119 protein-coding genes (1 of these 119 only partly in view) are annotated in these 115,343 nt (G+C 43.7%); 47 read left to right on the forward strand and 72 right to left on the reverse strand.

Going from position 1 to position 115,343, the window contains the following annotated elements:
- The 27 genes from NM125_RS00360 to NM125_RS00490 all read right to left on the reverse strand — a co-directional run.
- Window positions 1-214, reverse strand: the start of a protein-coding gene (locus NM125_RS00360) for a hypothetical protein (RefSeq protein WP_255131708.1). It extends 434 nt beyond the left edge of the window; 214 of the gene's 648 nt are visible here — the first part of the coding sequence; its start codon is at window positions 212-214; its stop codon lies beyond the left edge, outside the window.
- On the reverse strand, window positions 135-902 hold the full coding sequence (locus NM125_RS00365) for a hypothetical protein (RefSeq protein ID WP_255131710.1): 768 nt from the start codon (window positions 900-902) through the stop codon (window positions 135-137). The genes NM125_RS00360 and NM125_RS00365 overlap by 80 nt, the downstream gene beginning before the upstream one ends.
- Window positions 895-1,413, reverse strand: a complete 519-nt coding sequence (locus tag NM125_RS00370; RefSeq protein ID WP_255131712.1) for a hypothetical protein — start codon at window positions 1,411-1,413, stop codon at window positions 895-897. The genes NM125_RS00365 and NM125_RS00370 overlap by 8 nt, the downstream gene beginning before the upstream one ends.
- A gap of 87 nt (window positions 1,414-1,500) precedes the next feature.
- Complete coding sequence (gene dcm, locus NM125_RS00375) at window positions 1,501-2,574, reverse strand: DNA (cytosine-5-)-methyltransferase (RefSeq protein ID WP_255131714.1); 1,074 nt, start codon at window positions 2,572-2,574, stop codon at window positions 1,501-1,503.
- The gene (locus NM125_RS00380) at window positions 2,571-2,837 is read right to left on the reverse strand and encodes a hypothetical protein (protein ID WP_255131716.1); all 267 of its coding nucleotides are present in this window, start codon (window positions 2,835-2,837) and stop codon (window positions 2,571-2,573) included. Before NM125_RS00380 ends, dcm begins: the two co-directional genes overlap by 4 nt.
- Window positions 2,834-3,406, reverse strand: a complete 573-nt coding sequence (locus NM125_RS00385; protein WP_255131718.1) for an ASCH domain-containing protein — start codon at window positions 3,404-3,406, stop codon at window positions 2,834-2,836. The genes NM125_RS00380 and NM125_RS00385 overlap by 4 nt, the downstream gene beginning before the upstream one ends.
- 102 nt (window positions 3,407-3,508) lie before the next feature.
- Entirely contained in the window at window positions 3,509-3,814 is a 306-nt protein-coding gene (locus tag NM125_RS00390; RefSeq protein ID WP_255131719.1) for a hypothetical protein, read from the reverse strand.
- On the reverse strand, window positions 3,811-4,077 hold the full coding sequence (locus tag NM125_RS00395; RefSeq protein ID WP_255131721.1) for a hypothetical protein: 267 nt from the start codon (window positions 4,075-4,077) through the stop codon (window positions 3,811-3,813). Before NM125_RS00395 ends, NM125_RS00390 begins: the two co-directional genes overlap by 4 nt.
- Window positions 4,074-4,889, reverse strand: a complete 816-nt coding sequence (locus NM125_RS00400) for a DNA adenine methylase (RefSeq protein ID WP_255131724.1) — start codon at window positions 4,887-4,889, stop codon at window positions 4,074-4,076. Before NM125_RS00400 ends, NM125_RS00395 begins: the two co-directional genes overlap by 4 nt.
- Window positions 4,886-5,008: a hypothetical protein gene (locus NM125_RS00405; RefSeq protein WP_255131726.1), complete on the reverse strand. Its 123-nt coding sequence runs from the start codon at window positions 5,006-5,008 to the stop codon at window positions 4,886-4,888. The genes NM125_RS00400 and NM125_RS00405 overlap by 4 nt, the downstream gene beginning before the upstream one ends.
- Window positions 5,005-5,295 (reverse strand): hypothetical protein, encoded by a 291-nt coding sequence (locus tag NM125_RS00410; protein WP_255131728.1) that lies wholly within the window; start codon window positions 5,293-5,295, stop codon window positions 5,005-5,007. Before NM125_RS00410 ends, NM125_RS00405 begins: the two co-directional genes overlap by 4 nt.
- Window positions 5,292-5,456, reverse strand: a complete 165-nt coding sequence (locus NM125_RS00415; protein WP_255131730.1) for a hypothetical protein — start codon at window positions 5,454-5,456, stop codon at window positions 5,292-5,294. Before NM125_RS00415 ends, NM125_RS00410 begins: the two co-directional genes overlap by 4 nt.
- Window positions 5,453-5,776 (reverse strand): hypothetical protein, encoded by a 324-nt coding sequence (locus NM125_RS00420; protein ID WP_255131733.1) that lies wholly within the window; start codon window positions 5,774-5,776, stop codon window positions 5,453-5,455. The genes NM125_RS00415 and NM125_RS00420 overlap by 4 nt, the downstream gene beginning before the upstream one ends.
- Window positions 5,773-6,216: a hypothetical protein gene (locus NM125_RS00425; protein ID WP_255131734.1), complete on the reverse strand. Its 444-nt coding sequence runs from the start codon at window positions 6,214-6,216 to the stop codon at window positions 5,773-5,775. The genes NM125_RS00420 and NM125_RS00425 overlap by 4 nt, the downstream gene beginning before the upstream one ends.
- Window positions 6,216-6,644: a hypothetical protein gene (locus tag NM125_RS00430; protein WP_255131736.1), complete on the reverse strand. Its 429-nt coding sequence runs from the start codon at window positions 6,642-6,644 to the stop codon at window positions 6,216-6,218. The genes NM125_RS00425 and NM125_RS00430 overlap by 1 nt, the downstream gene beginning before the upstream one ends.
- An 84-nt stretch (window positions 6,645-6,728) precedes the next feature.
- Window positions 6,729-7,001: a hypothetical protein gene (locus NM125_RS00435; RefSeq protein ID WP_255131738.1), complete on the reverse strand. Its 273-nt coding sequence runs from the start codon at window positions 6,999-7,001 to the stop codon at window positions 6,729-6,731.
- On the reverse strand, window positions 6,988-7,221 hold the full coding sequence (locus tag NM125_RS00440) for a hypothetical protein (protein ID WP_255131741.1): 234 nt from the start codon (window positions 7,219-7,221) through the stop codon (window positions 6,988-6,990). Before NM125_RS00440 ends, NM125_RS00435 begins: the two co-directional genes overlap by 14 nt.
- A 602-nt stretch (window positions 7,222-7,823) precedes the next feature.
- Entirely contained in the window at window positions 7,824-8,204 is a 381-nt protein-coding gene (locus tag NM125_RS00445) for a DUF1367 family protein (protein ID WP_255131743.1), read from the reverse strand.
- A complete protein-coding gene (locus tag NM125_RS00450) occupies window positions 8,201-8,779 on the reverse strand; it encodes an ERF family protein (RefSeq protein ID WP_255131745.1) in 579 nt (192 codons plus the stop codon). Before NM125_RS00450 ends, NM125_RS00445 begins: the two co-directional genes overlap by 4 nt.
- A complete protein-coding gene (locus NM125_RS00455; RefSeq protein WP_255131747.1) occupies window positions 8,776-9,252 on the reverse strand; it encodes a hypothetical protein in 477 nt (158 codons plus the stop codon). Before NM125_RS00455 ends, NM125_RS00450 begins: the two co-directional genes overlap by 4 nt.
- Window positions 9,249-9,545 carry a hypothetical protein gene (locus tag NM125_RS00460; protein WP_255131749.1) on the reverse strand — a complete coding sequence of 99 codons (297 nt, stop codon included), beginning with the start codon at window positions 9,543-9,545 and terminating at the stop codon, window positions 9,249-9,251. Before NM125_RS00460 ends, NM125_RS00455 begins: the two co-directional genes overlap by 4 nt.
- A gap of 56 nt (window positions 9,546-9,601) precedes the next feature.
- Window positions 9,602-9,907, reverse strand: a complete 306-nt coding sequence (locus NM125_RS00465) for a hypothetical protein (protein ID WP_255131751.1) — start codon at window positions 9,905-9,907, stop codon at window positions 9,602-9,604.
- Window positions 9,907-10,110: a hypothetical protein gene (locus tag NM125_RS00470; RefSeq protein ID WP_255131753.1), complete on the reverse strand. Its 204-nt coding sequence runs from the start codon at window positions 10,108-10,110 to the stop codon at window positions 9,907-9,909. Before NM125_RS00470 ends, NM125_RS00465 begins: the two co-directional genes overlap by 1 nt.
- Complete coding sequence (locus tag NM125_RS00475; protein WP_255131754.1) at window positions 10,110-10,283, reverse strand: hypothetical protein; 174 nt, start codon at window positions 10,281-10,283, stop codon at window positions 10,110-10,112. Before NM125_RS00475 ends, NM125_RS00470 begins: the two co-directional genes overlap by 1 nt.
- Window positions 10,280-10,729, reverse strand: coding sequence for a hypothetical protein (locus NM125_RS00480; RefSeq protein WP_255131756.1), 450 nt, complete (start codon window positions 10,727-10,729; stop codon window positions 10,280-10,282). Before NM125_RS00480 ends, NM125_RS00475 begins: the two co-directional genes overlap by 4 nt.
- Window positions 10,729-11,166: a hypothetical protein gene (locus tag NM125_RS00485; protein ID WP_255131759.1), complete on the reverse strand. Its 438-nt coding sequence runs from the start codon at window positions 11,164-11,166 to the stop codon at window positions 10,729-10,731. Before NM125_RS00485 ends, NM125_RS00480 begins: the two co-directional genes overlap by 1 nt.
- Window positions 11,167-11,178: 12 nt before the next feature.
- Window positions 11,179-11,460, reverse strand: a complete 282-nt coding sequence (locus NM125_RS00490) for a hypothetical protein (RefSeq protein WP_255131761.1) — start codon at window positions 11,458-11,460, stop codon at window positions 11,179-11,181.
- Between the two features lie 80 nt (window positions 11,461-11,540).
- Between NM125_RS00490 and NM125_RS00495 the strand changes: the two genes are divergently transcribed.
- From NM125_RS00495 to NM125_RS00515, 5 genes are all read left to right on the forward strand, one after another.
- Window positions 11,541-11,945, forward strand: a complete 405-nt coding sequence (locus NM125_RS00495; protein ID WP_255131762.1) for a helix-turn-helix domain-containing protein — start codon at window positions 11,541-11,543, stop codon at window positions 11,943-11,945.
- A gap of 145 nt (window positions 11,946-12,090) precedes the next feature.
- Entirely contained in the window at window positions 12,091-12,519 is a 429-nt protein-coding gene (locus NM125_RS00500) for a hypothetical protein (RefSeq protein WP_255131764.1), read from the forward strand.
- 190 nt (window positions 12,520-12,709) lie between these two features.
- Window positions 12,710-12,949, forward strand: coding sequence for a hypothetical protein (locus tag NM125_RS00505; RefSeq protein ID WP_255131765.1), 240 nt, complete (start codon window positions 12,710-12,712; stop codon window positions 12,947-12,949).
- A gap of 1 nt (window position 12,950) precedes the next feature.
- On the forward strand, window positions 12,951-14,114 hold the full coding sequence (locus NM125_RS00510) for a site-specific integrase (RefSeq protein ID WP_255131767.1): 1,164 nt from the start codon (window positions 12,951-12,953) through the stop codon (window positions 14,112-14,114).
- An 85-nt stretch (window positions 14,115-14,199) separates the two neighbouring features.
- Window positions 14,200-15,342, forward strand: a complete 1,143-nt coding sequence (locus NM125_RS00515; protein WP_255131769.1) for a PP2C family protein-serine/threonine phosphatase — start codon at window positions 14,200-14,202, stop codon at window positions 15,340-15,342.
- A gap of 26 nt (window positions 15,343-15,368) precedes the next feature.
- Here NM125_RS00515 and tkt read toward each other — a convergent pair whose 3' ends face one another.
- The 10 genes from tkt to ppk2 form a co-directional block, all read right to left on the reverse strand.
- Entirely contained in the window at window positions 15,369-17,363 is a 1,995-nt protein-coding gene (gene tkt, locus NM125_RS00520; protein WP_255131771.1) for a transketolase, read from the reverse strand.
- A gap of 172 nt (window positions 17,364-17,535) precedes the next feature.
- On the reverse strand, window positions 17,536-18,567 hold the full coding sequence (locus NM125_RS00525; protein ID WP_255131773.1) for a tetratricopeptide repeat protein: 1,032 nt from the start codon (window positions 18,565-18,567) through the stop codon (window positions 17,536-17,538).
- 130 nt (window positions 18,568-18,697) lie between these two features.
- Window positions 18,698-19,399, reverse strand: a complete 702-nt coding sequence (locus tag NM125_RS00530) for an LOG family protein (protein ID WP_255131775.1) — start codon at window positions 19,397-19,399, stop codon at window positions 18,698-18,700.
- A 12-nt stretch (window positions 19,400-19,411) separates the two neighbouring features.
- Complete coding sequence (locus tag NM125_RS00535) at window positions 19,412-20,035, reverse strand: DUF5683 domain-containing protein (protein ID WP_255131777.1); 624 nt, start codon at window positions 20,033-20,035, stop codon at window positions 19,412-19,414.
- Window positions 20,019-20,939: a ParB/RepB/Spo0J family partition protein gene (locus NM125_RS00540; RefSeq protein ID WP_255131779.1), complete on the reverse strand. Its 921-nt coding sequence runs from the start codon at window positions 20,937-20,939 to the stop codon at window positions 20,019-20,021. Before NM125_RS00540 ends, NM125_RS00535 begins: the two co-directional genes overlap by 17 nt.
- Before the next feature lie 16 nt (window positions 20,940-20,955).
- On the reverse strand, window positions 20,956-21,753 hold the full coding sequence (locus NM125_RS00545) for a ParA family protein (RefSeq protein WP_255131781.1): 798 nt from the start codon (window positions 21,751-21,753) through the stop codon (window positions 20,956-20,958).
- A gap of 140 nt (window positions 21,754-21,893) precedes the next feature.
- Entirely contained in the window at window positions 21,894-22,442 is a 549-nt protein-coding gene (locus tag NM125_RS00550; RefSeq protein WP_255131782.1) for an anti-sigma factor, read from the reverse strand.
- Entirely contained in the window at window positions 22,429-23,070 is a 642-nt protein-coding gene (locus NM125_RS00555) for an RNA polymerase sigma factor (protein WP_255131784.1), read from the reverse strand. The genes NM125_RS00550 and NM125_RS00555 overlap by 14 nt, the downstream gene beginning before the upstream one ends.
- 203 nt (window positions 23,071-23,273) lie before the next feature.
- Window positions 23,274-25,115: an excinuclease ABC subunit UvrC gene (gene uvrC / locus NM125_RS00560; protein ID WP_255131786.1), complete on the reverse strand. Its 1,842-nt coding sequence runs from the start codon at window positions 25,113-25,115 to the stop codon at window positions 23,274-23,276.
- A 39-nt stretch (window positions 25,116-25,154) separates the two neighbouring features.
- Entirely contained in the window at window positions 25,155-25,976 is an 822-nt protein-coding gene (ppk2, locus tag NM125_RS00565; RefSeq protein WP_255131788.1) for a polyphosphate kinase 2, read from the reverse strand.
- Between the two features lie 514 nt (window positions 25,977-26,490).
- Here ppk2 and NM125_RS00570 point away from each other — a divergent pair.
- Window positions 26,491-27,183 (forward strand): RluA family pseudouridine synthase, encoded by a 693-nt coding sequence (locus NM125_RS00570; protein ID WP_255131790.1) that lies wholly within the window; start codon window positions 26,491-26,493, stop codon window positions 27,181-27,183.
- 9 nt (window positions 27,184-27,192) lie between these two features.
- On the opposite strand, the gene NM125_RS00575 is transcribed toward NM125_RS00570, so the two are convergent.
- The 3 genes from NM125_RS00575 to NM125_RS00585 form a co-directional block, all read right to left on the reverse strand.
- Complete coding sequence (locus NM125_RS00575; protein ID WP_255131792.1) at window positions 27,193-29,052, reverse strand: histidine kinase dimerization/phosphoacceptor domain -containing protein; 1,860 nt, start codon at window positions 29,050-29,052, stop codon at window positions 27,193-27,195.
- 80 nt (window positions 29,053-29,132) lie between these two features.
- Window positions 29,133-29,987, reverse strand: a complete 855-nt coding sequence (gene mtgA, locus NM125_RS00580; protein WP_255131794.1) for a monofunctional biosynthetic peptidoglycan transglycosylase — start codon at window positions 29,985-29,987, stop codon at window positions 29,133-29,135.
- Window positions 29,988-30,096: 109 nt separating this feature from the next.
- A complete protein-coding gene (locus tag NM125_RS00585; RefSeq protein ID WP_255131796.1) occupies window positions 30,097-31,425 on the reverse strand; it encodes a DNA recombination protein RmuC in 1,329 nt (442 codons plus the stop codon).
- A gap of 154 nt (window positions 31,426-31,579) precedes the next feature.
- On the opposite strand from NM125_RS00585, the gene NM125_RS00590 reads away from it, so the two are divergent.
- The gene (locus NM125_RS00590; protein ID WP_255131798.1) at window positions 31,580-32,629 is read left to right on the forward strand and encodes a CNNM domain-containing protein; all 1,050 of its coding nucleotides are present in this window, start codon (window positions 31,580-31,582) and stop codon (window positions 32,627-32,629) included.
- Between the two features lie 137 nt (window positions 32,630-32,766).
- Here NM125_RS00590 and NM125_RS00595 read toward each other — a convergent pair whose 3' ends face one another.
- Window positions 32,767-33,573 carry an alpha/beta hydrolase gene (locus NM125_RS00595; RefSeq protein ID WP_255131800.1) on the reverse strand — a complete coding sequence of 269 codons (807 nt, stop codon included), beginning with the start codon at window positions 33,571-33,573 and terminating at the stop codon, window positions 32,767-32,769.
- A gap of 101 nt (window positions 33,574-33,674) precedes the next feature.
- On the opposite strand from NM125_RS00595, the gene NM125_RS00600 reads away from it, so the two are divergent.
- Window positions 33,675-34,604: a Brp/Blh family beta-carotene 15,15'-dioxygenase gene (locus NM125_RS00600; protein WP_255131802.1), complete on the forward strand. Its 930-nt coding sequence runs from the start codon at window positions 33,675-33,677 to the stop codon at window positions 34,602-34,604.
- A 56-nt stretch (window positions 34,605-34,660) separates the two neighbouring features.
- On the opposite strand, the gene NM125_RS00605 is transcribed toward NM125_RS00600, so the two are convergent.
- Window positions 34,661-35,536 carry a bacteriorhodopsin gene (locus NM125_RS00605; RefSeq protein ID WP_255131804.1) on the reverse strand — a complete coding sequence of 292 codons (876 nt, stop codon included), beginning with the start codon at window positions 35,534-35,536 and terminating at the stop codon, window positions 34,661-34,663.
- Window positions 35,537-35,916: 380 nt separating this feature from the next.
- Between NM125_RS00605 and NM125_RS00610 the strand changes: the two genes are divergently transcribed.
- Window positions 35,917-36,069, forward strand: coding sequence for a hypothetical protein (locus NM125_RS00610; RefSeq protein ID WP_255131807.1), 153 nt, complete (start codon window positions 35,917-35,919; stop codon window positions 36,067-36,069).
- A 29-nt stretch (window positions 36,070-36,098) separates the two neighbouring features.
- On the opposite strand, the gene NM125_RS00615 is transcribed toward NM125_RS00610, so the two are convergent.
- From NM125_RS00615 to NM125_RS00635, 5 genes are all read right to left on the reverse strand, one after another.
- On the reverse strand, window positions 36,099-36,572 hold the full coding sequence (locus NM125_RS00615) for an EVE domain-containing protein (protein ID WP_255131809.1): 474 nt from the start codon (window positions 36,570-36,572) through the stop codon (window positions 36,099-36,101).
- A gap of 81 nt (window positions 36,573-36,653) precedes the next feature.
- On the reverse strand, window positions 36,654-37,661 hold the full coding sequence (gene rfbB / locus NM125_RS00620) for a dTDP-glucose 4,6-dehydratase (protein WP_255131811.1): 1,008 nt from the start codon (window positions 37,659-37,661) through the stop codon (window positions 36,654-36,656).
- A gap of 1 nt (window position 37,662) precedes the next feature.
- Window positions 37,663-38,208 (reverse strand): dTDP-4-dehydrorhamnose 3,5-epimerase, encoded by a 546-nt coding sequence (gene rfbC, locus NM125_RS00625; RefSeq protein WP_255131813.1) that lies wholly within the window; start codon window positions 38,206-38,208, stop codon window positions 37,663-37,665.
- A complete protein-coding gene (gene rfbD, locus NM125_RS00630; protein ID WP_255131815.1) occupies window positions 38,205-39,068 on the reverse strand; it encodes a dTDP-4-dehydrorhamnose reductase in 864 nt (287 codons plus the stop codon). Before rfbD ends, rfbC begins: the two co-directional genes overlap by 4 nt.
- Window positions 39,069-39,070: 2 nt before the next feature.
- Window positions 39,071-39,772 (reverse strand): sugar phosphate nucleotidyltransferase, encoded by a 702-nt coding sequence (locus tag NM125_RS00635; RefSeq protein ID WP_255131817.1) that lies wholly within the window; start codon window positions 39,770-39,772, stop codon window positions 39,071-39,073.
- Window positions 39,773-40,126: 354 nt separating this feature from the next.
- Between NM125_RS00635 and NM125_RS00640 the strand changes: the two genes are divergently transcribed.
- From NM125_RS00640 to NM125_RS15940, 15 genes are all read left to right on the forward strand, one after another.
- Window positions 40,127-45,100, forward strand: a complete 4,974-nt coding sequence (locus tag NM125_RS00640; RefSeq protein WP_255131819.1) for an invasin domain 3-containing protein — start codon at window positions 40,127-40,129, stop codon at window positions 45,098-45,100.
- 113 nt (window positions 45,101-45,213) lie between these two features.
- Window positions 45,214-52,785 (forward strand): DUF2341 domain-containing protein, encoded by a 7,572-nt coding sequence (locus tag NM125_RS00645; protein ID WP_255131821.1) that lies wholly within the window; start codon window positions 45,214-45,216, stop codon window positions 52,783-52,785.
- Window positions 52,786-52,915: 130 nt separating this feature from the next.
- Window positions 52,916-53,458, forward strand: coding sequence for a hypothetical protein (locus NM125_RS00650; protein WP_255131823.1), 543 nt, complete (start codon window positions 52,916-52,918; stop codon window positions 53,456-53,458).
- 24 nt (window positions 53,459-53,482) lie between these two features.
- Window positions 53,483-54,085: a hypothetical protein gene (locus NM125_RS00655; protein ID WP_255131825.1), complete on the forward strand. Its 603-nt coding sequence runs from the start codon at window positions 53,483-53,485 to the stop codon at window positions 54,083-54,085.
- A 12-nt stretch (window positions 54,086-54,097) separates the two neighbouring features.
- Entirely contained in the window at window positions 54,098-55,207 is a 1,110-nt protein-coding gene (locus NM125_RS00660; RefSeq protein WP_255131827.1) for a hypothetical protein, read from the forward strand.
- Between the two features lie 215 nt (window positions 55,208-55,422).
- Window positions 55,423-55,878, forward strand: coding sequence for a hypothetical protein (locus NM125_RS00665; protein ID WP_255131829.1), 456 nt, complete (start codon window positions 55,423-55,425; stop codon window positions 55,876-55,878).
- A gap of 5 nt (window positions 55,879-55,883) precedes the next feature.
- Window positions 55,884-56,507 (forward strand): hypothetical protein, encoded by a 624-nt coding sequence (locus NM125_RS00670; RefSeq protein ID WP_255131831.1) that lies wholly within the window; start codon window positions 55,884-55,886, stop codon window positions 56,505-56,507.
- Window positions 56,508-56,519: 12 nt separating this feature from the next.
- Window positions 56,520-57,836, forward strand: coding sequence for a DUF4900 domain-containing protein (locus NM125_RS00675; protein ID WP_255131833.1), 1,317 nt, complete (start codon window positions 56,520-56,522; stop codon window positions 57,834-57,836).
- Between the two features lie 69 nt (window positions 57,837-57,905).
- Window positions 57,906-58,292 (forward strand): hypothetical protein, encoded by a 387-nt coding sequence (locus NM125_RS00680; RefSeq protein ID WP_255131834.1) that lies wholly within the window; start codon window positions 57,906-57,908, stop codon window positions 58,290-58,292.
- Between the two features lie 319 nt (window positions 58,293-58,611).
- Entirely contained in the window at window positions 58,612-59,121 is a 510-nt protein-coding gene (locus tag NM125_RS00685) for a DUF4402 domain-containing protein (RefSeq protein ID WP_255131836.1), read from the forward strand.
- A 104-nt stretch (window positions 59,122-59,225) separates the two neighbouring features.
- Window positions 59,226-59,789, forward strand: a complete 564-nt coding sequence (locus tag NM125_RS00690) for a hypothetical protein (RefSeq protein WP_255131838.1) — start codon at window positions 59,226-59,228, stop codon at window positions 59,787-59,789.
- Complete coding sequence (locus NM125_RS00695) at window positions 59,782-60,303, forward strand: hypothetical protein (RefSeq protein WP_255131840.1); 522 nt, start codon at window positions 59,782-59,784, stop codon at window positions 60,301-60,303. Before NM125_RS00690 ends, NM125_RS00695 begins: the two co-directional genes overlap by 8 nt.
- Before the next feature lie 690 nt (window positions 60,304-60,993).
- On the forward strand, window positions 60,994-61,539 hold the full coding sequence (locus tag NM125_RS00700; RefSeq protein WP_255131842.1) for a DUF4402 domain-containing protein: 546 nt from the start codon (window positions 60,994-60,996) through the stop codon (window positions 61,537-61,539).
- A 152-nt stretch (window positions 61,540-61,691) separates the two neighbouring features.
- Window positions 61,692-62,519 carry a hypothetical protein gene (locus NM125_RS00705; RefSeq protein ID WP_255131844.1) on the forward strand — a complete coding sequence of 276 codons (828 nt, stop codon included), beginning with the start codon at window positions 61,692-61,694 and terminating at the stop codon, window positions 62,517-62,519.
- Window positions 62,516-66,031 carry an SPOR domain-containing protein gene (locus NM125_RS15940; protein WP_255131845.1) on the forward strand — a complete coding sequence of 1,172 codons (3,516 nt, stop codon included), beginning with the start codon at window positions 62,516-62,518 and terminating at the stop codon, window positions 66,029-66,031. Before NM125_RS00705 ends, NM125_RS15940 begins: the two co-directional genes overlap by 4 nt.
- A 108-nt stretch (window positions 66,032-66,139) precedes the next feature.
- Here the strand turns inward: NM125_RS15940 and rpoN are convergent, their stop codons facing one another.
- Window positions 66,140-67,648 carry an RNA polymerase factor sigma-54 gene (rpoN, locus tag NM125_RS00715; RefSeq protein WP_255131847.1) on the reverse strand — a complete coding sequence of 503 codons (1,509 nt, stop codon included), beginning with the start codon at window positions 67,646-67,648 and terminating at the stop codon, window positions 66,140-66,142.
- Window positions 67,638-68,228 carry a DUF3109 family protein gene (locus NM125_RS00720; protein ID WP_255131849.1) on the reverse strand — a complete coding sequence of 197 codons (591 nt, stop codon included), beginning with the start codon at window positions 68,226-68,228 and terminating at the stop codon, window positions 67,638-67,640. The genes rpoN and NM125_RS00720 overlap by 11 nt, the downstream gene beginning before the upstream one ends.
- A 139-nt stretch (window positions 68,229-68,367) precedes the next feature.
- Here NM125_RS00720 and NM125_RS00725 point away from each other — a divergent pair, with 139 nt between their 5' ends.
- The 7 genes from NM125_RS00725 to NM125_RS00755 all read left to right on the forward strand — a co-directional run bounded on the left by NM125_RS00725 (window position 68,368) and on the right by NM125_RS00755 (window position 76,769).
- Window positions 68,368-68,637, forward strand: coding sequence for a hypothetical protein (locus NM125_RS00725; protein WP_255131851.1), 270 nt, complete (start codon window positions 68,368-68,370; stop codon window positions 68,635-68,637).
- Window positions 68,634-69,140 (forward strand): acyl-CoA carboxylase biotin carboxyl carrier protein subunit, encoded by a 507-nt coding sequence (locus tag NM125_RS00730; protein WP_255131853.1) that lies wholly within the window; start codon window positions 68,634-68,636, stop codon window positions 69,138-69,140. Before NM125_RS00725 ends, NM125_RS00730 begins: the two co-directional genes overlap by 4 nt.
- Complete coding sequence (gene murA / locus NM125_RS00735) at window positions 69,133-70,401, forward strand: UDP-N-acetylglucosamine 1-carboxyvinyltransferase (protein ID WP_255131855.1); 1,269 nt, start codon at window positions 69,133-69,135, stop codon at window positions 70,399-70,401. The genes NM125_RS00730 and murA overlap by 8 nt, the downstream gene beginning before the upstream one ends.
- 539 nt (window positions 70,402-70,940) lie before the next feature.
- Window positions 70,941-72,686, forward strand: coding sequence for an Rne/Rng family ribonuclease (locus tag NM125_RS00740; RefSeq protein WP_255131857.1), 1,746 nt, complete (start codon window positions 70,941-70,943; stop codon window positions 72,684-72,686).
- Window positions 72,687-72,741: 55 nt separating this feature from the next.
- Window positions 72,742-73,290: an ATP-dependent protease subunit HslV gene (gene hslV / locus NM125_RS00745; RefSeq protein ID WP_255131859.1), complete on the forward strand. Its 549-nt coding sequence runs from the start codon at window positions 72,742-72,744 to the stop codon at window positions 73,288-73,290.
- Between the two features lies 1 nt (window position 73,291).
- The gene (hslU, locus tag NM125_RS00750) at window positions 73,292-74,701 is read left to right on the forward strand and encodes an ATP-dependent protease ATPase subunit HslU (RefSeq protein ID WP_255131862.1); all 1,410 of its coding nucleotides are present in this window, start codon (window positions 73,292-73,294) and stop codon (window positions 74,699-74,701) included.
- A 172-nt stretch (window positions 74,702-74,873) separates the two neighbouring features.
- The gene (locus tag NM125_RS00755) at window positions 74,874-76,769 is read left to right on the forward strand and encodes a S41 family peptidase (RefSeq protein WP_255131864.1); all 1,896 of its coding nucleotides are present in this window, start codon (window positions 74,874-74,876) and stop codon (window positions 76,767-76,769) included.
- 80 nt (window positions 76,770-76,849) lie between these two features.
- On the opposite strand, the gene NM125_RS00760 is transcribed toward NM125_RS00755, so the two are convergent.
- Window positions 76,850-78,727 (reverse strand): AMP-dependent synthetase/ligase, encoded by a 1,878-nt coding sequence (locus NM125_RS00760; protein ID WP_255131865.1) that lies wholly within the window; start codon window positions 78,725-78,727, stop codon window positions 76,850-76,852.
- Between the two features lie 119 nt (window positions 78,728-78,846).
- Here NM125_RS00760 and NM125_RS00765 point away from each other — a divergent pair, with 119 nt between their 5' ends.
- Window positions 78,847-79,353, forward strand: coding sequence for a Fur family transcriptional regulator (locus tag NM125_RS00765; protein WP_255131867.1), 507 nt, complete (start codon window positions 78,847-78,849; stop codon window positions 79,351-79,353).
- 13 nt (window positions 79,354-79,366) lie between these two features.
- Here the strand turns inward: NM125_RS00765 and NM125_RS00770 are convergent, their stop codons facing one another.
- The 4 genes from NM125_RS00770 to NM125_RS00785 form a co-directional block, all read right to left on the reverse strand.
- Window positions 79,367-80,674, reverse strand: a complete 1,308-nt coding sequence (locus NM125_RS00770) for a D-alanyl-D-alanine carboxypeptidase (RefSeq protein WP_255131869.1) — start codon at window positions 80,672-80,674, stop codon at window positions 79,367-79,369.
- Between the two features lie 106 nt (window positions 80,675-80,780).
- Window positions 80,781-81,665 (reverse strand): cell division protein FtsX, encoded by an 885-nt coding sequence (locus tag NM125_RS00775; RefSeq protein WP_255131871.1) that lies wholly within the window; start codon window positions 81,663-81,665, stop codon window positions 80,781-80,783.
- A gap of 1 nt (window position 81,666) precedes the next feature.
- The gene (locus NM125_RS00780; RefSeq protein WP_255131872.1) at window positions 81,667-83,640 is read right to left on the reverse strand and encodes a putative porin; all 1,974 of its coding nucleotides are present in this window, start codon (window positions 83,638-83,640) and stop codon (window positions 81,667-81,669) included.
- Complete coding sequence (locus NM125_RS00785; protein WP_255131875.1) at window positions 83,637-84,923, reverse strand: competence/damage-inducible protein A; 1,287 nt, start codon at window positions 84,921-84,923, stop codon at window positions 83,637-83,639. Before NM125_RS00785 ends, NM125_RS00780 begins: the two co-directional genes overlap by 4 nt.
- Window positions 84,924-85,131: 208 nt before the next feature.
- Here NM125_RS00785 and NM125_RS00790 point away from each other — a divergent pair, with 208 nt between their 5' ends.
- From NM125_RS00790 to NM125_RS00810, 5 genes are all read left to right on the forward strand, one after another.
- Window positions 85,132-85,725 carry a CDP-alcohol phosphatidyltransferase family protein gene (locus tag NM125_RS00790; protein WP_255131877.1) on the forward strand — a complete coding sequence of 198 codons (594 nt, stop codon included), beginning with the start codon at window positions 85,132-85,134 and terminating at the stop codon, window positions 85,723-85,725.
- Window positions 85,722-86,207: a phosphatidylglycerophosphatase A family protein gene (locus NM125_RS00795; RefSeq protein ID WP_255131879.1), complete on the forward strand. Its 486-nt coding sequence runs from the start codon at window positions 85,722-85,724 to the stop codon at window positions 86,205-86,207. Before NM125_RS00790 ends, NM125_RS00795 begins: the two co-directional genes overlap by 4 nt.
- A gap of 46 nt (window positions 86,208-86,253) precedes the next feature.
- Complete coding sequence (pyrE, locus tag NM125_RS00800; RefSeq protein WP_255131880.1) at window positions 86,254-86,910, forward strand: orotate phosphoribosyltransferase; 657 nt, start codon at window positions 86,254-86,256, stop codon at window positions 86,908-86,910.
- A 34-nt stretch (window positions 86,911-86,944) separates the two neighbouring features.
- Entirely contained in the window at window positions 86,945-88,303 is a 1,359-nt protein-coding gene (gene miaB, locus NM125_RS00805; RefSeq protein WP_255131882.1) for a tRNA (N6-isopentenyl adenosine(37)-C2)-methylthiotransferase MiaB, read from the forward strand.
- A 72-nt stretch (window positions 88,304-88,375) separates the two neighbouring features.
- Complete coding sequence (locus NM125_RS00810; protein WP_255131884.1) at window positions 88,376-89,746, forward strand: hypothetical protein; 1,371 nt, start codon at window positions 88,376-88,378, stop codon at window positions 89,744-89,746.
- Between the two features lie 19 nt (window positions 89,747-89,765).
- Here NM125_RS00810 and NM125_RS00815 read toward each other — a convergent pair whose 3' ends face one another.
- From NM125_RS00815 to NM125_RS00830, 4 genes are all read right to left on the reverse strand, one after another.
- Window positions 89,766-90,221, reverse strand: a complete 456-nt coding sequence (locus NM125_RS00815; protein ID WP_255131886.1) for a cupredoxin domain-containing protein — start codon at window positions 90,219-90,221, stop codon at window positions 89,766-89,768.
- Window positions 90,218-90,826, reverse strand: coding sequence for an SCO family protein (locus tag NM125_RS00820; RefSeq protein WP_255131888.1), 609 nt, complete (start codon window positions 90,824-90,826; stop codon window positions 90,218-90,220). Before NM125_RS00820 ends, NM125_RS00815 begins: the two co-directional genes overlap by 4 nt.
- Window positions 90,823-91,551: a formylglycine-generating enzyme family protein gene (locus NM125_RS00825; protein ID WP_255131889.1), complete on the reverse strand. Its 729-nt coding sequence runs from the start codon at window positions 91,549-91,551 to the stop codon at window positions 90,823-90,825. Before NM125_RS00825 ends, NM125_RS00820 begins: the two co-directional genes overlap by 4 nt.
- A 190-nt stretch (window positions 91,552-91,741) precedes the next feature.
- Window positions 91,742-92,869: a multicopper oxidase domain-containing protein gene (locus NM125_RS00830; protein WP_255131891.1), complete on the reverse strand. Its 1,128-nt coding sequence runs from the start codon at window positions 92,867-92,869 to the stop codon at window positions 91,742-91,744.
- Between the two features lie 302 nt (window positions 92,870-93,171).
- Between NM125_RS00830 and NM125_RS00835 the strand changes: the two genes are divergently transcribed.
- The 5 genes from NM125_RS00835 to NM125_RS00855 all read left to right on the forward strand — a co-directional run bounded on the left by NM125_RS00835 (window position 93,172) and on the right by NM125_RS00855 (window position 97,585).
- Complete coding sequence (locus tag NM125_RS00835) at window positions 93,172-93,357, forward strand: DUF3565 domain-containing protein (protein ID WP_255131894.1); 186 nt, start codon at window positions 93,172-93,174, stop codon at window positions 93,355-93,357.
- 48 nt (window positions 93,358-93,405) lie between these two features.
- Window positions 93,406-93,885 carry a hypothetical protein gene (locus tag NM125_RS00840; RefSeq protein WP_255131896.1) on the forward strand — a complete coding sequence of 160 codons (480 nt, stop codon included), beginning with the start codon at window positions 93,406-93,408 and terminating at the stop codon, window positions 93,883-93,885.
- 87 nt (window positions 93,886-93,972) lie between these two features.
- Window positions 93,973-94,416 carry a hypothetical protein gene (locus tag NM125_RS00845; RefSeq protein WP_255131897.1) on the forward strand — a complete coding sequence of 148 codons (444 nt, stop codon included), beginning with the start codon at window positions 93,973-93,975 and terminating at the stop codon, window positions 94,414-94,416.
- A 112-nt stretch (window positions 94,417-94,528) separates the two neighbouring features.
- Window positions 94,529-95,299: a FixH family protein gene (locus NM125_RS00850; protein ID WP_255131899.1), complete on the forward strand. Its 771-nt coding sequence runs from the start codon at window positions 94,529-94,531 to the stop codon at window positions 95,297-95,299.
- Between the two features lie 75 nt (window positions 95,300-95,374).
- On the forward strand, window positions 95,375-97,585 hold the full coding sequence (locus tag NM125_RS00855; RefSeq protein WP_255131900.1) for a TonB-dependent receptor: 2,211 nt from the start codon (window positions 95,375-95,377) through the stop codon (window positions 97,583-97,585).
- A gap of 102 nt (window positions 97,586-97,687) precedes the next feature.
- On the opposite strand, the gene NM125_RS00860 is transcribed toward NM125_RS00855, so the two are convergent.
- From NM125_RS00860 to NM125_RS00890, 7 genes are all read right to left on the reverse strand, one after another.
- Entirely contained in the window at window positions 97,688-98,479 is a 792-nt protein-coding gene (locus NM125_RS00860) for an ABC transporter permease subunit (RefSeq protein WP_255131903.1), read from the reverse strand.
- Window positions 98,476-99,186, reverse strand: coding sequence for an ABC transporter ATP-binding protein (locus NM125_RS00865; protein ID WP_255131904.1), 711 nt, complete (start codon window positions 99,184-99,186; stop codon window positions 98,476-98,478). Before NM125_RS00865 ends, NM125_RS00860 begins: the two co-directional genes overlap by 4 nt.
- A complete protein-coding gene (locus tag NM125_RS00870) occupies window positions 99,183-100,424 on the reverse strand; it encodes a nitrous oxide reductase family maturation protein NosD (protein ID WP_255131906.1) in 1,242 nt (413 codons plus the stop codon). The genes NM125_RS00865 and NM125_RS00870 overlap by 4 nt, the downstream gene beginning before the upstream one ends.
- A 30-nt stretch (window positions 100,425-100,454) precedes the next feature.
- Complete coding sequence (locus NM125_RS00875) at window positions 100,455-100,934, reverse strand: nitrous oxide reductase accessory protein NosL (protein WP_255131907.1); 480 nt, start codon at window positions 100,932-100,934, stop codon at window positions 100,455-100,457.
- Window positions 100,935-100,978: 44 nt separating this feature from the next.
- Window positions 100,979-101,548 carry a hypothetical protein gene (locus NM125_RS00880; protein ID WP_255131909.1) on the reverse strand — a complete coding sequence of 190 codons (570 nt, stop codon included), beginning with the start codon at window positions 101,546-101,548 and terminating at the stop codon, window positions 100,979-100,981.
- Window positions 101,549-101,620: 72 nt separating this feature from the next.
- Window positions 101,621-103,594: a Sec-dependent nitrous-oxide reductase gene (gene nosZ, locus NM125_RS00885; RefSeq protein WP_255131910.1), complete on the reverse strand. Its 1,974-nt coding sequence runs from the start codon at window positions 103,592-103,594 to the stop codon at window positions 101,621-101,623.
- Between the two features lie 39 nt (window positions 103,595-103,633).
- The gene (locus NM125_RS00890) at window positions 103,634-104,098 is read right to left on the reverse strand and encodes a c-type cytochrome (RefSeq protein ID WP_255131912.1); all 465 of its coding nucleotides are present in this window, start codon (window positions 104,096-104,098) and stop codon (window positions 103,634-103,636) included.
- 343 nt (window positions 104,099-104,441) lie between these two features.
- Here NM125_RS00890 and NM125_RS00895 point away from each other — a divergent pair, with 343 nt between their 5' ends.
- Genes NM125_RS00895 through NM125_RS00910 form a run of 4 tightly spaced genes read left to right on the forward strand, consistent with a single transcriptional unit; the run spans window position 104,442 to window position 105,886 of the window.
- Complete coding sequence (locus NM125_RS00895) at window positions 104,442-104,693, forward strand: hypothetical protein (RefSeq protein WP_255131914.1); 252 nt, start codon at window positions 104,442-104,444, stop codon at window positions 104,691-104,693.
- A 6-nt stretch (window positions 104,694-104,699) separates the two neighbouring features.
- On the forward strand, window positions 104,700-105,026 hold the full coding sequence (gene trxA / locus NM125_RS00900) for a thioredoxin (protein WP_255131922.1): 327 nt from the start codon (window positions 104,700-104,702) through the stop codon (window positions 105,024-105,026).
- Window positions 105,023-105,472, forward strand: a complete 450-nt coding sequence (locus tag NM125_RS00905; RefSeq protein ID WP_255131925.1) for an OsmC family protein — start codon at window positions 105,023-105,025, stop codon at window positions 105,470-105,472. The genes trxA and NM125_RS00905 overlap by 4 nt, the downstream gene beginning before the upstream one ends.
- A 27-nt stretch (window positions 105,473-105,499) precedes the next feature.
- Complete coding sequence (locus NM125_RS00910) at window positions 105,500-105,886, forward strand: DUF302 domain-containing protein (RefSeq protein WP_255131927.1); 387 nt, start codon at window positions 105,500-105,502, stop codon at window positions 105,884-105,886.
- Here the strand turns inward: NM125_RS00910 and NM125_RS00915 are convergent.
- The 7 genes from NM125_RS00915 to ald form a co-directional block, all read right to left on the reverse strand.
- Window positions 105,883-106,299 carry a cbb3-type cytochrome c oxidase subunit I gene (locus NM125_RS00915; protein WP_255131929.1) on the reverse strand — a complete coding sequence of 139 codons (417 nt, stop codon included), beginning with the start codon at window positions 106,297-106,299 and terminating at the stop codon, window positions 105,883-105,885. The genes NM125_RS00910 and NM125_RS00915 overlap by 4 nt on opposite strands.
- Before the next feature lies 1 nt (window position 106,300).
- Entirely contained in the window at window positions 106,301-106,735 is a 435-nt protein-coding gene (locus NM125_RS00920) for a hypothetical protein (RefSeq protein WP_255131932.1), read from the reverse strand.
- Between the two features lie 15 nt (window positions 106,736-106,750).
- Complete coding sequence (locus NM125_RS00925) at window positions 106,751-108,571, reverse strand: hypothetical protein (protein WP_255131934.1); 1,821 nt, start codon at window positions 108,569-108,571, stop codon at window positions 106,751-106,753.
- 129 nt (window positions 108,572-108,700) lie between these two features.
- A complete protein-coding gene (ric, locus tag NM125_RS00930; protein WP_255131936.1) occupies window positions 108,701-109,405 on the reverse strand; it encodes an iron-sulfur cluster repair di-iron protein in 705 nt (234 codons plus the stop codon).
- A gap of 38 nt (window positions 109,406-109,443) precedes the next feature.
- The gene (locus tag NM125_RS00935) at window positions 109,444-109,896 is read right to left on the reverse strand and encodes an RrF2 family transcriptional regulator (protein ID WP_255131937.1); all 453 of its coding nucleotides are present in this window, start codon (window positions 109,894-109,896) and stop codon (window positions 109,444-109,446) included.
- Between the two features lie 128 nt (window positions 109,897-110,024).
- Complete coding sequence (locus NM125_RS00940) at window positions 110,025-110,984, reverse strand: flagellin (protein WP_255131939.1); 960 nt, start codon at window positions 110,982-110,984, stop codon at window positions 110,025-110,027.
- A gap of 557 nt (window positions 110,985-111,541) precedes the next feature.
- On the reverse strand, window positions 111,542-112,657 hold the full coding sequence (ald, locus tag NM125_RS00945) for an alanine dehydrogenase (RefSeq protein ID WP_255131941.1): 1,116 nt from the start codon (window positions 112,655-112,657) through the stop codon (window positions 111,542-111,544).
- Window positions 112,658-112,846: 189 nt separating this feature from the next.
- Here ald and NM125_RS00950 point away from each other — a divergent pair, with 189 nt between their 5' ends.
- Window positions 112,847-115,312 (forward strand): zinc-dependent metalloprotease, encoded by a 2,466-nt coding sequence (locus NM125_RS00950; protein WP_255131943.1) that lies wholly within the window; start codon window positions 112,847-112,849, stop codon window positions 115,310-115,312.
- Window positions 115,313-115,343: the final 31 nt, after the last annotated feature.

Here is a 115,343-nt window from a genome sequence, read left to right on the forward strand (position 1 = left end):
TGGCGTGGGTAGGCAGTGAGCCTAATGCTCCCAGGTACTCATGAAGATCATAGCAGTTTTTAATCAGCTCCGGATCAGGAGAGACGGTAACGCCTTCACTGCGGTAGGCTAATAGCTGCTCTCGGGTGTAGTGGTCATTGAACTTCGTTGAGCGCTTCGAGATTATCGAGTCGTTCTTTGAAGTCTCTTGAAGACTTGTTTCGAGTTTTTGCATTGGTTTTTTGTTTTTGGTTAAAATCTGTGTTCCATGAACGTTGCTTATTCACGTAATGCCTAAAGCTCTTTACAGGCTCTCCACCTATTTCCCACCCCTTGCTCATTAGGTGGTTCCATAAATGATCGGCAAAGGATTTGGTATACCTGCAATCTTCTACACAATACCGGACGAACTCTTCCTTGCTTGGAATGTCTGCTTCTGGATCAAGGTTCTTTTTCTGTTGGTCAATCGGAGGAACGGTTCGCGCGGGAGTGTGGGTACTATTCTTATCATTCTTATAGTTATTATCATTCTTAGTTGTTGCCCTTTGATTGCCCTTTGATTGCCCTTTGATTGCCCCTCGCTTGTCGTTTTGTGTGCCCTTTTCTTTTTCGTTGTTTTGATAAGTATCGTAATTACATACCTTTATAACTGTATATTGGTTTGTCGTTTTGCGTGCCAATTCTTTAGTTTCTTCGAGCTTTTCAAGAGCAAGGCGAACTTGCTTAACCGACAACTTTAGCGCCGCCCCAAGCTTCGAATATGAAGTAATAAACGTGCCTCTTTTTATCATTTTCCCGCGCCACTTTTTGTCCTCATGATTCGCTAAAAGAAGGCAGTGTAAAAACACCCTCATCACGTTGGCATCATCGTACCACTCCCACTTTATAAACTGCCTGTGAAGTTTGATCCAGCCTTCAATCATTTAAACTTACCCTCCTGGATAGAACTTTTTTTACCATGCGCGATTCATAATCCCACCAAAGTTTATCAGCAACCTTATTTGTTACGTCATATTTATTTTTATGAATCACCGGAGCCTTTTTCTCACATTTTAAACCATTTCTTTCTAAAACCATCAATCCAGCATATTCAGGGAGACCAACGCCCCGCTTCCTAATAATTTCGTTATGCAAATAATCAGGAACCGCGAAGTAAAATCTATTAGGGCACGTAAACCCGGCTCTCGCACCATTTAGGCGTTCTTTAATAACTTTATGCCTAATTTTGTCAAAGTCATTTTTATAATCTTGAAGGCTTATTTTAATCTCAACATCTATACTGTAACCCGCCCTTGATTGGCAATAAAAGTCAGATTCCCAACTAAAAATGTATGTGTTAAAAAATTTGTACCTATATCCATTAGAAGAAAATTCAAACCAAAGTCTATCCTGTATTGTAGCCTCAGAAACCTCTTCATATGTTAATTCCTTCATGCTTTACTCCTTTTGTTAATATCATCATTGATGTCCGTATGAATGTCGAAGTAATCAAGTCCTTTCTTAATTTTTGGCATTACGCTGCTATCCTTTCGGTTTGATGTTCTGTTCTGATATTCTATTCATTATTGATATGATTGGATTAACTGTAACCGCGTTACCCAAAGTCTTATATTTTTGTGTATCACTGATTTCTATGATTTCACCATCAATGATTCCGAATTTCGTCCAGTCGTCCGGGAATCCTTGCAGTCGTTCGCATTCTTTTGGGGTTAATCGCCGGATTTCCGTGCCTACCTGAACGCCGTGCTTATCTTGGGATGTCAGCGTAAAACTTGGCTCGTCATTATCTTTGAACCGCCTTCCGTCTTGTCGCTTCTCTAATCGGTTGGGAGTTAGTACAGCTTTAACAGGTTCTGTAATCATTACTTTTTTAGGCTCTTTGTAATCATTCGCACCAAGGGAATGGCAATAGTTAGAGAATCTTGGTGGGCCGTTCTGCTTGGTATCAATTGCCTTAATCAACGTCATGGAGCTATGCATCCCTCCCGAATTTCCCCCTGCTGTGAACGTTCGAGCAATTGGGGCTTTGATTGTCCTTTCAGCAACCCCTTTATTCTCTTTTCCGAAAGGAAGTATTTCTCCGGCACGTCCTCCTTCGGTTCTAAGATGTCCGACAATAAAGATTCGCTCTCGGTTTTGTGGGACTCCGAAGTGGCAAGAATTAACCACTTCCCATCCAACGGAATACCCAAGCTCAGTGAGAACTCCGTAGATTGTTGCAAAAGTTTTTCCGGCATCGTGGTTAAGTAAACCTTTAACGTTTTCGAGTACAAACCAGGCAGGTCTTTTAGCTGATAGAATCCGTGCGACATCAAAAAAGAGTGTGCCTCGCGTGTCTTCAAATCCTTGTCGTTTTCCAGCAATGCTAAAAGCCTGGCACGGAAATCCGCCAACGAAAAGATTAAAGTCCGGCAGTTCAGATTCATTGATATTTGTGATGTCTCCATAATCTTTGTGGTTTGGATAATGATATTGGTAAATAGCCTTGGCGTACTTATCCACTTCCGAGAACCCTATACACTCGGCTTTAAGGTTTGATTGCTGAATACCAAGCTCAAAACCACCTATACCTGAAAAAGTGGATAGATATTTCACGACTTCTGTTGTTTAGGATTCACGGTTACTTCGGGCAAATGATGCTTGAAAAAGCGTTGCCACTGTTCGGTAGTTGGTTTTGGATTCATTATATCTCCAAACTCTAACTTCATAATCTTATCCTGCAAATCTGTACTGATGCAACCGTCATGCTTCCCGTGCTCATCAAATCTCTGATGCGGGCAGTCTTTACAACCAATAGAATTGCAAAAATTTTGGATAACACTTCTTTGTCTGTCATGCAGTAGTTGAAGTTCACTCATTCCGGCCTCCCGTTAGTGCTTATAACTTCAAATTTTACTACCCATACCCACGGGTTTTTATCCCATCCGTAGCCACGGGATTCGTTGATGGAGTTCCATAATTCTTTGAATAAGCTCCTTACATTTCGGGGATGATTATCAAGCTCAATGCCTTCTCTATAACAATCAGCTTCAGTAATATCCTGCACCCGTTCAACGGTTACTTCCTTTACCTTCAGCCAAATGCGAGAGGCTTCTTTAGGCATGTGGATAGAGGGTTTCCATTTAAATCCCTCCCCTTTAAAAATAGGACTGTCATCCGCCTTATAAATAAATTGAGCCTTATTAAACCCTCTTATTTTTTGCCAAGTTTCCCTCACATAGAGTAGATCCCCCTCTTTACCGTAAGGGCATGGATATGGATTAAATTGGCCCCACTTATCTGAACGAGTTAAATACCCATTTGCGTGAACCGTAAATGGAGGCTTAATCACCCTTCGGGTTTCTGTTTTCCGGCCATCCAGGATAGCCCTCACCATTTCCGTACTGAATAAAATTGGTCGTTCTTTTGGTTTGGTTGATGTACTCATCGTGTTAAATTCTCCCGGCATTTTTGGCAAACCTTCACGGTTGTAGGTCGCTCATTAGATTTATATTTTAGACAGATTGAACAGGTAAAAGAAGTGTGTTTTTTACTCATCGTTACCCCCTTTAATATCCTCGATAAACTCATTGGCTAACCGGGCTATGGTTTTCTTGCCATAGAAGGCGCTCCATGTCCTTTGGTAATCTCTACCATCAGATATAAATGAAAGCCGTAGATACTTACGATCTGGCTTATATGAGTGGCTTTGAATAAAGTGAACCAAACCATGCTCATGTTTCACATATCCTTCCCACAATTTATAGCGCTCGTTGCTTTCTTTTTCTAAAATTCGGAGGCCGGGATATACGGTATATTCATAGTCCTCAAACTCATCCATTCGTGCGTTTTTCATGCTGCCTCGACTCGTTTTAAAAATTTAGGTTCAGTGTTTTGTTCAAGGAGATAGCTCCATCCACGCTCCCAGTCGTTGTGGTGGCTTCCTCCGTACTTATAGGGGTTCTTAGTCATACGATCCCGCTTGGCACCCGTAGCACCGCAGGCAATCACGCCTTCCAGGAACGGACGAATGTTGGTAATGTCCTTCGGGATCTCTAACGGCTTGGCGTACTTCTCGGCCAGTACCTTTACTTCGGTTATGGGAGGTTGGGTACTCATGATTTAAAGAGCGTTTGTTGTTTCTGATAAAAACTACATTTAGGATTGAGCCAAACGGTTTCTACTCTTTTAAATCCACCGTCTGCATAAGCTTTCGCTGTATGCTTTTGCCAACCATTATCTTCATACCATTCCTTGTATTCTTTCGATGGATAACCGCAAAGAATTATCATTCCCTTGCACTGGTTAAGCACATCAGCAAGCCTTTTATGATCATCGATCGTAAAGCTATCTGGATAGCCTTTTTTGACATTCAAGTATTCAGGATCCACAAAATGAAGAGCTTCTTCTCTGTCAAATTGATCTATAATTTCAATACCACATTTATGTTCTATAATTACTGTTTTTAGCCTCTCAGCAAACAGATCGATGCTTTCATGAAGCTTGCTTAGATAATTAACCCTACCGGAGTAATTATCAGTATTAACACGGGTATCAAATCCAGACTTGGTAAGCTTACCCCTCTGCCCCATTGATACTCTTAAAATGAATCTTCGAGCCTTTTCTATCTCATCTTCTGCAGGTTCCCAGCAAAGTTCATATTCTTCTCTCGAGTACGGGGTATACTTGATTAGCCTTTTTAATTCCTTAGACTTTGATTTGTCTCTCAGAACCCGAAACAGGTTAACTACATCATAGTTAGTATCATTAATAACCTCTGTTATTGATGGCTTCTTATAAAATAAAAGCGATGCCGTTCCTGCAAATCCTTCGGTATAAACTTTGTGAGGTGGAAAAAACCCGTAATGCCATTTTCTTAACCGGAACTTTGCTCCCGGATATCTCATTAATGGGGTTTCGATCGCGCTCATTCTTCCCCCCAATGCTTAATCAGATCACGGACAAGCAAAATCGCTCCGCCTATAAACAGGCATACTAAGATGAGGGTAATGGCTAACGCTGCTTGTTCTAAATCGCTTAGATGATTCATGACTTCTCCTTTACTTTTTTCAGGTATTCGCCCCAACTTGGTTCGCCACCATCCTGCTCAAATTCTTCATCCCACGGAAAGCTATCCAGTACATGAGGAGCTTCTGATTCAGCCAATAGCATATAATCATCGTCAGCACGTTTAACTCTCAGGTCGATGTACTCATAATCATCATGCACCATATTATTATGAAGCAGCACTTTTGCTTTCTGCCTGTTCTCTGCAAAAATCAACAGGGCATATTCTTCCAGCATATCGGAGCCGAAATAAGGTTTTAATCCACTCATGACTTCCCCCGATAGTATTCTTCCGGGGTTTTAGTGAGGCGAATACGCTCATCGTTGCGATAAACCTCTTTGTTGCTCTCCTTCTGCTCTCGCATATAGTCAAGCCGATCTATTACCACAACCGCTATCGCTATTCCTATTAGTACATAGAGTAGGTTCATGATTGCTCCGTTTCTACTTCACGTTTTAAAATTTCGTCCACAGAGGGCTTAACCCATCCGTGTTTGTTAGCACGTTCATTAAATACTGATGGCTTGGTATGGCTTGCCTCATGACAGCCTATTTCTCCGTCTCTGCGCACAAGCGTTGAACACATAAGGGCAATGTTCGCCTTCACTAATTTCAGGCTTGGTCTAGCGCCCTTGCTGTATATGTGGGCAAATACATTCGCCAACGGTTCCCGAATCGGATACCCACATACGGCACAACAATGCGGACGATCCTGCCAAATGCTCCAAAAAAGTTGTTTAAGTGGACTCATCGTTGAAACACCAATCTTCCTGCATCACGAGAATGTTCATTCGTTCTGCCTTTATATTTTGTCATGTTCTTAAAAGTATCAGCATCCCATTTAGCCGAACCAGGTCTAACCCGCTGAACTTCATATCCTTCTTTTTCCAATCCCTCAATAAGCAGTTCGGTTTCACGCTTCACACCGCCCACATTCTGAGCTACCTTCAACATCTTTTTATGATTGTTCGCCCCTTTCTTAAAGAAAACGGGCTTATTTTTAGATGGATCTTCTACATAGATATCTACCAACGCCGGAGGGTAAAGGCTCGTAATGGTGGAAAACACCTCCCAAAAATCTTCACTTGTTAGCTCTGCAAACTTCTTTTCTTTGCGATCCCAAACGGCAAATCCTGTATTCACCCCGCCGTCTATTCCTATGGCATATCGTTTGTTGAATCGATTCGGCATCACTCATCCCCCTTGTTTTCGTATCGGGCTATGACTTCGCCTGATTCAAAGTGAGACTGATCGAATGGGTACACGCCTATGCTTAGTAGGTGCATAATTGTACTAAAAACTCCCGCCTCACAATCAATTTCTATTGCGTCTTTAGCTGATATGCAATATTCATCATCATGATAGTAAACCATATCATGCCATATATTTTCACATTCTGACAATTCCTCATCCGACAAATCCTCAATAGGTCGGGCTATAAGGGTAAAGTCGTCTGGGTGTTGAAAGTATCTCTTGTCTTTTTCTTCCCACAAGAGGTTGCAAAAAACATTCAAATCGGGGGCAATTTTTAACCCGATTATTAAATACTCTACATCGTTCACTAATCCTTTAAACTTCCCATTAGCAAATAAATGCGGTACTTCTTTCCAACTATCCATATCACCACCCCCGTTTTTGATTGTCTACTTTCTTCTGAAATTCCCCAATGCACCATGCCAGCAATACAAAGAATGCAACTAGTGCTATAACTCCATTCCAGTCAAAAACCGGTTCGCCATTGAATAGCGGACTGACCTCAGGTTGCCGTAGTAAGTAATCTCCAAGTGCGTACATTTCAGATCTATATTTAATTTGTGTTGGTAGTCTGTTCGGTACTTATCCACATCACGGATAAGCGATTCCATATCGTAAGCCCGAAGCCGAAGTACATCACCGTACTCTGCTTGTGATGTCCAAGCCTGGTATTCGAGCTCAAAAAAGCTATCTCCATCATAGATGGTATCATCGCCGGACATTGTTTAGTGGCTCGTTGATCTTCTCGCCTTCATTCAGCAAGGCATTCATCCGGCTTATATGCCTTCGTGAAGCTCGCATCGGCTGATCTCGGTGGATCTCTTGCTCAAACTTGTTCATATCTTCGTTACCATCGGTTAAATCGAAATCATCTTCGATTCCGGTAAGGTTGTTATCCACATCGGCGACAGTACAACCCTTGTATTCTGCTCGATCTTCCATAAGTCATGTGTGTTTGATTCTTTTAAAATCCGGGAGGGGTTGAAGCCTCCCGGAGTGATGCAAACTTTAATAGTTTGTCGCGCCGGACTATCCAGCACTTCCTTCTTTCAGGCTGTCAAAAAACAGATCAAAAAGAACAGCTCCTTTAAATTTTAGAAGTTGTAATTTTGATTGTAAAACAATGAAGGCTTTCGCCCGCATCTTGCGTTTACCCTCGCCAGGCACTAAATAGCTGTTGGTCTATTCAGTGGTTCTTGGGATTTTCCCAATTTCTAAGAGTGAGGCCATCATACATGCCCGGTTAGCCTCACTCAGTCTTTATGCGCGGTTCCCTATATAGCACCGGTAGCAACCGCATCTTTGTATAATTTCAGCATGTCTAAGAACTTTTAACCCACCAGCGAGCTTTCAACTCCTCTGGCAGTCCCGTTATCATCATGAATCCCCTGTAAGCCCTTCACAACTCACAGGGAGCTACTTTTCCTCTTCTGCCTTTCGGCCAAGAACTGCCCTGCGGTCAAACAGGACAGATCGGGTTCGGGGTACAAAAATCAGTAGAAAACCTCTATCTCCCGTTCCACCAATTCCATATCCATCTGTGGTCAAATCCGTGTACCTATCGTTGTCTTAACTTTATTATGTAGTTCTGAAAAAGCCATTTCATCCAGCTTCTCATAAGCAATAGATTTGGGCATCAGAAACCGTTCGCCTTTAAGGTTTATAGTCTCTGTAAAGAACCCTGAATACATTTCCATAGCTTTGCGAAAGCTGTTTACATCAGGCCAGTTTGATTCCAGGTGCTCAGGCAGATTCTCATACACCTTGTTAAAAAAGGCGAAGTATTTACGGTGATGGCGAGGATTGCGAACCTTGCTGTACTTAATCATAATCGGTTCACCTGCAGGAAGCTTATTCATCCGAACCTGAGCTTCTACATCAACAGGAAATAACTTTCCGCTTTGTTTTGATACCCAGAGTTTCATGCAGGAACACCGTTTTTATTCGCTATGCTTTCAAGCTCTGCCTTCAAGTCTTTATTGACCTTGAATTTCGAGTACACGTAAGCCATATCACATTTGCCACTACTAAGGGCATTCGTTACATTTTTCCAGTCCTCAGTGAGCTTATCTGACTTAAACTCAGTCTTGTTTAGCCACGGCTTATCATCATATTGGCTTTTGCCGACCGGCTTCTTTTTGCTTGAAGCCTTATTTGCATCATCATCCTCTTCTGATAGTGCTAATAGCGCCTTTAGCGTATATCGCCTGTAATAAGTGATGGCAGAACCTATCTTTTGAGGGTCCTCAATGTTTGGAAGCGGAATAGATGACTCCATTGTATCACCAGTTTCCAAGTCCTCAATAATGGAGTACACCTCACCGTTTTTAATGGGCTGTGTAAGTAGTAGTTTGTTGGTCTCAAAAAACCCGTGCGTTTCATCAAGCAACGAGTTGATGTCGAAGTAAGCGCTGTGATAGAATGGATTTTCTTTATCCTTAATCAGCTTACCTATCGTGTTTCGTATCTCAAATATTTTAGTCTTTAATCCTTTACTCATTTTGCCTTCTCCAATTTCAGATAGCCTTTACCCTGCTTCACTTCCACAGGCTCTATCATTTCCCCACTTTCCTGGTCGATGATTTCCACGCCGTTCTTAGTAGCGGTTTTGATTAGCTCACGAACCCGCTTCACTTCCTTGTCCGCATCTACATACATCGGGCATTGCTTGTACTGATAAGAAGTGCGCCCCTTCACATGACTGATTTTACTCCCCATCACGATTAAATCTTCTTTGTCATCGAGTTGGGTTAGCTCATCAACCACGCCGGACTCTACCTTGCCAATGGCATTATTAAGAATCTCTTCAACCTGCTCTTTGATAGATCGTAATTGAACATAAGCCTCCGACGCTTTCATATGTCCGTGTTCATATTCGCTTACTAAATCTTCGGCTCGGTTTAGTTCGGGTTGAAACCCTACTTCGGGGCTGTAATCCCCTAAAACATTATCTTGTGTGTCTAATAAACTCATCCTAACACCCCCGCTTTACTGTATTCATGTTCAGCTATTTCATCTTCGTAGTGCTTCTTTTCATCGAAGTACATTTTAGAAAGCTCTTCCAAAAACACCCGTCTTTCCTCAAGCTCTGCTTTTACCTGCTTGGTAAGTGCTTCCTGCATTACTTCTTGTTCGCACACGTATTCAGCTAATTTCTGCGTATCTATCTCACTGGGAATGCCAAATTCGTTACTGCTTCCCATGCTGTCGAATACAGCCTTTACCGCAGAAGGAATAGCCTCTGTTATCGTTTGTGGGTTTTTCATATCTTATCCTCAGTTATTATTTCCAAGCCCGTGTAGCTCCAAACTGCCGGGCTTTTTTATGTCGTTGATTTTAGTTCTAAAAATTCCTTTTCCTTGATGTAAGTAGAAGTTGGACTGTCATGGGTCTTCTTCTTTCCATTGGCTTCATACCGGTTTAGTAAGCCTCGTTTAAACATCCCGTTTACTGTGCTTCGGGTTATCCCGGTCAGCTTCACAAAGTCGGCTACCGAGATAAATCCATCCGCGCCAATCATCGGCCCGCGATAGATGTCTATCACATTGCCATCTTCATCAAGCTTGCGGTACTCCTTACCGTTTAACATGCGGGATCGGCGGACGGTATGTTCTCTGACAGTCGACATCACCACCACTTATCCATTTTAAGCTCATCGTTTACATAGATGTGTGCCGTACATGGCTCAATACTAAAGTCTGTTATCATGGAAGCCTGTTTGCCGTCCTTCACGCCCTCATGATATCCCCAGGTATTGCCTATTAAAGCGCCGGACATAATTCCGATTCCAAGTACCAATATGAGTGCGATTAAAAAGCCTTTGTTATTCATCACTTCACCCCGCTTAGTTTCCGGTAAGTGTTATCAAGGTTCTGAGCAATGGCTCTGAATCCCGCCAGTCGCTCTTTACTTTCCTGCTGCTTCTGCCTCACATCCCAATGCTTCATGGGCAATGGAATACTGTTGGCAACAAGGGCTTTATGGGCTAATTGTTGAATGCTCATGACTTCACCTCGTTTTTAATAGTTGCTGATTCTGAGGCTATCTTTTCAGCCTTCCTGACTATAAATTGACTGTCAGGATTGTCTTTTAAGCCCTCCTGTAAAATCTGACCGCTATACATGGTGATGTTGTTGATCTCATCATTTACACATCCGTTGGTCATTCCACCCGATACCGCAAAGCCTATAAATTCATCAGGAACCATTTCCTGAAGTAGTGAGCTATCGTTATGTTCAAGAATTAGATTCTTACTCAGCGTTATCATGTCGCATGTGAAGATCTCCGCTTTACCACTTCGCATCTGCCGCACGTAGTCGGCTTGGTCAATATTGAAACCCATTAAAAGCGCTAATTCTTTGTCGTAGAATTTGTATTGGCTCTTAATCCGGTTTAGGTGTTGGCGATACCTACTCTGTAATTTCTGCTGTTCCTTTTTTATATCTCGCATTAATCTGTATATGCTGTAAAGGTGAATCTTCCATTTTCAAATCGAGTAAATTTTCCACCAAAAGTGCCTTTTACTTTTTCACGAACTTCCTCTTTTGTTGTGCCATCGGGATAAACACCATCGCAGATCATAGTGAAATGAGTATGTGTTTTAACTATCCAGTCAATTTTTGATTTATCGAGGTCGTCAATTGTTTTTATCTTAAAATTCCAAGGTTTTTGCTTAACCCTGCTTTTTTCAGATTCGTATTGCTCTTTTTCTGCACTCCAATCACATTCAGCGCAATACTCTTTAGGATGAGTGCAATATGAACAAGGCGGGTTAATGTGACATGAACACGTTCCTTCAACATCATGCACTTCGATAATGCCCTTGCACCCATTCCTATTGCAAATTTCACCAGCCTCAAACCCGATATATTCCTTTTTCTCTTCCATGATCGGAATGACTTAAGCGGTTGCAGTTTCTACTTTGCTCTTGGAAAGAGAGATAGCGGTATCTTCGAGCAGGGTTATCAGTTCTTCTGAAATTGAAGCATGTTTACCCCTTCTTAAAATCGCTAGTCGGTTTACAACACCTTTGTAAGAGATGGGGTCTTGACCTTTTTGCTCGAGTGTTTTATTCGCCTCTTTAACCACGTCTGAAAGATTAATTCCTCTCTCAGATGTAAACCCATATAAAGACTTAACTCGATCTGGAATTGCTTCTGTTGTATTACTTATTGTTGCCATATATATTTGATTGTTCAACTTTGACAACTCCAATGTAAGACACGTGCAAGTTCTATGCAAGTGTTTTATAAATATATTTCATGAAACTTACATCAATCAACGATAGAATAGCATTTGCGCTAGAAAAATCTGCTTTAAATCAAGCTGAATTAGGTCGGAGAACGGGTGTTAGTGAAGGCACGGCCTCTAGATGGGTTACTGGTAAATCAAAACCAAAAGATAAAGAAACACGCAAGCTAATTGCAGAAGTCTTGCAAGTTCGTTTAGAGTGGTTAGAGTTTGGAACCGACCCAATGCGCTCAATTAAGCAAGCAAACACGCTCGAATCTATAAAAGATCAGCTAACTCAGATAAGAGAGAATCTATCTCATAATGAAGCTCGAGAGCCAACTCTGGATGAGTTAAAGCTAAGGTCTCAAGTTCGAAAAGAACTTGACGAATTGAAGAGATTGAATGATCAACAAATTGAAAAATTAATTCAGTAGAATTTTTAGTGTGCATGGGTTCCTCCGTTTTGTACTCCGATTTAAACATAACGATGCCCTCTGACAGAACATGTCATGTAGATGATATTTTATTTTTAGCCAACCAAGAGAACCCGTTTTTTCGGGAACCTGAATTTAGAAGATTATGGCAGACATGCAGTTAAGAACTTTTAATCTATGTTTGATTGCCTTAATAATTGGCGGCTGCCATTCGTTTTCGTGGAATGTGCCGGGCGAAACGTGGATACTATACCTGGAAAGCGCTGATAGAAATTTCAGGTTCTACCACCATACCGAGCCGGACGTAATAAAAATTACACCTGAAGATGGAGAGGTTCTCTACAAGCCAAAAAACAGTGAAGCTAAAATTGGCACTTATGAGGTAAGCGGGTTTTTATTGGACTACGATAACTACACGCTTTCAATGAATTTTCAGGATGAGATCATTGAATACCGAATTATTTCTGTGGAGTCTAGCAAACTAACTCTTCGCAGAAATGACACGCTTTACAGCTTCAAACCAATTGACGGTGACTGGTATACGCCGGAACAAATACAAAAACTAAACCAATAGACATGGAATTATTTACAGGAGTTTTCGGAATCATCATTTTTATTATCATCATTCTTTGGATTGTCGTCAGCTTTCTGCTGCCTTTCTTTGTCGCAAGCATGAAGGATAAGTTGAAAGAGACAGTTAAGTTATTGTATGAGATTGTTGGTTTACTGAGGGAAATTGATAAAAATACGAGATCAAATAACGAATGAATCCCTATAAACCAAAACCTAACATCCCATCCGGCATACCAACCGTGAAAAAGCTGGCTACCGAATGGAGTTACTACAACTATGTATTTCTGCATCAAGAACAGAAGGATCTGCTTGAGGCCGGAACTTGCCCGAAACCGCAAAAGGGAGTGTTCTTAAGGCTCCGCAAAAAATACCTGCCTCTGTATTGGTCGATCATCCCTGATGAGCAAAAGCGAATAGCCCCAAAAAAATAAAATGGCATCTGTCTCTTCGTTTAATGACTCCCTTTGGAGGGCTTCCATCTCCGATAAAAGACGGCATAAAAACGCCAAGCAAATCTACTATCCGAAAGACAGCTTTAGTAAGCGTCAGGCCAAGCAATCTGCCACAGCTTTAGAACACCGGCACAAAGACGGAGAGGATGATTTCGACTTGTGGAAAGTAGATGTGCAGGTACTCAATGATAAAGTAACGATCCGGCATGTTGACGGCACTCAGCAGATGAATGTCCGGGAACTGTTTGACAGGTGGATTGAAACCAAGAAGTCCGAACTGGCCGAACGCAGCATCACCAATTACGAACAAACCGCAGCGCCCTTCCTTGATGAATTTGGGAGCCTGAATATAGGAAGCATCAACACCACCACGATTAATAACTATGTAAACCAAGGAAAGCTTAACTACCGGCTCAATAAAAAGAAACTGCTTTCACAACTGTTTGACTTTGGCAGTGAGATGTACGGCATTAAACCCATAAAGATTGAAGTGGAAAGCACAAAGGCAGAGCGCTCAGAGATAAAGAATAAGTCCTTTAAAGACTTTCTGATTGAATACGAGTGCCTGCAGCTCGCATCCTCCTTTCCGGATGTTATAACCAGACGCGGTAAATACCCCGCTGAGATGTACGGCTACTTTTTTCTGCTCTTGTTCTACTTCCCGCGCCGGATCGATGATTTCATTCACCTGAAACCGGAATGGATAGAAGGCAAGGTCGTGTATATCGGGGATGATGACTACCTGCCTAAATCACAAGAAATAGAGCTGACTATGCCAACCGAAGAAGCGCTCAGGCTATTAAACACCGTTGTCGATAAATACGGCAAGCCCGGAAAACAAGTCTTTCCGTTTACCTATATTGGTGCATACCAGGTATTTAAAAAAGTGGTAAAGAAACTATTTCCAGATCGGCTCGTAAAGCTCAGTCCGCATAAACTACGCGACTCTGGAATCATGTACCATTTACACGAGTTAGATATGCAACCGCAGGAGCTAATGTCGATCACAGGCCACGCGAATTTCGCAAGCCTTGAGAAGTATGTTCACCGCTCGGCAAAAGCCCTGATTCACCAGAGAAAAACCGATTTTAATGTTAAAAGTATGTTACAGTTAAAAAATAAGTTTATGCAAGGTGAGTTTTAATAGCACGTTAGGGGAAGGTGAAAACTACCCTTTTTAGTTATTATTACGAACAAGCGCTAAATACAAATTCAGATCAGTAATTGCCTTGGGTTTAAAAAACGAAGCACAGTCCGGCTACGGCACAAAGAAATTTTACCAGGAATATGTCTCCGGAATGAGTCGGGAAAGATTCTCGAAAGAACTCACGGCCGATACCGAACGCCTGAAGTTGGTTTATAAAGAAGCTGTCGAAGACATTGAACGGCAGCAGGGACAGCAGCTTCCCGGGCACATCAAAATGCTGCGGTTGTTTTCTGATCTCGCTCAACGCCTCAACCCCACCCGCCGGCTTATCTTTGGATTGGGTTCTGTAAGTTTTGTGGCCTACTACGTGCTCAACTTCCTGGATATCATACAGTATTTCCTGATTGGTGACCTGCTGCTTCCCTTTAGTTTTCTGAGCATGTTCATGCTGCTTTTAATTGAGCTTCTGGAGAAATCGGATGTGCAAAAAGAGATCGATTTGGCTCGGGAAATTCAGCTTAGCCTGCTTCCCGGAACGTCCCTAAGTAAAGATAATCTTGAAGTATATTCATTTGCACATACGGCCAAGGAGGTCGGTGGAGATTACCTGGATGTGATCGAAACGGAAAAAGGAACCTACGTTGTGATAGCAGACGTTTCGGGTAAAGGACTTAGTGCTGCCCTGTATATGGTACGGCTTCAGGCATTGGTAAATTTGATAATTGAGAAAGATCATCCATCCCCTAAAGAGCTCTTTCTTCAGCTTAACAACTACATCAAAAGCAATAGCAAGGATAAAACCTTTGTTACCGGGTGTGCCGCCTTTTTCCCCAACGATGAAGACCATTTTGAGTATATCCGGGCCGGGCATAACATCCCTATCTACTACAACAAGGAACGCGACACTACTTTCAAACTTAAGGCCAACGGTTTTGCTTTGGGTATGGCCTCAACCAAGCTTCTGGATAAGAACCTCGAAGTGAAGAAATTTCATTTTAAACCCGGAGACTCCGTTTTATTCTACACCGATGGGCTCAATGAATCTCGGAACGAGCGGGATGAAGAATACGGGGAAGAGCGCATCGAATCCCTGATGGAAATCTATGGTTCCCTTCACGCCAAAACCATTATTGGCAAAGTACAATCCTCATTGGAGGCCTTTATAGGCTCCGTAAGCCCCTTGGACGATGTAACTTTTACCTGTGTACATCGCCCTGAGAAGTAGTTTTGCTTTTCGGGTGGCTGACTAACTTATTTAGCTGCAGCCTCAACAATGGCATCTGTGGTTATGCCAAAATGTTCAAAGAGCTCTTCGTAGGGAGCTGACTCTCCAAAACTATTCAATCCAATAGCCGTTCCTTCAGACCCGATATAGCGTTCCCACCCAAAGGTAGCTCCCGCTTCAATTGAAACCCGGTTTGTAACAGCCTTTGGAAGTACAGATTCCTTGTATGAGGCGTCTTGCTTCTCAAACAGCTCCCAGCTTGGCATGCTCACTACGCGTGCGTCTATGCCTTTGTCAGCCAGTTTAGCCTTGGCTTCTACCGCAAGGTGGAGCTCCGATCCGGTTCCAATCAGGATGGCATCCGGAACTTCTTTCTCAGCATCCGAATAAATGTAAGCACCTTTAGAAACCAGGGATGCTGAATTCTCATCCGAACGGGATAATGTAGGCAAGTTCTGTCTGGTTAAGACCAGTAACGTTGGTCCGGTCGTATTTTCCAAAGCTGCCTTCCATGCATGGGATGTCTCATTGGCATCACCGGGTCGTAAAATGGTAATATTTGGCATCGCCCTCAGGCTGGCGAGGTGTTCTATAGGTTGATGAGTCGGGCCGTCTTCACCAAGGCCAATACTGTCGTGAGTTAACACAAATATCGACGGCACTTTCATCAAGCCGGCCAATCGTATAGCGGGGCGCATATAATCGGTAAATACGAAAAAGGTAGCACCGTATGGTACAAGTCCGCCATGAAGCGCCATCCCATTTACAGCTGCTCCCATAGCGTGTTCCCTTACTCCGTAATGAATGGTCCTCCCCGTTGGGTTACCCGGCAGGTATGATCCGTATCCGTCAATATCGGTTTTGGTACTACCGCCGAGGTCTGCCGAACCTCCGAATAAATTTGGTATGATTTCTTTGATGGCATTAATCACTTTGCCGGAAGCAGCACGACTTGCCATTCCTTTTGCATCTTCTTCAAATACCGGCAACTTCGATTCCAGATCAGAAGACAGGTCTCTGTTAACCCAAGCTTTGAATATCTTTCCTTCCTCGGTATAAGCTTTTTCATAGGCAGCTACTTCCTCCTTCCAGGTGTTTTCAGCCTTTTCTCCTTTCTCCTGCTCTTCTCTGAATTTTGCAAGAGCTTCTTCGGGAATGAAGAATTTTTTATCGGGATCCCAACCGTACGCTTCTTTGGTAAGTTTAATTTCTTCCTCACCCAATGGAGAACCGTGCGAGGACTCACTATCCTGCTTGTTAGGGCTTCCGTAACCGATGTGAGTTGTACAAACAATGATCGAAGGTTTATCAGTTACAGACTGTGCTTCTTCGATCGCTGCAGTAATTTCATCATGATTATGGCCATCAATCTCTACCACATGCCAATTGTAGGATTCAAATCGTTTGGGAACGTCTTCAGTAAAGGCAAGATCGGTAGATCCTTCAATCGAAATGCTGTTTGAATCGTACAGGTAAATCAACTTACCGAGACCCATGTGTCCGGCCATTGATGCAGCTTCATGGGAAACTCCCTCCATCAAGTCACCATCACTAACAATAGCATAGGTGTAGTGATCTACAATGTTATGCCCTTCTTTATTGAACTTTGCCGACATAAAATGCTCAGCCATAGCCATACCAACACCGGTTCCAAAACCCTGACCTAAGGGACCGGTTGTAGTTTCAACTCCCGGTGTCATTCCATATTCCGGGTGGCCGGGCGTAATGCTCCCCATCTGCCGGAAGTTTTTTATTTCTTCGAGGCTTACTTCATAACCTGTGAGATGCAGTAAACTGTAAATAAGCATCGACCCGTGCCCTGCTGAAAGAATAAAGCGATCGCGATCAAACCAGTTCGGATTTTTGGGGTTATGCTTTAGAAATTTTGTCCACAGTACGTAGGATGCATCTGCCATGCCCATTGGCATGCCCGGGTGACCGGAATTTGCCTTTTCAACGGCATCTATAGATAAGGTTCGAATTGTATTTACACAGAGCTGGTCGAGTTTAGATGCAGGCATTTAATGATTTAGTAGAATGAAAATTGTGTTTTTAAATCCTCACGAAGATAGGAAAAGGCTTGTATGTATAAAAGGAGCAGGTAAGAGTTTTTGCTCATTTCACGGAAAATTATGACATAAAAAAACCACGCTGATTTAATACAGCGTGGTTAAAATTTAAGTTCGAAAACTTTTATCGAGCAGTTTCACACTTAAGCTCATACTCCATCTTATGCTGAGCCGGTGATTTGAAGGAACCATACAAAGCATTAGTGAATGCGTCGCAGGCTACTGATTTATTTCCTAAAGTTTGGTGGGCATATCCCAACTCAAAGTAGATTTTTGCCTTATCGGTTTTACCACCACTTTCATGATCTAAAGCTGTTGTGGCATACTCTACAGCCTGCTCATAACTTCCTGCTTTGTTGCTCGCTTCAGCAAGTCGGTAATACACATCAGCTGACTCATCGTCGTAGTTAAGAGCTCTGTTTAATGTTTCCATAGCCGTTTTAGTGTCACCGGCTTCTGATTGACGAGTTCCAACAGCAAGCAGTTCATCGTGGGCAGCTTCTTGAGCTTTCTCAGCAATATCCGAGTTGTTGGTTGCTTCAGCCTTGGCAATAGCCTGGTCGTACCAGTTAAGCAGTTCGTCAACATTTTGATCAATAATACCATCTCCATCAGTATCATTTTGTCTCTTGATGATTTTCGCTTTTTGGTAGTAAGCTACCGCATAGTTTGAATTTTCCTTAATTGCTTTTTCAACGGCCTCTTTAGCTTTTTCCAGCTCATCGTTAGAATAAAGCGTTACAGATTTTTGGTATAACAGCACCGGGATATTACGCTTGGCGATTGGGGTAACCCGTTCGTCATTGTATTCTTCACCAACCTGAACTACTTCACGAAAAGCACTGATCGTAGCATCTAAAGCTTCCAGGCTTTTACTCTTTTGGTATTCCTGGTACTGGCTTCTGGCCTTGTTGAAATAAGCGGCAGGAATTTGCTGCTCAACTCTATCCACAATGTCTTCACCTTCTGGACCAAGTTGTCTTGCAATGGTAAGTGCCTGTGTGTACGATGCAATAGCAGCTTCATAATTGCCTGATTTGGCTTCTTCATATCCTGCATTATAAGCCTTCACAGCATCTGTTTTAGTTTGAGCAAAAACTGTAGTTGCCATCAAAGCCAAAACAATCGCTATTGAACTTCTTTTAAAAACCTTCATATCTATTTTATTTGTGATCGTTAGTTGCAGCGCCGAATTTAATAAAAAATGACGCTGAAATTAAAATTATAACTGCCTTTCTAATGAATTAGTATATATAAAACTTAACAAAGCACCGCCATGTTCCCAATTAAAAGTAAAAGTTTGGCATAGGCTCTTTTTGGCTGTAAAAGTCACAGATTATTTTAACTGCCTCATCGGTTGAATCTGTGACATGAAACAAGTCAGTATCCTTATCAGAAATGGTGCCCCACTCTTTCATTGTTTTCTCCATCCAGTCAACCAAACCTGACCAATACTCGCTGCCAAAAAGAACAATCGGAATCTGATCGATCTTGCGGGTTTGAATGAGTGTAAGGCTTTCGAAAAGCTCATCAAGGGTTCCAAATCCACCGGGGAATACGATAAAGCCCTGTGCGTATTTCACGAACATCACCTTTCGTACAAAAAAGTAGTTAAAGTTGATGCTGAAGTCCGGGTCCACATGTTGGTTTATGCCCTGCTCAAAAGGCAGGTTTATTCCAAGCCCTACTGACTTTCCTTTTCCTACTTCGGCCCCTTTATTGGCAGCCTCCATGATGCCCGGACCTCCGCCGGTAATCACCCCGAACCCTTTCTGTGTGATTTTATCCGCCGTTTCTATTGCAAGTTGGTAATACTCATTATCGGATTTGGTTCGGGCAGAACCGAAAATAGAAATGCAAGGGCCTATCTGGAACAGCTTATCATAGCCCTCCACAAGTTCGCCCATAATTTTAAATACACTCCAGATGTCACGGTCGTATCCGTTTGCCTGGCTCTTTTTTTGAAATTCTCTTTGTTCTTCACTCATATAAGTAATCATCTAAAAATTAATGGACAATGAAAGTACAGGTACCGGCTCTGTATTGCGAACTGCCAGTACACCCGGTTTCAGCCTTGCATTCATCGACAGGTCATCCGATACATCAAAAGGACGCAAATGTGCAAAAACGTAGGCATCAATTGCGTTAAGCGCATATGATAATCCAATAAATACATACACTAAATCCCTGCGATTTCGATAAAAATTCCGGGTTTCTCTCAGCGAACTCAGATTTGAATTAGGAGAAATATACCCTGGTGTGGGGCCAAACCGGTTATCATCCGGCGTGTCCGGGTTTAAATTGTAATATGCAGCCCGGTAATCATTATAATTTTTGTGCAGGTAAATGCTGTAGTAAGTAAGCCCACCCAACAAACCGTAAACAATCGGCACTTTCCATGCCTGCTTATTGGTTACCTGTCCCCAGCCGGGAATCATCAGGGACCTCCGCAGAACCATCTTAGGTTCCGGGTATTCATTTTGGTCGGTTGCTGAGTCGGAAAAGGACTGTTTCAACGAATAATGTTGAGGAACGAATTTCTGGTAAGAACTAAAACTTTGGGCAAAACTCTGTCCACCGAGGATCAATCCAATAAGAAAAATCAGGCTAATCGATCGAGTCAAAAATACCCAGTATTCGTTCAAGGTCATCATCGGAATAATATTCAATCCTGATTTCTCCCCCCTTTTTCTTGGGTTGTACATTTACCTTGGTGCTGAATGTACGTCGCAAGCGAGCTGAAATTTCATCATAAAAAGGATTGGATGTTTCTTTTTTGGATGAAGATTTCTTTTTCGATGTTGAAGGGTTCATCACATCACGCACCGCTTCTTCAATCTGCCTTACCGAAAGTCCTTTGTCAATTACCTTTTTGAGTATCTTCTGCTGAACTTCTTCATCTTCAATGGTAATTAAAGCCCGGGCATGGCCCATCGAAATCTGATTTGACTTCAAGGCAGACTGTATGAAAGCAGGCAGGTTCAGCAGGCGTAACATATTGGTAACCGTTGTTCGGTTTTTCCCTACGCGGTCGGCCACTTCCGCCTGTGTATAGTCAAATTCTTCCAGCAGGCGTTTATATCCCAAAGCCACTTCCAGTGGATTCAACTCTTCCCGTTGAATATTTTCAATCAGGGCAAAAGCCATGCTTTGTTCATCATCCGCTTCTCTGATGAAAGCGGGAATTTCCTTCAACCCGGCCAGTTTAGCTGCACGTAAACGGCGTTCACCACTAATGAGCTCAAATCGTTTTTCCCCGATATACCGAACCGTTATAGGTTGAATTAAGCCGTGCTCTTTGATAGAAGCACCCAGTTCATCCAGTTTTTCCTCATCAAACTCTTTGCGCGGCTGATGTGGGTTCTTCCGGATGTGATCGACCGGAACAAAAAGAACGATATTAACGCGGTCTTCCGGTTTTACGATGCTTTTCTCAACACCTTCCTTCTTTTCCGTTTCTTTGCCTTCTTCCTGGTATTCAGGAAAAAAAGCGCCTAATCCTCGACCTAATACTTTTTTGGTAGCCATAATCTAAATTTCTGTCTTAATCAGTAAGAACCGGGCTGTTCTTAAATAGTTTCTTATTTCTCTTGATAATTTCTCGTGCCAGCGCAAGGTAGTTCTTGGCTCCCACACTTGTGGAGTCGTATAACAGAGCCGGTTTCCCAAAACTCGGAGCTTCAGCCAGCCGGATATTTCGTGCGATCACAGCTTTAAAAACCCGGTCGTCAAAGTAACGTTTAACCTCATCTGCAACCTGGTTCGAAAGTCTTGTTCGGGTGTCGTACATCGTCAGCAGAACTCCCTCGATGTCTAAATCGGGGTTCAGGTGCTGGCGTACAATTTTGATGGTATTTAAAAGCTGACCTAATCCTTCCAATGCAAAATACTCGCACTGAACAGGAATCACGATGGAATTGGAAGCCGTTAAAGCATTAATCGTCAACAAGCCTAATGAAGGCGGGCAGTCAATAATGACAAAATCATATTTATCGCGAACGCTTTCGATCGCCTTTTTCAGGATGCGCTCCCGCTCTTCCCGGTCAATCATCTCAATTTCGGCACCCACTAAGTTAATGTGAGAGGGCACTAAATCCAGAAAATCCAATTCCGTTTGCCGGATGGTATCTTCAATATCAGTACTGCCAATCATGATTTCGTATACCGAGTTAGTCACCGTCTTCGTATCAATACCAAGCCCACTGGTGGTGTTACTCTGCGGATCGATATCAATAACCAGGGTAGGATGCTCTACGGCGGCTAAACTTGCAGCTAAATTAATTGCCGTGGTTGTTTTTCCGACTCCACCTTTCTGATTGGCAATTGAAATGACTTTTCCCATTAAAAACCTGCTTTATGCTTGATATACTTTATTGACAAAATCTAATATAAAGCGAGGTGCACTGCTATACAAAAATACTTATGCACATATTAAGGGAAAGTTTTCCACATTGAGCAGGCAACCTTTTGGCTGCCTTGCATTTAATTAGATGAACCGGTCAGTAAAATTCCGCTTCCGGCGTTGCTGTTGCCGTTCAGGTCGTTTACCAGCTCCAGCTTGTCGTAGCTCTTGTCCATATCACTTTTCAGCGATGCGGACTGACTCACCGGCTGGTCTCCAGAAAACCGAAGAATTTCATTCCTGTCTACCCAAGGTTCTATGGTCTGGCTGCCAGAAGCTGTTGAAGGAACAGGATCTGCTTCTCCTGTATAGAAATAGTATCCACCTCCGGTGAATGCGGCTAACAATATTGCAGCTGCTATCCCCCTTTTAAGAAAGAAGGTGATGTTTTTAGATATTTTTAGTGAATCTGATTGTAGCTGTTTTGCGTCATCCGTTATTTTTTGAGTTAGTTGTTGGGGAGGGGTTTTGAGAGGAAGGCCCGAGAGCCTTCTTTTGGTAGCTCTCAGACTTTCAACTTCGATCAGCAGGTCTTCATCCTCCCGCATTAGCTTTTCAAACTCCATTTCCTCTGAAGGGTCCATTTCCTTCATCAGATAACGAATAGCTTTATTTTCATCCGTGTGCATGCTTTTGCTCTTCTTCTCGTTCTTCTTCAAAATATTTTCGAAGGTTAATGAGCGCGTATCGCATACGACCTAATGCCGTATTTATAGATACATCGGTCAGTTCTGCAATTTCTTTAAAAGGCATTTCGTAATAGTGCCTTAGCAAAACAACCGAACGTTGCTCTTCGGGAAGTTTAGCGATGTGTTTCATCAGGCTGGCCCGGGTCTCAGTTTCAACCAATTGCTCATCTGCGTCCACAACGCTTTCATCTTCCATCCGATCAAAGTAATCGGTGTTAGAGTCCTCGTCGCTCCATCCACTAACGTCGATGTATCGTTTTTGTTTTCTTAGATAATCAATCGTTGCATTATGTGCAATACGCATAACCCAGGCAATCCATTTACCTTGCTCGTTGTAGGTATCATCCATCTTGGTGATGACTTTGGTGAAGGTAGTTTGAAACAGATCGTTGGCGATTTCGGGGTTCATCACCATGCTGTAGATATAGGAATAAATCTTCTGTTGATGCCGGTTCATCAATTCATTAAAAGCCGACTCATCTGCATCTCTTCTGAATTTTTTTACCAGCTCTCTGTCTTTTAAATTCTTGTAGTTGGGTTTCTCAACATGTCTGTTAATCAATTTCATAATAATACACCCTGTTTTTTGGGTTATGCTCTCAGCGGGTACACTGAAACTCTGACCGTTTGTTTCAATAACCATCTGCTTTAAAAGAGCGTTTCGTACCAGAGTCCTTTCCTCCGGTGCTGTGGCTATGTTAATATGCTACGCACGGGATTCATATAACATGTTAATGTTACTCAAAGCTCACATTACAAGGATAGGACGAGCTACTTATGAAAATAGTTGTACACTTTTTCACCCAACACCTTACCGAGATTAAATTGTAATTCTTCTTTTTTTGCTTTCTTGATTTTCTTGACCGACCCAAATTCCATGAGCAGTTTCTGGGCGGTCTTCTCTCCTACTCCGTCAATATCCAACAGCTCGGTTTTAACGGTTCGCTTGCTTCTTTTTTTACGGTGAAAGGTGATGGCAAACCGGTGGGCCTCATCCCGGGCCTGCTGCAATAATTTAAGGGCTGAAGATTTTTTGGGAATCATAATCGGGTCTGACATTCCAGGCAGAAATACTTCTTCCAGCCGCTTAGCCAAACCTATGATCTCACACTCACCGTAAAAATCGATTTCTTTAAGAGCCTCCACGGCAGAACTCAGCTGACCCTTTCCACCATCCACAATAATAAGATCCGGGATATGCTGGCCTTCTTTTTGAACCCTGGAATAGCGCCGGGTCAGCACCTCTTTCATCGAAGCAAAGTCATCAGGGCCTTCCACTGTTTTTATATTGAAGCGCTTGTACTCGCTTTTACGGGGCTTTGCATCCACAAAGCAAACCATGGAGGCTACCGGATCAGTGCCCTGCAGGTTAGAGTTATCAAAACACTCGATTCGCCGGGGAAGGCGATCCAGTTTAAGATGCTCCTTTAGCTCTTTAACCGCATGTGGAATCCGGTTTCGTTCGGCTTTCTCTTTCTCCAGAGCCCGTTCGTTTAAATGAAGTTTGGCGTTGGCCAGCGCCATTTTGATCAGCTGTTTTTTCTCGCCAATCTGTGGAACATGCACCGGCACAATCTTTCCTCTTTCCTGATGCAAGTATTGCTCCAGCGGTTCCACTTCCTGCATTTCGTGGCTCAGGTAAACCTCGTCTGGGATGGCTGCTGTGTACTGACCGGTGTAATAATCTTCCACGAACGATTGCAACATTTCGCCCATAGTCAGACCCTCAATATTCTTCAGGAAGCGGTGAAATTTCCCGATCATCTTTCCTTCCCTGATCTTAAACAACACCCCGCAAGCTTCTCCGATTTCCTCATTCTTACCGATGGCAAACACATCCCGGTCCACTTTCTTAGAGACCACCATTTTCATCTTCTGGCTGTATCGTTTAACAGCCTCCAGGCTATCACGGAGTTGAGCGGCCTGCTCAAATTCCAGGGCATCGGAAGCGATCTGCATCTCATCTTTCAGCTCCCTGATAAGCTGGTCGGTTTGTCCGTTTAGCATCCGATCCACTTTGTGGATGGTAGCCTGATATACTTCATCATCCCAATCGCCGGAGCAGTTCTGTAAATAATCATCGAAGCAGGAATGCCACTTCGGTACTCCTTTAGTCTTGTCAATGTTTTTTTGTGAAACGGCACAGGTGCAAAGCCCAAATGCCTTCCGAATGGTTTCCAACATCCGCTTCATGGCGCCAACACTATCATAAGGACCGTAATACTTGCTGCCATCCTTTACCACCGTGCGCGTTGGGAATACACGGGGCTTGGAATCATCGGTGATGCAAATGTAGGGGTACGACTTATCATCCCGATACATTATGTTGTACCGTGGCTGGTACTGCTTTATGAGGTTATTCTCCAGAATGAGGGCTTCAGCCTCTGAATCAGTCACCACCACTTCGATATCATCAATTTTTGATACCATCGTTTTTATGCGGCCATCTTGTGGCCGGGAATCCTGAAAATAGGATCTCACCCGGTTTCTAAGCTTCTTGGCCTTGCCTACATACAGCTCAGTTCCGGAAGAATCCCGGTAAATATAGACTCCCGGTGAGGTGGGAAGATTGGCTACTTTTTCAGAGAGTTGTACTTGTCCTTCATTACTCATGCAGCAAAGATAACAGTTTTTTGATGATTCTTAACCTGCTTAGCTCCTCTCATCATCTGCCGGGTTTTCCCCAAACTTGGCGGGTACCCAGTTCATCTCTGATATGGGCGGGCGTTCGTATTCAGGATGCTTGCTTATCTTGGGAAATTCAATCGGCTCTGGTGTTAAATCCTCATAATCAATCTGGTTCAGTAAATGCGAGATGCAGTTCAGACGGGCATGACGTTTAATATCTGCATTTACTACGTACCAGGGCGAGTTTTCCGTGTCTGTATGCTTGAACATTTCATCCTTAGCCCGTGAATAGTCCACCCAGCGTCTTCTTGCTTCGATATCCATAGGACTTAGCTTCCATCTTTTCATAGGATCTTGGTTTCGGGCGATAAACCGCTTCTTTTGTTCTCTATCGCTGATTGAAAACCAGTATTTGATGAGAATAATCCCCGAGCGCTTAATCATATCTTCGAACTGGGGGCAGGTGCGCAGGAATTCCTTGTACTCTTCATCCGTGCAAAAACCCATCACCTTCTCAACCCCGGCCCGATTGTACCAGCTGCGATCAAACAATACCATTTCTCCCGCTGTGGGAAGCTGATCGATATACCGCTGAAAATACCACTGATTTCGTTCTTTCTCGGTGGGCTTCTGAAGGGCAACTATGCGCACTGTCCTGGGATTTAAAGGCTCTATTATTCGTTTTATCACCCCTCCTTTTCCGGCAGCATCTCTCCCTTCAAAAATCACACAAACTTTTAACCCTTTTTCTTTGATCCAGTACTGTAATTTTACCAATTCAGCTTGCAGCGAAGCTAATTCTGATTCATAAACTTTATATTTCAGCTTTCCATTATTGTTATACATACTTCAGCTCTAAATGATTATCCAACTATTTGATGCGCCATAATCAGGAATTGGATGAACAGTAACAAGAATTAAAGGGCAAATCTGGTAAGGCTTTATTAGAGGATAAGATTCATAACTGTAGATTTGCGAATGGTCGATGAACCGAGTGATCGATTTGCGAAGGCTAATTCCTGTACCACCTATACCCCTACCTCAGCGAAGGGTTGAACCCGTTTACTTATGTAAAGGACTGGAACCTGGCTTTTTTTGGCCAGTTATTAGTACATGCGTCCTTTCCCCTTACCAAGGGGAAAGACAGAATGGGGTCCGTTCGCGAAGGGCAACATCCCATATTTAAAACCCTTCCTGTATCATCCATCACCCGGCTCTTATTTAATTACAATCGAAAGCCTGTGTCAGGTGAGCCGAATGATGGAATTAAGTGCTCTGATTTACGAAGGCTCGTTCTTTCCCAATAATCTCCTCTAAATTAAATCCCAAATGGAAGAAAGAATTCTTAGTTTTCAGGCCTATGAAAACGACCAAAACCTCCCCTAACATCCCGATTATTTTTGAAGACAATCACTTGCTTGTGATTGATAAACCGGCCGGTGTTCTTTCTCAGGAAGACCATACCGGCGACCCGGATGTTTTGAATCTCTGTAAGGCATACATCAAGAAAGAATACAACAAACCCGGGAATGTATATCTGGGACTGGTTCACCGGCTCGACCGTCCGATAAGCGGGGTGATGGTGCTGGCAAAAACATCAAAAGCGGCTTCACGCCTCTCCTATCAAATCAGGAAGCGAACCATGAAAAAGACCTACTGGGCCCTGGTTCACGGCATGGCACCGGTTTATGGAGAGCATGTTCACTTTTTGGACAAAGACAAGCGCACCAATACCGTGAAAGCGTATAAGTCACCCAAAGGAAAAGCCAAAGAGTCGAGACTGAAATTCATCACCATAAAACAAAACGCCAACTTCAGTGTGGTTGAAGTTGATTTAATTACCGGCCGACCTCATCAAATTCGCGTTCAGTTTGCTAAGGAAGGAACTCCTCTGTGGGGAGATCATAAATATGGAAACCCGGAAGAAAGTCAGGGCAAAGACATTGCACTCAGGGCCGTTAAGCTGGAACTGGAGCATCCAACCCAAAAAGAAATCATGACCTTCAATGCTCCCAAACCTACCGGCCAGCCCTGGAATAAATTCGAGTATTAATTTTCGGTATTAAACCAGCACGTTCGCCGTAGAACCTTTTTGATTCTTCAGGTGATTGAACATAAGTCGATACTCCGTTCCCTCTTTTCCAGTATTGATATCAATTTTCGAATTAATCTGCTCTGAATAGGAAAGCACCAATGTAGTACCCAGCGTAGGACTGTTTTCCAGCTCAAAACCTTCCGGTAAACCGATTCCGTCATCTTTTACTGAAAGGGATACCGCATCATTTTCAGCTTTCAGGTCAACGGTAATGGTTCCGCTTTCCCGGCCTTCGAAAGCAAACTCGTAGGCATTGGATACCAGTTCATTCACAATCAAGGCCAGCGGCACGGCCTGATTTACATTCATTTCAACCCGGCCTATTGCCGTCTTCAGCCTGATAAATTTATCCTTCGGGCTTCTTTTAACCTCAATGAACTCCAGCAGCTGAGCCAGGTAATGATCGAATCGAATACCATTGAAATCGCTTACGTTGTATAGATCTTCATGAATCAGGGCCATGGATTTAACCCGCATGTGATTGGTCAACAGAGTGGATTTCACCGACTCGTTTTCACTCACAAACTCCTGCATTTGCAGAAAGCCTGCTATCACGGCGAGATTATTCTTAACCCGGTGATGGACCTCGGCCAAAAGCACTTCTTTTTCCGCCAATAACCCTTCCAGCTTCTCCTGATAACTTCGTTGTGCTTCTATACTTTGACTGGTGCCTATCAGATACTTTTTGCCATCTTGTTTGAAGCAGACCGCATTAAACAGAAACGGTTTTTTGCTGCCATCTTTTTGGATCAGGTCAGCCTCGATGCTTCCCTGTGGTTCAATTCCTGCAAACACCTGATTTATGTATTCCTTTATTGATTGCTGATCCTTCCCATCAAAAAAGTCTAAAGGAGAAAGTGCAGCGTACTCTTCATCAGAATACCCGTGGGTAGCGTGATTGCGACTCCATTTGATCAAATTCTGATTCTCATCAAACATGAAAAAGTTCAGCGGGAGAGATTGTATGATAGTGTCGCTGAACAGCTTTTCTTTACGTAATGCTTTCTCGGCATGCTTACGGCGGGTAATATCTTTTGCTGTAATCAGCAGTTTATCTTCTTTACGAATTCCATTCAGTTCCAGAAAAACCTTCCCTGATTCTGTTTTCAGAGAGGTTTCGGATTCAAAACCATTGTGGCCATTTTTGATCCATTGCCTCAGCTCTGAAATTAACGCTGAATCGGGGAACAACTCATCAAGAGGTTTAAAGAAATCCTGCCCGCTTAACTCAGAAAGTAAATTACTCCCGTTCCTGTTTGCCTTTTCTACGAGTAGTGTATCAGGATCCAGTACCAGCATAAAGTCTACCGATGCTTCCAGAAAAGCCGCTTTTGTTTCCAGCTCCCGGTTCTTTTTATGGAGTTCAAGACGCGCTTCAATTTCACCTGCCAAGGTTCGCAACGCATTAAGCTGAGCTTCGGAAAGCTGCTTGGGTTCCTGCCCCAGTACACAAATGGTGCCCAGGTTTTGTTGGTTTCTTTTGATATTCACCCCGGCATAAAACCGCAGTTTCGGATCGGCCGTAACGAATTCAAAATGACTGAAACGATCATCTTCAGAAGCATCCTCAACCACCAGGTACTCGTCCTCTCTGATCGTGGTATGGCAGAAATTATATTCTCTGGGAGATTCCTTTAGATCATTGCCATAGTTGGCCTTCGACCATGCACGTTTATCATCAATAAAATTGACTTTAGCGATGGGTACTTCACAAATTTGAGCCGCTAACGTAACCAGGTTATCAAATTCCTTAGTCTCCGGCGTGTCCAGAATTTCATATGAATGAAGTACGTCAAGCCGTTGGGCTTCAGGAGATAAGTGCGCCATAGTAAGTATGATATCCGGATAATATTACTGCTTCAACTACTGTTTTATCGGCAACAGAAGCGGATAATTAAGCCGGCTTATCAATTATTTACAGAGTCGAGCTGTATTTCCATCAGTATGGAATCGAGATAGGTTCCCAGCGAATCCTGTATGGCCTTCATATCCACCGAATCCAGGAAAACGGGTTTCGGGTTCAGGGTATCCATGGTATCAGGCTTGGGTTTAGGCAGGTAACGTATTCCACTCAGCTGTTGCATATTTCTGAGTATCCACTGACTTCGCTGAACTACATAATCTGAAGCGGGCTCCGGTTCAATACGTTTTGGGCTTGGCAACACGGTCGCCATCCGGGCCGATTGCTTTGGGGTGAGTTGGGATGCCGATCTGCCGTAGTAGAATTGGGATGCCTTCTCAACTCCAAACATACCCGGACCAAATTCAGCGATATTCAGATAGACTTCCAGGATGCGGTCTTTGGTCCAGAAAAGTTCGATCAGTATCGCAATGCCGGCTTCCACCGCTTTTCTGAGGTAAGTTTGAGCCGGAGACAAAAACAAGTTCTTGGCCACCTGCTGAGTGATGGTACTGGCTCCACGCACCCTTCCGCTTCGTTCTCTCTCTTCCAGCGCTTTATCGATAGCGGCCATGTCTAAGCCCCAGTGCTCCCTGAATCGCTGATCTTCGGAAGCGATCACGGCTAATTTCAGGTGATCAGGCAATTGTTCATCAGGCACCCAGCTCTCGCGGAGGTTGTATCTTTCCTTGCTAAGCTCTTCCCAGTTTTGCTGTAAGGTAAAAGCGGTAAAAGGAGGATTAACCCAACGCATCAAAAAAATGAGCAAACAAAACCAAAACGACCAGCCCAGCAGTACACCGCCGACCACCTTACCGTACCAACGCCAGCTTTTTGATGTAAAGGATGATTGCTTTTCCATGAGCCAAAGGTATCAATTTTAACAACAGATACATCAACGGCAGGATTTTGTTTCTTATTTTGGAGTAGAACTTTAAAGGTCCTTCAGAGATAAACGAAAAATTTTAACGCTAATCCTCAAGTAATTCGTCTTCTTCCACCGTCATATTATCAGGAAGCTGCTTGGATGATTTGGCTCCCAGTTTACGGATCATCTCGGCCTGTCGGACTAAATTGCCCGCGCCGGTAGAAAGCCGGCCCATAGCTTCATCGTAACTATCCTGAGTTTGACGAATGCGCTGACCAATATCATTCATGCTTTCCACGAATAGTACAAATTTATCATACAGTGCTCCCCCTCTCTTAGCGATTTCCATTGCATTCTTATTCTGATATTCCTGCTTCCAAACGCTGTCGATGGTTGCCAGAGTTGCCAATAAGGTAGACGGACTCACAATCACAATATTTTGATCGAAAGCCTCATAGTAGAGATTAGAGTCGTATTGCAATGCGGAACTAAATGCGGGCTCGATAGGGATAAACAGAAGCACAAAATCGGGGCTTTTTTCTCCGTGAATCTGTTCGTAATTCTTACCGCTTAATCCTTTTACATGAGATCGAATAGAATTCACATGCTCTTTTAGGAATTGCTGCTGCTCAGTTTCATCTTCAGAAGAACTATATTTCTCATAAGCCTTAAGCGATACTTTTGAATCAATAACCATGAATTTATCATCAGGGAGATAAACCACTACATCGGGTTTATTATGCCCCATTCCTTCTTCCTTTGAAAATCCTTTTTGAGTTTCATACTCGCGTCCTTTAGTAAGTCCCGAACGCTCTAAGATCCTTTCCAAGATCATCTCCCCCCAATCACCTACAGCTTTATTATCACCCTTCAATGCTTTAGTTAGATTTTTAGCATCCTCACTCATTTTCTGATTGAGCTCCATGAGATGCTTTAACTCCTGCTTGAGAGAACCACGGGCTTCCACCTCATCTTTATGGGTTTCTTCTACCTTCTTCTTGAAAGCTTCCAGCTTCTCCCCCAGCGGATTCAGCAGCTGATCAATCTGTTCTTTGTTTTGCTTGGTGAATTTCTCGGACTTCTCTTCCAGGATTTTGTTAGCCAGATTCTCAAACTGTGTGGTCAGCTGTTCCTGCATCTGGGCCAGCTCTTCTTTTTGCTCGTTCAGGCGTTCCTGAAGATTCCGGTAGTCGGCATTTCGTTCGGCCAGCTGTTTATCAAGTTCATTCGCCCGGCCGCGTTCCTTTGTTAGCTCTTCTTCTTTTTGCTGTTGAAGCTGATTCAGCTCGGTCTCTGTTTCGTCCAGCTGTTCTTTCAGGTTCTGATTGCGTTCTTCCAGCCGCGAACTTTCTGATTTAGATTTAAAATGCGCGATGGCAAACCCCGCAATTCCCCCGATGATGATTCCTGCTATGGCTAAGATGTAATCCATGTCTAAACTCTGTTATTACTTGTAACTTATGGCAACTCAAAGGAATGCTTTCCAGCTCCTCGAAGTTTTAAAGGTACAGAATAATAAAGGACAGCGACAGGAATTGTCACCCTTTTTAGATTTTCTTTCAGCACCCTAAAATTGTTCTTCTTTCATGGAGCTAACCATTCGCTTACTTAGCGGCGTCATCCTGCTGTTGCTCAACGCGTTTTTTGTGGCTACCGAATTTGCCCTCACCCGTCTCAGGCAGTATAAAAAGGACCAACTTGAAGACATGCCGGGTTTGAACCGTGCCTGGGAAATGACCAAGACGCTGGAAATCTACCTGACCTCCTGCCAGATTGGGATCACCACCACCAGTATTCTTTTGGGTGTTATTGCCGAGCCTGCTGTAACCCAACTCATCGAACTGTTCTTTACGGCTGAAACCATCGGCAGTATTTCTACCCACACCATTTCCATTATTCTGTCGGTGGTGTTTATTAATTTCGTACATACAATTTGGGGTGAACAGGCACCTACTTACCTCGGGGTTGAACGAGCCAAGTCGGTTGCCCGCTACTGTGCCGCCCCTCTGTATTGGTGGACCTACACCATTTACCCCTTTCTGCTTTTAGGAGATCGCATAACCAAGGCTACCCTCCGGCTGTTTAATATTGAAATGCAACGAAGCTGGCTGCAGCAGGAATCGTCTTCCACCGAAGACATCCGTGCCGAGATGGTAGAGCTGCTGAAAAGCGGTGACATGGATGAGGAACGCCGGGAGGAAATCATCAACACCCTGGATATTGAACAGATACCCGTAAAAGACATTATGATCCCCAGAGATGATATAGTGACCATGAGTACGGAGAAAACCTTCCGGGAAAATTTAGCCACCCTGAACCGGAATATGCACACCCGTTATCCATTGGTGGGGGATTCCATTGATGATTTCATCGGTATTTTATACACGCCGCAAATTACCGCAAATGCAGAAGCACTTTTGGAGGGCAGTAAAGAACTGGATGATTTCGACTGGCCTCGCATGTTGATTGAAAAAGACCTGCCGGTAAGTAAGCTCATCGATCGCTTTCAGGAAGAGCACCAGGAACTAGCATTGGTTAAAGAAGACGAGAAAATTATAGGACTGGTCACCCTAACCGACGCTCTTGAAACCATTATCGGCAGCGCTGAAGACCCTCTGGATTTATTGGAGGAATAATCCTGCAACGTTGGCTTATCTTACCACCAAGTCTTTTCTGACTTAGTACCAGACCAATAATTCAATGTTCAATGTTCCTTGTTGAATGTTCAATATTCAATCCTTCCCTTTTCTCATAGCTCTCCGGTTTCAAGTAACTACTGATTCAGTATCATCTTCATCTCCCGAAGCAGCTCCCGGTTCCGATAAATCCAACCGTGCCCCTGGTTTTCCAACACAAAATATTTATCTCTTTCTTTTAGATGTTCAGTAAGCCTGAGAGACCTTTCTAAAGGTAAAACCTGATCCTCCCCCGCATAAAAGATGTAGACCGGCTCTTCAATTTTTTGCAAGGCCAAGTCGGTTCGTAGTGGAAATCGTACCAGAAAGTCGGGCAGAAAGGCGAATTGAGCATCCTTCATATCAATCATGCTGTAAAAGGGCGTCCACATAATCAGCATCTTGGGGTCGTTAGCAGCAGCCACTTGTGCTGCTACTCCCGCTCCCAGTGAGTAGCCCATAACAATAATGTTTTCCTCGTTATACTCCTGCTCCATCTGGTCAAAAACGTAAGCCATATCCCCCACCAGGTCTTCTTCATTCCAAAGCTGTCCGGTGCTTTTCCCATACTCGCGGTAATCCGGGTACAGTACATCATAGCCGGCATTAAGGAACAGCTCAAACTTTGCCGGGTTAGTTCGGTTATTCCCGCGATTTCCATGATGATAGATCACCAATCCGCGTGATGAATCGGCAAAGGCATGAATGGCATGAATGCGAACCCCTTCTTCCGGTTCAAACCAGCGCTCCTCAAAGGGGAAATTATACGAATAGGTGTCGCTGATATCAGATTGGGAAGGCCTGAAAATGATGGTGTTTTGAATCAGGTAGAAATAGCCGCAGATACCTATATAGCTAAGCAGCAATACAGCAGATACAGAAATGAGAGACTTTTTATACTTCAATTTTCCGGAAATTTGATTCTTTCATAATTGTTGTTCTGAAAGGAACTGTTAAAAAGCAGATAAAGTTTTCTGTAACCTATATATAATTACGCATTTTTCTATTGGGTAAAACGTACAATCAAGAAACTATTCATCAGGTTACCCTTGGGTTTGCAGCTCTTATTACCGATCTGCTTTTCCCGGAGTTTACCGAGGCCATCCGCTTTTGGGTGCTTGGCATTGTAATCATTCTTGTAGGCATGCCCCACGGCTCACTGGATCATATCATAGCCTACCATTCTTTTCCGGAAAAGAATAAAACAGAAAAAAGGATCTGGTTTTATGGATACTATACAGCATTGATGGCTGCCTATGCTATGCTTTGGATTTGGTTCCCACTTTTCAGCTTTCTGATCTTCTTATTAATCACGCTTTACCATTTTGGTCAGGCCGATGCTGAACGATTTCAGTTGCCTTCTCTACCCAAGAATATCCTTCTGTATTCACGTGGCTTGACGATCGTAGGTCTCATTTTGTATGGAAGCGACCCGGTTTATATCTCAGAAGTGGTTGAAGTCATAACCGGCTTCCCGAGCTTAAGTCTTATTTCCGGTTATGTTGAAATTCCCGTTCTTACACTTACTTTTGCTTCCATCTACCCTATAGGATATTTATTTGTACTCAGCTTTTTACAGAGAAATGAACTGCCCGCAATCTATTTACTTGATGCGCTAATCGTACCAGCCTTGTTTGCCATCGCTGACCCTATATTTGCTTTCTCTGTGTATTTCGGAGGCTGGCACTCATACAATCACATTAGAACGATGCTCAACTATCTGAACAATCGTGATCTGGATGTATCGATGAACTGGTTTTACAAAAAAACTTTGTTTCTCAGCCTTATTTCTTATGCGGCACTTGCTGCCCTCTACTTCATCATGCAAGCGTTTGGGGATGAAGATCTTTTGGTTGGGCTTCTTTTTATTCTGATTAGTGTTCTCACTCTCCCCCATATCTTTATTGTTGAAACCATGTACCGAAAATTCAGATAATAAAAAACCCGGGAATGCTACTCACCGGGTTTAAATCGTCAGCTTTAAGCCTTTTGTTATTGGCTGTTAAGCTCTCTGTCAAAGGTATCATAATCGTAACCTTCAGCTTTACTCATTTCCTGGGCAGCCAGGGTAAGCAGAATTCCATAGATCACTTTAGAACTTATATCAGCGACGGTATAAGTAATATGACGTGCAACCACCGCCGTTTCACTTAGTGCCGGCTCCAGACCAAAGCTGAACAGATATGGCATAAGGTACGCGCCGGGATACAGGAACCAGGAAAACAAGAAAAGCTTCCAGATGGTGCCTAAATATCCCTTGGCTTTTTCGGGTATTCCTTCCTGTCCCTCTTTAATTACTTTGTTCATCAGGTATAGAATATGGATGAAAAAGACGGTGGATATAAATCCCCAGATAAAGAATACGACAGGGTTTGAAACTTCATAAAACTGGCCAATGTACCCGGTAATAATCATACCGGCTCCGGAAAACCAGAAGCCATTTCGAATAAAACTGAAACTGCTTGTTGTCAAAGTGACTACAAACAGAATCTGGAACAGAAGCATTGGCACATCAATCAGCCAGTTTAAATACCGGTAGCCGTTATTAAAAAGATCGGCTCCGGGGGCCAATACATATCGCGCAGTGTCAGCATTGTATATTAAGGCGGTGGTCCAGTTTTGTTGCTGCACGTAAAGCAGTAGAAAAGCAGAAACCATCACTACAACGGAAAGTACCGATGAAATACGGAATTTTGCTTTTACCGTCTTCAAAGTAAGGACAAAATAAAGAAGACCGGCCAGCATTACGGCATAACCCAGAGTTAAAACATGGGCCGACATCTGATAAGCCATCTCTGAAAACCCAGACTCCAGAGCCACATAGTTTTCGAAGGTAGAATTACCCAACACGCTAATTAAATCATTCATGGTTAATAGATTTGGTTGTGGTTTAATTTAAGCCCGGCCACAAACCATGATGATTATCCCATGGGGGTAATCTTAATCTGCAGCTCAAGCACATCTCATTTGATAAATAGTTACCAACACAACTTTCAGTTTAATTTGAAAGTTCCAAATTCGCTTATCGGAATGATTGAAAAAGCATATGCATTTGAAGGATGAACATTAACCAATATTCATTATGAAATTATCTGATGTTTTTATCCTGGGTTCAGCATTTCTATCGATGCTGCTATCCATTTATTTATGGTTTACCACTAACCCTGAAGCGGGAATTTTTGTAGGTATCTGGGTCCCTTCTCTCTTAGGCTTCGGAATTTATATCAAGAATATATACAGGAGTCCCAATGAGTAATACAGTTATACTATTTTGCGGAATTTTTACGACCGTCTTATTTCTGATTGGCTATGGATTGACAATCAAGGAAATGAGGGAGCTGGAAGATGAGCGCATAACAAATTCATTCCCCGAGGAAAGTAATGCTGAGATCAAAAAATGATCCCAGCATTTCAAACTGTCTGAGGAAGCTTATTTAACTTCAGCTTCAGCAAGTTCGTGTAGCCTTTTCCATTCTTCTTCCCGGACCGGGGTAATAGAATGCCGTGCCAGGCGGAATAACTCCATATCTTGTAGCACAGGGTCTTCTTTAAGCTGATCCCGGGTTACTTCTTTATCAAATTTCTGTACAAACTTGACGTCAACCAGCTGCCAGCGGGGTTCGCTTTCGGTACTCTTTTCATCAAAGTATTTAGAATTGGGATCGAATTGAAGGGGATCGGGATGCGATTCTTTCGACACTTCCATCGTTCCCACAATTACCGGTGTTGAGATATTGGAGTGATAAAAGAGAACGCCATCTCCTTTCTTCATGTCATCTCGCATATAATTCCGGGCTGCATAATTTCTTACACCCGTCCATTCGGTCTCCCCATCTTTCTTCAGGTCATCAATGCTGTAATCATCCGGTTCTGATTTCATTAACCAATAGTTTCTATCGCTCATTTTATTCGCTTTAGAATTAAGAATTATAAATTAAAAATTTAAAATTGAACAGATCTGTGCCAATTTTAAATTTTTAATTATTCATTTTGAATTATACTTCTCCACATACCACAAAATTGTCTGGCGGAGCATTCCGTCAAAATCCTGGGAAGGTTCCCAGCCCAGTTCGTTTTTGATTTTTGAAGCATCAATGGCGTAGCGGAAGTCGTGCCCCAGGCGGTCGGTTACAAAGGTGATCAGGTTTTTATAGTCTCCATCCGGTCCGTTTCCGACCTCCTCATTCAGGATGTCACAAATTTTACGAACCAGGTCGATGTTTTTCCATTCATTATTCCCGCCGATGGTGTAGGTTTCTCCTGCTTTTCCTTTGTTGAACGCTACATCCAGGGCATCGCAGTGATTATGCACAAACAGCCAGTCCCGAACGTTCTCCCCTTTTCCGTACACGGGTATTTTTTCATGGTTGATGGCACTTCGGATAACGACGGGGATCAGTTTTTCATCATGTTGATGAGGCCCGTAATTATTGGAGCAATTGGTGGTCACCACATTCATACCATAAGTATGATAATAGGCGCGGACGATCATATCGCTTCCGGCTTTGGAAGCAGAATAAGGCGAATTGGGAGCGTAAGGAGTTTCCTCAGTGAAAAAACCGTCTTCATCTTCCAGCTCCCCGTACACTTCATCGGTAGATACGTGCAGAAAACGATTGTTCTTCCACTCCTCTTCATCATCTTTCCAAAGCAGCCGGCATTCTTCAAGTATGTTGAAGGTGCCTACGATATTGGACTGAATAAAAGGCTCGGGGCCCTGGATGGAATTATCCACATGCGATTCGGCTGCCAGGTGGAAAACACCCTGAGGCTTAAATGTCTGAACTATATCATGAACCTCATTCCGGTTCACCAAATCCACTTTCTTAAAGTAGTACCTGCCCGAATCTTTAAGCGACTTCAGGTAGGATTGATCGGAAGCATAGGTCAGCTTATCCAGATTATAAATTTCCCAGTCGGGGTGGTCTTCGGTAAGTCGTAAAATCAGGTTCGAACCGATAAAACCGGCTCCTCCCGTTACAATTATGCGCATATCAGAATAGGTCTTCTTCTTTGAGTGATGAAAACAGAGGCAGCGTACGGTCTTTCTCGGAAAGTATCGGACGGGAAACATCCCAGTGCACCCGAATCAGCGGATCGTCCCAACGGACTCCCCGCTCTCCCTCTGCGTTGTAATAGTCGGAGCACTTGTAAGCTACAATAGCTTCGTCGGATAGCACTGAAAAACCATGGGCAAATCCTTTCGGTATAAACAGCATGCGTTTGCTCACATCGCTGAGCTTGAATGCCACATAATTACCAAAGGAGGGTGAATCCTGACGAAGATCCACAGCCACATCCAGGATAGATCCCTTCAGGCACTGCACCAGTTTATCTTGCGGATTCTGGATTTGATAGTGTAACCCTCGAACGGTGTTTTTATAGGATTTTGAGACATTATCCTGTACAAAATCTACATCGATACCGGCTTTTTTGAGCTCCGATTTCCGGTATGCTTCAAAAAAATACCCCCGGTCGTCTTCAAAAACCTGAGGCTCTATAATCTTTACAGCAGGAATGCGAGTTTCTGAAATCTTCATACTTTGAGTTCGGCCAACATTAGTTTTAGTCCTTCTTCCCATTCAATCAGGGAAACGCCCGAGATGTTAGTAATTTTTTCTGTACTTAACAGGGAAAATGCCGGACGTTTTGCCTTGGTCGGGAATTCAGAACTATCCACCGGTTCAAGGTTGATACGCACTCCCGCCTGTTTAAAAATTTCTGAAGCAAAGTCGTACCAGGTTATTTTTCCGGTGGATGTCAGATGAAAAATCCCTGTTTCCTTTTGATCGATAAGCTCCCAGCTGTTCTCCACCACATTTTTGGTGAAGCTCGGGCAGCCAAACTGATCATTCACCACCTTCAGTTCGTCACGATCTTCTGCAAGCTTGAGCATCGTTTTCACAAAGTTGCTGCCATATTTGCCACACAACCACGAAACCCGTATCAGCAGAAAGTCACAGCCACTTTCCCGGATAGCTTTCTCTCCGGCCAACTTTGATTCGCCGTATGCATTAACCGGGTTTGTGGGGTGATCTTCAGTATAGCCGTGGGGAAGCTCTTGCATGTCTTCTTCCGTTCCGGGAAATACATAATCCGTTGAGAAGTGAACGAGCTTAATATTCTTATTAGCACAATAATCAGCCAAATTCCTGACTGCCTCCCCGTTTACCTGATGGGCTTTTTCCGGCTCAGCCTCAGCCTGATCTACCTTGGTATATGCTGCGCAGTTTATAATCAAATCCGGACGAAGGTTACTCAGCACGCGGTTGGTATCATCGTGATCGGTGATATCCAGGTCGGCAGAAGGCAAAGAGATAAATTCAACTTCTTTGCGGTTCAGGTAGCCTACCCATTCCCGTCCAAGCTGACCGCTTCCGCCCGTAATTAAAATCCGCATGGTTATCCCCTTACCAATTCATTCGCAATCCGGTACGATTCGGGGGTGCCGGCATCGGTCCACCACCCCTCCATTACCGAATTTTTCATTTCGCCTTTTTGGATGTAGAAGTTGTTTACATCAGTAATTTCCAGTTCCCCTCTTCCCGAAGGCTCCAGGTTTTGAATACAATCAAACACTTTTGAATCATAAAAATACACACCGGTTACTGCATAATTTGATTTGGGCACTTCCGGCTTCTCTTCAATGGATAGCACTTCTTCTCCATCCAGTTCAGCCACTCCATATCGCTTGGGGTCGGGCACTTCCTTGATGAGGATTTGTGCGCCGGTGCCATCGTAATTATCTACGGCTTTTTGGAGTGAACTTTCGAAAATATTATCTCCCAAAATGACCACCACCGGTTCGTCACCTGCAAAATTCTCTGCCAGACCCAGTGCCTGTGCAATCCCACCGGCTTCATCCTGCACTTTGTAGGTAAACCGGCAGCCAAAATCTTTCCCGGAGCCGAGTAAGTTTACCACATCTCCCATGTGCTCGGTGCCCGTCACAATCAAAATTTCCTCAATCCCCACCTGGGTAAGTTTTTCGATTGGATGATAAATCATGGGTTTGTCACCAATCGGAAGCAGGTGTTTGTTCGTAACCTTAGTTAAAGGGTAAAGCCGTGATCCGGTTCCGCCAGCGAGAATAATTCCTTTCATAGATAACGTTGGTTCAATTTTACCCAAAATAAGAAAAGTTAATTTACATCTGCATAATCATTATTAGAGTCTGTTAATTAACGAGAATTAACTGCTCAAGAACTTAACGAAAGGTTATTTTTTGACGGTAATTTAACAGGTAAGAGCTCAGTTAGATCAGTGTTATTTTCAACTTTAAAATCACTATCGTAACTGAGACCTTATCAGCAATCTAACTAACTTTCTTCTTCGTATTTCTTTCTTACTAAGGTCTTTGCAAATATTCATTTTACAGGTTTAAGCTGTATATTTTTGAGGCAATGATAGATAGGTTTCTTCAGCTTTCGTAAATGTTCGTTATCTGTAGCACAAGCTATGAAAACAATTAAAGCATTTTTATTTCCGTTGCTTTTAGTTTTAGTCTTCGGAGCACTGGAGAATCTAAAAGCACAAACCATTACTCCCGCTACCGGAGGAACGGGTATTTCTGCAGATAATTTTGCATCGGGTACCTGGACTACTCTCTCAGGACCGGTGATTCAGGAAACAGCTCCGGGCCAACTTCAGGCAGGTAATATTAGGTTTCAGGCACCTTCCGGTTTTGTTTGGGATACTGGTGGTACAGCCCCAACCGTTACCGTAACTCAACCCAAAGGGAACAGAATAACGGTTACTTTAAGCAGCAGAACCAGTTCTGAAATTATTTTTCAGTTAACCGGAAACAGTGGCGGTTCCCCTCCTAACAATCCTCACCGCCTTGAATTTAGCAATTTCAGAATTAGACCGGCTCAGGGAACACCTTTGTCTTCCGGACAAATACAGAATGCAGGCAGTGCTGCCCCCGGAGGAACCGCAAACTATGGAAGTATTTCGATGGTGGCCGGTGCTGATAACAAGATTCGGGTTGAAACTGCACCCAACTCAGGAGGAACTGTAGTCAGCGCTCAGAATGTGGAAGCGGGTTCATCAATAACGGTCTATTCCAATGTCAGAGACCAATTCAATAACTTTAAGAGAAATCAAAGTTCTACCTGGTCACTCCAGAATATTACCGGAGGAATAGTTTCCGGAGATTTATCAGCATCGGGCACCAGTGCCACTTTTACAGGTAATCTGGTTGGTTCAGCTAATATACAGGCTACTTCCGGGGGACTCACCGTAACTCAATCCGGTACCATTTCTGTTATCCCATCCGATGCTACCACTCTGGCCATAACCACTCAGCCATTCTCGACAGCTACAGCCGGACAAGCTTTTTCTACCCAACCGGTCATCGAAATTCAGGATGACTATACCAATGTGGTAAACAGTGATAACTTTACCCAGGTTTCGGTTATCAGAGGTTCTGGTGCGGGGGATTTGCAGGGAACTACGACCGTGACAGCAAGTAGCGGTGTGGCTACATTTTCGGGTTTAAATCATCAGGTGGCAAATTCTATTGACCTTGATTTTTCAGCTCCCGGATTTACTACCGTCACTTCAAACTCTATTGCGGTAAATCCAGCAGCTGCAGATAGTCTGATTTTTACCGTTCAGCCATCAAATGCGAACAGGAACACGAATATGAGTCCGCCTGTTGAAGTGCAGATTGTGGATGAGTTTAACAATAATGTTTCTCAATCCGGCACGGGTATTACCTTATCCATTAATAGTGGTACCGGAAACATCAGTGGAAATACAGCCAATACAGACGCAAGTGGTACTGCTACATTTAGCTCTTTATCCTTTAACCAAACCGGTAATAAAACCATCATTGCCACAGCTACGGGCCTGGATACCTCTGAAGCAAGCAACACCTTTACCATTGCCAATGCAGGCTCTTTAGCCGGCTTCGAGGTTGAAATAACAGGAACAGGCGCAATTGGGACTCAAACAGCAGGTACTCCTTTTGATATCAGAATTGAAGCTGTGGACGGAGTTGGTGCTCTTCTCGATGGCAACATGGGGAGGGATAATTTCACTGGCAATGTAGATCTGACAACAACAAGTACCTTCTCGGGTACTACTACGACGGTAAGTGTGGGACCTTTTGTTAACGGAGTATATGATCCACATAACGTGGAATTAATTACAGCCGGTGACAATATTACCATAACGGCGACCAATAGTGCCGGAAGTGAATCAGGTAGCAGCAATACCTTTACGGTAAACCCGGCGGCAGCTAATGCAGATAGCTCTCTTATTTCCATTAGTCAGGATACCCTGATTGCGGACGGGTCAAGTCAGTCTGATATTCTCGTTCAGCTGAGAGATGAGTTTGGTAACAATTTAATTTCAGGTGGGGATAATGTCGTCATATCCCGAACAGGTACAGGCATCCTTTCCTCCACTTCAGATAACTCCGACGGAACGTATTCTGCTACAATAACGGCACCCAATAATGTCGGGAGTGCCACGATCAGCGCAACCGTTAACTCTACTTCTATTACAAGTGGAGACCCGGACATTACTTACACTTTTGATGAACTGTACACATTTTTAGTTGAGGCTTCCGGAGGTGGTTCCGTTGGCACTCAAACTGCCGGCACTTCCTTTGATCTCAGAATAACTGCTCAGGATGCCTTCAATAATACCGTTACTACATTTACAGGTACCGTTCAGATAACTTCAACCGGTACTCTTTCATCCGGTGGAGGCACCAGTGCCTCATTTACTTCAGGGGTTCTGAATACCCATTCCGTAACGCTGACCTCGGTTGGCTCCACAACAATTTCTGCACGACAAACGGCGTCAACTGAAACCGGTACAAGTAATAGCTTTACCGTAAACCCCGGGCCTGCCGATGAAACCACTTCGACCATCACATCCGCACAAAGCTTTCTGCAAAATGATGGAGCAGATCAAACCCAAATTACGGTACAATTAAAAGATGAGTTTGGTAATAACTTAACCACCGGAGGCAATACGGTTAATTTATCTGTAACCGGTTCCTCAACGCTAAGTGCTGTAACTGACAATTCAAACGGGACATATACCTCTACTCTTACGGCTGGTACTACTTCTGAAACTGCAACTATTACCGGTACGGTTGATGCCCAAAGCATCACAGATGATGCTACCGTAACCATAACCCAGTTTAATGTTTGGGACGGTTCGGGCGGAGGGAATCCTGCTGGTCGATCTGATTGGGGAAATCCAGACAATTGGAGCCTGGGAAGCATTCCTACAACCGGTCAGGTTGTTCTCATTGAAAGTGGGTGGACATATTACCCAATTATTAGCGGACAAGACCCGACCGTAGATTTTATCAATATTGAAAGTGGAGGAACACTCACCCTCTCAGGTAGAATACTGACAATTAATAATGAAATTTCGGGAAATGGAAGTTTTTCCGGCAATAACGGAACCATTAATCTTGCCGGAGATTCCAAGATCAGCAATTTTATCTCCGGTTCATCGGTGGTGAATTTAAATGGATCTTCTACCCAAACCATAGAAGGCGATTTTACTGCTGATACGCTCAACATTCAAAATGATGTAACAGGAACCGATTACCTCGAAGCATTCAATCTCATCAATATAGAAACCGGAAATACTCTAACTATGTCATCCGGATCAGAACTTGTAGCGCTGGGAGATATTACCGTTAACGGACAGGTTGTGGGAAATAGTTCTGCTTTTCGTTTTGGCGGTGATATTAATGGTTCAAATTTCACACTTACCAATACTTCGGTTACATTGAATGGAACTCAGCCTCAGCAGATCAATGGAATAGAAGAAATCAAAAGTTTTACACTCGATAACCCTTCCGGAGCTCAGGTAAATAATGATTTGGTTGTAACAGATACACTCTTTTTGACGGATGGTACTCTCACCATTGGCTCCGGATATAGTTTTGTAAGCAATATTAAACAAGGGAATACTCAGAATATCCGAATGCTTCGCCAAATAAACGGTTCAAGAGGCTGGCGCATGGTATCCAATCCTCTCAGTACCACATTTGGACAGTTCACAGATGATATTTTAACGCAGGGATTTCCCGGTGCAACATACGCAACGGGTTCCCAACCGGGCGATACCCTTCAACCTAATGTTCTTTACTACGATGAAACTCATCAGGGAACGGACAATCAAAGATGGAGAGCCCCTAACGACACTTCCTCTGCTTTTACAGCCGGAAGAGGATATTATATTTATTTCTTTGATGATGTAGCTGCAGACCCTTTATATAACGACCCGTTACCTGATACACTGTCAGTAAAAGGTGAAGAGAATTCCGGACCATCTGGGGAATTTAGTTTTCCTGTCACTTATACCGCTGCAGGCGACAGTGGCTGGAACCTGGTAGGGAATCCATATACCGCGACTATTGACTGGGACGACGGTAACTGGACTAAAACCAATATGGATAATGTGATCTACGTTTGGGATCCGGTAACCGGTGATTATTTGGATTGGAATGGTATTGCCGGATCATTAGGTGATGGTAAAATTAAACCTTTTCAAGGGTTCTGGGTAAAGGCTAATGGAAATGGAGCACCTACTCTTTCTGTAAATGAAGATTCAAAAACAACCGGTGGAAGTTTTTATAAACAACAAAAAGAAGATGTTGCCATAGAGTTGAAAATGGAAGCCGAAGGGATTTCAAAAACAACTCATATTACATTTTCGGTTGGAGGAAAAACTGCTAAAGATGAGTTAGATGCAATCCGACTCGTACCTTTCCTTCAGGATACCTATTTGAAATTATTTACTCTACTGGATGACGGTACTGAATTGTCCATTAATAATCTTCCAAGGAATTTTGGAATCCCGATAGAGATACCTATACAGCTTGGAGGATTCATTGACGGAGAGCCTATTGAAGGAATGGTAAACTTGTCATGGACGGGCATTAAAAACCTTCCTGAGGCATGGAATATTACGCTTTCACCCAGAAATTCGAAGCAAAAATCTCAATCTGATAATCGTATAGACTTAAGAAAAATCAGCAGCATTAAATCAAATCTTGATGCTAAAGACAGTTCTACGGAACAGAACAAACGTTCAAACTTCAAGCTTACAAATACAGCTAGCATGAAGAACCTGGAAATGGCTCAGTATATACTGACTATTGAACCCGGTGCTGATGCGGATGGGTTACCAAACTCCTATAACCTGGAGAGAAACTATCCCAATCCATTCAACCCAAGTACAACCCTGGAGTTTTCCACCCCCCTTGAAGGTCCGGTTTCTTTAGAGATTTATGATATCTTAGGACGGAAGGTTACAACTCTGATTCAGGAAAATTATTCAGCCGGTTATCACCAGGTTACGTGGGATGCATCGCGGTTTTCCAGCGGTGTTTATATAGCCCTATTCAAAGCTGCTGACAAAATATTTACCCAAAAGCTTACTTTGATAAAATAGTTACGCCCTTCTATTTATAGATTCTTCTCATACGGGTTAGAAATAGCTAATACTAACCAAGGTTTATTTACCAATAATTATATTTGCGCTCAAATCCAGACTAGCGCAAAAGTGTGAAAATCATCCACAGCACACATATCGGACTATTGACCCTGCTTATAGCACTCATCAGTGTGGAAAGTTTATCCGCACAGGTTCCGGGCTATACCCATCGCAAAAAGTTTGCTGTAAACAATGGACAGGTTTCCGGCTCCACCAATCTGACTGATTTTCCGGTTCTCATTTCTCTTACCGACAACGATTTAAGAACTACCGGCAACGGCGGAGATGTTGAGAATGTAAATGGCTACGATATTGTATTTACTTCATCGGATGGTTCCACCGTTCTGGACCATGAGCTGGAATCGTACAATGCCACCACCGGTGAAATTTTATTCTGGGTCCGCTTCCCTACCCTCAACGCCACTTCGGATACCGAATTCTATATTTACTACGGCAATTCCAGCCAAACGACCGACCAGTCTGTAAACACAACCTGGAATTCCGGCTACCAAATGGTGCTTCACCTCGACAGTGATTTAAGTGATGCAACCTCAAATGGTAATGACGGAACCACCAGTGGAACGTCTGTTGTGAATGGTATTATCGGTGACGGACGAGATTTTAATGACGGCAGCGCCAATGATATTATTACCATAGCCCACGACCCCTCCATTGAAATTACGGATGACATCACTATTTCATTTTGGATGAACGGGGATAACCTCAATTCTGTGGGACCTGATTTAGTGACCAAAGGAGCTTACAACAGTTCCTATGCCGTCTATTATTTCAACAATATTACTGTGAATGATGACGGAACGGCCTTTGATGGTAGTGCGATGAACGACGGACAGGATTATTACGTCACTTTCACCAATAGCACCACCAATGGCCGAACCATTTATATTGATGGAGCCCAGGACGTCACCAACGGAACGGCTTTTAACTTTACCCCAAATGGGGATAACCTAACCCTTTCAAGTAGTGGGTTCCAGTTTGATGGCATGATGGATGAAGTGCGGATTTCAAACGTAGCCCGTTCTGCAGACTGGATTTCCACCGAGTATAATAACCAGAACGCTCCCGGAAGCTTTATTTCTGAGATTCCTGATCCCCCCACCCTTGCCGATATTGAATCTTCTCCACAGAACTTTTTTGCCGGGGGCTCACCGGTATTTGTTACCTCTGCAATTACTGTTGATCATCCATATACATCAAATCTTTCCAGTGCTGAGATTGAAATTACCGGCAATTATAATGCCTCTGAAGACGTGCTCGATTTCACCGATCAGAATGGAATTACCGGCAGCTGGAATTCAGGAACGGGAATATTGTCTCTTTCAGGTTCAGCGACGCTTGCTCAATATCAGGCGGCTTTGCGCGATGTAACTTATGAGAATACCAATGGTTCAACCCCTGACCAAAGTACGCGAACTATCTCTTTTACGGTAAATGACGGGTCGAATGATAGTAATACCCAGACTCGGGATATCAACATTATTACCACGCTCTCTGATTTATCCACCGATTTAGCTAATCCCGTCTTTCATTATGATGCACAGGACGTAAACGGCGATCTCGTGGCTAATCAGCCCGGAGACGGAACTTCGGTTGCTACCTGGGGAGACCGTTCGGATAACGCCGTTGGCTCCGGAACTGATATTTCAGCTACAAACGGCACAGCAGCCCAACAGCCTATTTTCGATTCCAACTATTTTGGGGAGCGAGGCGGAATTCTCTGGGACGGAACCGATGACAACCTGGACCCTCCTAATGATGCTTTATTGAACACCGGTACATACGATGAAAAATCATTTGCTATCGTATTCAGAACCGGGGCTTCGGTAGCAGGTTTGCAGATGCTATACGAACAAGGTGGAGGTACACGGGGATATCAGTTAAGCATCAAAGATGGTAATGCTTATGCCTTTGTCTGGAATAATGCAGAATGGGGTGTTGGTAATCAGTACAAATCAATTAACCTCGGAGCCGTTCAGCCCAATGAAAGTTACATTATCGTTGCCAGCCACGATGCCACAGCAGGCGCGCTGATAGACCGAACCTGGTCGGCCAGAATTAATGATAACAGCGCTATCACACAAAACAATGTGGATGTACAACAAACACATGGTGGCGGAGCAATTATTGGTGAAGAAAACGGTACCCGCGACCCGGTAACAACGGGCAACAACCCGGCGGGCACAAATAATTTTACCGGGTACATCGGTGAGTTTGTTTCCTGGAATACCGCACTTAATGGCGGGCAAATGGCCAGCGTGTACGATTTTCTGTGTGATAAATGGTGTAATGAACCCCCTGTTCTTGCTGCAATCGAAGGAACCGACCTTGATTATACCGAAGGTGATGCACCTACATCTATTACTTCTACGCTTACCGTTTCTGACAGTGATAATACCGTATTGGATAGTGCGCGTGTCATTATTTCCTCAAATTTTGCCCCTTCAGAAGATGTACTTGATTTCACACCAACCGGCAGTATTACCGGAAGCTTTAATGCTACCACCGGTGTGCTGTTACTTACCGGGCAGGATTCACCCGCAAATTACCAAACAGCCTTACGCTCGGTTACCTATGAAAACACCAATTCCGTAAGTCCTTCAACAGCACTCCGAACGGTTGACTTTGAAGTGTACGACTGGGATGATGTGAGCAACACTTCATCCAGAAATGTAAATGTGATTTCTGTTAACAGCACCCCTTCCCTGTCCGGCATCAGTGGGCCTACACTTACTTATACTGAAGGCACCGGGGCCGTAAGTGGAGGAGCTGCCTACAACGCCACCATTGCGGACAATGATGACATCAATATGGAAAGTGCCACGGTGGCCATCACCAATAATTATACACTGGGAGAAGATGAACTTGGTTTTACTCCTCAGTTTGGAATTACCGGCAGCTGGAATTCTACTACAGGAATTTTAACATTGACAGGAACAGCATCCCTTGCGGATTATCAAACCGCTTTGGAAAACGTTACTTATGAAAACCTCAGTGCCGACCCTGTAGAGATTACCCGCACCTTCTCATTTACAGTGAATGACGGTGACGCCAATAGTAACACCGAAACACGCGATCTTGACATTATTGCCGTTAATTCCGCGCCTATTCTCTCCGGAATTGAAACTTCGGACCTGAATTATGACAACGCACCTATTGAAATTACTTCTACCCTGTTGGTTTCAGACCCGGACAACACCCAGTTAGACAGTGCTTTTGTGATTATCACCGATAATTTTAAAGTCGCTGAAGACTCTCTCCTCTTTTCTGGAATTTTTGGAATAACCGGTGATTTCGATGACCAAACAGGTCGCCTTAAACTAACCGGCACCAATTCCCTCAGTGACTATCAAACTGCGCTCAGAACCGTTGAATACAAGAATTTTGCGACTATACCTACCGGACCGGAACGGGAAGTAAGTTTTGTAGCCCACGACGGAGCCCTTGCTAGCGATACAGTTGCCCGAATCATAGAAGTGAATGCAGTGGAAGCCATAAGCGGCCTGGAAGTTTGGCTGCGTGCGGATGCCGGTGTTGTAACCAGCGGTAGCGAAGTGGTTACCTGGGAAGATCAAAGTGGGAATAGTAACGACTTTGTAGGTACTGCTGATGCCGGAACAAGGCCTATTTTTGTGAGCAGTTCTACCCCGCTGAACAATCAGCCTGCTATTAATTTTGCCGGAGATGGAGACTTTTTCGAAGATAGCGACGGGGAAAATTATATTAATGGATCCACCGAGTTTACCATATTTATGGTGTATAAATCGGACCAAACAAATACAGACCGGGGCCTTTTTAACGCTCAGGTTCCCAATAATGCCGATGAATATTTAACCTTCCGTTATGATGCCTCCGGGGCTAATAATGGAGGTGCCTTCACCAATGTTGTAAAAACCGGGATTCTCGCCAACGACCCGGATAACCAACTGGAGAGTTTTTCTGATATTCAGGCCACAGCCGGCCAGATTTTCAGTTTCCAGTGGCAAAGCGGAAACACCTATGATATTTTTATTGATGGAATTTTGAATAACCCATCCGCTGCAGGACCTCCCCCAACGGGAACTTTGGCCAATGCAACTACAGCTATTGTAGGTAAAGGAGCTAAGGATGACCCTAACTCAGCAAACCAAAGCTGGGATGGAGAGATTGCCGAATTCATTTACTATGACCGGCTGCTCACCCAGGCAGAACGTGAGAATGTAGAAGACTACCTGTCGGATAAATACTCCCTGTCCATTCGTAAAATTACGGCAGCTGAAAACGGAGAAGATATTTCTGCGGATGATGCTAACTCTACCTATACATCCCTAACAGGACCAATCATTAAAGAAGGATTTGCCGGTGAACTATCGGCAGGAGGCACCTTTGTACTTGATGCACCTACCGGATTTGAATGGAATACCGGGGCTACTCCATCCGTTTCCACTTCAGCTGTTTATGGAGGAACTACCACCCTTGCTGTGTCCTTCACCAGTATTACTTCTACACAGGTTACTTTTACGGTGAATACGGCGTCCACCTCTAATCCTGGCGAAATTGATATTAGCGGACTTCAGATCCGCCCAACAACCGGACTGCTCCCAAATTCAGGTAATATTACAAACTCCGGTACTACGGGGCTTGGAGGTGGAACCAACTACGGATCGCTTTCAATGGTGGCGGGTGCACTCGATAGCCTGGTGATTACGCAGCAGCCTTCCTCCACCAATGTAAATACCGCCATTTCTCCTGCGGTCCGGGTTCAGCTAACCGACCAGTTTGGAAATAACGTTAAACAATCCGGTGTATCGGTAGATATGGCTCTTACCTCCGGAACAGGTACATTATCAGGAACTACCACCCAACTCACGAATTCTCTGGGTATTGCTGACTTTTCTGATCTTGAAATTGATGATGTAGGTACCAAGCAAATTACAGCCTCCAGCTCCGGTCTTGATGACGCGGTAAGTTCCAATTTCAATATTGTGAATGCAGGGGTTTTGACAGGATTTAAAGTAGAGCGCGTGCCTTCCGGGAATATCAGTCCAAAAGTAGCCGGGCAGAATTTCAACATAAAAATTACGGCCATTGACGGTTCCGGAACTACGGTTACCACTTTTAGCGGTACTACCGTAGTAACCTCCTCTTGCGATATGGGAACGGGTCAGGGTACCACTCCCGCATTTAGTTCCGGTGTATTGTCATCACTAACAGTAAGCATCACAAGCGTTGGAAACTGTACCATCACCGCTACGAATTCAGCCGGATCTGAAACCGGGGTCAGCAACTCCTTCGCAGTCTCAGCGGGAGCACCCAATGAGACCGAGACTACAATTTCTGCCACTCCTACCGTTATTCTTAATGACGGCGCCAGTACTTCTACCATCACCGTGCAGGCTAAAGATGCTTATGGAAATAACGTAACCACCGGTGGAGCTACCGTAGTGTTGAGCACCGATGAAGGCTCGATCGGCGGGGTGACGGATAATTCCAATGGTACCTACACGGCTACGCTCACTTCTTCCACGAGTACCGTTGTGGCAACCGTCACGGGAACCTTGAACGGAAATACCATCAGTGACGATGCGCAGGTTGAGTTTGCTTCTTTCAGCCACATCTGGGAAAGCCAACTCGGATCTGTAGCAGCGGCTTCAAATTATTATGATCCTGACAACTGGAATGTGAATTCAGTGCCTAATGCATCCTCTGTAGTATTGATCCCCGCCAGCCCGGCTGTAGGTAATGAATTCCCGGTAGTTAACATTACGGATACTGAAATTGCGGCCCTTTCTATAGAAGCCAGTGCCGAGCTTAACGTATCAGGCGGGGTTAATTTTATCGTCTCCGGAGATGTAACCGGTAGCGGAGATATGCTGGGAAGTAATAACGACTCTCTTACTATTGGCGGCGATCTGAACCTTCCTACGTTCACTCTCGGTAATGTCATATTCAATGGCAGCAGCGACCAGACTATTGAAAGTCCACACACCTTCGTAAACGTTGAAATTGATAATCCCGGAACGGTAGAAATCACCGATAACTTTACCGTTACCGGCACCCTCACCCTTACCGATGGAGAATTACTGATTCCAAGCGGCAAGAATCTGATTGCCAATACACAATCGTATGGTTCCGGTGAGCTTCGATTCCAGAGGAAAATATCCGGCGTTCGGGGGTGGAGAATGCTGGCCTCACCAGTAAGCTCTACCATTGGTGACTTCCTGGACGGAACCCTCACCCAAGGCTATACCGGTGCTACGTACAGTACAGGATCTAACCCGGGAGATACCCTTCAGCCTAATGTGTTGTGGTATCTTGAAGATTATGACATCAACGAAGAAGGCCTACCGGCTACTGATAACGACCGTTTGAGAGCGCCATCAAACATAACCAATTCCCTGGTATCGGGGCGTGGGTATTGGGTATATTTCTTTGGTAACATCGCCGCCGATCCGCTCTATAATGATCCGCTGCCTGATACCCTTGACGTGGCCGGACAAGAATTTGGCTTAGCTGCAACGGAAGTCGATTTTGGAGTAACCTATACACCCGAGGCCGACTCCGGCTGGAACTTTGTGGGGAACCCATTTGGGGCTGCTATCAACTGGAATAATGTCTCCAACTGGACAAAAACCAATATTGAATCCACTATTTATATCTGGGATCCGGCGGCTAACAGTGGCAATGGGGAGTTCCTCACCTGGAATGGGTCCACCGGTTCATTGGGAAGCGGTATCATTCCAGCCTTCCAGGGATTTTGGGTGAAAGCCAACGCACCGGCTCCGGTTCTTAAAGTTAAGAAAGCAGCTAAAACCACCGGGGGCAATTTCCTCCGTAAAGAGGTGTCCCCTGCCCGGCAGGAATTTGAGGGAGCACCACCTGTATTAGAACTAAAAGCAGAAGGAAACGGCCTCGCTAAGGTGACGCATGTAATGCTCAGCCAAAACGGAACCACCGGTAAAGATCCGCAGGATGCTCTGCGTTTACTGCCCTTCTCGGATTCGCACATAGAGTTTTATTCTACCTTAGATGACGGGACCGAGCTGGTAATCAATAACCGGTCGGCAAATTTCATTCACCGTCAGAACATACCGCTTCATTTCGAGGCCTATATGGGCGGACAGGTTGCAGCCGGAAGCTATTCGCTCAGCTGGCCCGGACTCAGAAATGTACCTGAAGAATGGATGGTGATTCTGATTGATTATGAGGCCGGGCAGGAAATCAATCTTCGGGAGCAAGAAAATTATGTATTCAGCTACAACTCTAAGAAAAAGCTAAAGCAGGCTCAGCCAACCAATGGTTCTCCTTCTTTAAACAAGAATAAATCTTCGTCAAGATTCCTTCTAAGAATAACTACCGAAGAAATTGAAGCAAATATCCCGGAGGAAGTGTACCTGTATCAGAACTACCCGAATCCGTTTAATCCAACAACTACCATCCCATTCGGACTAACGGAAGAAACAGAGGTAACCCTTGAGGTATTTGATATACTGGGAAGAAAAGTTCAAACCCTGGTTTCTGAAAAACTCCCGGCAGGAACCTATAATATCCCCTTCCGTGCAGGCAGTTTGGCAAGCGGTATTTACCTATACCGTGTCATAACCAATCAAAAAGTTATGACCAATAAAATGGTGCTGATCAAATAGAATGTAACTTCACTCCAATCTCTAACTCTTTCTATTACGTAGTTATAAAGCAACTACTGTAATTCTAATTTGAATTATGGTCCTGCAATTTATACTATTACGATAAATTAATATTAAAATCCTCTAATAAATGAGTGGTTATACAGAGATTTTCCAGGTAATGATGGCAATGACACTGGTTTCGATCATGGTCCTAAACGCCAACAGGCTTATTCAAACTAATAATATTGTATTGGTTGAAGGACACCTTGAAGAGCAAATTGTTGCTTATGCCCAGGATATCATTGAAGAGTCAAGAGCTCTCTCTTTTGATGAGCAAACTACAGACGTTGACTCAGATGGTGAGAATGATGTACCGGTTTATATACCGGAAGGCTTTTCTACCCTTGGAACTGAAACCGGTGAATCCTCAAGAGATGAATTTGACGATTTTGATGACTTCCATAACTGGAGTGCTACCGTTGAGATCAATGATATTACATATAATGTTTCAACCACCGTTGAATACGTGGAAACAAGTGATTACAAGACGTATTCAAAGACGAGTTCAGGCACTAAATCCACTTTGAAAAGATTGATCGTTAATATTCAAACCAAATACCTAACAGAATACACTTCAAGAGAAGAGCGAGTGTACAGCTTTGATTTTGTACGAAGTTATTACGCTGACTAAAAAAATTAATCATCAGGAAGCCCTATGAATTTTGGTATTATACTTAGCTACGTTATAACTGGATTTTTGCTGGTTGCCATTCTGGCTACTAATGCCAACCTGAATTACAGTTCTTCAGAGCTGACGGCCACCCAGATGAAAAAGAATCATTCTAAAGCTATAACCGAGGTCATCAATCACGATATCCCCAAGATTGGCTTTAACCGGGTAAATATTATTGATCCGGCATTTGTAAAAGCGGACAGTAATGAAATCGTCTTTTACAGTAATATTGATAACAGCGCTGACGAAAGCGTAGAAACCATTAGCTGGAAATACACGGATACCCCTGCTCCGGGGTCTAAAAATCCGCATGATCATATCCTGGTAAGAGAAATAAATGGTGACGAAACGGAAATAGATTTTGGGATTACCCGGTTCAAAATTGACTATTTCGATGAATATGGTGGTGATACCCCAATGGCAACCCCGGTTAGTTCGGGTAACTTGCAGAACATAAAACAAATTGAAATAGAGCTTTCTGTTCAAACTGGTTTCTCACTAAAATCGAGGTCAAATCCGGATGGCAGGTATGTCACATCAACATGGATTAAGAGATTTTCACCGGTAAACCTGAGAGATAATTAGAGGTAACATATTATGGGACGAGCAATGATTATTTTAGCATGTGGAGCCATATTTACAATGGGTATCATGCAGATTGGAATGCAGGACCGGAAAATCCAGATAACAAAAGTTTCTTCGTCCTATGCCAATGATATACAGGCAAGAAATAAAGCCTACACGGCCGTACAGATAGCTATGGATAGAATAAATGACTCTAACGGCAGCTGGCACCCTAAAGAAGACAGCCCATGGGTCCAGGAGATCGAGGGCGACTCCGTCAGCTTATACTATGAATTATATGAGGCCTCAAGTGCATCAGGCACCTTTGGAGTGTTAGAAAGTGATACCGTTAAAATGTACGCCACCTCCTGGTATAATGATCCTCTGACCGGTGCAAAACAGGAAACTAATATCATAAGTCTTTTTACCAAGAATGCTATGCATTTTGTGCCCGAATTTAGATCGGCTCTTTCTTTCGCAACAAACGACTTTACCTTTAGTGCAGGTGGAAGTTCTCTTGTTTCCGGTAACGATGCCAGTGGTACATGTGCAGATCGCCCCGCACTCGCAGTTCAAAGCAACCTCTCTTATCTTGAAGCTTCTTCAGGCGGGTCTGGAAATATTGAAAGCGATTCCGTTAACGTGGCTATAGATTCAGAACTTTCTTATAAACCCGTGGATCAGTTAGTAGCCAGGTTAGCACAAATGTCTGATGTACAAAAAATTACAGGGAACTATAAAGGAAGTTTGGGAAGTGCTGATGACCCCGGAGTGTTTTTCGTGGAAGACAACGCAAAATTAACCGGAGGTATTTCTGAAGGTTATGGGATTATGGTAGTACGTTCTAATGGTTATCTAAAATATGATTCGGCAGGAGTTGAACTTGATATAGCCGGAAATTTCAAATTTAACGGGTTGGTTATTTTTGAGGATGCCTACAATATGGATGGCAGAGGTACTCCAACCATAAAGGGATCCGTCTTAGTTGGTAAAAAAGATGAGGACACGGGTAACAAGCTGGATGTTGATCTGAATGGTAATATCACCATCCAATATGACTGTGAGGCTGAGAAATATGCCCAAGTTGCTTCTGCCAACAAACTGAAACAAAATCGATATAGGCGGTTAAGTACCTTTGAGTAGGCTCACCTAAGGCTTATTAAGAATATTTAGTTAATACATTCTAACTCGCTTTCCTGTTCAATTATATGAACATTTAGAATGTATTAGTCTAACGGGTACATACCGAGCTGTTCTATCTCTATAGGCTAATTAACAAAGGGTCAATTTTCTTTTTGTAACATTAGTTCGTTTTGAACTCTTGTTAGATAAAGAGAGCAACTTTTAGCCACTGAATTATGACTGACTACTCGGATATCATTTACCTTGGTGCCGCAATGGTGGTGTTTTCCTTGCTTACAATGAACACGTCCAGAAGTTTTCAGGTAACACTGGATACCATGGTAAGGTCAGAATTGGAGTACCGTGCCATTTCAGCCGCACAGGAAGAAATTGATGCCATCCGCTGGGTTCAGGCACGGTACAAAACCCAGGATCCCTTCGATTCGGACAATAGCTCCTACTATTTATATGAGGATAATCCCATAGATCGGACCTTTGATTATGGGGCTAATGATGAGTATTCAGAAACCTTTACCATATATCGAAAGGCGGAAGTGAGCAATGATTGTGACTTATTGGATGCCTCCAATCAGCGTTGTTACGAAATTACTATTACCGTTGAGAATAACTCTCTGGATCCTCCGATCACCGTTACCCAAAAATTGATCAGAACCATAACCTTTAGCAGCTAATTGCCATGAATATAGGTATTGTTACAAGTTACGTTATTGGTGGCTTTATGCTGATTTCTATTCTGGCATTTAATATCAGTTTAAATACCACGGGACAGGAAACCACTATTTCTACCATCAATCAGGAAAAAAGAGATAATTTGGTAGAGTTAATTTCCTGCGACTTTAATGGGTTGGGATATTCAGACGATGTATTTAACAATGAGCCGATCGCGACCAGTGAAAGGAATAGAATTGAATTCAGAACTTCTCCGGCCTGTGTTGATAACGGAGATAACACTTCAGGCGAACTGGTAACACTTTATGCTGACTCTACAGCCTTTGTCAGTTCAACTACTAATCCAAATGACTTTTATCTGTATCGCGAGGATAAAAATGGTACAACCCGGTTCCTCGTCACCTATTTTAAGCTAAAGTACTATAAAAGAGATGTTTCGAGCGGAAACTGGGAAGAACAATCCGACCCGGCTGGTAGTGGTACTTCACAAAGAGGCATTAAGGTAAGAGTTGAGATAATGATTGAATCTGAAGAACCTATTCGAATAAGTCCACAAGGCGATTACATCTATCACCGTACCGCCTGGACCAGAGAGTTTTTACCCAACATCATGAACCACCCCTGGAATTAAAAGGAGAGTATTATGGGACGAGCAATGTTATTTCTTGTTAGCGGTTTAGTCATCATTTCGGGCATTATTCAGATGGCGAATATGAACCGTACCGAAATGTTGCCGGAGCGAACAGCTACTCACTTTAACGAACAACAGGCTAAAAATGTAGCAGCCAGCCTCATTGATAATGCTATTCAGAACTTACTGGTAGATATGGAATGGTCGGACGACATAACAATGTCTACGGCAAGTGGAGCATCCGGAACACTTTATATGACCCAGCCCGATCCCGATGATGAGTACCGCGTGCTGCTGACAAGCTATGGTACTTATGGTGGATATCAGGCTGAGATTGAAGTGTTGATGCAACGAGACTCCTTTTCCAGGTATTCTTATTTCACCGATTCTGAGACATTTGCTCCTCCATACGATCACATCAAAATCTGGTGGTGGAATGGTGACCAGGTAACCGGCCCCGTTCATACCAACGGTACCTTTAGCATGTCGGGTTCGCCTACCTTCAATGGATTTATTTCCAGCCCGAATGACTGGGTTGGATACACCGGCGACGAAACCAGTAGTGATCCGGCGACTCGACACGGTAGTGATTCGCCTAACTTCAATGGAGGTACCAACTTCAACCTGACAAAGACCAAAGATCTTCCCGGTACTGAACAAATCAACCTATTAAAAAGTCAGGCTACATTATCTTTTAGCTCGAACAAAGATGTCGAGTTTTATGAAGATGTATTGGGTGAAGGCTATGTAAAAGTAAAAGATGTAGGATGCTCAGATCCAATAACCTGTTATGACCACTACAAGTTATCGAGTTATGAAAATGCCGAGGGTGGTGTTGTGATTAGTGTTGACGGTCATGCTAACGTGGTAGGTGAAGTTAAAGGGAGTGTTACCCTTCATGCCAAAGACGATATTAACATTATGGGAGATATCGTATATGATACAGACCCGAGAGTTGATTCAACTTCCACCGATCTTCTTGGATTAGTAAGCGAGGAAGATGTAGAAGTTGACCGATGGGCACATTCTTATAATGGCAGCTCTGATTTAACCATTCATGCATCTATTATGGCCCTCGGAACTTCTTTTGAAGTAGAAGATTACAGCAGCGGAAGTCCAAGAGGTACCTTAGACCTGCTGGGCGGAATAGTCCAGAAAAACAGGGGGGCGGTGGGTACCTTTAGTGGAGGAAGTGTGGCCAGTGGCTATACTAAAGATTACGTGTACGATACTCGCCTGCAACAAACCATCCCTCCTTCCTTTCCCCGGGAAAGTGTTTTCTCGCTGGTTTACTGGCGCGATAAACCTGTTGTGAAAGTGAACTCATAAACCGAAAAGATTCTTACATTCGATTTTCAAAACAACTATTCAAAAACAATACATACGATTATATCACCGATGAAAAGATTATTCTTTATTCCCATTCTGCTGCTCACGTTTTCTTTGGTTGCACAAGCCCAAAGCAAAGTTACCTTCAATGTTAACCTAACCCCGATGCTGAAGGACAGTACATTTGTACCCGGCCGGGATTACGTACAGGTGACCGGCAGCTTAAGCCCAATCAGTACCCGTCCCGTCCGCTTATACGATACCAATCCCGTGGACAGTGTTTATACGGCAGAGGTTCGTTTTTCATCACGGTATTCCAACAGTGAGCTTGAGTATAACTTTGAAATTGTACATCCCGAAGGAAAGAAAAAGACGGAACAGCTTCCCCGAAAAGTACGCCTGACCAATCGGGAACTTGAACTCCCTCCTCTCTATTTCAATGCCTTTGCCTGGTAGCTTATTCTTACACAAACAGAACCTCCAAGCGTCTGCAGGACCTTGGAGCGTTCGATGGTCAATTAAGTACGCTTATACCAAACCAAATATGTTATCGCAACGCTTCCAGGACCTTCGGACGCTGAAAGGTTGCTATAACAAATCCGGCTACTCATTCTTTTCGTATATATTGAAGATAAAGCAGTTCCTTACTGCTGAACATGATCAGAGTACCGGGCCGGTTACGATGCTCTAATTAAAATATATTAACTGGCTTTACTCTCATTTAACCGAGAAATTTACTCTCCAACTTTAAGGTTTCAGGCAATCACTTTTTCCTATGCGATATTTCTTCTTAGCAATCATATTAATTTTATATACTTCTCAGCCCCTTCAGGCTCAGGATCGACGAGGTGAACCTATTGTATCTGCAAGTATTAATGTTAGTGCCTCTGTAATTCCTTCTATAGAATTGATTACCGTTAATTCTATGACTTTCCCAAACCTTCAGCCCGGACAAAGAGAAATTTATGTAAATCCAGTGAACAGCTTAAATGCCGGTTTTATGATTGCCGTAGGCATGCCCAACACTGAATTTCGACTAAATTATTTACCTGAAAGAGAACTAACCCAAGTTGATGGAAATTCTACTCTGACTTTTACCTATGAATTATCCGGTAACAGTGAAGAAAACCAATCTACTTCTGAGCTTTTAGAGCTGGATAACAGAAATATCGAGTTTAACGAAGAGGGCCGATATTACATTTGGGTTGGTGGTCGCGTAAATATTGAAAATGCAGCTCCCGGTAATTATGAAGGAGACTTCACCATTGAAATAGATTACATATGATCTTCAACTCACATAGAGTTTCAGCGCTTTCGGAGCCTTTCAATTTGAAGGGCTTTACGCGTTCTATGTATTTAGCATTTTTTTTGTTGTTGTCGGGATCTTCAATGAACACCATCGCCGCCCAGGAAATTGATTTCGGCGACTTCAGCAGTAGATATACAACTATTAGTCCCATACTTATACAACCCAACTTAGACTTTGGCACTATCGCCCAAAATCAGGGTGTAAAAGAAATTGATATTAATGAGGCAGCTGTCATAGAGCTGGAAGGTATAAAGTATCTCGATGTGCTGATAGATATAGAACTGCTTGCTCCTTTTGATACTGACGGGTGCTCTAACGCAAATTGCACCTTGCCATTTACATTGAAGGGAGCCTACTCAAACTTTGGAGAAGACAGTGAAGTTTCGGCACTGAATAACACCAGGTATATCGGTGAAACTACCATAGACTTCAGCCAGCAAACCGGTGTTATTAGTACTCAGTTTCCAATTTTAAGCCGAACTTCCGGGCCTCCCGGACCACCTCCAAACCCAGTTTATAAAGGGTATAACTTAGAAGCTCAAAAAGAAAGTGCTTACCTATTCATTTATGGTTCGATTAATGCCAGTGGCCAGATTTCGGGATCCTACTCCGCTGATATTCAGGTAACAATATATTATGACTAAGAGGATCTTTAGCATACTTGCCATATTCTTTATTCTGAGCACCAATTCCATAGCTCAGTTTATAAATCTGCAGCTTAAAATAGAACCCGAGCTCAGTGCAACCGTTGAACAGAATCTCGATTTTGGAACTTTAATTTCTAATACTGGGACAACCGAGATACAATTGGGTGATGTAAACATGGGAGTATTCAGCATCAGGGCTTTTTACACTCAAAATGTCTATATCAATCTTGAATACCCGGAAGTTTTGGTGCATAGCCAAGCCGGGATCAGTCAGGAAATTCCCTTATCTTTAAACATGTCTTATAACAACAGCGGGACCAATTCTATAACTTCGGCAAACTCTATCCCAGCCAGTGGTGGTATGGTATCTATTCACGATAATACAAATCTCACCAATCCCTCTGAGATCTGGAAACAGTTATATATCTATGTTTATGGCTCTATAGAGGTAGGTAATATCCCGAATGGTGTTTATACCGGTGAAGTTATTTTGAGCGTTGATTACGATTAATACTTTACGAGGCACCTTTGGCATAGTGTATTGTACTACCTTGTCTGCTTGAAGAAACATTCTCTTCTCCTATACACCTGCCATTAAATCGCTTGTTTACTTTAAAAAATCCCATCATTAGCTGACGATGATGTTAAATTACAAATGGAGCTGCTGCATAAAGATTAGCGACTAATTCATAATCCATTTGAACCTTGAGGGATCGAATTACCGGATTTCCCTGATTACTCAACTCCATTCTTCCAATCCTCTAATCAAGTAAATCATGGATCAAAACCCAGATGTTCTCCTACCTCATACAAGCTATATCCACAAAAAAGGTCACTATTCCATTGTCTAAGAGAAAAGATTAAAATGGATAATGATCAACATCCCAATTCTATTCTATGAGATTGTTCACGGTTCTGTCCGTCATTACGCATCAATGAAAGTGTGGCTTATGATTAAATCCAACCTGTCATTCCATTCGTATTATCAAAGTGGCATCCCAAACATTAAAGAAATCTAAATATAAGTCTGATGTCACATAGGTATTTTAGACCCATAAATTATCATCTATGGACATTGATTACATGGTTTCAGCTCAAAAGTTAGGACGTTTTAATTAAGAGTATCTAACTGGGAAGTGACTCAAAACATCAATAATTTTCTTTCAGAATTTAAATAAACAAACAACTCAATCTCACGATTATGAAAACTCTAAAAACTCTTTTATCTGCCCTTGCACTTGTTGCCTTAACTGCAACATCTGCCATGGCTCAAGGACAAGCAAGTATAACCGCATCTGCTAATGTAATTACTGATGTAACATTGACAGCTGTTAATAATCTTGATTTTGGTACGATGACAGATGGCGATGCTGATTCTGGTGTTGATATCTTGTTAAGTGGTGCTGAGTCAAGTCTTGGTAAGTTCTTTATGGATGACGTTGCGAGTGGACAGGCAATTATTTTGACTCTTTCTGCTCCTACAGCTCTTTCTGTTTCCTCACCTACATTTTCTAATACTACTCCAAGTGATCTGCCATTATCTTTGACAGCCACTTATTCAGAAGTTGACGGAACCCCAGGTGGAGGTACTAATGACTTCTCTTTCACAGGTAATGATGGAGAGCTTGCTGTGACAACCGGCGCTACTGATGCATATGTTTATGTTGGTGGTACTGTGGGTGGGTCTGCAGGAAACTACCAAGGACAATACTCTGGAGATATTACTCTCTCAGTTTACTACGACTAAAATTCTATTTTAGCATTAAAGCCTTGCCTTACTCTGGCAGGGCTTTTTTTTTACAACTAACCAAGCAAAAAAACAGCCTTAATCAGTGATGGTAAAAGTTAACAACAATCATTACTATTACTCGCATCGGGAATTCATTAATCTATAGAGTTATGAAAAAGCTATTACTTACTATACTGCTTGGTTTATGCACATTATCTGCCGGGTTTACACAGGTTACTATTGCCCCAACAAACCTTTATGTTAGTGATGACTCCAGGTTTGGAACTTATATGGTCATCAATAATTCGAATGAAAATCAGGAAATTTCCATTGATTTTGTATTCAGCTATAGCGCTTTGAATGAAGATGGGCAACGAAGAATTGTGGAAGATGACTCTACAAGAGCTGAATTGTATTCTATTGCTGAAAACGTACGGGCCTTTCCTCAAAATTTTGTACTCACACCCGGCCAACGTCAAATTGTACGTCTTCGGATTGCAGCTCCTAACAACTTGGAAGATGGAACATATTGGGCTCGAATAAGAACCAGTGCAACACCAGAAGCCCCACCTGTTGAGCTTGAACAGTCTGAAACTGTGACTGCAAGTTTAGGATTAATTGTTGAACAAGTAACAGGACTTTACTATAAAGTTGGATCTGTAAATACAGGAATTGTTATAAAAGAAATAGTCCCAAATGTATCAGAGGATGGTGTTTTAGAAGTACTAACAGACTTTGAGCGTACTGGAAATTCACCTTTTCTCGGCTCTGTAATCACTTCTCTTATAGACTCAAACGGTAATGTTGTACAACAGTCCAGAAACTCTACCACCCTCTATTTTAGTGGTACTCATAAACAAGAAATTATTCTAGAGAACACTCCTCCAGGGGAATACTCTGTCAGAGTTGAATTTATTACCCAGAGAAATGACGTTTCTCCTGACGAGATTGTACAAATGGATCCGGTTTCAAGTACAACCAAATATACGCTTAGGTGAATCATTGGTTAAAAATAATACTTACACTCAACATTGTTGCCTTATGCCTATTTCTTAAACCCGATAATTCCCACGCGCAAGGCAACAATAATGACGAAATTGAGGTGTATCTTGAATTTCGTCATCGCGGCATTATAGGTTCGGTTGTTATATCCTATTATAAAAACGATCAGTTTTATCTCCCCGTCAGTGAACTTTTCTCCCTCTTTGATATCGACCATACTGTTAATGGTTTATCCGTAAACGGAAAATTTGGCATCAAACAAACTCCCTACCACATTGACTTAAGAGCCAATCAAATTAAATTCGGGGATAAGATTATTCAACTCACAGTTGATGATTATTTGATAAAGGAAATTGATTCTTATTTACGGGCCGATATTTTCTATGAAGCCTTTGGATTAGATTTCACCATCGACTTCAACAACCTCACGCTGAATTTAGAAACTGAAAAAGAACTCCCGGCAATTGAAAGAGCCATCCGAGCACAAAGAAGGCGACTTGCTGATGATAACAGGTATCAGGAAGTTAGATATGATTTACGATATGGCAGAGAACGCCCTTTTTTAGACGGCGGATTTGTTGACTATAACCTTTCCGCCAACATGGGTTCCGGAGTTAATGTTTATAATGCCAACACAAACCTGGGAGTTCAGTTATATGGAGGAGATTTGCAAGGAAGCATCTTTGGAAGTTATTCCAGCAACTTTTCCAATATCTCTACCGATAACCTTCGCTGGCGTTATATGTACAGGGACCAACAGTGGCTTTCAAAAATCACTATTGGCCAAACAAATTCGGATGGTGTCGCCAGAAATAGCTATACCGGGATCAGACTTACTAACGAACCTATAGAGCCCCGTCGACTGTTTGATGAGTATGTAGTTCAGGGCAGCACTATACCCCAGTCGGAAGTTGAATTATATATGAACAATGCCCTTATCGACTTCCAACAAGCTAATGAAATGGGTGATTACCGGTTTTTAACTCCCATAACGTACGGATCTTCCCAACTTGATTTAAAAATTTATGGCCCGACCGGTCAGATTATCGAACGCTCCGAACGTATTCAGGTACCGTTTACTTTTCAACCTAAAGGAGTCTTTAACTATTCCGTAAACCTCGGTCAACTTGACAATCCTATTGTAGGTAATACAAACCAAAACCTGACAGCACAGGGAACAGGATCTTATGGAATCACAGAATGGCTTACTGCCAAAGCCGGCGTTGAGTATTATGAAGGGTTGAATGACGGACTACCTACTTTCACCTCTTCCGTTTCCTCAAGAATCCTCTCAAGTTATATATTAACATTTGAGGCTGCTTCTCAGGCTTATTACCGAGGTGTTTTTAATACTATATTCCCAAACTCAGCCAGCATAAATTTTGATTTCACTGAGTACACAGGCAACTTCAGTATCTATAATCCTTCTAATGATGATAAAAGACTGGTAGCTTCCGCCTTTTATCCCTTTAATTTGTTTGGCACCCCTTTTAATGTCAGGGCTTCTGCTTTCTCAAGGATCAGAGAAACAGCAAATGCCACTACTCTGCGTCTGGACGCCAATTCACGAATTGGGAAAATGAACCTAAGGGTTGGTTACAGTGACCGGTTCGCCGGCAAAGTGGATCTCTTCAACCCAACAACAACTTCATATGTTGAGACCTCCGCTACCTATAATGTATCCCGCAACAGAAATCTTCCTCCATATATTCGTGGCGTTTTTCTGCGTGCACAGATGCGATATCAACCCACCTTAAACCAGTTCGAGTCAGCAGAGGCTTTAATTTCGAGAAATGTTTTTAATCAGGGACGATTCCAGCTCTCTGTAGGTCGAAATTTCATTGCAGAGTACAACACGATTAGATTCAGCCTTGTTATCGACCTCAATAAAATCCGTACCAATACTACTTACAATAACATAAGAAACAATAGCAGTTTCACGCAGAACGTACGCGGATCAGTAGGATACGATACCAACTACAATAACTTTTTATTTACCAGCAGAGACCAGGTTGGCCGTTCCGGTACCGCCATTCAACTATTTGTAGATAACAATGGGAATCGATCTTTTGAAAAGGAAGAAGACCAGCCTATTGATGGAAATGCAGTTAGAATACGGCGATCCGGGGCAAACAGTATCCAAAAAAATGGGATTCTATATTTCACACAGATGCAGCCTTATTTCTACTATAACATGGAAATGAATGAAGGTGGCCTTGACAACCCTATGTTGGTACCAGAGTTTGATAAATTTGGTTTGATAACAGACCCGAGTCGGTTTAAAAAAGTTGAGATACCCTTCTATATGTCAGGCGTTATGGAGGGATCCGTAAAACGACAAACTGCTAATGCAAAAAGCAGTGGGATTGGTGGACTAAAACTTTTATTGGATCAACAGAATGGGGATTTCAGCAAAGAATTGAGAACATTCTCGGATGGTAGTTTTTACGATTATGAACTCCCTCCCGGCCAATATATACTCCGGGTAGATCCCTCCCAACTGGACATCTTAAATGTGAAATCCATCCCTGAAAAAATAGAATTTGAAGTAGAAGCCATACCCGAAGGTGATTTTGTGGAAGGACTGCAAATTCTGCTGGTTCCCAAAGATTATCAGGTAAATGAAGAACCCATTACGGCCGGAACCAACATCGCTCAAACTGCCAACAGTGGCGGTGGTATTTCACTAGAGTATAACATAGCTGTAGACAGACTAATCCTGAATAAATGCCGATATGGCGTTCAGCTGGCTGCTTTTTCATCGTTTGAAGCTGCCACAAGGATTGTTAAAAACTACAGCCGGGATTCTGACTCCTACATTGTCTATAACGAACCACGGGAGTTGTACGCGGTCAGAACCGGTCTTTTCCAGGAGCTGAGCCGTGCATCTCAATTCACGCAGAATCTGACTTCAACTTACCCGGATGCAGCGGTATTGAATCAGTGTTATGAAACGGTGGCAACCAATTACGAGCCGGGGGGCTTTCGGTACGATCTTCAGTTTGCTGCCTTCACGAATCCACACCGGGCAGATTCTTATATGAATGACCTGGAATCCAGGTATAATTTCAATCTGCATCGTTATCAGGATCCCAATACACTGATGTATAAAGTCAGGCTGGGTCCATTCAGCTCTGAACGATTGGCAAAACAGGAAAGAAATAAGGTTTTGAGTTCCACACCCATCTCTGATATTTATATCGCAAAACAGGAACTCCCTGCTTCTATGATCAATGTTGATTTTGAATTTATCCTGCAGCTGGGAGAATTTGAAACTGAACGACAGGCTGTGCTTTACGCCATCCGGGTTGAGGAAGAATTCGGGTTCGATTCAAAAATACTGATCGATGAGCGGGAGAATATCGTGCTGGTTCTTGAGGAGGTGTACTCCGATTGGGAGGAAGTACTGTCCATTCGAAAACAGATCGATAATAACAACACGTTCAGAACTCCTGTTATTCACCTGATGGAGCAGAAAATTAACGACCAAGTTAATTTCAGCTGGTGATAAATTAGCCTGATCCTGAATAGATATCTTAACCCTTCCAGGGTTAAACCCCTTTGCTTGAGTCAGGATAATTGCTATAACCCTGAAAGGGTTATTCAAGCAAAGGAATCAAATTACCTGCTTGCGCATTCGGGCTACGGGCTGGTTGAGCTGCTCCCGGTATTTACTTACCGTTCTTCGGGCCACTTTATAGCCTTTCTCGTTCAGCATATTGGTAAGTTCCTGATCGCTGTACGGCTTCTGCTTATTTTCTTCATCAATAAGCTTCTCCAGAATATTCTTGACTTCGCGGTTAGAAACCTCTTCCCCGCTTTCCGTTTCCAGCCCTTCATTGAAGAAATACTTTAGTTCGTACACCCCGAAATAAGTTTGAACATATTTTCCATTCACCACACGGGACACGGTCGAAATATCCATTCCAATTCGCTCGGCCACATCTTTCAGGATCATAGGTTTCAGTCCCTCCCCGAACTTGAAGAAGTCTTCCTGCAGAGCCACTATCGTCTTCATGATATTCATGAGGGTGTTCTGCCGCTGACGAATTGACTCAATAAACCACTGAGCGGAATCAATTTTACTCTTCATGAAGGAATGAGCCTCAGCATCAGTGTTCTTTTTCTTCTTGGCTTTGATTTCCTCCCACATCTGTTTGTACTCCGGGGAAATTCTAAGTGAGGGTGCGTTCCGCTGATTCAGGTTAATCACAAATTCACCCCGCTCAGTTTCCCCATCTTTCATGCCTTTCCAGTACACCTCAAAATCCGGCTCAATGTAGTTCTGAGTTTCTTCCATATCACTGGCCACTGCCCCGGGACGAGGATCCATCTGGCGGATGGCTTCGAAAGCCGCCTGCAATTCCTCCCGCTCAATGTTGAACTTCTGCAGTAATTTGGAGAAGTGCTTCTTTTCAAACGATTTCCAGGCCTTTTCCACTATTTTGATGGCGAGATTAAGACCGGGTAAATCCTTTTGGGAGTCCTTAAGCTGCACCAACAAACAATCCTGTAAATCTCTGGATGCAATACCAATGGGGTCAAGCTGCTGGATTTTTCTACGAACGCTCTCCACCATGTCGGCATCCACCAACACTCCCTGATTGAAGGCAATGTTATCCACTACCGCTTCCAATTCCCGCCGAAAATAGCCGTCTTCATCCAGCGAGCCCAGAATTTGATCGGCAATCAATTCTTCTTCTTCCGAGAGATTCAGAAAAACCACCTGCTCTTCGAGCTGCTCTAAAAAGGAGGCGTTATATGGATTAGGAAGTTCTTTCCATTCCTCAATATCCGGGTTGTACGAGGTGCTGTAATTATCTCCGTCGTATTCGGTATTGGAGTCATATTCATCCCAATCCACTTCATGCTCTTCCAGGCTTTCAAGAGCTTCTTCTTTCTCTTCTTTAGGAGATTCTTCCTCTTCCGATAAGCTAACAGTCTCTGCTTCTCCGGGATTAACCTCCTCCAGCACAGGGTTAGCTTCCATCTCTTCTTTGATGCGCTGCTCCAGGGCAATGGTAGGCAATTGCAGCAGTTTTATATACTGCAACTGTTGAGGGGAAAGCTTTTGCTGTAAGCTCTGCTGCTGCTTTTGGCCTAAATTCTGTTGATTACGTAGCATGCTTATCCTTTTGACGAATCTCTTTACAAGCTTCTATAAAACTTGCGAACCACTTTTCTCCATACCGTCGAACTAACGGTTTTTCAAGGAATTCTGCCAAATATATATTTTCGTTCTCTCCCCGTTCGCATGCAGCCGAACATAGTTTCGGAACGTATTCGAAATTGGCGTAATCAAAGTCCGCAATTTTTTTAAGCCGAACCGGGAATAAATGACAACTGATGGGTTTCTCCCACTTCAATCTCCCATCGAAATAAGCCTGTTGTATAGCACAGTAAGCGACTTCATTTTCATCATACTTCACAAAAATACAATCATCACTCTCCACGGTTGAAATCTCATAACCGCTATCCTGTGTCCCAATTACCACGCCGTCTTTTTCTGCTACTTCTACCGCTTCTTTCTGTAGTTCGCTCTTCAGCAAGTGATACGCTTTGTTTAAAGCCGGAATTTCTTCCTTAGCAACGGGAGCTCCCGCATCACCAACCACGCAACAAGCCCCTTTGCATCGTGGTAAGTCACAAGCAAATTGCGCTGTGGCAATGTCGTCTGACAGAATAGTATTTTTTACTTTGAACATAGCTCAAGATAAGAATCAGTCAGACACTTTTCGAAAATCAACGGTCTGTTTTTATAATTCAATTCATTCCGGCAGAATTCATTAAATTCGGCCTTTAATAATTTGTGATAATTTTGAACGGGCTCTATCTTCTCTGCATATGAGAAAACTGACCCCATCGGAATACAAAATTTTAGATCGTCTTATTTTTCCTGAACCTTTTGAAGTTCTTCAGGAAGAAACTCAGCTTCAATACGGAGAGCTCCGTGACGATTTAATCAACCTTATGAATTCACGGCTTATTCAAGTGGTGAACCCCGATCAACCTGAGCAAAACGGAGCCTATTATTTCGATTCGGATAACGTTCAGGATTCAACCTTTCGGATTACCAACGCAGGCATTAATCACATAAAAAAAGTTCAGAAATGAAATTCCAGGCAACCATAGACGATAACAACCACGATATTGAATTGTCTCCCAAAGACGGAACATTCACCGCTGGTGAAACTGAAGCAAACTACACCTTCGAGTTTGTTAACGGGCGATATATTTTGCGCACGGGAACAAAAACCTACAAAATCGATAATGTAAGTTATGAAGGTTCTGCCATTGAGTTTTCTATGAATGGCATCTGGCATTCCGTGGAAGTTAAAGATGAACAGGAGCTTTTACTCGACCGACTCGGCTTTAAAACAGCTTTAGCTGCCGACGAAGGAATTCTGAATGCACCAATGCCCGGAAAAATCCTCGAGATTATGGTAGCTGAGGGTGATGAGGTTGAAAAAGATCAGCCCCTGGTTATCCTGGAAGCTATGAAAATGGAGAATGAGCTAAAGGCACCTATCAGTGGGACTGTCGCAAGTATTTCGGCAGAAGTCGGACAATCATTAGAGAAAAATTCACCTATACTGGAGATCGAAACCATTGGATAAATTTATTATTGAAGGCGGTACCCCACTAAAAGGAACCATCCCTATAAGCGGATCAAAAAATGCCGCGTTGCCACTCATGGCCGCCTCCCTGCTTGGAAATTCAGCTTCTACCATTCGTAATACGCCCCGTCTTAAAGACATTTATACCTTCAACAACGTAATCCGAGTTGTGGGTGCGCAGGTTGATTTTAAGGAAGATGAAAACACCCTGGTTATCGATCCCACCAACGTAAATCACCTGGAAGCCCCGTACGATTTGGTGCGTAAGATGCGGGCCTCTTTTTATATGCTGGGAGCTCTGGTTGGAAAACACGGGTACGCCAAAGTATCAATGCCCGGTGGATGCGCCTGGGGCCCCCGCCCTGTGGACCTCCACCTGAAAGGCATGGAAGCCATGGGAATCGACATCGAGCTAGAGAAAGGCTATGTGATCGCCAAAGCGGATGACAAAATCGACGGCGGTACTTTTCAGCTTGAACCAAGTTCTGTAGGAGCTACGGTAAACCTGTTGTTAGCTGCCGTGTTAAAAGCCAGAAAATTTACCATAGAAAATGCGGCCAAAGAACCGGATGTGGTTCAGCTTTGTAATTTCCTGACCAAAATGGGCGCCGACATTGAAGGCATTGGAACGGATACCCTGACCGTTAAAGCCGTTGATTCACTTGAAGGCATTGAAGTGTCCAACGACCCTGACCGGATTGAATTAGGAACTTTTATGATTGCAGGAGCCATGTTCCCGGGTTCAGAACTTACGTTAACGGGCTGCAACCCGGATCAGCTTGGAGGATTCACCGACAAACTCCGGAAAACCGGTACTTCCGTAGAAGTAGATGGAACAACCATTCATGTAAAAGCACCCGATAAACTGAAACCTGTTTCCATTAAAACAGAGATTTACCCGGGCTTCCCAACCGACCTGCAGGCACAATGGGCAACTATGATGACCCAGGCCGAGGGCGATTCCAAAGTTACAGATACCGTTTACTTTGACCGTTTCAGCTATGTCCCGGAACTCACCCGCCTGGGTGCCGACATGGAAGTTGAAAAGAACACGGTGCACATTTCCGGTAAAACTCCGCTTACCGGTGCATCGGTTATGAGTACTGACCTGCGCGCAAGTGTAAGCCTGGTTCTGGCGGCTATGGTTGCTGATAACCACACCGAAGTACTCCGCATCTACCATCTTGACCGTGGGTATGAATCCCTCGAAGACAAACTGAGTGCAGTCGGAGCTTCGATTAAGAGAGTGGACGGGGATTAACTAAACTCGTCTTATAACCTTTCCAAAGTTGCTAAGTGCAGATTGATTACTTCTGTTCAGTAAAACTTTGGAAAGGTTAAGGAAAGATTAATCCGGATTGGAAGGTTCGAAGAACCGAATAATTCTATCTCAAAATAACCGTTTACATTAATCGACTTTCAGAGTTATATTAATTGAAGGAAAAATCGACCTGAACAAGCTTTTTTAAACTTATTTTCGATTGCATAACGCACAAAATACATACCAAAAACAAACTTTGGTGGCATCACTGTCTCACTCTTGGAACGATGCCTCTATCGATTTTTTCTTTTTCTGCGGATTACTAATTACAGCCATAACGCAGACTCTCTTTTCTGATTCCGATAAGGAATCCCCAAAAAAAACAATTTTAACAGAATTTATTCCCGAAGCAGCCGCTCGAACGTTTGCTTCTAACCCCAATCTCTTTAATGAGACCGTAATCAATTTGCACCGTAAATTAATGCGATGGTTCGTTTGCAGGGGTTTCAGTGGCTTCCGGGAAAGGAAGAATTTTACTAATGAAGAATCAAATTATTATTCACTCTTCGGGCAATCAGACCCGTATCGCGCTTTTAGAGAACAACGAGTTAGCGCAGCTATTCATAGAAACGGAAGAAAACCAGCGTACCGTTGGTAACATTTATGTAGCCCGTGTTCATAAGGTATTGAGCGGAATTCGCGCCGCCTTTATCGATATGGGTACTCCCAAAGATGCCTTTTTACACTTTTCCGATGCCGGCGACCACCTTGATGAATATATCACTAAGCTAAACGGTTCGAATGCTATTCCCGGCCATGCCAAAAAAGACATCGAGAATAAAGACAACCTCTCGAATGTTCAAAAACAGATTTTAGCGGGCAAAATGTTACGTACCGGCCAGAAGTTGCTGGTTCAAATTGTTAAGGAACCGATTGGCTCCAAAGGGCCACGAATTTCTACCGACATTACCATTGCAGGACGTTTTCTTGTACTTATCCCAATGGGTGATTACATCGCGGTTTCCAAAAAAATCGGGCATTACAAAGAACGCCGCCGGTTGAAAGGGATTCTAAATAATATGATCCCCGATGGTTTTGGTGTAATTGTAAGAACCGTTGCCCAGGGACAGGATAAAGAAGCCCTTGAAGATGACCTTCGAAATGTATTGAAGAAGTGGGAGCAGATTGTAGATAAACTGGAAGATGCCAAGCCCCCTTCTCTGCTCTATCGTGACCTGAATATGACGGAGAGCCTGATTCGTGATCTGTTCGCCAAAAACTACGACCGGGTTTTGATTGATGATCCTGAAATGTATCGTCAGATTAAATCTTACGTTGGGCAGATAGCTCCGCAAATGGTCCCCAATGTGGAATTGTATAAAGGCAAAGAGCACATCTTCGACTTTATGAAGATTGCCCACGACGTTAATTCCATTTTCAGCCCGCGCGTAAGAATGAAATCAGGCGGTTACCTGATCTTTGAGCAGACCGAGGCCATGTATGTGGTGGATGTGAATTCCGGCCCATACGCTGCCAAAAAGAAACAAGAGGACAATTCCCTTAAAACCAACCTTGAAGCCGCCAGAGAAGTCGCTAAACAGCTCAGGCTAAGAGATATCGGTGGCATTATCGTTGTTGACTTCATTGACCTGAGGGATGACAAAAACCGCAAGAAAATTTATGACGAGCTCAAGAAAGAATTCGTTAAAGATCCGGCCAAGACCAATGTAATTGGCATGAGTGATTTTGGGCTGGTTCAGATTACACGACAGCGTATTCGCCCAAGCGTGGTGAACTCGGTTTCTAAAGTATGCCCGGTTTGTGGCGGCTCCGGAAATGTAGTTACACAAGACACCATTCTTACCGATCTGGAAACCTGGTTAAGCAAGTTCAAACACAACACCAACTACCGCGCAGTTGACCTGTATGTAAACCCATTTCTGAAGTCGGTTCTGACAAAAGGTCTGATGAGTACGCACTGGAAGTGGATGGCTAAATTCCGCATTAAAATATCCCTGATTGGTGATGAAACGGTTTCTATGAATGAATTCCGTGCTACGCTGGTAGGTTCAGACATTGACATTACTGATATTGTAATGAGAGATGAATCGATTGAAGAAGTGCTTGATCGTGAAGGCGAACTCATTGAGCTTGAGAGCGGTAAGGGAGATAAAGAGAATCTGGATATCTCTAAAAAAGAGAGAAGCAACTCAAGCAGATCGTCAGGCCGTAATGACAATTCGAACGGAAGAGACAATTCTAAGTACTATAAGTCTTCTAACTAAGGCTTGGCTTGGTTTTTGTTTTTATCGGTTCAACTATCATTAAAAAATTGAATACATGAGTTTATCTGAACTACACGCAACAACGGTAGTCGGCGTTATCCATAATGGGAAAGCCGCTATCGGGAGTGACGGACAGGCTACCATGGATAAAACCGTGATGAAAAGCACCGTCAAGAAAGTACGCAAGCTGCACGAAGGCAAAATACTGGCCGGATTTGCCGGTTCTACCGCCGATGCCTTCACCCTTTTTGAGAAATACGAGGAAAAGCTGAACGAGTATAACGGCAACATGGAACGAGCCGCCGTTGAGCTTGCCAAAGAATGGCGAAAAGACAAATTTCTGCAAAAGCTACAGGCTTTGTTGGTGGTAATGAACAACGAAAAAGGATTATTGATATCCGGCCAGGGTGATGTAATTGAGCCCGATGATGAGATAGCAGCCATTGGAAGCGGTGGATCCTATGCCCTTTCAGCAGCAAGAGCGATGAAAAAACACGCTTCAGAATTATCGGCTGCCGAAATCGTTGATGAGTCACTGCATATTGCAGCCGACATCGACATTTATACCAATCACAACATTACGATTTTAGAAATAGAAGATTGATATGCTAACTATTCAGGAAAAGAATTTAACACCTCAGCAGATTGTAGCTGAGTTAGACAAATACATTGTAGGGCAGAAATCAGCAAAAAGATCCGTTTCCATTGCCCTTCGAAACCGCTGGAGACGACTCAATTCTGATGAAGAAATCAGAGATGAAATTGTACCCAATAACATTCTGCTGATTGGTCCTACCGGCGTCGGTAAAACTGAAATTGCCCGTCGCTTGGCTAAGCTGGCCCATGCTCCCTTTATGAAAGTGGAAGCCTCAAAATTTACTGAGGTTGGTTATGTTGGTCGTGATGTGGAATCGATGATCCGCGACCTGACCGATGTTGCCATCAGTATGGTGAAACAGGAAATGCAGGATCGGGTTAAGGAGAAAGCGGAGCACAAAGCGGAAGAGCGAATCCTTGATATCCTCATCCCTCCCGTAAAAAAATCCGGTGTTGGGTTTAACAGCAGCTCAAGCAGTGAAGATTTTGACCCGCAGAATGCAAGCGATTCAGAACTTAACGAACGAACCCGCGACCGCTTCCGTGAAAAACTCAGAGATGGCGAACTGGAAGACCGGGAAATTGAAATTGAAGTAAACTCTTCCAAAAACCCGATGATGAAAGTATTTGGTCCTCAGGGGATGGAAGAAATGGGCATTAATCTGCAGGATATGCTCGGCAACCTTGGCAAAGGAAATAAAAAGACCAAGCGTAAGCTTCCCATTAAAGAAGCCCGGGAAATTCTGACTGAAGAAGAAGCCGAAAAACTGATCGACCATGAATCTGCGGTTCAGGAAGCACTGGAACGTGTTCAAAAACAAGGAATCGTATTTATAGACGAGATTGATAAAATCGCCGAATCCTCAACCGGAAGCGGTGGCAAAGGCGGACCTGATGTAAGTCGTCAGGGCGTGCAGCGCGATCTCCTCCCTATTGTTGAAGGCAGCGCCGTAAACACCAAGCACGGCATCGTAAAAACCGATCATATTTTATTCATCGGTTCCGGAGCATTTCATGTCTCAAAACCTTCGGATTTGATTCCTGAACTTCAGGGACGTTTCCCAATCCGTGTTGAGTTGAATTCCCTTACGGAAAACGACTTTATTGACATTCTCTCCAAGCCCAAAAATGCCCTCACCAAGCAGTACATTGCCATGCTGGATACCGAAGGCGTGGAAATTGAATTTAAGGATGAGGCCATTCGGGAAATTGCCCGCATTGCTGCCGAAGTGAATGCATCCGTAGAAAATATCGGAGCAAGAAGGTTACATACCATAATGTCGTCCCTGTTTGATGAGCTGCTTTTTGCCGTTCCCGACGACATCAACTCCGGTAAGATCACGATCGATCGAGGCTATGTTGACAAGCAACTGGCCGGCATTGTGAAAGACAAGGATTTAAGTCATTATATCCTGTAAGGAAATCCATTGTCGTCTTTCATTTCGTATTAAAATCAAAGAAGGCGTTAACTTGTTTTAACGCCTTCTTTGTAATTGTACTATACTACATTATTTAGTACAATCGTTTGAAATGAAATTATTTGCCGCTTTTTAGGTTTTTACTACCATACACTGATGTAAGATGATATTTATGCACTTGAAAAAAATACTGTACCCCAACCTTCTCATACTTTTTATTCTTGCGGCTCTCCGCTTTACAGGCGTTGATCCTGTACTTCAGGCCGAAACGGATGACACCAAGAATTTAACCAAATATCATCAGGCACAGCGCAGTATTGTCGCTAATTATTTTCGGGAACCGGACTTAAATAATATGTATAAAACCAGTATCAAGCGGATGGTTAAAGCCATCAAGGATTCTACCCTGCTGGTTGACGGCACCCCGATTGACACTACCTTCCAGGGAGTTCAGATCAACAGCATCAGGGATTCTTTTTCGAATTTTGAGAAGGCTTATTTATACATCTCCAATAACAGCCCTGAAGAAAATATGACCCGGCTCACTGAAGAAGCCATTAAAGGCATGTTTTCCACTCTTGACCCCCACTCGATGTATATCGAACCGGAAGACAACGAGCAGATTCAAGCCGAGTTTGCCGGTAAGTTTCAGGGAATTGGCGTTCAGTTCCAGGTTATTAAGGACACCATAACCGTTGTTACTGCTATTTCGGGAGGTCCCAGTGATCAACTTGGCATCCGCTCCGGAGACCGTATTATCGCCATCGAAGATTCCTCCGCTATCGGTTTCACGAATGAAATGGTTGTAAACCGACTTCGCGGTGAGAAAGGCTCAAAAGTGAAGGTTACCGTTAAACGACCGAATGTAAAACAGCCCATCAATTTTGTTATCACCCGGGATGACATCCCGCTTTATACTGTGGACACCTCCTACATGCTGGATGAGAAAACCGGATATATCAAGATTAACCGGTTTGCGGCTACCACTCACGATGAATTTATGCAGGCCGTTGAAGAGCTTGAGAAAGAAGGCATGGAAAGAATTGTTCTTGACCTTCGGGGAAATCCGGGAGGCTACCTGAGCCAGGCTATCGCTATTGCTGAGGAATTCTTTCCGCAGGGAACAGAATTGGTTTCTACCAAGAGCAAGAACAGCCGCTTTAATGGCGAATACTTCTCCCGCAAAGATGGGGAACTCAAAGAAGAGCCCGTTATCATTTTAGTGGACGAAGGCGCTGCATCTGCCAGTGAAATTGTTAGTGGAGCCGTACAGGATCATGATCGCGGACTCATTGTTGGAAAAAGAACATTTGGTAAAGGTCTCGTTCAGCAGCAATACGAACTGGTTGACAAAAGCAGCGTCCGGGTTACCATTTCACGATATTACACTCCTTCCGGGCGTCTCATTCAGAAACCATTTGTAGAAGGTGGTGAGCAATACGCGTATGAAATCTACCGTCGTGATAATGCCATGAATGATGCCTCCGAATTCATTGATCACGTGCCGGATTCACTGAAATATTCTACCGATGCCGGACGAACCGTTTATGGCGGCGGCGGTATTGTTCCTGATTATATCGTCCCTTCAGACACTACCACATCTGCCTATGTATTCAACTTCTCCATCCGTGAGCGAGCTTCCTTCGATTATGTACGCTCTTTCCTTGATGAGCAGGGAGATGCATTCCGCAGCGAGTGGGAAAATAATTTTGAAGGATTCCGAAATACCTTTGAATGGGAACAGAAGCATGTTGATGGGGTTAAGTCATTGCTTCTGGAACGTGGCATGGTAGTTACGGATACTGTGAGCTCTCCAAAATTCCAGAATGATTCTCTATTTGTGCCTAACGGTCACTTTGAAGAAATCTCTTACCTGGTTGAGGGCAGGATGAAAGCTGAACTGGCTCGTCAGATTTGGGGCATGCAGTACTTCTATCCTATTGCCAACGATATTTTTGATAAAACCCTGAAGGAATCTATGACTCTTTGGGATGCGGTTGCCAGGCTGGAAGCCCTTGCCAGCGGAAAAGCAGAAGCCAACATTGGGAACCTGCAAAACCAGAATTAACCGTTCATTCTGAAATTTATTTAAACTAAAAAGGCCTCAAATGAGGCCTTTTTTATTGCAATGGATTAGGGTTACCTGGTTTAGTCATCCTTAAAAATATCCTCAATCAGATGACCGTACTTATCAGAAATCACCCGTCGTTTTACTTTCAGGGTTGGGGTAATTTCTCCTGTTTCTACGGTGAATTCGTTGGGTACCAGGCGGAAGTCGCGGATTTTTTCATGGGAGGCCAGCTCTTTGGAAAACGAGCGAATCTCTTTCTTGTAGATATCCTTCACTTCGTCCAGCTCAATAAGCTCTTCGTTGTTTGAGAACTTGAGTCCCTGCTCTTTGGCAAACTTCCCGACCACTTCAAAGTCAGGCACAATAATAGCGGCCATGAAATTCTGTGCTTCCCCCACAACTACAATCTGATCAATCCACTTACTGGTTTTGAAAAGATCCTCAATAGGCCCCGGATAGATGTTCTTACCACCCGCATTTACAATCATGTGCTTAATGCGATCGGTTATTTTCAGAAATCCTTCATCAAACTTGCCTACATCACCGGTATGAAGCCAGCCGTCATTGTCTATCATCTCTTTGGTGGCTTCCTCATTGTTCCAGTACCCTTTCATCACGTTCGGGCCTTTACAGAGAATTTCACCGGCCTCAGAACTGGTATTGGTTGGATAATCTTCTCCGCTAATCTGGGCCAGCAATTTACCATCCTGAAGACTTTGGATTCCCACGGTGACGCCCGGTATAATGGTTCCAACGGCGCCTACTTTCTCCTGCCCGGGCTTATTGGCAGCCATTACGGGTGATGTTTCTGTTAATCCATATCCCTGAAGAATATTCATCCCAGCACACTGGAAAAAGGTATCAATCTCCGGAGGCAGTGCAGCACCACCTGAAACAAACAGGCGAACATGCCCTCCCGTACGTTCTTTTAGCTTATCAAAAACCAGTTTGTCAGCTATTTTCTTTTGAAGGGTAACCAGCCCGCGTTTTCCTTCTGAGTACTTGCGCCCGGTTTCAACGGCCCAGTTAAATATTTTCTTTTTGGTATCACTGCCCTCTTCCACACTTTTCACAATAAGGTTGTACATCTTCTCAAAAAGGCGGGGCACACTAATCATGATAGTGGGCTTGGCCTCGGGCATGTTTTTGGAAACGGTATCCACACTTTCCGCATAGTAAACCTCAACACCGGAGGAAATCATGGCATAATAGCCGGCCGTGCGTTCAAATGAATGGCACAGTGGTAAAAAGGAAAGCAGTCTGTCATTATCATCCCAGTAAATGTGCTGAGTAGCTGCCTTTACATTACTAACAATATTATGATGGGTAAGCATAGCACCCTTTGGCTTACCCGTGGTGCCGGACGTATAAATTAAAGTAGCTACATCTTCCGGCTCTACTTCCATCGTTCTCTTCTTGATGGTTTCCCTGTGTTCTTCAAGATGCTTACCGCCTTCAATCAGCATATCGTCGAACATCTTCACATAACTTTCTTCCATCAAATGCTCGAGTTTTGGAACATCGAAGGCAATTACTTCTTTCAGATCGTCGCAGTTATCGAAAATCTCGACCGCCTTTTTGAGCTGAAGTCCGGTTGATACAAAGAATATTTTTGCTCCGGAATCCTGTAAAATGTACTCGCACTGCGCCGGCGGAAGCGTTGTATATAACGAAACATTTATGCCACCCACCAGCTGAATGGCAAGATCGATAGCGGCCCATTCGTAGCGGTTTTCACTTAAAATCCCGACACGGTCTCCTTTTTCTACACCCTGCTCAATCAGGTAGGCAGCTATTGAATAGACATCATCGGTAACCTGTTCCCAGTAAATAGGTTGGTATTCAGAATCCGGGTTGGGCTTAAAATAAAACTGAGCTTTTTCAGCTCCGTCGTATTTGCGGGATAGATTCAAGAATAATTCAGTCAGTGTTTCAAAAGGGACTATTGTAGGCATATTGATTAAATTTATTCCATAGATAACTGCGCCCGAAATATAATACTCTTGAAATCAAAAGCACGGGTTTCAAAAGCAAGTTTACATATCGTATATTACAGCGTAAATTAATTGAAGTTATGGCACATCCAGCACACGAAGATACTGTAAATTTAGTAAAGGAGATTTTTCGCTCCTACCTTAAAGAAAGAAATCAGCGGCAGACACCGGAGCGTTTCATGGTTCTGGAAGAAATTTACACCGCTGACGGTCACTTTGACGCCGATGATATCTTTTTCAGAATGAAGGAAGCCGGCACCCGTGTGTCGCGTGCAACGGTGTATAACACTCTCGATCTTTTGGTGGAATGTGGCTTGGTTCAGCGTCAGCAATTCGGGAAGAGCCAGTACTATTATGAGCGTGCCTATGCCTATCAACAGCACGATCATATCATTTGCCGCGACTGTGGACATGTGCTTGAATTCTGCGATCCCCGCATTGGAGAAATACAGCGTATGCTCTCAGAAATTCACGATATGGATATTGACGGACATTCCCTCCACTTCTTTGGTACCTGCAGCGATAAAGAAGCTTGCAAAAAAAGACAGGAAAAAGGAAGTAAGTTAGCCGACCTGAAAGAATCCTGATTTACTGATCAATTCAATAGTTTTGGTGTATATACCAAAGCACTTTTTCCATCTCTTCTTTCACTACACCCGAGGAAGTAACATAGTGATTGTTCATAAATGAGAAGATCAACTTTCGCCCGGTTCTCGTAATTAAGTAGCCGCTAAGGCAGTGATTATTACTCAGAGTTCCCGTCTTCGCAAATACATACGGCTCGTCTCCTTCTCTGTGCGCATACCAACTACTGATGGTTCCTGATGAACCCCCTGCCGGTAAATGCCGGAACAGTAATGAGTCCTTTTCAAACTCCCTGTCGATAAGCTTCAGCAACTCCACCATATTTGTGGGAGTGAACATATTATAACGGGATAGCCCGGAACCGTCTCTCCAAACCGGCTCTTTACTGAAATCATTAAAAAACTCTGCAGATGTGTTAGCAATTACAGCTCCGGAATTCATCGGCAGATTCTGTTCGGCGGCGATATTTAACAGTAACTGTTCGGCCAAAAAGTTATCACTGGGCTGCAGCATACGGGTAAGCACCGTATCCTTTTCATTTCCATACAAGCGATTCACTTTTTCCGGCCTAACCCGATCTACATAGTTTACCTTCTTGTTCAGTGTATCACTAAGCAAACTTGTTATAAGCTCCGGCGTGTAGTGGAATGGTCGATAGCTGGTGTATTGAATAGTGTCTGCCTTCGGGCTGTACTCAATGGTATTATAGTTGAAATCCCGGTACAAGAACGGAGATTCCTTTCCCGGTCGCTGTTCGGCCATCTCGATACTGGATCTGAAGTACTCCGGCTTAATGATATAGCCTTCTTCATTTTCAGCGATCTTGGTCTGGCTGATTTCCTGAATCTCTATCTCGGCTACGTTTCCATACATCGGAAACGGGCTTTTTTCTGTCGAATAGTAGTATTGATAATCTCCCCAGGCCCAGCCAGGACCTAACAGCTCATCTTCGTAATGGTTATCGGAATAATACAGTTCATACGGAGTGTTTTTTAAAAAAGAATATGCCGTTGTATCACTGAAATCCGGGTGCAGGAATGTAGGGTCGCCGGTTCCCCAGAAAATGAGCGAATCCCCGTTAATGATATAGTCAAGAGCCGGCAAAGAGTCGGGCAATTGTTTCAGGGCCGCATAGAAAGTGAAAAGCTTGGTATTGGATGCCGGTGTAAAATACTTATCGGCATATCTTTGGAAGAGCGTTGTGTCTTTCTCTGGATCATGTAGAATAAATCCGGTAAAATTATCTGAAAAGACAGTTGAAGAATCAAATATTAATGCTAATGGGGAATGCTCTTCCTGTTCCGGGCGTACTTCCTCACTCACTGGTTCTGTACTTTTACAGCCCATTAACATCAACAAAGGCAGTAGAAAAAATAAAGGCGTACGTTTCAAAAAAAGCATAAATAATGGTTATATAAGTTAATCCTGATCAGCCGGAGATATAGGTTTCCTGAATAAAGCGACGGGCGGCCCAGCGACTTCCCCACCAGCCCATAATCAGAGACAGAATCAGCATAGCTCCCACCAGGAAGTACCATCTTCCATAAGGCCAGCTGAGGGTGCCCAGGTCGGCCAGGTAAAAAGGAATGGCAAATTCGAAAATAAAGAAGACACAAATCACGGCCAGTCCCCCGGCTATCAATCCCTGTAGGATTCCCTCTACGATAAAAGGACTTCGAATAAACTTGTTGGTGGCCCCTACCAGCTTCATAGCACGGATTAAATCACGCTTGGCATAAATGGTAAGGCGAATGGTATTATATACCAGGATTAAAGCTGCCAGAAGGATTAGTAAAGCTATCCCTCCACCAATAAAAGTAAATGTATTCAGGTTCGATTCCATCACCCGCAGTAAAGCCGCATTGTATTCAATTTCATCGACGCCTCGTAAGTTTCTGAGCTGAGAAACCATCGTCTCGATTTTATCCGCGCCGGCGTCGGTATCCACGCTCAACCGGAATGAAGCCGGCAAAAAGTTCAGTTCCGCTAATTCTTCGACTCCAGCTCCAAATTCCTTTCGCATTATAGCGGAAGCACTGTCTTTGGAAATATAAGTTACTTCCTGAACCAACTCCTCTTGCTCCAGTTCCTGCCGGATCTGATTGGTTGTGCGTTCATCCACATCAAACAAAAAGACTTCCACTTCAATCAGATCTTTGATAGACATGGCCTGACTGTAGATATTGAAACCAATCCGGGTAAGAACACCCAATAAAAGCACCGCGATAAACAGGGAAAGTATAGATGTAGTAGCCGCGAGTTTGGCCCTTTTGATTCCTGTAAATCCTTCCTTTACTATATATTTTAGACTCATATTAATTTCTGAATTGTGCTCTTATTCCTACAATTAACCGTCGTGGAGGCATCGGAAATCCGGCCGCCTCAAAGTAGCCCGCCTGTCCTAATCCGTCAAGCGCATTTTCCCACCTCATTACTACCATTATTCCCCGCACCCGCGCCGAAAGTTCCCCATCCAAGCGAAAGAACGGAGGAAGCTGCTGATAGGAACTATTTCCCTGCCAGTAGCTTAACTCAGTGTTATAGGTGCGGGCCGAGTAAAAGGTAGGAGATAATAAGGTTTTTACACCAATTTTTAGATAGGCGGCCCGATCAAATACATAGCCTTTTACAAAAGCTGAGTTTCTTAGCCAAATAATCTGGTCCCGGTGATTGAGGGCTGCAAGATTACTTCCCGGATTTTCGTAATCAAACTGCTGGGCCGATGCCGAACTCTCTATTTCAAACCGGTGGTTTTCGAACCGGGCATACGCCGTTCCACTCAGCTGGGTAAAACTTCCGCTGTTTGAAAATGTACTGTCCGGACTTAAAAAAGTGGCATTCTCGGCAGATTTCACCCTTCCGGAAACGACAAAGGTAAGTGTTGGGAACAAACTCACATCCAAGCTTGCAGCAGCAGAAATACCTTCCTCATTCTGAAGATCGGGGTTCCCCGCATAATTCTTAGACTGCCAGTAGAGCGCTTGCATCGTGGGTATTCGGCTGTACCTTGAGGCACTGACATTCACTCGGTGTTTTCTTGAAATCAGCGAATTTATTCCAACCGTGAAATCCTGCCCAAAAGATCCTTCACTACGGTTTGTTACTCTGGCTTTTCCATACAGTTCTGAGCCTTCTATAATCTCATAACCTATAGTGCCCTCTCCTTTTACTTCCGTCCAGCTGTTTTCCGATAACACAAAATCATCTTCGGTAGCAAAATTTTGGGCATTCACTTCACCCCGTACACTCAGGTTGTTCCATTCAAACTCCTTGAATAATCTTCCGCTTATTGTTCTGAGATCCCATCCTAAAGTATCTCCGGTAAATCGCAGTGATTTTTTGTTTTTGGTCATGGAGATTTCAAGCCCACCGTCTTCAGCCGAAGAGGTGTCTTTGCGATGGTAAATGCCTCCGATTAAATCCCATCTTGTAAACTCAGATTTTCCGGACGTGCTGTTTGGCACCGAGGTAAATTCATCGAAAGGGAAAGTAGCCGGGTCTCCTACGTTGTAGCCAAACGGTTCATCGTTACTCAGCTGATTTCGTAAATACATTCCCCTGACCAGAAATCGGTCATTCAGGTGATGATACACTCTCCCAACCACCTGACTCCCTCTTATCTCACTGTTTGGGTAATAACCTCCACCTCTTCGGTCCCAATAAGAAATCTCCACATTGGTCCGCTCAGAAAAGTTTTGGGCAACCATAAATTCCAGATTTCGGTAGCTCCCGGTGGCCTCATCATAATTGAGGTAACTGATGGGTTTGATGATGTAATAATCCCGCAGCCTGATATCGGAATAATAATTTCCCTCCCACGATTCTGAAGCTACCCCAATTTTGCGATGCGGAACCAGGTTGTAATTTGGCAGTCCGGTAACCGGATTATTCAGTGAAAGTCCTTCCATTTCCAGCTGCTGTTCCAAAGGCTGATATCCATTTATATGAAAGGCATCTACCCGGCCATTAGTACCTTGCCTGAATGAAATTACATCACGCCGGTATGCCTGAAAATCTCCCCAGTTTGGCCAGACTTGCCACCTCATAAGGCTGTCATTAGTAATCCGGGTTGAACCGGTTGGAGCGAGTTCTCTCCACGGGGTAACCTGTCCGGGTTCCGGTTTTTCTTCTTTCTTCTGAAGGGTGGTATCCCGGGGTGAAGTGGAAAGAGAATCGGATGTGGATAGTTGAGATTGGGTGGAGTCAACCGCCGCTGAATCAGCGACCTGCCCGAGTGCAGGGACCCAAAGGAGCAGTAAAACGATATGGAAAGCGGTCAGTTTCTTCAAGGAAGTTGCTTTTTAAGATCATAAGGCATCGTTTCAATTCCTTTTAAGATACGGCGTGTTATTTCGAGCAGCACCATTTTTGTCCGTTCTTTATTCATGAGCCGGTCTTTGGTAAACATCGCTTTAATTGCAAAATGTGCTCCATCCTTTTGATAATACCCCATCCAAACCGTTCCAACCGGTTTTTCTTCGGTACCGCCGCCGGGCCCGGCAATTCCCGTTGTGGAAATTCCGATTTCGGTGTCCAGTTTTTCGGCTACACCTTTGGCCATTTGCAATGCCACTTCTTTACTCACGGCTCCCACCGAGTCCAAATCATCCTGAGAAACACCAAGCTGCTTCACTTTCATATGGTTCGCATATGACACAATTCCGCCATCAAAGTAATCACTGCTTCCGGCCACGTCTGTAAATGTGTTGGCGATAAGTCCACCTGTACAGCTTTCGGCAACTGCTATTTTCAGTCCTTTTTCCTTCAATAATTCCCCAACGGCTTCACTGATGGAAAAGTCTTTTCCCTCTCCGTAGATATACTTACCCGCTTTTTGGTAAATGACATCGGTCAGTTTTTGGAGATTGTCTTTTGCTTCTTCCTTAGTCCTTCCCTTACCATTCAGCCGCAGGGTTACTCCACCCGGCGAGGGTAAAAAAGCGAGGCTTACTCCGTTCTCAAAATAATCTGACAAATCTCCCAAAACCTGATCGCTCAGTGTGCTCTCACCAATTCCGGCCGTTTTAATGTAATGAGAGTACAAATAGCCAATATCACCAAAAGCTTCCCTGAGTTTTTGGGCTACCCGCTTTCTCATCAGGTATTTCATCTCGTAAGGAACGCCCGGCAACACAGCAAGGTAACTGCCGGCCTCGAACCACATTCCCGGTGCCGTTCCGGCTTTATTGAATAATACTTCTGCATTTTCCGGTACTTCAGCCTGACTGTAATTCGACTCTGAGAATGGAATATTACGTTTCTCAAAAAGGGATTTAATGTAATCCAGCGAATCTTGATGGAGCTTGTATCCCACATCAAACAGTTCAGCTACTGCTTTTTTGGTCATATCATCGTGGGTGGGACCAAGTCCGCCCGTGCAAATCACAACCTCTGATTCCTGCATGGCCGTTTTAATGGTCTTCTTTATGAGATCAAGTTCGTCTGAGATAGTGTGAACCTGTGTCACCGTGAAGCCCAAACCTGTAAGAAATTCACCCAGCCAGGATGCATTGGTGTTAACGGTATCGCCAATAAGAAGTTCGTTGCCGATGGAGATGATCTGTACTTTCATGAGGCCTAAATTCCGTATTAGCCAGCCCAATTTCCACAGCTATTTAACAGGTGTTAGGCGCAAGGTTTTAGGTGTTAGGTTTTTGTACATACTTTATTCACTAAAACCTAACACCTTGTATCTAACACCTATTACCAAAAAATCTATCATGTTATGGTCTGAATTACTTAGTAAGTTTGGCGGTCACAAGAAGGCTGAATAGTTATCGATGAAGAACATCCCCAACATACTGAGTGCCATACGGATGGTGCTGGCTCCCATATTCCTGTTCATGTATATACAGGACGAACTTATCTGGCGCTCGCTCAGCATCGCAGTTTTTGCTACAGCGGCTGTTACAGATTACTTTGATGGTAAGATAGCCCGATACTATCAGCTGGAAAGCGATTTCGGAGTTTTCATTGATCCCCTTGCGGATAAATTCCTCACCTTCGCCGGCTTCTTTTGTCTTCCTTTTCTGGATGTATCCCAATTTCCATGGTGGGCCGTTATCCTGATTGTGATTCGGGATGTGTTCATCACTGCGCTCAGGCTGTATGCAAGCCGTAAAAAAATCCCCCTGAAAACCCGCTTTACAGCAAAGGCCAAAACCATGGTCCAGATGCTCTTTCTCTACACTGTTTTGCTGCTCGGGGTGTTTAAACAGGCCGACATAGAGTTTGCTGATGCAGCAGCACAATTCTTTAACTCGGGTGTGCTGTACTACGTCATGATGTTTGTAACGGCACTCACCGTGTACTCCGGTGCTGAATACATTTGGAGTAACAGCCAATTGTTCAAAACTCAAAACCAGCCCTCGTGAACGGCCTGAAATTATTTGTAGGAAGCGGATGCTACTCCGGTCTTTTTCCAAAAGCACCCGGAACCGCCGGAAGTTTGATAATGCTGCTCCCTCTTTATTTCATTCTACAGGTTAACGCCACCTGGCTGATTTTACTTATTACATTAGCATGCTCACTGGCGTGCTTTTGGGTATTCGGATATTTTGAGGAAGAATTCGGCAAAGACCCGGGCCAGTTGGTAATGGATGAATGGGCCGGTCAATCGCTCACGTTTTTTACCGTTGGCCTGGCCGGTAGTACCGAACACCATGTTATCATTTTATTAACGGGATTTATGCTCTTTCGCTTTTTTGACGTATTAAAGCCATTAGGGATAAAAAAAGTGCAGAATCTGCCGGGTGGATGGGGAATTTTTGCGGATGATTTATTGGCAGGATTATATGCGCTTCTGTGCTTAAAAACCCTTATTTTTGTCTGGCCAAATATCTTTGGGATGGTATAATAATTCACTCATCGCAGCGGTACCAATAACAGAATTTAAAAGACTTATGATACTCAATAACTCATTTGCGCGTGAGCTGGCTGCTCATTTGCTTGATATTAATGCTGTAGTTCTCAGACCGAACGACCCATTTACGTGGACTTCAGGCTGGAACTCGCCTATCTACTGCGATAACAGGCTCACCTTGCGATTTCCGGAAATACGGAATAAAATTGAAAATGAATTCACCGCTATCATCCAGGAAAAGTACCCGGATGTAGATGTGGTGACAGGCACAGCTACGGCCGGAATCCCCCATGCAGCATGGGTAGCTGCAAACCTGAACAAGCCTATGGCCTATGTGCGTGCAAAAGCGAAGGCTCATGGAATGGGTAATCAGATTGAAGGTGGTGTCAAGAAAGGAGAATCTACCGTTGTAATCGAAGATCTGATTTCTACCGGCGGGTCAGCCATTTCTGTAGTTGAGGCCCTGAAGTTTGTGGGGGCAAAAGTTGATGCTGTGTTATCCATCTTTACCTACGATTTTGATAAAGCTTCCAAACGATTTTCAGATACGGAAGTACCGGTTTATACCCTTACCGACTATAAAACACTGGTAAACGTAGCTATTGAAAAAGGGGTAATCGACGGCGATGACCTTGACTTGCTTTCCAGCTGGAGAGATCACCCGGAAGTGTGGCCTGATAGTCCTTCGGATGAATAATTTGTATATTTCGAATTCATAAAATTTTAGTTTAGTGAAAGAAAAGAAATTCTACATAGAGACCTACGGTTGTCAGATGAACTTTGCAGATTCTGAGATCGTGAATTCCATCCTGCTTGAAGAAGGCATGAGGCCGGTTCATGAAGCAGAAAGCGCGGATGTTGTTCTGGTAAACACCTGCTCCATTCGTGAAAACGCGGAAACCAAAGTCTGGAACCGCCTCAAAGAGCTTCGATCCATAAAAAAAGAAAACGGAGACCTTACCGTTGGCGTGCTGGGCTGTATGGCTGAGCGCATCAAAGACCGGATTATTGAACAGGAACACCTTGTCGATATCGTAGTGGGCCCTGATGCATACCGTGATATCCCTCGTTTACTGCAGGAAGTTGAAGACGGACGAAAAGCCGTGAATGTGCTTCTCTCACTCGAAGAAACCTATGCCGACATTGCCCCCGTCAGAACCACCGGCAACGGTGTAAATGCGTTTGTATCCATTATGCGCGGGTGTGATAATATGTGTTCGTTCTGTGTAGTTCCTTTTACGCGGGGACGTGAACGCAGCCGACCGATGGAATCTATCCTCAGAGAAATTAAACAGCTGAGCGATGAAGGATATAAAGAAGTTACGCTACTGGGACAAAATGTGAATTCATATCTGGATGGGGAGAACACCTTCACACGACTGATGGATGAGGCCAGTAAAGTAGATCCTGAAATGCGTTTTCGTTTTTCCTCTCCTCACCCCAAAGACTTCCCGAACGACCTTCTGCACCTGATTGCTGAGCGTCCTAATCTGTGTAATTACATCCACATTCCGGCCCAGGCCGGCAGCGACACCATGCTGGAGCGTATGCGTCGCCCTTACACGAGAGAAGAGTATTTGGAGCTTATTCAAAATATGAAGTCCATCATTCCGGGCGTTTCTCTTTCTACGGATATCATTGCAGGGTTTTGTGATGAGACAGAAGAAGAACATGAGCAAACCCTTACCTTGATGGCTGAGGTGGAATATGATCTGGCCTATATGTTTGCCTATTCGGAACGGGAACGTACGCTGGCTCACCGGAAATACGAAGACAACGTACCGGAGAAGGTTAAGAAGCGCCGGTTGACTGAAATCATCAACCAGCAGATGGATATTCAGGAAAGAAGAAATCAGGATGAAATCGGGCGTCGTCACGTAGTACTGGTAGAAGGAACCAGTAAGCGTTCTGAAGAGCAGATGAGCGGACGTACCGATACTAACAAAATGTGTGTTTTTGACCGCAAAGATTTTGAGAAGGGCGATTATGTAGAAGTGGAAGTAACCGATGCCACTTCAGCCACCTTGATTGCACGCCCTATCAAGAAAACGACGCTGACTGAATATTACGGAGCTGAAGTTGTAGCCTGAGTGAAAGCCAAGGCCACATATCTTTTCGCCTTAAGCTTTCTCTGCCTGTTTCTGGGAACTACAGCCAAAAGTATGGCCCAGCAGCCTTCGTTGGGTATTGTCTGGGATCATCCCGCCGATACTTCAGAAGCTAAAAATCAGTTGGATACTTTTGCCCAGCATGGCATTGATTACCTACAGCTTGATCATCCGGTAAGTCCTGATCTGCTGGCTTTATTGAGAGAGGCCCCTTTTACTATTCTCATACAACTGGATAAAACCTATCTAACACTCAGTGAGATCCGCTCCCGTCAAAGTAATCTCCTTCAGCAATTTGGAGAGGCTACCGACCTCTATCGTTCCTATCTGAATTTTGCTGCCATTGGTTTATTGAGCAATAGCCAGACGTCTCACCCGGAGTTTGACGATATGTTTTCTCCCATTCTGGATTCCTTGTCGGCCCGGTCAAATAAAGACTTTTACTTCTACGCCTCAGATCAATGGTCTTATTTCAACACACCTTATAAACCATTTGCTATCCTTTTTGCGGACTCGGTTTTCCAACGAACCGATATCGCCGCTTTTGATAAGCAATTCGGGTGGGAAGTCAATCAAAATTCGAGTCTTATTTTCTTTCTGCGAGCTGAATGGTTCGATGAAGCCATTTCTGCATATCCCGAATTCTCGGAAAGTCTCATGCAATATGAGCAGAGTCAGGAATGGAAAATACCGTTACCTGCAACCATTGAATCAGGAAGTACACAAAGCTGGATGGTGCTCATGTTGGTTGTTCTGTGGCTTAGCTTAGCTGTATTATTCAAACTACTACCCTATTTGCGGCCTATGCTGCTGCGCTACTTTCTTGCACACCGGTTTTTTGTGGATGACATACTGCACTATCGTGAACGTGCACTAACCGGTGGTATAGCTCTTATGGCAATGCATGCATTATTTTCCGGAATGGTGTTTTATATTTTGGCACAAACTTCGATTAGTTTAACCGGGCTTGATGCTTTTTTCCATCACTTGCCGACCCTGGCAATTTTTGGAACCAATTATGCCTCTTTCTTTGGGATCGGAGTTATTATAACCCTGCTCATACAGACTGTGGCGTTGCTATGGCTTTATCTTCCGGCAAAGAACCTGGAACATTTCAGTCAGGCAGTGAACCTGTATTCAGGCACCTTCTTTCTCGACTTTCTGATTGTAACCATATTGGTTACGCTGTACGTGACAGGTTTTGGGCCCACTGCCATTCTGATTTTTGGCGCTTTGTTCGTACTGATTTGGTACGGGGCTTTTAATATCTCCGCTTTTGATATCTCCCGTAGTTCGGGGCCGGGAACAGCTATTTACCTGTTACTAACGGTAGGGATGCATACCCTGATCTCAATCGGCTTACTGGTTCTCTTCTTTACAAACGATTCCATTGTGCAGGTTTTTGAGCTGGCTCTCACCCTTTGACACCCGCGCAATTTAAGTGCTATAAGGATTGGAAAGTTTGGGCTGCTGCTTCTGGAATCACAGAATCATCATACTCACCTGAAGCTGCATTATCTCCTGCTACAATACGCCCTACATGTCCCAGCCGTTCGTGCGGAAGGCAAAAGTAATCATAGATGCCTTCTTTGGTGATCTCCAGAAACCAGACATCCCCTTCATTCAGCATTCCCGAATCAAATGAAGAGATTGACTCAGGCATCCTTAACGGCCGGCGGTTGTCCGGATGATAAGCCGTGACGGTATGCATCCCTTCCAGAACTTCAAACCTGATTACATCACCCCGACTTACTTTTAAAAGTGCCGGTACAAATCGAGCATCGGCACCCGTTCCCCTAACTTCCACAGTAAGTGTGTCCGCAGAGCGTTGTTGAAAAGCCTGTACCGGTTCCGTACCGACCAAGAGCAAAAGAATGGCTATGGAGTACATCGTTTTCATTGCATGGTATGGTGCTTCAGCATGTCCTCAACTTTTCGGGCAGCTGATACCATGGGTTGATTTAGTCCTTCTACACGAACCGCCACTTTTCCTTCCGTATCCAATACACTTACCAGGTTAGAGTGTGCAAATTCACCATCGCTTTTCTTCACATACTGAACGCCCAGCATCATAGCCAGGCTTCGGATATCAGCTTCTTTTGCCGTTACGAAATGCCAACCTTCAATATTCAATTGCTCGTATTCGGCATATTTTTTCAGTACTTCGGGTGAATCATTTTCCCGGTCGAATGAAACGGCCAGCACATTCACAGAACTTCTTAAAGATTCATCTATCGAATTGTACAAGCGCCACGTATCTCTGATCAGGATTGGGCAAACCTGGGTACAATTCCCATAAAACATCACTACAATCACCGGTTCCCCCTTAAATTGACTTAACGTTACCGACTCATTTCGGTGGGTAATCCACTCAGCTTTTAGGTGATACATTGAATGTTCAGATACCTTCTCTGCCTTCAGCGTTGCTGAATCGCCGTGATGATGTTGAGCCACTGCGGACATTGAACTCAATAGAAAAGCGGATAGAATGAATAATGTTCTCATAGTTCTGAATTTTTGGAGGATTCCCGATCTTCGAGATTGTAAGCACATCTGAAGCCTACCATACCCGTTGTTGTTTTTGGATTGAAGCTCATCCGTGTGATATACCGAATGGAAGCGGCATAACTATATGTATTTCCAAGTTGCTGAAGCCTGCCAACTGTGCCACAATCCAGCGAAAGTTCATCGGCTATAATGGGCTTGTAGTCTTCCACCCATTCCATAATCAAACCAAATTGATCCTGAACCCCATGCCGGTTTTGTATTCCGGTTGAACCAACAGCTTTGGTGTTTTTGGCATCCACGCTTGAATACCAACCAATTAGTTCGGTACTGAACCGGTTCATTTCCTGCATGGAATCAAAATCCATTAGCTGGGCCGAATATTCCCACTCATTCAGGGCAGGTAATCTTCCTCCTTTATCGGAGCAATAGGCATTGGCCGCAAACCATGAAACGTGTGTTACCGGACGATTTTCTCCAATTTCTTCAAGACCGGGAGTACTTGCCTCCTGCCAATGATTCAGGTAATTCTGAGCTGCAAAAATGGACGGTATTTCGTCTTTTTGCCAGCTATCATTTTCCTGAAGAAATTGGAGAAAATCTTCGTTGGTAACTGCTGTTTTATCTATATAAAAAGAGTCCACTGAAATGGGCTCACCTTTAACTTCGGGTAATATAGAATGAAAAGATCCCGCCGGAATCAATACCTGCTCTTGTTGTGCCATCACCGGATTCAACAAACTAACCAATATGCCAACTATACCGGTCAGGGCCCAACTTTTTAAGCCGTATATGTTCCTTTGGGATCTCATCGTTTTCTTTCTTTTTTGAAAAAATATAAGGGCGAAATGAATTCGCCCTTACAGTATCTACTATTCAGATTTTCAAATCAGTGAGCTTTTCAGCTTCACCGTTTTACTTTTCCTGTCTTGGGCCTGCTTTTAGTGTACCGGTTGCGCCTAATTCTGCATCGGCAAACTCGTGGTCAATCAGGATGTACTTGCCTTCTTCAGGTACAATCATGTCCAAAGTTGCTGAGCCGGAAGCTCCTACAAGTACAGTCTGCATTCCGCGCATTTCATTGAATGGGTGACCTTCAAGCCATACTCGGTCAAAGATGCCGCCAATTACGTGGAAGCTGGAGGTTCCGCTTGGTCCGTTATTGGAGAAGTGGAAACGTACTCGTTCACCGGCATTGGCTTTCAGTGGCTGGTCGTGCATAATGGTTTGGTGTCCGTTAAATACAACGTGGGAAGGCTGACGATTTGAAGCGCCTTCAAAGTCGTACTGATACAATTCGCCGGGACCTTTTTCCAGGTAGTACTCGGATTGAACCACTACATATTCGCGATCAACTTCATAATCGGTTGGGTAACCGTCTTTAGGCGAAACTACAACTACACCATGTTGCCCCATTGCGGTGTGCATAAGAACACTTGGAGTTCCGCAGTGATAGATGTAAGAACCTGCGTAGTTTGCAATCCAGTCAAATTTAATGGATTCACCCGGCCCTATGGTTCTCCATTTGTCATCTTTAGCTACGGTTCCTGCGTGGAAGTCCATAGAGTGTGGCATAGGCATGATGGCCGACTTATTTTTTTGATAAGTATTTTCAGCTACCTGTTGCATGAATGGAGAGCCGCCTTTTGAAGGCTCTGTAATAGTCACTTCTTCATCTGATCGGTTTTTCATGGTGAATGTAATCCGATCTCCTTCCTTAACGTGAAGTACGGGGCCCGGAACCGTTCCGCCAAATGTCCATGCACGGTATCGTACACCTTCGGCCACTTCGATTTCCTGAACCAGGATATCTATTCTTACCTCATGATGCTTGTTGCCTTCGTAGTCTAAAGGTTTAAGGTTAGGCAGCAGGGTAACATATTCTCCTACAACGGGAGGTCCGTCATAATCTTCAGTGAATACTTCTGCTTCCGGCATACCGAATGTCATACCATCCATTGTATATTCGGCTGTTTGAGCTACTGCCAAACTTGTAAATAATAAACCGAACAACATGGAAAGAGTTAGTTTTGAGAGTCTCATAGTTGTGTAATTTTAAATTGAAGTTTTAAGAGTTTTTTGTCTTTTATTCGTTTTGAATGTTCTTTATTACATGATAAGCGAGCATTATGAATTTAAAATGAAGACGTAAAATAGTTTTATGCTTAGTATTTCAGCACCGTTGTTATAACCTGTTTTGCGAAATTAGAATTAAGCTTTAAGTCATTTAATTTCAATTATATTTGAGATAAATTGTTAGTTTATTGTGTAAATTATTATCCGGAAACTCAAATGTTCATTCGGGTATCTGTAGCGTTCTTATACCGTTATAATTTCAGACAACCATGAAGCAACCCATTACAGGATTTCACAAAGATGAAAAAGGCGATTGGGTGGCGGAATTGAAATGCGGGCATAACCAGCATGTGCGGCACAACCCTCCCTGGCAACTCCGCCCGTGGGTGGTTTCCGAAGAAGGACGGAAATCAAGATTGGGGACCCAATTAAATTGTAAGAAGTGTGAAAAGTAAAACTTTAGTATAATCCACCGTTGGCTGAACTTAATTAAATCAAAAGTCATGACCGCTTCCGTCTTTTTTCGCACCGTTATTTCCGGCTTTATTGCCACCTTTGTTATGGCCATGGTAGCTTTTCTTTTGGGTGGAATGGGCTTCCCCGCTTTAGACATCGGGTACATCTTAACCGAAAGCTTCAATCACTCCCTCCCCGGTGACCCTTACCATATAATTTTTGGCAACCTGGCTTACAACATTGGCGGAATTCTGCTGGCGCTGGTCTGGGTAGCATTTCTACGGCATAGGATTCCGGGAAAGTGGATTACCCAGGGGTTGATTTATGGCCTTATTATTTCTGTTGTAGCCGGGGTCATCATTTCACCCTTTGTATCGCTGGCAGCCGGTGAAAACTTTGGGATCTTTTATACAAACACCTGGTTTCCCGGCCTTATGATTTTGGCCGGCTTGTTTATGCATCTTGCCTATGGTCTCACCCTCACATTATGCCTCAGGGTTGCAGGTGTACCTGAATTGGATAAATAATATCAGACATTTTTATCTTTTTTTCATTTGCTTTGCAATACTTGCAGAAGTTTTTCTTAATTTGATATGCATTAATCAAATTCTCTCATGAATTCCCAACACCCATTTTATCGGTTTGTCGGAATGGCGGTTATAGCCATGATGCTGTGGAATGTTGCCGGCTGGCTGGGTATGGGTATGTTAATGCATCACGCTCACACCGGTGGTGCAGAAAATCACTGCGAAGTCATTTTTTGCAGCTGCGAGATTGAGGATGGCCAAAAAATCTGCACCTGTCACCATCATGGAATGGATGGTGCTGAGAACCATCACAATCCCGAAAACCAGACAGAAGACTGTTATTATACTGCGCCGCATTCCAACGGCTCCTCCTCTACCCCTTCTTTGGTAATCACCGCCAAATATAATGCACTGCAAAACTCCACTGAAACATGGATTTCACCTCCCGGAGAAGAATTATCTCGATTGATGTATGATGAACCTACATTTTCTGGAATAACCCGGGATCTGTTACGCCCACCGCGCGCTTAGTTTTGTTTATCCCACCCGAAGTACTTGCCTAAGTACTTCTTATACATCTTTTAAACAAAACTAAATTCATATCATTATGATTACGCTAAATAATTATAGCCAGGTCATGGTTATGGCGGTACTGGTATTTGCTGCCATTTCTTGTGACTCCAATAACAATGCTGACTCTGACTTAGAACTCATTCCCGTTAACTCTGTAACTGTAAACGGATATACGGTTTCCTTGCACGCCCAGACAGAACTTGAAACCGGTGCCAACCATTTGTACTGGGAAATTGAGGAAGATGGTAAGACCGCTGACATTCAATCATTTACCATCACACCCATGATGGATATGGGACAAATGATGCATTCCACCCCCTTCAATCAGCCTGTTACTTCAGAAGAAGACGAAGACTACCTTGAAAATATGGCGGTCTTTATTATGCCCAGCGGAGAAATGGGCAGCTGGTCCATCACTTTTGAGATTACGAAGATGGACGGTGAGACCGTCTCAGGAGAGCTGCCTGTTGAGATTGCCTCGTCCTGGAAATTTACATCCACACGTAGCGAAAATGACAAGGTTTACTATATAAGCTGGTATTCCCCGCGAAAACCGGTAAGTGGTAACAATGAGCTGGTATTTCTGATTCACACACGTACCGGAATGATGAATTTTCCAGCTGTGGAAAATGCTGAACTATCCGTTTATCCCTACATGGATATGGGCGGAGGCAGCGGTCACTCCACCGACTATACCACACCGGTTGCCATGGGTGATGGATTTTATGAGGGAGAAATCAACTACAGCATGAGCGGTGTCTGGACAACGTCCGTAGAACTTATTGCTGAAAACGACACGCTTCCTGAAGTGATGTTCGAATACAGTGTACAAGCAAAATAATTATCAGTTCAGAAATAGGTTGTTGGGTTTTCGTCCCGACAGCTTATCGCTGAACATTAAAAAAAATCCAAAATCATGAGAACAATTATTTGCTTTCTCGCCCTCTTTATTATCGGTCTTGAACAGGCTCCCGCACAAGAAATTGCAGTCCGGGTGCTTGATAAAATCACAGATGAGCCGGTTATTCGCGCTCACGTTATGGATGAAGATGGAACCGTACTCACCGTAACCGATATAGACGGCTATTTCAGTATCAATCCCGATAAGCATGCACATATTCAATTAACCGCAGTTGGTTATTCAGCCCTGCACGTTCACCTGAGTACTGATACAGAGGTTATTTATCTAAATCCCGCCATATTTAAAGATTCCAAAGAACTAATGGTGGTGGCAAATAAGGATGGCGACAATAATGTGCATGCCTATCACAACCAAAAAGCCTCAACGGAAATGGCCGAGTTTCTTGATAATATTGACGGCGTGTCCACCAATAAACGAGGAGCTTTTGGCTGGGAACCGGTAGTACGGGGACAAAGCGATCAACGCATGAACCTGGTTATTGACGGCATGCAGGTGTTCAAAGCCTGTGTGGATAAAATGGATCCAATCACCTCTTATGTAGAAACCAATAACCTGTCTAAGCTGGAAATTGATAAAAGCGGAACCGGGGTTGCTCAAAATGGAACCGGAAACAGCACGGTAAACCTGGTTACTCAGAAAGCGGAGTCGAACTTATTTTCGATGGAAGTAAACGCGACCTACCGAATGCCGGATCAGTTCAGGAACTTCAGCATTACCGGTAATACCTCGGATGCCTCAGGCAGGAATGCCGTTCGATTCTCCGGCAGTTACAAAAAAGCTGAGGATTTTACTGCCGGAAACAGACAAACCATCAACAACACGCAGTATGAGAAGCTGAACCTCAACCTGAGCTATCGGCATACCTTCCCATCCAGGCACTCCATTGAAGCCGGCTATATAACGGACAAAGCCTACGACATCGGGTACCCTGCCCTGCTGATGGATGCGACCAAAGCCCTCGCCGATATCGGGCAGATTCAGTTTAACTTTGCTTCTTCCGATCGAAAATATCAGATCAAATCCATTCAGCTGTATGCAAACTCAATTCGGCATACCATGGATGATTACAGCCGGGATGTTGCCAATCGGCCTGTTATGCGGGGAATGCACATGCCCATGTATGGTGAAACCACCACTTTTGGGGCCCGCTTCAACGGTTCGCTTCCTAAAAATACCCAATGGTACCTGAACAGTTACACTTCTGAGGCCTACGGTGATATGGAAATGAACAGCCTGGATCCGGGCGTACAAGACATGTTCATTTATAATCTGGACGAGGTTAAAACCAATGAGGTAAATTTTGGGCTCCGTCACCGTTTTGAACTCTCTAATTCATTGCTCTTTAAACTCGAAGAAAATGTTCGCTTTAAAAGCCTGAGAACCGATAGTGATAATTACGGTTCCTTTTTTGAAGGACTGTATGACCGTGATTTAACCCCACGAAACAAGTTCTTACTATCTGCCTCCGGAAGTTTGTTGTGGCTGATGAATAACCAATGGAGCATATCGGGCAACTTGGTGTACTCAGAGCGAATGGGGAATCATATGGAGCTGTTCGGGCATTATATCTACAATTATGTGGATGGATATTTTTATGATGGAAATCCCTGGTTGAAAACCGAACGGTCCATCAACGCCGATGTGAATACTACCTGGGAAAATGAGCGCCACTCCCTTTCAGTAACTTTGTTTCATAAGCAGTATTTCAATTACATAGACGGCATTCTGGCTGACAACGTAAGTACCCCTGCCTTCCAGTTTAAGCAGTATGCAAATGTGGGAGATGCCACCATTTCTGGCTTTGAGATCCGAAGCATTAATAAGATCAGCCATCAAATAAGCTTTGATAACCGGATTTCTTATCTCTATGCTCAAAACCAAACACTGGATGAGCCCCTGCCTCTCATTCCACCTTTAAAAGGGAATAATTCTGTTCACTTTCATCACAAGCAGAACATGATAATGGCAGAAGTGGAATGGGCCGCCGCACAAAACCGGATAGCTGAAACTGCTTCCAACGAGGATAAAACGGAAGCGTACGCGATTCTGAATTTTACATATGAGCGTACCTGGATGAATGGAAGCTTGTCTTCAATACTCAGTATCAACAACCTGCTGGATGATTACTACCACACCCATACCAGTATAGGAAATGTACCGGAAGCCGGGCGTAATGTAATGCTTTCAATCAGATACCAGTTCTGATGTAGCTAATTGTTGGTTGGTTAGTAAGTTAAAACTAAACCCTTTTTCGTGTAGAAGCGGAGAAGGGTTTTTTTCTTCATGAATGGCTTATCAGCTACAATCTCAAAAGTCCATTTTTCGGAACCTTCTGGTACTTCCCCATAAAGGCAGGGCAACCCAAATAAGCATACTTGCAGCTGCAGTTATCATTCCATAAAAACTGCCGAAGAACCGGTTAAATACAGCACCGGTGTATCCCATCAGCGCAGATATATCAAACTCCAGCAAAACGATAATACGAGCAAGATCGATGGGGTTTAGCATTGTTAATGCCAGCATGGGTTTTTCGATGGGGTAATCTCCCAGTACAAAAATAGTCAGCAGTACCAGGCCATCATATAACACGGCCAGGAATAGCCAGCCAACCAATGCAAACCCGAGTCCTTTAATCCGGTCTTCAAAAAAAGTAAGTCCCAGCCAGAAACCTATTCCGGTAAATAGTAATGTTAGGATTAACCCTAACCCGAGCAGGAGCAAAATAGGCATAATCTGTTCGCTGAAAACCATTCCGTTGTATAGCATGGGGATAAATGTACCCAAAATGAAAGCCGCAGATAGCGGTACTGCGAGCCCACCGTAAAGCCCCCAGAACAAGGTTTTGCGATTTAAGGGTTGTGCCAGCAGCAGTTCGGTAAATTCCCGGGACTGATAAAGGTACAGCGCGCCATAAATCATGCTTACCAGGGGAATTAACAAGAGCATTACGTTTGAAATACTGAGCAACGCTTTAGGACCTGCTCCCCCAAACCTGATCAGTGCATCCGTGATCAAAAAATAGATCAGTGCATAAACGAAAATCCATTTTCCCCTTATAAGATCTTTCCATTGATAGTTTAGAATGGTTAGTGCTTTCATGCTGCTGCTTCCTCCATCATTTTTGCAACAGCACCTTCCAGGCGTTGTGCTTTGTGTTTTTTCAATAGGTCGGCCATGGGACCGTGGTATTTTATTTTTCCTTCAACTATAAAAATCAGGTAGTCTGCCAGTTCTTCTATTTCACTCATAATGTGAGTGGTCAGCAAAATGGTTTTTCCGACTTCTTTAAGCTCTCTTACCTTTTTTTTGAACTGTACGCTTGAACGGGGGTCGAGCCCTGCCGTAGGCTCATCGAATATGAGGATTTCAGGGTCATACATCATGGAGAGCACGGCTCCCACTTTTTGCCTATTTCCGCCCGACAACGTTCTCATTCTTTTTTTGAGTTCCGGCCCTAACCTGAAATGCTCAATAAGCTCCTGATCTGCCACGGGCTGATAACCACGAATATTCTTTATGAACCTGAATAACTCTTCCACCGTCATGTTCTCGGGATACCGGGCTACCTGCGGCATATACCCAATTTGTTCGCGATACTCCCATCGGTTATTTACCAACTCACCATTTATTCTTATATCCCCTTCGGTTGGTTTAATTAAACCAAGGATGCTTTTAATAGTGGTTGTTTTACCGGATCCGTTTGGGCCCACAATACCGGTAGCCTGCCCTGAGGGAATCTCCAGGTCGAGATCATCCAGCACCGTTAACCGGCCAAATTTCTTTTTTAATCCTCGTAGTTCAATCATTTTAGCTGATCCATTTGTGGTTTTATATCGATAAGGGTTTCCGGTGTTAAGGCTGGCATTACTTTTTCAGCTGCATCCAGAATATCGATTAATAAACTTCTTAACAGTAACAGGGATTGGGGTTGTTTCTCAACAAGAATAGTAAACAACCTGACCGGGTGGTGCGGTACATCTCCTACTCCATCCCGATCCAGATCATAGCCTTCGTATTGGCTCCAGTAGTTACCTGTAAATTCATTGAAGTTTCTGCGGCTGTTGGTGGATACCTCAAAGGAGTTTGCCAAAAAATTATTCTCGCTGAATACATTATCCGTCGAGTTAGCCATTAGTTTTATGGCCCATCCATTTTGTTTGAACGTGTTTCCTTTTACCTCATTCCGGCTTGTTGCCTCTATATATAATCCAACCGAATTATTTTCAAAATGATTATCCAAAATCCGGCTTCTGTTAATTTCCTTTAGAAGCATCCCATAAGCTGAAGAACCCCAGTTATCTTCAAACCTGTTACCTATAATCTCAACATTGGAGGTGTACATCACAGCCACTCCACCCCCGTTATTTCTGAATGTATTGTCAAGGTAACTGCAATTATCCGAGTACATAAAATGAATTCCGTACCGGATATTATCTTCACTTACGTTATTTCTGATGTAAGCACCATCCACAAACTCAAAATAGAGGCCATCGCGATGGCCACGGACATAATTATTTTCAATTTTGGTGTCTTTACTATACCAGAGATGAATACCATTTCCCGAGGATGTCTCTCTTTCCCCTGAGGCAGAAAAATAGTTATTCCTGATCACGGCCTTGTCCGTTTCAGCCAGGTAAATCCCGAAGAAATTGTCGATCAGTCGAATATCCTCAATAAGAGTATTTTTAGTTTTTTCGATTAATATTCCCGCATAATCTTCCATAAAGCTGGTGCTGGTATTTCGAATTTCCAACCCTTTTACCGTAACATCGTCGGCGGTAATCACCAGTATAAATCCCTTCTTCTCTCCGTCAATTACAGGCCGGTTATGCCCTATTATCGTAATCGGTTTATCTACCACCAGGTTGTGTTCAAGGTACGTGCCTTGTTTGATATGTAGCGTGTCATAAGACTGGGTTAGCTTCAAGCCTTCCGCTATCGTTGGTATTTCCCCGCCGGCAGAAACCGTGACAGGTTGTGCCGTTGCCTTTGGAGATGAAAGCCCCAGTAAAGCTGCTATAGCTATGAATGTTATACCTTTCAATTATATGACCTCTTTTATTTTTTGAAGATGCTATTTGTGCATCCCCATTCCCTTATTCATTCGAATTTGGGTAACCTCTTCCCAGGCTATTACACGACCGGGTTTATCTTGAATATGATTTTCGGCAGCCTCATAAGAGGGCAAAGCCAATAATGATGCCCCCATCGGACTCTTTATGACTTCACTTCTTACAAATGACGCTTCGGTAGCATCCAGCCACATACCGGGCTGTTCGTAATTGCTTACCCACAGCTTAGCACTGTTTAACTCTTCTTTTTTTTCATTGTTTTGATGATATGCAGCCATACACTCAATAGCATCAAATTTAAGTGCTTTTCCCTTTTCTGTGACTAATTGTGAAGCAAATTGATTATCCGTTATCATCATTTTGCAGTGGGAGCACTCATCACTTGCATAGTGAATTTCTACGGGTTCCTGGCTACAACCGGCTGCAAAAAAAAGCAATCCGATTGTGAACATTATTCTTGCCGTCTTTTTAAAAAACTCCATCACCGACCTCACTCAGTTAATAATTTCTATTCGTTCTAAAAAATTTAATCATCCCCGCTTTTCCACCAGGCCCAGCCTGCAATGCCCATCGAAACCAAAGCAAAATAAAAGCCCAGATGCGGCAGTGAAGTTGCATTGATATTCAACAATTGTTTGCTGCCCAGTAATGGTGGTTGATAAGTCATGCCGGGTACTTTTATAGGAGCATCCGGGTTCAGGTTATGACCGTAATCATATCCCCAAAGGTAAAAATCTACAAGGCCCGCAATGGCTAACAGTATAAAGATCCCTAACCAAAACAAGATTAAAGTACGCTTGCCTGTTGCTGCAATAATTAAGCCTGAAATAATAAGAAAGCCGAAGATGTAGGGCATGAGCTGTAATTCGGGTATGGATGCCGGCTCAATAGATTTCATCCCTATGTAATGGTTCAACCCGTTAATATTTTTCAAGTCGTTAGGTTGCTTTCCTTCGATGTTGTTAACCGTGATGTTCATCCCAATCCCTTCCGGGTACTGGGGTGCTTCCATGCTTATGCTCCAAATTGGGACAAGGTAAACACCGATTAATAACAGGGCTGCAACAGCCATCCATAGTTTGTGTGATGATTTCATAACTGCCTCTATAATAAATGAAAGTGAAAAAGCCGGGAAGGGTTCAGCTTCCCGGCAATAATGGTTGCTAAGTTATTTACCAGTTCCGTATTTGAAATCAATGTCAGAATTTTCTGGTGATACTCGTACGTATCCTTGCATCTCCTGGTGGAGTGCTGAACAGAAATCTGTACAGTAGAATGGGAATACACCTACTTTTTTAGGTTCCCAGGTTAGGGTCAGTGTTTCACCCGGCATAATCAGCAATTCAGAATTATTTGCTCCTATAATTGCGAAACCATGCGGCACATCCCAGTCTTGTTCCAGGTTGGTTACGTGGAAATAGACTTTATCACCCACTTTAATTCCTTCAATGTTGTCAGGGCTAAAGTGGCTTCGGATAGTAGTCATATACACATGCACTTCATCTCCATCTCGCTCAACACGGGTCTGTGCTTCTGTGGTTGCACGGTATGGGTGTGTATTATCTTCCAACTTGTAGAAACGTTTCTGTCTCTTCATCACTTTTTCAGCAGCTATACCCTGGGCATAGTGTGGCTCTCCTTCGGTTGGGAAGTCGAGCAGAAGCTGCATCTTATCGCCGGAGATATCAATCAGCTGAGCTGAGTGGAACATTTCCGGTCCTGTAGGCAAATAGCGATCCTTAGTGATCTTGTTCAGTGCCACCAGATACTTACCATCCGGTTTCTGGCTGTCGCCACCCGGAATCATTAAGTGACCCGGCGAGTAGTAGGTATCGATACGATCAACTACCTGAGTACTTTCAATTTCCCACTTCACAACTTCGGAAGAAATGAATGCGGTGGTGTAGGCATACCCTTTACCATCAAATTCAGTGTGCAGAGGCCCTAAACCGGGATCCTGAACTTCCCCATGAAGAATGGAATCGTACTTCAATACAGGAATTCCCATTACTTCTCCTTCATAATCTTCGCTATCAATAGCGTCAATCATTTTTGCGAAAGAGTGAACCGGGATTACTGTTGAAAGCTTACCACCGGCAATGATATACTGCCCGGATGGATCCACATCAACACCGTGTGGAGATTTTGGTGTAGGCAGGAAGTAAACAATACCATCAAGCTCGCGAGGATCTAAGACACGTACTTCGTTAATGGTTTCAGATTTTGCAATGCCGCCTTCTTCGTGATCAATATAGTTGCGCACGTGCTTACCGGGCATCATTTTCCCTTTTCCTTCTTTTGCATACTCAGCCGCTTTTCTCCAGTTGATGGCGGCAATGAAATCCTTGTCATTTTTAGAAGCGTTAATTTCTAACAAGGTATGTGCCTGCTCACTGTTGTAGCTGGTAAAGAAAGCCCATCCATCAGAAGGACCTTTCCCTGCATGGGATAGATCATAGTCAAAACCGGGCATCAGAATCTGGAAGTCAATGTTCATTTTACCTTCTTCAGAAACTTTGATAAATGAGAGCGTTCCTTTGAAGGTATCTTTATACGAGTCGATAGAGACATCCATATTGCTCATATCCGCATCTATGGGGATACTGAATCGGGTAGCGGCTGATACATACTCTGTATTCGGAGTTACGAAAGCAGAGGCATGGTTACCGGCCGAGTTTGGAATCTCAATGATCTCCTGTGTTTTGAACTCATCAAGCCCAATACGTGCTACACGCGGGGTATTATTTTCGTTTATGAAAATCCATCGTCCGTCCGTTTCTCCATTGGTTTGAGAAAGTTCCGGGTGGTGAGCATCTCCCCAGGGTACAAACCCATGCGTAGTATTTAACATGGCCTTGGTTTCTTCACTGTAGCCATAACCGTTAACGGCTGCTTGTGAAAATACCGGTACGGTAAAAATGTGACGTCCCGAAGGAATTCCATACACTCCAAGCTGCCCGTTATATCCTCCAGACATAAATCCGTAGAATTCATCGAGCTCGCCGGGAGCTACATATACTTTTTGTGCGGCATCCGTATTGGAACTAAAATTTCCGTTGCCATTACACCCGAAAAGCATAACGCTTAACAGTGCAACAGCAGGTAGCATCCAGAACCGATGACTGTGCTTTGTATTTTTCATGGTACTTTTATTTGGTTGGTAGGTTGGTTTTATGTTTTGTTATTCTAAATCTGAAGCAAAGAACTCCACAATGGCTCGCGCCTCTTCCTGAGAGAGTCCCTGATTAGGCATTGGGCTCATATATTCCTGAAGTAATTTTTTTGCTTCCGGATGATTTTTGGTCATACCGTCAGGATTCAGGATCATATTCATCACATAGGTTGGTGAGCGTTGTTCGAGTACATCTCCTACAGCAGGCCCGATATATCGTTCATTAACTTTATGGCAGGCAGAGCACTTTAACTCAAAAATTTCTTTTCCTTTTTGAGCAAGCTCCATATCCACTTCACTTCCTAAAGATATGGTCTCGCTAACCGGACCTATCCCATGCTCAAGTTCGAAAGCAGAAAGGCCGCTTTCATTCTTTTTCTTAGCTTCCGGTTGTTTATTTCCATCACCGCCACAACCACTCATTATTAGAGCAATCAGCAAGCTCATAACCGCTATAATTCTGGACATATTCATAGTAATTAACCTGATTTCGTTTTAAGACAATGTTGTCTTTTATTATTTAAGACAAAATTATCTTTTTTATATGAAGGGTTTATGAATTTTCCTTTGAAACCATTCTCTTGCAGCTATTTAATTTGGTTCCAATAACCGGTAATCTCGGTATAATAACACCGCATCAAAGTAAAGAAAGCATAACCCTGACCTTGCCTGTTAGTATTTACCATAATTAGTTCCACCCTTCTCTCGATTGCTACTTAAAGCACAATACAACCTGATGGTGCTTGTTATAACAACTTCTTCCCCTTCCCAAAATCAGGTTAATATAGTCTTCACATTAAAAGACTATCTATGAAGTATGAGCAGTAAAAATATTTTATTCACAAACTGGCATGCCATGAGGTGGGTAGCCCTTGGTATTGCTGTGTTCTTTGCCACCCTGGCCATTATTGACAGGGAAATTATAACCGGGATGTTAGCCGCTTTCTTTCTCTTTCAAGCAGTTACCAATAAAGGCTGCATGGTTTCGCCATCTTGTGGAATCCCCGTAGATGAAAACCAAACATCCTTTAAAGAATATGAAGAACCGGATTTTACCGAGATTAAATAAATAATTATGGAAAGCAACGACACAAAAAAGAAATCATTCTCCGAAATCATAAAAGGTGAAACACCCGTTTTGGTTGATTTTTATGCCGATTGGTGTGCTCCCTGTAAAATGATGCCCCCTATTTTAAAACAACTGAAATCTGAAATGGGAGATCGGTTAAACATTATCAAAATTGATACTGAACGGAATCCTGACGTAGCTATTCGATATCAGGTTAGAGGCATCCCAAATCTTATTCTTTTTCGAAAAGGAGAAGTGCTTTGGCAACAAGCGGGAGTAGTGCAAATGCCACAGCTAAAACAACTTATTGAACAAAAATTGGAGCAATCATGATGGCTGACAAGCACCTGTATGACGTGGACCTGAAATGGGAACATGACCGCATTGGAACATTGAGTTCCGATAAACTCGACGACAATATTGAAGTGGCCACTCCACCAGAATTTCCCGGAGGGATTGAAGGAACCTGGTCTCCGGAGCATCTCTTCGTCGCCTCTATAAGCAGTTGTTTTATGACTACTTTTGCTGCGATCGCAGAATATTCTAAACTCGACTATGAATCACTGGATGTACCATCAACCGGTGTGCTTGCAAAGGTAGATGGCAAATATGCAATCAAAGAGGTTTATTTGAAGCCCAGGCTTGTAATTACCGATGAAAAAGCCAAAGACAAAGCTTACCGGATTCTGGAAAAAGCCGAAGAAGCGTGTCTTATTTCCAGGTCTGTAAAAACCGAAATCATACTGGAACCAAAGGTGACAATAGCCGTGTTGAATTAATAAATCCGAACACAAATCTTAGATACAATGTCTTATCATTTCAGCAAGAAACTCGAACTCTCTTTTGACGATGCAATTGAGAAAACCACGGCCGTTTTAAAAGAAGAAGGCTTTGGTGTGCTCACTGAAATCGACATTAAGGAAACACTCAAAAAGAAACTGGACGTAGATTTTCGGAAATACCGGATCTTAGGAGCCTGCAATCCACCCAATGCCCATAAAGCGCTACAAGCTGAAGGTCATATCGGATTAATGCTTCCATGCAATGTAATTGTTCAGGAGCATGAAACCGGTGAAGTAGAGGTATCTGCTGTTGACCCTGTTGCGTCTATGCAGGCTATTGAAAACGCAGAATTAGGTGATGTTGCTAAGGATGTACAGAATATGCTGAAGCGTGTTATCGAGAAGCTTTAAGGCCTATTTTTGTTAAAGCTTATAATTCTTTTCCAATGCAGGCTGATGAATAGTACTACGGCTGAGAACTCAAGCCCTCGTGCAACAAGGTGTATATAATCACCCGCCTCGGTTAATTCAGCAAAAACCATTAACCAAATTCCGAGGTTAAAGAGTAAGACCATGAGGTAAGCAAGAAAGCGATTACCTCTCGCTTCACCCTTAAGATATCGGGGCAAAATCCAGTAAGCCACTCCCAGTGTAAACTGGATGATCCAGCCAAATATCATCAGCTCGATGTGAACCGGCAGAAGCCCCCAAATTTCAGGGTCAATATTCATCGCTTTATTGATTAGCATCAGCGCCCCAAGAAAGGCTCCAACTATCAGGCAAACGAGTGAGCTCTTGATAAGCAAGCGAGATGGGAGTGTCATATCAGCGGGAGCTTTTCTTCTTGCGCCGTTGTGCTTTTGAAAGTACCCGGGGCCAGATTTCAATTACGTAGCAAAGTACAGCCACAAATTGGAGAATAGCTGAAATAACGAGCAGAACCTTCCAATGATCTCCTTCAGAGAGAATAATCATCGGTTCAGAGACAAACCGCTGGATCAATCCCAGGTTCAGAAATCCATAGGTAAGCCACGCCCATTTTTGATTTTGAAAGCTCTCTTCTTTGATCCGGCCCGGAAACATCCACAACGAAACGCCCATAATAATTTGGGTTATCCACCCCACCATTAACATGTGCCAGAACATGGGAACCACGTTTGGAACCCCAAGGGCATCAACCTGAAGAAGTATCCCAACCAGCAACGCTCCTAAAAAATAAACCAGCCCGGTTTTTAGAAACAGACGAGTTATTAGTGGCATAGGGGAATGTTTTTTTTAAGCAAGAACTAACGCAGAAGACTGTAAAGACTCATAGAGTTCACCTAACCGCTTACTCTGTTCTTCCACTGTCCTGGTAATCGATTCAAGATTCTCATGCTCATAAGCCTGCCCCTTTGAAATCTCAAGGCAGTATGCCATTCCATCTTCCAGGTTTTTCTTAAAGCGAGTCAGTTTTCTAAGATCGTCAGCGGGGCTTTCGCTCTGGTTGATCAACTCCTCAAAATAATCCACATACATCACCAATTCTTTAGCAAACATGTGCGGGCGTTCTACCGGCACCAACGAGTCAATTTTGCCATAGATATGAGCAACCATCTCCTGAAGGCTGTATTGCCGATTAAACCATGCAATGTTCGGGCCGGGACAAATCGCTTGTGGGGCTCGGTTAGGCTTCAAAATTCCCAATGTAATTAAAGCTCCATTTCCCAGGTGATCACAAAGACAAGCTTTATCCAGCACTTTCTCCCGTTGCTTTGCTTTTAAACCATCAGATACTTCACTCTGATTAATCTGGTCAATCTTCAGCAACTGGTATTGAGTTGAGGCCGTGCAAATCGGGTTTTCTGTAAATTCTGTGTTGGATTCTAAAAAACCTTTTGGGCACTGAGAACCGGGTTTACCTTTTTCTATTCGCTTTTGATGCCATTTTGCCGAACCCGTATTTTTTACATTGTTGAAAGGAACACCCAGGGGTGAGACTCCCGATAAATACAGGTCCTCTTCTTTGGCCTGCTGCAGAAGTTGCATAGTTGGTTCGTCTACCGTTGTAGCTTCAGGAACCATCAGAAACGGACTTCCCCATCCGGTGGCATCCATTTCAAAGTCTTGCAGTAACCGCCGTGCTTCACCGCTGGTACCAATTCCCCCCTGCACGGTAATTCTGGGGTCGTTATCGACCCATTCAGTGCTAAACTCCCGGCCTCGTTCTTCTTCATAAAACTTATCAATCAACGGCTGAATGGAAGAACTCAACATCTCTTTCTTCTCACGAAATTCTTTGAGTAAGGACGGCAATAAATACCCATCGGAGGCGAATGCGTGTCCCCCACAGTTCAAGCCAGACTCAACACGATATTCAAATATTTCCAAGCCCTTTTTAGCCAGGTATTTTCCCTGTATCAATGCGGACCGAAAATCACTCACTTTCAGAATAATTTTCTTTTTGATTTGTCCTTTTACATCCCGATAGAAGTCTTCGAACTCAGCCAGGTAGTTATATAGACGGGGATTGAAACCGGCTGAGAGAATAAGACTGGAGGAAAGTTGGCTGTTTGCATATCCCCGAAGTGCAGCACTGCCATCGCTGTATTCTGCTGTCATCGGCTGGCCGCTTTTTGGAAAACTAAAGCCATCCACTTTCGACATAATATTTACATCTATTGAGCCCGGCCTCATCTCACCGGTAAGCTCTGATGCGATAAAATCGCGTGTGGATCCTGAAGCCATTTCTACCAATTTCTGATACTTTTTCTTGAGATCAGAAGAATCGGGGAGCATTTCAAAATACCTGGACTTTTCATTCTTCCGAAAAAAAGGCTGCTTTTTGATATCCTCAAATTTTTGATTCACAATCTCATGAACCAGATCAAGGTATGCGGTAATACGGCGAGCCCTGCCATCTTCTGCATTCCGAGGAATATTCTCATAGGGAAGCTCAAAAAGAGTAGCATAATGCTTTCGGATACGTTCAATCAGCAGATCATCCACTATTGAGATAACTGAATTGATGCCATACGGAGCTACTCTGATAGGTGAATCGATTGAATGGCCTGTTCCCATTACAGGAATAGAAAAAGTGTGTAGAGAATTTTGCATAGGAATTAATTTATTGCTTGTTAGCGGAGGGGTAAAACGATCAACCCCAATCTACAATACACTACATTTGTGAAGAGCGAATGAAGCGGAATGAAAAAGGGTGGCTTATAAACCAACCACCCTTATCTATCAATTTAACCGTTGCTCAAGTTCCAAAGCTTTTGGAAAGAGAATGTTATTCTCCAGATGTACATGCTTGTGTAAATCCTTCTGGAAGCCTGCCAGGTTCTGGAACAGTACGCGGTATGAAGCGCATGCATTCTCCGGCGGATTAAAACCTTGGGTTAGTTCTTCGATCTTGGCCATTAAATCGCCGGCCTTATCATGCTCGACTTCCAGGGCTTCAACTATAGCCTCTTTTACCGATCCCTTTTTCTGTTCCTGAACCAGCTCTTTAATCTGGGGAAACAGTTCCTCTTCTTCTTTTTGAAGATGACCCAGCATTTCACTTCTAAGCAATCGTACATTCTGAAGAATATCAAGTAGTTCCGGATCTCTCTCGCCATGAACCTTGGCTACTTTTTCAGCATAAAAATCAATTTCCGGCAGCATTTTCCGCACAAAACTATGGTGATTATTAACGATGTAATCCACCAGAAAGTCCAGCGACCAGTCATTGTAATTATGATTTTCGCCGGTATCTAAATCAAGTGCATTAAGATCGGTTTCAATTTTATTTACATCCAAGCCCTTTTTAGTACAAGCTTTCTCAAGCGATACTTTTCCGCCACAGCAAAAATCAAGACCATACGATCTGAATACCTGGGCTGCTCTGTAATCTTCGGCAACAATCTGCCCTACTGTTTTCTGTGATAGTGTTTCTGAATTAACCATATTTAAGAGTATTTTATCTTTTATTAATTTAAATTTTTTTACTGCCAGGCAAATGATCCATCAGCAGTGATGCGAAACTTATTCGCTCTCCCTTCACGGGCTAAATGCTTCAAGTCTGTACGTTCCAGCATTTCCTTAATCGACTCGCGAACAGTCAGCCAGCTATCGTGTAATGGACAGGGAGCCGATGATCCGCATCCCGGCAAGCCAAGTGCGCATTGTGTGAAAAGCCCCGGTCCATCTATCGCAATAACTACGTCTAACAAAGTTGCCTTCTTTCCTTTTTCCGATAGGCGGATTCCTCCATTTGGCCCTTTATAGGATTCCATTAAAGAATCTGCGGTAAGCTGTTGCAGTATCTTCGTAAGAAAATGGAAGGAAATTTCCAGTTCTTCACTAATTTCGCGAATAGATGTATACTCCTGCTCTGCTCTTGAGGCAAGGTATAAACTGGCTCTCAAACCATATACACAAGACTTGGATAACAACATAAATTTATTTAAGAGTTAATTGTCTTAAATATAGGAAAAAAAACGGAGTCTTCCATCCTTTATCAAAAAAAATCCATACCGCCCTTTCTGGCGATATGGATTCACTATGTTGTTTGCTGGATTTCGGCTTATCCGAGGAATCCAAGCACAGACTGTGGTCCCATGTTAGCTTGCGCCAGGGATGAAGTCGCTGTCTGCTGAAGAATCTGAAGCTTAACAGATTTACTTTGTTCTTTTGCAAAGTCGGTATCCATGATACGAGACTTGGCAGATTCGTTAGCGCTGATCGACTCAGAAAGGGTCTCTTCACGTACAGAAAGAGAAGACTGAGTGATACCAATGTCATTCACTCGGTTCGACATTTCATCAATCGCACCGTCAACCGCACTCAGGAAGCTACGGAAGTCAGCTGAAGTTGCTGTAGTAGCGAAACTCAATGCTCCTTGTCCACTGGTTGTAGCTGCAGTAGCTGAGATAGCTGCACCTGCAGCAGCACCACCACCGGCGGTTGTTGTAGCACCCAGAGAAGCGTCTCCACTGGAAGCAAACAGCTCGCCAACGTTTACAGCATCGATGTTTGTAGTAATTGTATCGGAAGCTCGCTCACCCACCTGGAAAGTCAGTGACAATGAACCGGACATATCATCGGTAGCACCGTTCAGCAGGTCGAAGTCCTGGAATACGGTTTGGTTAGCGATTTCGTTGATATCGTCGCCCAAGGCTTTGATCTGGTCGCCGATGTAGCCACGCTCGGTGTCGCCTAACGTGTCGTTAGCAGCCTGTGTAGCCAGGCCTTTCATCTCAACGAGGCTGTCCATAATGGTGTCGAAGCTGGACTCTGCAATGTCCAATACCGACTTGGCATCGCCTACGTTCTGAAGAGATTGCTCCAGTCCGGCTGTTCTACTTTTCAATTTGGTTGCAATCGAGTACCCGGCAGCATTGTCTTCTGCTTTGTTAATTTTAAGACCGGTTGACATACGCATACGGCTGTCGGCCAGGTCACGGTTTACTCGGTTTAGTGATAACTGTGAGTCCAGTGACTGCACATTCGTATTTACTCTGTTTAGATCTCCAAAACTTGCCATGATTATTCACCTTTTTAGTTTTAGTTATTGATTCCGTTGTTTTGGTTACTGCAGTTATCGTAGGTGAAATAGCGTTCTTAAATTTGAGTTTAAATTTTTTTGATATTTTTTAAATTAATCTCATAAATCACCCTTTGGAGGTCCTAACCAATGTTTTTGGATAGGAAAATCTTTCAATTTTTCTCTTTCCAACCCAAAATTTTGGGACTCAAAGACAAAATTTTGTGAGTGACTCGTGAGTGTGAAAGCATTTGGGTTTTAAATATACCAGCCCTTCGCAAACCGACCCACCCCGGCCCTCCCTATTGCGCTACGCTTATATGGAGGGAGCGCCGAATTAAAAGATTGTTCCCATAACTCAATTCTTTTCACTATACCAACCCTCACCAACGAGTCCTCTTTCCCTGCGGCCCCAACTAAGGATTGGATATATTATAGACGCGCCGGAGGGAGAGACAGAGAGAGGGTCCTCTATGAAAAGGCAACCAACTACCCCAAACAAAAAAGGGCGGACAAACTGTCCGCCCTACAGGTAATAATTAGATTTGGCCATAGACTTAATTAAGAACAGAATCCACTTCGTCCCATTCCATGTCGAAGGCTTCGGCTACATCCTGATACACAATGGTACCGTTGGCGATGTTCAGGCCTTTGAGGAGCTCCGCATCATCTTTCAGGGCTTTCTTCCAGCCTTTGTTGGCCAGTGATACCGCATATGGAAGCGTCACGTTGGTGAGTCCCATGGTAGAAGTGTAAGGAACCGCGCCAGGCATGTTGGCCACGCAATAGTGCACCACATCTTCAACCATATAAACAGGATCTTTGTGGGTGGTTGGCTTGGAGGTTTCAAAACATCCGCCCTGGTCAATGGCCACGTCAACCAATACGGTTCCGGGCTTCATTTCTTTTAGCATATCTCGGGTAATCAAGTGCGGGGCTTTGGCGCCGGGCTTCAGTACTGCACCTATAATCAGATCCACATCCGGAAGCATCTTGCGGATATTCGCTTCCGATGAGAACATGGTGTTCACATTCTTGTCCATTACATCATCGAGGTAACGCAGGCGTGGCATATTGATATCCATGATGGTAGTATCGGCGCCCATACCGGCAGCGATTTTGGCCGCGTTCACACCTACAACTCCACCGCCTAATACCAATACTTTAGCCGGAGGTACACCGGGAATTCCACCCATCAGTTTTCCTAAACCGCCTTTGGGTTTTTCAAGGTAAACAGCTCCTTCCTGAGCAGCCATTCGTCCTGCTACTTCACTCATCGGTATAAGCAGCGGTAATGAACGGTCAGTTTTTTCTACCGTTTCATAAGCGATGGCAATACATTTTGAGTCAACCACGGCTTTTGTAAGCGCTTCTTCAGCTGCAAAATGAAAATAAGTAAAGATCACTTGTCCTTCCCGCATGCGTGGATACTCAACGGCGATCGGCTCTTTCACTTTCATGATCATTTCGGCCTTCTTCCATACTTCCTCCACGTCGTCAATAATGGTAGCACCGGCATCGATATAATCCTGGTTGCTGAACCCGCTGCCAACACCAGCATTTTTTTCGATTAACACTTCATGTCCGTTGCGCTTCATCTGAACAACGCCGCCGGGCTGAATAGCTACCCTGTTCTCGTGGGTTTTAATCTCTTTAGGAACTCCAATAATCATGATTTAAAACGTTTGGTTATGCTGTCATTTAAAGGGATGCAAAGGTAGGTATTTTTATCCAAAACTGACGAATGAATATTTCATATTAAGTTGTAAAACTATTTTGTTATTTGTGGTTAATGTCTAAAAATTTGAATCATTTGTGCTAATTTCATCCACTCAACTTTCGGAAACTAAATTATTGACCCTATGCACGCTTTTTCTACTAAACTTATTACTGCTTGTGTTCTCTCCTTCTTACTAATTGCAGGCTGTACCTCTTCCAAAGAAACAACATCAAACCCCGCTCAAAAACCCTCCCGATCTGCCAGCCCTTCCTCTAATGGTATTAAGCCTTACTCGGAAGTAATCACCGATAAAGCCAAAACCGATGAAGGCTTGTTTGATGTGCATTGGGTTGATGACAAACTCTACTACGAAATTCCGGATTCCCTGCTAAACCGAGAGATGTTACTGGTAAGTCGTATCGCACAGGTACCAACCGATTATTTCGGGTTTTTCTCTGGAGGATCAAAAACCGCTGAACAGGTACTTACTTTCGAGCGTCAGCGCGATCAGATTTTAATCCGAAAGCAATCCTACAATGCCGTTGCCAGCGATACGCTGCCGATCTATAAATCAGTGAAGGCTAATAATTTTGCCCCCATTCTCGCTGCCTTCCCGATAGAAACCATTGGCAAAGACTCGGCTTCTGTGGTTATTGAAATGACCGAATTCTTCACTTCCGATATTGAAGCCATAAGCGGTGCCATCAGCTTTTTACGAAGGCAATATCAGGTGCGGCGCCTGGATGGAAACCGAACCTATATTGAGTCTGCCAAGAGTTTCCCGAAGAATATTGAAGTCCGCCACGTACTTACCTACGATGCCGGCAATCCTCCCTCCGATCAGGGTACCAATACCCTGTCTATGCTGATGAATCAGTCTATGGTGCTACTTCCCGAGGAGCCAATGCGACCCCGTTATGAAGACTATCGTGTGGGTTGGTTTACGGTCGATCAAATTGACTACGGACTGGAAGCTCAAAAAGCGAAGGAAGTCAGTTACATTCGCCGGTGGAGACTGGAACCCAAAGATCCCGAAGCTTATGCACGGGGCGAACTGGTAGAGCCGGTAAAACCGATAGTGTATTACCTCGACCCCGCTACTCCCAAGAAATATGTGCCATATGTAAAGCAAGGTGTGGAAGACTGGAATGAAGCCTTTGAAGCTGCAGGCTTTAAAAATGCTGTGATTGCCAAAGAAGCGCCCTCCCCGGAAGAAGATCCGGACTGGAGTCCTGAAGACATTCGCTATTCCACCGTTCGCTGGGTAGCCAGCACCATTAGGAATGCGGTTGGGCCAAGTGTGAGCGATCCCCGAACCGGCGAAATTATTGAAAGTGATATTGTTTGGTACCATAATCACATGCGTTCTTATCGCAACCGGTTGATGATTGAAACGGGAGCTGCTAACCCAGATGCCCGAAAACTACAGCTGGATGATGACCTGATTGGCGAAACCATGCGCCGGGTAATTGCTCACGAAGTGGGTCATGCTATCGGACTTCCCCATAACATGCAGTCCAGTTCGGCTTATCCTGTGGATTCCCTTCGCTCCGGTACTTTTACGCAAGAGTATGGAATCGCAACCACCATCATGGAGTATGCACGCCAGAACTACATTGCTCAGCCCGGTGATGAGAACATCCGGTTCATTCGAAAAATCGGACCCTACGATAAATATGCTGTAAACTGGGGATACCGTGTAATTACTGAGGCTGAAACTCCCGAAGATGAAAAACCCATTCTGGACAGCTGGATTGAAGAAAAAGCCGGCGACCCTGTTTATCGTTTTGCTTCTTCCACAGGCTGGGATCCTTCTTCTCAAACCGAGGATTTATCCAACGATCCGGTTCAGGCCAGTACCTATGGACTCATGAACCTGAAACGTGTGGTTCCGAATTTAATCGAATGGACTTCCACTCCGGGTGAAGGTTATGATGATCTGGAAGAAATTTATGGTGAATTGGTTTTCCAATGGGCTCGTTATGCCGGCCATGTTTCCACCAATATTGGCGGTGTTTACCAGGAGCGAAAGGCTTCCGATCAGGACGGAGTGCTTTATACCCCGGTGCCTGCTGATTACCAAAAAGAAGCCATGGATTTCCTCAATGACCATGTTTTCACTACGCCCGACTGGCTGCTGGACAAGGAGATCCTCCGCCGTATAGAACACGCCGGAGCCCTCGAAAGAGTCAAAAACCTGCAGGCTCGTTTACTGAATGATGTGATGGATGCCGGCGTAATGCTGAGACTGAACGAAGCACATACTTTCGATGAAGATGCCTATGCCCCGCTTGACATGCTGGAAGATTTACGACGCGGTGTTTGGAGTGAAGTGTACTCCCCTGCTGCAATCGATCCCTATCGCCGTAACTTGCAGCGAATGTATATTCAGAACATTGAAGAGATGTTTGAGAATGATGAAGTCGGAAGGTCATGGAATCCGGTAGATGTGGCTACTTCTGATATCCGCCCACTTTTACGGGTTGAGCTTAATACTCTTCAGGCTGATCTTCAAAGAGCTCAGAGTCGTATCCCCGATGCCGTTTCCAAAGCGCACATTGCGGACATCCTTGAGCGCATTGACGGGATTTTAAACCCAACTGATTAAACGAACAGTATTAGGTATTAGAATTATAGCT

Origin of the sequence: Gracilimonas sediminicola (assembly GCF_024320785.1) — a bacterium.
GTDB classification, from domain to species: Bacteria; Bacteroidota; Rhodothermia; order Balneolales; family Balneolaceae; genus Gracilimonas; species Gracilimonas sediminicola.

Bases quoted from the DNA above. Each gene is read 5' to 3' on its own strand.
- NM125_RS00365 (WP_255131710.1), bottom strand. From the start codon at position 902: ATGATTGAAGGCTGGATCAAACTTCACAGGCAGTTTATAAAGTGGGAG.
- NM125_RS00370 (WP_255131712.1), bottom strand. From the start codon at position 1,413: ATGAAGGAATTAACATATGAAGAGGTTTCTGAGGCTACAATACAGGAT.
- NM125_RS00380 (WP_255131716.1), bottom strand. From the start codon at position 2,837: ATGAGTGAACTTCAACTACTGCATGACAGACAAAGAAGTGTTATCCAA.
- NM125_RS00385 (WP_255131718.1), bottom strand. From the start codon at position 3,406: ATGAGTACATCAACCAAACCAAAAGAACGACCAATTTTATTCAGTACG.
- NM125_RS00390 (WP_255131719.1), bottom strand. From the start codon at position 3,814: ATGAAAAACGCACGAATGGATGAGTTTGAGGACTATGAATATACCGTA.
- NM125_RS00395 (WP_255131721.1), bottom strand. From the start codon at position 4,077: ATGAGTACCCAACCTCCCATAACCGAAGTAAAGGTACTGGCCGAGAAG.
- NM125_RS00400 (WP_255131724.1), bottom strand. From the start codon at position 4,889: ATGAGCGCGATCGAAACCCCATTAATGAGATATCCGGGAGCAAAGTTC.
- NM125_RS00405 (WP_255131726.1), bottom strand. From the start codon at position 5,008: ATGAATCATCTAAGCGATTTAGAACAAGCAGCGTTAGCCATTACCCTC.
- NM125_RS00410 (WP_255131728.1), bottom strand. From the start codon at position 5,295: ATGAGTGGATTAAAACCTTATTTCGGCTCCGATATGCTGGAAGAATAT.
- NM125_RS00415 (WP_255131730.1), bottom strand. From the start codon at position 5,456: ATGAACCTACTCTATGTACTAATAGGAATAGCGATAGCGGTTGTGGTA.
- NM125_RS00420 (WP_255131733.1), bottom strand. From the start codon at position 5,776: ATGAGTCCACTTAAACAACTTTTTTGGAGCATTTGGCAGGATCGTCCG.
- NM125_RS00425 (WP_255131734.1), bottom strand. From the start codon at position 6,216: ATGCCGAATCGATTCAACAAACGATATGCCATAGGAATAGACGGCGGG.
- NM125_RS00430 (WP_255131736.1), bottom strand. From the start codon at position 6,644: ATGGATAGTTGGAAAGAAGTACCGCATTTATTTGCTAATGGGAAGTTT.
- NM125_RS00435 (WP_255131738.1), bottom strand. From the start codon at position 7,001: ATGTCCGGCGATGATACCATCTATGATGGAGATAGCTTTTTTGAGCTC.
- NM125_RS00440 (WP_255131741.1), bottom strand. From the start codon at position 7,221: ATGGAAGATCGAGCAGAATACAAGGGTTGTACTGTCGCCGATGTGGAT.
- NM125_RS00445 (WP_255131743.1), bottom strand. From the start codon at position 8,204: ATGAAACTCTGGGTATCAAAACAAAGCGGAAAGTTATTTCCTGTTGAT.
- NM125_RS00450 (WP_255131745.1), bottom strand. From the start codon at position 8,779: ATGAGTAAAGGATTAAAGACTAAAATATTTGAGATACGAAACACGATA.
- NM125_RS00455 (WP_255131747.1), bottom strand. From the start codon at position 9,252: ATGAGTTTATTAGACACACAAGATAATGTTTTAGGGGATTACAGCCCC.
- NM125_RS00460 (WP_255131749.1), bottom strand. From the start codon at position 9,545: ATGAAAAACCCACAAACGATAACAGAGGCTATTCCTTCTGCGGTAAAG.
- NM125_RS00465 (WP_255131751.1), bottom strand. From the start codon at position 9,907: ATGTCGACTGTCAGAGAACATACCGTCCGCCGATCCCGCATGTTAAAC.
- NM125_RS00470 (WP_255131753.1), bottom strand. From the start codon at position 10,110: ATGAATAACAAAGGCTTTTTAATCGCACTCATATTGGTACTTGGAATC.
- NM125_RS00475 (WP_255131754.1), bottom strand. From the start codon at position 10,283: ATGAGCATTCAACAATTAGCCCATAAAGCCCTTGTTGCCAACAGTATT.
- NM125_RS00480 (WP_255131756.1), bottom strand. From the start codon at position 10,729: ATGCGAGATATAAAAAAGGAACAGCAGAAATTACAGAGTAGGTATCGC.
- NM125_RS00485 (WP_255131759.1), bottom strand. From the start codon at position 11,166: ATGGAAGAGAAAAAGGAATATATCGGGTTTGAGGCTGGTGAAATTTGC.
- NM125_RS00490 (WP_255131761.1), bottom strand. From the start codon at position 11,460: ATGGCAACAATAAGTAATACAACAGAAGCAATTCCAGATCGAGTTAAG.
- NM125_RS00495 (WP_255131762.1), top strand. From the start codon at position 11,541: ATGAAACTTACATCAATCAACGATAGAATAGCATTTGCGCTAGAAAAA.
- NM125_RS00500 (WP_255131764.1), top strand. From the start codon at position 12,091: ATGGCAGACATGCAGTTAAGAACTTTTAATCTATGTTTGATTGCCTTA.
- NM125_RS00505 (WP_255131765.1), top strand. From the start codon at position 12,710: ATGAATCCCTATAAACCAAAACCTAACATCCCATCCGGCATACCAACC.
- NM125_RS00510 (WP_255131767.1), top strand. From the start codon at position 12,951: ATGGCATCTGTCTCTTCGTTTAATGACTCCCTTTGGAGGGCTTCCATC.
- tkt (WP_255131771.1), bottom strand. From the start codon at position 17,363: ATGCCTGCATCTAAACTCGACCAGCTCTGTGTAAATACAATTCGAACC.
- NM125_RS00525 (WP_255131773.1), bottom strand. From the start codon at position 18,567: ATGAAGGTTTTTAAAAGAAGTTCAATAGCGATTGTTTTGGCTTTGATG.
- NM125_RS00530 (WP_255131775.1), bottom strand. From the start codon at position 19,399: ATGAGTGAAGAACAAAGAGAATTTCAAAAAAAGAGCCAGGCAAACGGA.
- NM125_RS00540 (WP_255131779.1), bottom strand. From the start codon at position 20,939: ATGGCTACCAAAAAAGTATTAGGTCGAGGATTAGGCGCTTTTTTTCCT.
- NM125_RS00545 (WP_255131781.1), bottom strand. From the start codon at position 21,753: ATGGGAAAAGTCATTTCAATTGCCAATCAGAAAGGTGGAGTCGGAAAA.
- NM125_RS00550 (WP_255131782.1), bottom strand. From the start codon at position 22,442: ATGCACACGGATGAAAATAAAGCTATTCGTTATCTGATGAAGGAAATG.
- NM125_RS00555 (WP_255131784.1), bottom strand. From the start codon at position 23,070: ATGAAATTGATTAACAGACATGTTGAGAAACCCAACTACAAGAATTTA.
- uvrC (WP_255131786.1), bottom strand. From the start codon at position 25,115: ATGAGTAATGAAGGACAAGTACAACTCTCTGAAAAAGTAGCCAATCTT.
- ppk2 (WP_255131788.1), bottom strand. From the start codon at position 25,976: ATGTATAACAATAATGGAAAGCTGAAATATAAAGTTTATGAATCAGAA.
- NM125_RS00570 (WP_255131790.1), top strand. From the start codon at position 26,491: ATGAAAACGACCAAAACCTCCCCTAACATCCCGATTATTTTTGAAGAC.
- NM125_RS00575 (WP_255131792.1), bottom strand. From the start codon at position 29,052: ATGGCGCACTTATCTCCTGAAGCCCAACGGCTTGACGTACTTCATTCA.
- mtgA (WP_255131794.1), bottom strand. From the start codon at position 29,987: ATGGAAAAGCAATCATCCTTTACATCAAAAAGCTGGCGTTGGTACGGT.
- NM125_RS00585 (WP_255131796.1), bottom strand. From the start codon at position 31,425: ATGGATTACATCTTAGCCATAGCAGGAATCATCATCGGGGGAATTGCG.
- NM125_RS00590 (WP_255131798.1), top strand. From the start codon at position 31,580: ATGGAGCTAACCATTCGCTTACTTAGCGGCGTCATCCTGCTGTTGCTC.
- NM125_RS00605 (WP_255131804.1), bottom strand. From the start codon at position 35,536: ATGAATGATTTAATTAGCGTGTTGGGTAATTCTACCTTCGAAAACTAT.
- NM125_RS00610 (WP_255131807.1), top strand. From the start codon at position 35,917: ATGAGTAATACAGTTATACTATTTTGCGGAATTTTTACGACCGTCTTA.
- NM125_RS00615 (WP_255131809.1), bottom strand. From the start codon at position 36,572: ATGAGCGATAGAAACTATTGGTTAATGAAATCAGAACCGGATGATTAC.
- rfbB (WP_255131811.1), bottom strand. From the start codon at position 37,661: ATGCGCATAATTGTAACGGGAGGAGCCGGTTTTATCGGTTCGAACCTG.
- rfbC (WP_255131813.1), bottom strand. From the start codon at position 38,208: ATGAAGATTTCAGAAACTCGCATTCCTGCTGTAAAGATTATAGAGCCT.
- rfbD (WP_255131815.1), bottom strand. From the start codon at position 39,068: ATGCGGATTTTAATTACGGGCGGAAGCGGTCAGCTTGGACGGGAATGG.
- NM125_RS00635 (WP_255131817.1), bottom strand. From the start codon at position 39,772: ATGAAAGGAATTATTCTCGCTGGCGGAACCGGATCACGGCTTTACCCT.
- NM125_RS00640 (WP_255131819.1), top strand. From the start codon at position 40,127: ATGAAAACAATTAAAGCATTTTTATTTCCGTTGCTTTTAGTTTTAGTC.
- NM125_RS00650 (WP_255131823.1), top strand. From the start codon at position 52,916: ATGAGTGGTTATACAGAGATTTTCCAGGTAATGATGGCAATGACACTG.
- NM125_RS00655 (WP_255131825.1), top strand. From the start codon at position 53,483: ATGAATTTTGGTATTATACTTAGCTACGTTATAACTGGATTTTTGCTG.
- NM125_RS00660 (WP_255131827.1), top strand. From the start codon at position 54,098: ATGGGACGAGCAATGATTATTTTAGCATGTGGAGCCATATTTACAATG.
- NM125_RS00665 (WP_255131829.1), top strand. From the start codon at position 55,423: ATGACTGACTACTCGGATATCATTTACCTTGGTGCCGCAATGGTGGTG.
- NM125_RS00670 (WP_255131831.1), top strand. From the start codon at position 55,884: ATGAATATAGGTATTGTTACAAGTTACGTTATTGGTGGCTTTATGCTG.
- NM125_RS00675 (WP_255131833.1), top strand. From the start codon at position 56,520: ATGGGACGAGCAATGTTATTTCTTGTTAGCGGTTTAGTCATCATTTCG.
- NM125_RS00680 (WP_255131834.1), top strand. From the start codon at position 57,906: ATGAAAAGATTATTCTTTATTCCCATTCTGCTGCTCACGTTTTCTTTG.
- NM125_RS00685 (WP_255131836.1), top strand. From the start codon at position 58,612: ATGCGATATTTCTTCTTAGCAATCATATTAATTTTATATACTTCTCAG.
- NM125_RS00690 (WP_255131838.1), top strand. From the start codon at position 59,226: ATGAACACCATCGCCGCCCAGGAAATTGATTTCGGCGACTTCAGCAGT.
- NM125_RS00695 (WP_255131840.1), top strand. From the start codon at position 59,782: ATGACTAAGAGGATCTTTAGCATACTTGCCATATTCTTTATTCTGAGC.
- NM125_RS00700 (WP_255131842.1), top strand. From the start codon at position 60,994: ATGAAAACTCTAAAAACTCTTTTATCTGCCCTTGCACTTGTTGCCTTA.
- NM125_RS00705 (WP_255131844.1), top strand. From the start codon at position 61,692: ATGAAAAAGCTATTACTTACTATACTGCTTGGTTTATGCACATTATCT.
- rpoN (WP_255131847.1), bottom strand. From the start codon at position 67,648: ATGCTACGTAATCAACAGAATTTAGGCCAAAAGCAGCAGCAGAGCTTA.
- NM125_RS00720 (WP_255131849.1), bottom strand. From the start codon at position 68,228: ATGTTCAAAGTAAAAAATACTATTCTGTCAGACGACATTGCCACAGCG.
- NM125_RS00725 (WP_255131851.1), top strand. From the start codon at position 68,368: ATGAGAAAACTGACCCCATCGGAATACAAAATTTTAGATCGTCTTATT.
- NM125_RS00730 (WP_255131853.1), top strand. From the start codon at position 68,634: ATGAAATTCCAGGCAACCATAGACGATAACAACCACGATATTGAATTG.
- NM125_RS00740 (WP_255131857.1), top strand. From the start codon at position 70,941: ATGAAGAATCAAATTATTATTCACTCTTCGGGCAATCAGACCCGTATC.
- hslV (WP_255131859.1), top strand. From the start codon at position 72,742: ATGAGTTTATCTGAACTACACGCAACAACGGTAGTCGGCGTTATCCAT.
- hslU (WP_255131862.1), top strand. From the start codon at position 73,292: ATGCTAACTATTCAGGAAAAGAATTTAACACCTCAGCAGATTGTAGCT.
- NM125_RS00755 (WP_255131864.1), top strand. From the start codon at position 74,874: ATGCACTTGAAAAAAATACTGTACCCCAACCTTCTCATACTTTTTATT.
- NM125_RS00760 (WP_255131865.1), bottom strand. From the start codon at position 78,727: ATGCCTACAATAGTCCCTTTTGAAACACTGACTGAATTATTCTTGAAT.
- NM125_RS00765 (WP_255131867.1), top strand. From the start codon at position 78,847: ATGGCACATCCAGCACACGAAGATACTGTAAATTTAGTAAAGGAGATT.
- NM125_RS00775 (WP_255131871.1), bottom strand. From the start codon at position 81,665: ATGAGTCTAAAATATATAGTAAAGGAAGGATTTACAGGAATCAAAAGG.
- NM125_RS00785 (WP_255131875.1), bottom strand. From the start codon at position 84,923: ATGAAAGTACAGATCATCTCCATCGGCAACGAACTTCTTATTGGCGAT.
- NM125_RS00790 (WP_255131877.1), top strand. From the start codon at position 85,132: ATGAAGAACATCCCCAACATACTGAGTGCCATACGGATGGTGCTGGCT.
- pyrE (WP_255131880.1), top strand. From the start codon at position 86,254: ATGATACTCAATAACTCATTTGCGCGTGAGCTGGCTGCTCATTTGCTT.
- NM125_RS00810 (WP_255131884.1), top strand. From the start codon at position 88,376: ATGGCCCAGCAGCCTTCGTTGGGTATTGTCTGGGATCATCCCGCCGAT.
- NM125_RS00815 (WP_255131886.1), bottom strand. From the start codon at position 90,221: ATGAAAACGATGTACTCCATAGCCATTCTTTTGCTCTTGGTCGGTACG.
- NM125_RS00820 (WP_255131888.1), bottom strand. From the start codon at position 90,826: ATGAGAACATTATTCATTCTATCCGCTTTTCTATTGAGTTCAATGTCC.
- NM125_RS00825 (WP_255131889.1), bottom strand. From the start codon at position 91,551: ATGGCACAACAAGAGCAGGTATTGATTCCGGCGGGATCTTTTCATTCT.
- NM125_RS00830 (WP_255131891.1), bottom strand. From the start codon at position 92,869: ATGAGACTCTCAAAACTAACTCTTTCCATGTTGTTCGGTTTATTATTT.
- NM125_RS00835 (WP_255131894.1), top strand. From the start codon at position 93,172: ATGAAGCAACCCATTACAGGATTTCACAAAGATGAAAAAGGCGATTGG.
- NM125_RS00840 (WP_255131896.1), top strand. From the start codon at position 93,406: ATGACCGCTTCCGTCTTTTTTCGCACCGTTATTTCCGGCTTTATTGCC.
- NM125_RS00845 (WP_255131897.1), top strand. From the start codon at position 93,973: ATGAATTCCCAACACCCATTTTATCGGTTTGTCGGAATGGCGGTTATA.
- NM125_RS00850 (WP_255131899.1), top strand. From the start codon at position 94,529: ATGGCGGTACTGGTATTTGCTGCCATTTCTTGTGACTCCAATAACAAT.
- NM125_RS00855 (WP_255131900.1), top strand. From the start codon at position 95,375: ATGAGAACAATTATTTGCTTTCTCGCCCTCTTTATTATCGGTCTTGAA.
- NM125_RS00860 (WP_255131903.1), bottom strand. From the start codon at position 98,479: ATGAAAGCACTAACCATTCTAAACTATCAATGGAAAGATCTTATAAGG.
- NM125_RS00865 (WP_255131904.1), bottom strand. From the start codon at position 99,186: ATGATTGAACTACGAGGATTAAAAAAGAAATTTGGCCGGTTAACGGTG.
- NM125_RS00875 (WP_255131907.1), bottom strand. From the start codon at position 100,934: ATGGAGTTTTTTAAAAAGACGGCAAGAATAATGTTCACAATCGGATTG.
- NM125_RS00880 (WP_255131909.1), bottom strand. From the start codon at position 101,548: ATGAAATCATCACACAAACTATGGATGGCTGTTGCAGCCCTGTTATTA.
- nosZ (WP_255131910.1), bottom strand. From the start codon at position 103,594: ATGAAAAATACAAAGCACAGTCATCGGTTCTGGATGCTACCTGCTGTT.
- NM125_RS00890 (WP_255131912.1), bottom strand. From the start codon at position 104,098: ATGAATATGTCCAGAATTATAGCGGTTATGAGCTTGCTGATTGCTCTA.
- NM125_RS00895 (WP_255131914.1), top strand. From the start codon at position 104,442: ATGAGCAGTAAAAATATTTTATTCACAAACTGGCATGCCATGAGGTGG.
- trxA (WP_255131922.1), top strand. From the start codon at position 104,700: ATGGAAAGCAACGACACAAAAAAGAAATCATTCTCCGAAATCATAAAA.
- NM125_RS00905 (WP_255131925.1), top strand. From the start codon at position 105,023: ATGATGGCTGACAAGCACCTGTATGACGTGGACCTGAAATGGGAACAT.
- NM125_RS00910 (WP_255131927.1), top strand. From the start codon at position 105,500: ATGTCTTATCATTTCAGCAAGAAACTCGAACTCTCTTTTGACGATGCA.
- NM125_RS00915 (WP_255131929.1), bottom strand. From the start codon at position 106,299: ATGACACTCCCATCTCGCTTGCTTATCAAGAGCTCACTCGTTTGCCTG.
- NM125_RS00920 (WP_255131932.1), bottom strand. From the start codon at position 106,735: ATGCCACTAATAACTCGTCTGTTTCTAAAAACCGGGCTGGTTTATTTT.
- NM125_RS00925 (WP_255131934.1), bottom strand. From the start codon at position 108,571: ATGCAAAATTCTCTACACACTTTTTCTATTCCTGTAATGGGAACAGGC.
- ric (WP_255131936.1), bottom strand. From the start codon at position 109,405: ATGGTTAATTCAGAAACACTATCACAGAAAACAGTAGGGCAGATTGTT.
- NM125_RS00935 (WP_255131937.1), bottom strand. From the start codon at position 109,896: ATGTTGTTATCCAAGTCTTGTGTATATGGTTTGAGAGCCAGTTTATAC.
- NM125_RS00940 (WP_255131939.1), bottom strand. From the start codon at position 110,984: ATGGCAAGTTTTGGAGATCTAAACAGAGTAAATACGAATGTGCAGTCA.
- ald (WP_255131941.1), bottom strand. From the start codon at position 112,657: ATGATTATTGGAGTTCCTAAAGAGATTAAAACCCACGAGAACAGGGTA.
- NM125_RS00950 (WP_255131943.1), top strand. From the start codon at position 112,847: ATGCACGCTTTTTCTACTAAACTTATTACTGCTTGTGTTCTCTCCTTC.